Raw genomic sequence first — 114,219 nt, forward strand, 5'->3', positions numbered from 1 at the left:
TTGATCGCCGGCACGAGGCCCACCGTCGACACGGTCACGCCGCGCGCGCTCATCCCGAGCCCGTGATCCTTGTCGACCATCGTGCGAACGGCCTGCATCACCCGGTTGTAATTGGCGAGCGGCTCGCCCATTCCCATGAAGACGATGTTCGTGACGCGCTCGTCGGCGTGTTCGGCCGGCCCGAGCTCGCCGGCACGGATCGCCGCGTTGGCGCGGACGACCTGCTCGATGATCTCCGCCGCCGACATATTGCGGGTCAGTCCCGCCTGCCCGGTCGCGCAGAACGGGCAGTTCATCCCGCATCCGGCCTGGCTCGACACGCACAGCGTGATGCGGCCCGGATAACGCATGAGCACCGACTCGACGAGTGCGCCGTCATGCAGCTTCCACAGGAACTTGATCGTGTCGCCGCGGTCGGTCTGAAGGCGCCGCACCTCGGTGAGCAGATGCGGCAGCAGGCCCGCGACGAACTCCTCGCGGCCAGATGCCGGCAGGTCGGTCATCGCCACCGGATCGGACGTGTAGTGCTGGAAGTAGTGCTTCTCGACCTGCTTCGCCCGGAACCCCGGCAACCCCAGCTCCTTCACCCGCTCGACGCGCTGTTCGGGGGTCAGATCGGCCAGGTGCACGGGCGGCATCCCGCGCTTGGGCGCGGCGAACTGCAGAAGTGGCTTGCCGTCTGCGTCGAGCCGCTGGGTCCAGCCCTCCGCGCGCGGGCGCACCTGGCGAGGACGGGTGGTACGCACGGGGCTGGACTCGGTCATGTCTCCAGGGTACCGAGCCCGCCTGGGCGCACGGCGGGAACGGGCAGGCGGCCAGCCGCTCGCACCGAGGCGTTCTTCACCGACCACCTGCTCTTTCAGCGCGTCCTCGGCCCGCAGCGGCCGCAGGCCTGAGTCAGGCGCTGCGCCGCTGAGCCTGCACGTCGGGGTCGGGCACCGGCGCCGCCGCGATGAGGGCGCGCGTATACGGATGCTGCGGCGCGCGCAACACGCGGGTGCGCGGGCCCTCCTCGACCACGCGCCCGTGCTGGAGCACGACGATGCGATCGCAGAGCTCGTCGACGACGGCGAGATCGTGGCTGATGAACAGGCAGGCGAACCGGAGATCGCGCTGCAGGTCGCGCAGCAGCTCCAACACCGTCGCCTGCACGGAGACGTCGAGTGCGCTCGTCGGCTCGTCGGCGATCAGCAGGCGCGGGCTCAGCGAGATGGCGCGGGCGATCGCGACGCGCTGCCGCTGGCCGCCCGACAGTTCGTGCGGATAGCGGCGACGCCAGGCGGCCGGCAGGCCCACGGCATCCAACAGCTCCGCGACTCGCGCGTCGAGGGCGGCCCCGCGCAATGCCGCGTGCACACGCAGGGGTTCGCCGATCGCCTCACCCACGGTTCGACGCGGATCGAGGGCGGCCGTGGAGTTCTGGAAAACGACTCCGACCTGACGCTTGACCTCCACGGCGCGTTGACCGCGCACGGCACGGAGGTCGACTCCGGCGATGCGCACCGTGCCGGCGGAGATGGGTGTCAGTCCGAGAGCGCAGCGCCCGATGGTGGACTTGCCCGATCCCGACTCTCCGGCGAGGGCGACGATCTCGCCCTCCCGAACACGCAGCGTCACATCGTCGACGGCGTGCACGGCGTGGCGACCGCGTCCGTACACGACCGACAGCGCATCGACGTCGAGCACGGCGGTGTCACCCGCGGGGTCGGGGCGCTCGGGCGCACCCAGGCGCGGAACGGCGGCCAGCAGGCGCCGGGTGTAGTCGGCGGCGGGCGCGGCGAACAGATCGTGCACCTCGGCCGATTCCTCGACGACGCCATCGTGGAGCACGACCACACGGTCAGCGATGTCTGCGACGACGCCCATGTCGTGCGTGATCATGATGATCGCCGTGCCGACACGATCCCGCAGGCGGCGGAGCACGTCCAGCACCTCGCGCTGCACCGTGACGTCGAGCGCGGTGGTCGGCTCGTCGGCGATCAGCACTTCGGGGTCGCAGGCGAGGGCGATGGCGATCATGACGCGTTGCGCCTGGCCGCCGGACAGCTGATGCGGATAGCTCGCGACGCGTTTGGCGGGCTCGGCGATCTCCACCATCTCCAGCAGCTCGATCACCCGGGTGCGGCGCGCGGCGCGTGTCATCTCCGGTCGGTGGACGATCAGCATCTCCTCGATCTGCGAGCCCACCGAGAACACCGGATCGAGCGCACTGCCGGGATCTTGGAACACCACCCCGATGCGGGTGCCACGCACCGCCTCGCGGCGAGCGGAGGTCATCGCGAACAGATCCTCGCCGTCGAGCAGCGCCTGACCCCGCACCACGGCATTGCGCGGCAGCAGCCCCAACAGCGAGAGCGCGCTGACGCTCTTGCCCGAACCGGATTCACCGACGAGCGCCAGAACCTCCCCGCGTCCCAGCGAGAATGAGACCCCCCGCACCGCGGGGGTCGTCTCGCCGCCCACGACGAAGTCGATGGTGAGGTCGCGGACATCCAACAGCGGTGTCACGGGGCCACGTCCTCGTCGATGCCGGAGTCGCGGTAGGCCTGCCAGTCGCCGAGCATCTTGCGGTGGTAGCCGATGAGCCAGACCATGTAGCGGCGGGCATTCTGCAGGCGGGTGCGCGGGCCGTCGGCCTCGTCGGGGAGGATGTCGAGCCCGTAGTCGATCGTCGACGTGATGCGGCGGGCGTAGTCGCGTTCGCCGGCGAGGAACCCGCCCCACACGTCCTCCTCGACCCGGAAATAGCGGTTGCGGTCTCCGGGCAGCGAGTGCGGCTTCAAGAACCCGAGGCTCACCAGCGCACGCGTCGACATCGAGACGGCGCCGGCGCTGGCCGCGAGCATCTCGGCGATCTGCGCCGACGACAGGAACGGGCGGTCCACGATGAGCAGCAGCCCGAGCACGCGCCCGTCCATCCGGGGGTTTCCCGCCGCTCCCCACGCGAACGCGAAGTCCTCGACGAAGGTGCGGGCCTCCTCGCTCAGATACTCGGCCGGCTGCTCCGACTGTCGATCGGTCTCTTCGCTCACAACGACATCCTCTCCAGTACCGATCCGGGTTCGGGCAGCGCCATAGCCTGGGCGAACACCGCGTAGGGCCACATGGTCATGCCGCTCCACGAGATCGATTCCACCCCACCTGCGGCGTCCCGCGCCACCTCGATCGGCTCTCCGGTCGCGCCGAACCCGTCGCGCGAGGGCTGACGCATGGTGCCGGACTCGTCCACCTCGACCTTCTCGGCCGATCGGGCGGGGTCGTCGGCGACAGGGTGCAACGCGAACGTCGCACCTCCCAGATGCGCGACATCGAGCACGCTCCACAGGCTCGCGAACCGGTCCTCGGCCAGATCTGCGCGGCGGTCGGCGTCGGCGTTCTCCAGGGCGAGGCGCACCAGCGCCATCGCTCCGGTCGCCAGCACGTCGGCGGGGCCATCGATCGCGTTGGTGAAGACGCTGACGGCGATGCCGTCTTCGGGGTCGAGCCACGTGCGGGTGATGTGGCCCGGGTAGCCGCCGCTGTGGCCCACCAGCCGCCGCCCGCCGACCGTGTGGATCTCGAAGCCGAGCCCGTACTCGCGGATGGAGCCGTCGAGGTCGATGCGCGAGTGCGCGTGCTGTGCCTGCCGTTTACTGTCGTCGCCGAGCAGTCGGTCATCGCCGAGGCGGTGCGCCGAGATGTAGGCGGTCGCCTCCGCCGCGGTGGAGTACCACCCCGTGGCGGCGGCGAGCGCGCGCGTGTCGACGTGCGAGATGCGCCGCCGCTCCCGCCCGGGCAGGCGGCCCGTGTGCCCGGCCGCGAATTCGTCGTCCCGAGCGGGTTCCCACTCGGATCCCGACCGCACGAGTCCGAGCGGTGCGCAAATGCCCTCCCGCGTGAACGTGCCGTAGTCCAGTCCGGATGCCGCCTCGATGACCAGACCGAGCAGCCCGTAGGCGATGTTCGAGTACTTGAAGTGCTCGTTGCGGGCGAAGACCTTGCCCTCGCTGCGGCAGATGTCGATCACGCGGGCACGATCGGGAAACGCGTCGCCGCGCTGCCAGTAGTCCGCGTCGCGGCCGTCGCGCACGACTCCGCCCTGGTGCGCGAGCAGTTCGCGCACGGTCACCGCCGACAGGTCGGTGTCGGCGAGCTCCGGCACCCACGTCGAGACGGCGTCATCCAGCCGCAACCGGCCCTGCTCGGCCAGCTGGAGCACCGCCGTCGCGGTGAAGGTCTTGGAGTGCGACGCGATGCGGAACAGATGCTCCGTGGTCAGCGGCGTCTCTGCGGCAAGGTCGGCGGCTCCCCAGGCGAAGTCGAGAACGAGTTCGCCGTCGATGCGGATGGCGGCTTGGATGCCGGGGACTTCGCGGGCGGCGCCCAGGAACGCGAACCAGCGTGCCGCGTAGCGCGCGGCATCCTCCACCGCACGGCGTCGACGCGTGGCGGTGTCGTCCTCGAGGGGAGAGGAAGTGGCGGTCACAGACGGCGTCCTTTCGGGTCGAGCGCATCGCGGAGGATGTCGCCGAGGGTGATGAGCGCGAAGACGGTCACGCTGAGAAAGAGGGCGGGGAAGAAGAGCATGTGCGGCGAGGTGCCGAAGTACGACTGCGCGTTCGCCATCTGCAATCCCCACGAGATGGAGGGCGCCCGCAGGCCCACCCCGAGGAAGGTGAGGGTGGACTCGGCGACGATGATGCTTCCGACCATGGTCGAGGTGATGGCGAGCACGGGGCCGAGCGCGTTCGGCACGACGTGGGTCAGCAGCGTGCGGGTGTGGGAGATGCCCATCGCTCGCGCCGCGCTGACGTAGTCCATCCGACGCACGGTGCGAACGGATGTGCGCACGAGTCGTGCGAGCGTCGGCCAGCTGAACACCGCGAGCACCACCGCGACGATCACGGGGGTCCGCTCCCCCACGCTGTTGAGCACGATGATCGCCCCGAGGATGAAAGGGAAGCCGAGAAAGACGTCGGTCAGCCGGGAGATGATCGAGTCGGCGATGCCGCCGTAGTAGGCGGCGAGGGTGCCGACGACCACCGCGATCAGCAGCGCGATGACGGTGGCGGTGAGCCCGATGAACAGCGACGTGCGCGTGCCGTGGATCACGTTGGCGTAGACGTCGCAGCCCTGCAGATCGGTGCCGAAGATGTGCGCGGCGCTGGGCGGCTTGGCGCTGTCGCGCAGGTTGCAGGCCCGCGGATCGGGCTGACCGAACAGGCCGCCGATGGCCTCGGGCAGGAGTGAGATGACGGCGAGCACGGCGAGGATCGCGGCGCTCAGCCAGAACAGGAAGCGCCGACGCAGGCTCGCCCACACGCCCCGGCTGACGGTGATGTGTTCGAGGGCGGCCACAGCGGTTTCAGTCATGACGGCTCCGGGGGTCCAGCAGCGAGTTGAGCAGATCGACGAGCACGTTCAGCACGAGGAAGATCAGGATCAGCGTCGTGCCGACGCCGACGATCGTGGGGCCTTCGTGCGTGCGGATCGCTCCGAACAGCAGCTGTCCGATGCCGGGCAGGTTGAAGATGCCCTCCACGACGACCGCGCCACCGAGCAGGAACCCCAGATCGATCGCGACGAACGTGAGCACCGGGGCCACCGAGTTGCGCATCACGTGGAGGCCGACGATCCGCGAGCGGGGCATGCCCTTCGCCCGGAGCGTCCGGACGAAGTCAGAGTCCATCGAGTCGACGACGCTGCCGCGCATCAGCCGGGTGATCGACGCCAGGCCGAACAGTGCGATCACCAGCGCCGGCAGCAAGTAGGAGGCCGGCCATCCCGCGTCCGTGCCCGCGATGGGGAACCACCCGAGCTGCAGGCCGAAGACGAGCTGCGCGCTGACCGCGACGACGAACACCGGGATAGAGGTTGCGAGGATCGTGCCGAAGAGCACCGTCCGGTCGATCATGCTGTCACGGCGCAGGCCCGAGATCAGCCCCAGCGCGACGCCCAGGACCACCTCGATCACCCAGGCGGTGAGGGCGAGCGTGATCGTCACGGGCCACCTCGACGCCATCCGGTCGGCGACCGGCACGCCGCTGAAGGTCGTGCCGAGGTCGCCGGTGAACAGTCCGCCCAGGTAGCGCAGGTACTGCTGCCACAGCGGCTCGTCGAGGTGGAACTGCTCGCGCAGCTGGGCCACGACGTTCGCCGGCAGCGGCCGGTCTCCGCCGAGCGCGGCGATCGGGTCGCCCGGGAGCGCCCAGACCGTCGCGTAGATGATGAAGGTGACGCCGAGGACGACGATCACGAACTCGGCGAGGCGCCCGCCCACGCGGCGCGCGCCGATCATGCGGCGCTCCCGGCCACGCGTCGGCGGACCGTGGCGAAGAGAGCGGCCAGTTGCACGCCGACGAGAGCGTTCACCGGGACCGGTTCGAGGTCGACGTGAGGGTCGTCCGCGAGCCAGCGCTCCCACCGCGCGGTGAGAGTGGCCAGCGCGGCGCGCACCTCGGGCGCGGCGGTGCCGGCACGCACCTCGGCATCCAGTGCCCGACGCAGGATGCCGCCGAAGCGCAACGCGAACGTGCGCGCCACCTCGGCGTTGCCGAACACCTCTGCCACGGTGGCGGGCCGATCCGTCTCGGCCGTTGCGCTGCGGGCACGCTCGGCGGCGGCCACCGCCCCCATCGCGGGCGCGAAGGCCTCGCTCGCCCGGAGAAACGGCGAGTCGATCGTCATCCGACAGCGCACGGTGTCGAGGATGCCGGTCATCAGGGCGTGCAACTCGTCCAGGGCATCCGCTTTCGCCGCGAGCACCTCGCGGTAGGAGACATCGGCGTGGGCGGTATCGGCGGCATCCGCGTGGATCCAGTAGGGCAGTTCGGCGATCATCGTGGTCGTGCCGTGACGTTCGAGGTAGTCGGCCGTGCCGGCGCCGCCCGCGTGCGGCTCACCGCCGAGCTCCAGGGCGAGGTGCCGGTCGATCAGCTCGCGCGTCAGCGGAGCACGGAAGACCGCGTCGGCCAACGTCTCCAGCCCGGCGATCTCGGGCTCGCCGACGTCGAGGGGAAGTCCGAACTCTTCCGGAATGGCGCTGAGTTCACGGGCAAGCAGGGGGTCGGGCTCGTTGGTGTAGAAGTACACGCCACCGAACTCGCCGTTGTGCAGGCCGACGAACACATCGGGGCTCACACGATCGAACAGGCTCATGAGCGCGGACGTCTCGGGGATGGGCGCGTCGAACCCGAACCCCCGGTACGAGAAGGGGAACGACCACTCGACCTGCTCGACCGGAGCGGGGCGGTAGAAGCCGCGGTAGTAGTCGTCCCGGCGCAGAGGCGGGGCGAACCACCCCTCGTTCAGTCGGGTTCCGTCCGGGTCGGCGCAGGGCACGATGTGCCAGGTCGCCCCGAAGCCGTACGTGTCCGGCTGAGCCAGCAGCAGGCGCACCAGGTGCTGGACCGTGCGGAAGCCGATCGGCTCGTTCGGGTGGACACCGGCGGCGACGACGACGGTGCGCGCTCCGCCGGCGATCGTGAACAGGTCGATGGGCTCGCCGAGTCGGGATCGACCGATGACGGATGCCGAGATGCGCTCGGGATACACGTGGCACAGGGCCGCAAGGTCGTCCCGCACCTCGTCGACGGTCGGGAAGCCGTCACCGGGAACGTCGCCGGCATCGAGGTCCGCGAGGGAAGGAAAGGGCATGACGTGCTCTCCTGCACGGTCGGCGCGGTCAGGGGGTGGGTGCGGAACGTCCGAATCGGGGGGATGGACGCTCCGCACCCCGATCGTCACTTCGAGAGGACGATCGACCGGTAGGTGGGGTTGCCTACCGGAGAGGTCACGAGTTCGGCGACTCGTGGAGAGGTGACGTACGAGTACTTCTCGAAGAACAGCGGCACGGCCGGGAAGTCCTTCTGGATGATCTGCTGCACCGAGGCGTAGGCAGACCCGTCGGTCGACAGGTCGGCATCGGCGGCGGTCATGGCCGACGACACCTCATCGCTGTACCAGGGGATGCAGTTGTTGCATCCGCCACCCTTGATGAAGAACACCCGCAGCGTCGCCTGCTGGCTGGGGTAGAGAGCGCCCCAGCGCGAGAAGAACGGACCGGTGATGTTCTGATCGTTGCGGTTCTGCAGGAACTCGGCCCAGTCGGCGCTGGGCTTCGCCGTCGCATCGATGCCGAGGTTCTGCCGCAGCTGGTTCGCGATGGCCTGGTACAGCGGGTCGAGGCCGCCGCCACCCGGGTAGTAGATCTCCATCGGACCGCTGAAGCCGCCGGCCTGAGCGAGCAGCGCCTTGGCTGCCGTGGGATCGAACGTGCAGTACTGCCCGCAGATGCCGGTGGGCGTTCCGGGTTCGATCGCCGGCGTCCACGCGGTGGCGGGGTCATACGTGCCGCCGTAGATCACGTCGATGATCGCCTGACGATCGATCGCCATCGAGATGGCTTGACGCACGCGCACGTCCTGATAGGCGGAGTTCCACAGCGGCAGACCCAGGAAGGAGATGCCGGGCGCGGCGAACGAGTAGAGCCGCTTGCCGAAGTCGGTCGAGGCCTGCGTGAGCTTGGATGCCGGGACGCCGGCGACATCGAGGTTGCCCGCCAGCACGTCGGTGTAGGCGGTCTCGCTGTCGGTGTAGGGGACGAAGGTGATGCGGTCGATCGTGGGCTTGTCGCCCTTGTAGCCGGAGTAGGTGTCGAGCACGATCGGCTCGTTCTCCACATAGTCCTGAGCGAACTGGAACGGACCGTTGCCGACGGGGTGCTTGTTGTAGGCCGTGAAGTCCGAGAACGCCGAGGCGGGCATCGGATACATCGCCGTCTGCGCCTGCGTCACCTGCAGCGGGAACTGGCTGTCCGGGCCGATGAGCGTGACCGTGAAGGTGTCGGTGTCGACGACCTTGAGCCCCGACATCTTGTCGGTGGTCGGCGTCCCCGAGGTCGGGTTGAGGTCTGCGTAGCCGAGGATGTTGGCCAACTGGCCGGAGTTCTCGAAGGCGTTCGGGCCGTAGGCGACGGCGTTCCACGAGTCGACGTAGCTCTGCGCCGTCACGGGTGTGCCGTCCTGGAAGGTCCATCCGTCGCGGAGCTTCACGGTCCAGGTCGTCGCGTCGGGTGATTCGATGGACTGCGCCTGAACGTAATCGAGCGATCCATCGGAGTTCAGGAACGCCAACGGCGACCACACCGCCATGTTCACGTCGTATGCGACGGACTGGCGGCCGGGGATGATGAGCTGCGGATCGGTGGAGGCGACGCGGATCTCCTTCTTCTGATCCGCGCCGGAGTCGGACGATGTCGCGCTGCACGCCGACAGCGCGAGCACGGCGGCGGCCGCGACGGCGACCGCGGCCAAGAGCCTCTTGTTCATGTTTCCTCATTGCGGGTTGCGGGACGGGTGAGGTACTGCACCTCATCGGCGAGGAGCTGAACCGACGAGATACCCACACCGTAGAGGCTAAGGCTTCGAAACTTTCAGTATGTAATGAAACTTTTACAACGACGAAATCGACGGAACGGTCGGCCGCGTGACTTCTAGACTTCTCAGCATGAGCACCCCCGACGCTGCGGCATCCGCTCGGCGCACCCCCACGACGCACGCCGTCCCGGTGCACAAGGTGCTCAACAACAACGTCGTCATCGCGATCGACGAGTCGGGGCACGAGCGCGTTCTGATGGGGCGTGGCCTCGCGTTCGGGCTGAAGCCCGATGATGTGCTCGACCCGGCCAAGGTCGAGAAGACGTTCATCCTCGACACCGGCGCCGACGGCGAGCGCGAGAGACGCCTGCTCGCCGACGTACCGTATCCGATCATCGAAGCAGCGACCCGGGCGGTCGACGAGGCAGAGCGCCGACTCGGGCGCGACCTCGGGCGCCGCTTCACGATCGCCGTCATCGACCATGTCGCCTACGTGATCGAGCGCCTCGACAAGGGCATGAGGATCACGACGGCATCCATGCCCGAGCTACGCGTGCTCCACCCGCAGGAGTTCGCGGCCGCCGAGCACATGGCCACCTCCATCGCCACCAGCCTCCACCGCGAGCTTCCCGCCGAGGAGGCGGTGTTCCTCACGATGCACCTGCTCAACGCGACGCGAGACGAGCCCAACGGCACCGCCGCGCTGCTGTTTCGGCGGGTGCAGCACGTCGTCGAGGTCGTCGAGCAGTCGCTCGGGGTGCGCCTCGACGTCGACGGCCCGGACTATGCCCGCTTCATCCTGCACATCCAGTTCTTGCTGCAGCGTCTGGTCAACCGGACCATGCTCGCCAGCGGCGACACCTCGTTCTTCGAGTTCGCCAAGCACAGCTATCCGCGTTCATACGAGATCGCCGAGAGGGTGAAGGGGTATGTCCACGGGGCGACCGGATCCGAGCTCACCGACGAAGAGGTGCTCTATCTCATCGTGCACGTCGAGCGCCTCAAGACGCAGATCACCCCTGGCACAGAACCCGACCCTGTGGTAACTTGATCGCAGATCCCTTGGATCGTTACCGCAACTGCGGGCGAAACCTGGACTCACCGAATGCTGGGGCATTCACGAGTCCAGGTTTTTTTGTTGCCCGGGCAGAGGTGCCCGAGCGTCCCTCCCTCAAGGAAAGGCGAATCCGATGGCGGATTACGCAAAGACCGCGGCCGGCGTCCTCGCCGGCGTCGGCGGCGAAGACAACGTCAGCTCCCTCGTGCACTGCGCAACGCGCCTGCGCTTCGTCCTGAAGGACGAGAGCAAGGCAGATACCGCGACCGTCAAGGCCGTTCCGGGCGTCATCACGGTCGCTCAGGCGGGCGGCCAGTACCAGGTGGTCATCGGCAACGACGTGCCCGAGGTGTTCGCGGAGATCGGCAAGATCTCCCGCGTCGGCGGCGGCCAGGACGCGGCGCCAGCCGAGGGCCCCAAGGGCAACCTCTTCAACCGCTTCATCTCGATGATCTCGGCCATCTTCACGCCCGCACTGTGGACACTGGCGGGCACCGGCCTGCTCAAGGCGTTCCTGTCGGCCGCCGTGACGTTCACCTGGATCGACCCGACGTCCTCGACCTATCTCGTGCTCAACGCACTGTCGGACGCCTTCATCAACTTCCTCCCGATCGTCCTGTCGATCACCGCCGCCCGCTACTTCAAGGCGAACGAGTGGACCTCACTCGCCATCGCCGGCGCCCTGGTCTACCCGACGGTGGTCGCCGCGAACGGCGCGCCGGGCCTCACCTTCTTCGGCATCCCCTTCACGATGGTCAGCTACGTCTCCAGCGTCATCCCGATCATCATCATCGTCTGGCTGCAGAGTCACGCCGAGAAGTTCCTCTACGCGAAGCTGCCCGGCGCGATCCGCCGCTTCGTCACCCCGATGATCGTCGTGCTCATCGCCGTGCCGCTCGTCTTTCTCGTGATCGGCCCGATCTCCGACCTGCTCTCGCGCGGCGTCGGCAACGCGGTCAGCTGGGTGTGGGATGTCGCCCCGTGGGCCGGCGGCGCGATCATGGGCGGCCTGTGGCAGGTCTTCGTCATCTTCGGTCTGCACTGGGGCCTCGTCCCGGTCTTCCAGGTCGAGTTCCAGACGACCGGACAGATCCTCCTCCTCGGCCCCGTGTTCGCCGCCGTGCTCGCGCAGGCGGGAGCCGTCGCCGGTGTCTGGGTGCGCGCCCGCAACAAGAACCTCAAGTCGCTCGCCGCTCCCGCCACGCTGTCGGGCTTCCTCGCAGGCATCACCGAGCCCGCGATCTACGGCATCAACCTGCCCCTCAAGCGCCCGTTCGCGTTCGGCGTCGTCGGCGGCGCCGTGGGCGGTGCGATCATCGCTCTCGGCGGCGTGTTCTCCAAGGCGTTCGTCGTCCCCTCCGGCCTCGCGCTGACCGCCCTGCTCGGCAACGGCAACATGGTGATGCTGGGCATGGGTCTGCTCGTCGCGATCGTGCTGCCGTTCGCGCTCGTCGTGATCGTCGGCTTCAAGGAGCCCGCCGACGACACCGCCGCGACGGCCACCCCCGCCCCGGTCGCCGCGAACGACGTCACGGTGCTCGCCCCCGTCGACGGCACCGTCATCCCGCTGAACGAGGTCGCCGACGCTGCCTTCGCCGACGGCGCCCTGGGCCAGGGCGTGGCGATCCAGCCGCGCTCCGGCGCGGTCTACGCACCCTTCACCGGCACGGTCGTGGCGGCGTTTCCCACCGGACACGCCTTCGGGCTGCGTCACGCCGACGGCACCGAGGTGCTGATCCACATCGGCCTGGACACCGTCAAGCTCGGTGGCACCCACTTCTCGGTGAAGGTCACCACCGGCCAGCAGGTGGCCGCGGGCGACCTGCTCGTCGAGTTCGACGGCGACGCGATCGAGAAGGCGGGCTACGACCTGACCACACCGGTGATCGTCACCAACCCCGACCTGTATCCCGCGATCGCGGATGCCGCATCGGGCCCGATCGCACACGGCGAGCCGCTGTTCACCGCCGTGTCCGTCGACTCGGTCGCCGCGTCGACGACGAAGTGAAGGAGTACACCATGACAACTGCCGCACCCGTCTTTCCCGAGGGCTTCCTCTGGGGCGGCGCGACCGCAGCCAACCAGCTCGAGGGCGCTTTCGACGCCGACGGCAAGGGATGGTCGGTGCAGGACGTGATGCCCCGCGGCATCGTCGGCCCGCGCACCGTCGAGCCCACGGCGGACAACCTCAAGCTCGTGGGGATCGACCACTACCACCGCTACGCCGAGGACATCGCCCTGTTCGCCGAGATGGGGTTCAAGACCTATCGGTTCTCGATCGCCTGGAGCCGCATCTTCCCGAACGGTGACGAGACCGAGCCGAACGAAGCCGGCTTGGCTTTCTACGATCGACTGCTCGACGAGCTCGAGAAGCACGGCATCGAACCGCTGGTCACGATCTCGCACTACGAGACGCCGCTGCACCTCGCCGAGACCTACGACGGCTGGACCGATCGCCGCCTCATCGGCTTCTACGAGCGCTACGCGCGCACCCTGTTCGAGCGTTTCGGCGCTCGCGTGAAGTACTGGCTGACCTTCAACGAGATCAACTCCCTGCTGCACGCGCCGTTCATGTCCGGCGGGATCAACACCCCGAAGGACGAACTCAGCGAGCAGACGCTGTACCAGGCGATGCACCACGAGCTCGTCGCGTCGGCGCGGGCCACCCGCATCGCGCGTGAGGTCGCCCCGAATGCGCAGATCGGTTGCATGGTGCTGTCGATGCCGGTGTACCCGCTGACGCCGTCACCGGCCGATGCGGTGGCCGTCATGGAGTTCGATCACTCGAACCTGGTCTACGGCGACGTGCACACCCGCGGCGCCTACCCCGGGTACTTCCTGCGGACACTGCGCGAGAAGGGCATCGAGCTGGAGATCACCGACGACGACCGCGCCGACCTGCAGAACACGGTCGACTTCGTATCGTTCAGCTACTACATGTCGGTCGCGGCCACTGCCGACCCGGCCAAGAAGGTCGCCGGCGAGGGCAACATCATGGGCGGCGTGCCGAACCCGACGCTCGAGGCGAGCGAATGGGGCTGGCAGATCGACCCGGTGGGACTGCGCCTCGTGCTGAACCAGTTCTGGGACCGCTGGCAGAAGCCGCTGTTCATCGTCGAGAACGGCCTGGGCGCGAAGGATCAGCTCGTCGAGGTCGACGGCGAGAAGACCGTCATCGACGACTACCGGATCGCGTATCTGAACGACCACCTCGTGCAGGTCGGCGAAGCGATCGCCGACGGCGTCGACGTGCTCGGCTACACGTCGTGGGGGTGCATCGACCTCGTCTCGGCATCCACCGCCCAGCTCAGCAAGCGGTACGGCTTCATCTACGTCGATCGAGACGATGACGGCTCGGGCACCCTCGAGCGCTACAAGAAGAAGTCGTTCGGCTGGTACGCCGAGGTCATCCGCACCAACGGCGGCGCACTGACGCGATGACGAGCATCTCCCCCGCGACGGCGAACGCCGTCCGTCCCCGCGCGATCTTCCTCGATGTCGACGGGACGATCCTGCAGGACGGCCGACACATCCCGCCCTCCGCGGTGGAAGCGATCCGCGCGGCCCGTGCTCGGGGACACCTGGTGTTCCTGAGCACGGGCCGCGGGACGGCCGAGCTCCATGGCGATCTGCAGGCCATCGGCTTCGACGGCGCCGTCACCAACGGGGGCGCGTTCGCGAGTATCGGCGAGCGCGTCATCACGGCGACGCTCTTCACACCCGACGAGGTCGCGCGCCTGCAGGGCTACCTCGCCGACCACGGTCTGCACGGCTATTTCCAGTCCTACGATCGCCTGTTCGGTTCCCCGGAGCTGGCCGACCTCTTCGCCGAGCGGTTCGGGGCCGCCGGCTTCCCCCGCAAGGACTTCCACGATCCGGCCGAGTTCGATCCGGCCCGGATGGCGAAGCTCGTCTTCGTGACGGACGACGCGGATGCCGCACAGCGCGCCCTCACTGAGCTGGCAGCGGACTTCGAGGTCGTGGGCGGCACCATCCCCGTCGCGTTCGCGGCGTCGGGCGAGGTCGCACCCCGCGGCGTGCACAAGGGCTCAGCCATTGTCTCCCTGCTCGCGGAGCTCGGCCTCGATGCATCCGACGCGGTCGGCATCGGCGACAACTGGAACGACATCGAGATGTTCGCCGCCGTCGGCACCGCCATCGCGATGGGCAACGCCGTGGACGGTGTGAAGGCCCTCGCCGATCAGGTGACCACCGCGATCGACGACGACGGCCTGCACACCGCGTTCCTGCGCAACGGCCTGATCTGACCCGACGAACAGGCGCGAGCACGGGCGTTGTCGCGGCCCTACACTGACGTCATGGTGCCGCTCGACAACCTGTTCGCCTTCACGCTGGCCGCCCTCGTGCTCATTCTGATTCCGGGGCCGGCGGTGCTCTTCTCCGTCGGCCGCACCCTCGCCCTCGGCCGCACGGGTGGTCTGCTGAGCGTCGCCGGCGTCGGCCTCGCGCTCATCCCGATCGTCGGCCTCGTCGCGATCGGCGTGGGCGGGATCATCGCGCAATCGGTGGTGCTGTTCACCATCCTCAAGGTCGCCGGGTCGCTGTATCTCGTGTATCTCGGCATCCAGGCGATCCGTCATCGAAAAGACGCATCGCGCGCGCCGGAAGTCGGCCGACTGCCCCGCGGGCACGCCCAGCAGCTGTGGCAGGGGTTCGTCGTCGGCGTCACCAACCCGAAGACCATCGCCTTCTTCGTCGCGGTGCTGCCGCAGTTCGTCGACCTGCACGCCGGCGCGGTGGGACCGCAGATCATGGAACTGGGTCTCGTGTTCGCCGTCATCGCGCTCGTATCCGATTCGATCTGGGTGCTGGCGGCCGCGGCAGCACGGGCATGGTTCGCCCGCTCGCCGAAGCGCATCGAAACACTCACCGCGACCGGCGGCGGACTCATGATCGGCCTCGGCGGCATCCTGCTGGTCACCGGGCCGAAGCACTGAGAATCGTCACCGGGCGCCGGTAGCGGCGGCATCCGTCGACACCGGACGTTCAGCGGGACCGGGGAGAATGGTCGTCGTGACTCCTGCTCCTTCACGCCGCCGCATCGTCTTCATCGACATCGACGGGACCATCCTCGAACATGGGGCGCAGATGTCGCCCTCGACGCCGCTCGCCATCGCCGCTGCGCGCGCGAACGGACACCTCGTGTACCTGTGCACCGGGCGCTCGGCCGGTGACATCAACCCGAAGGTGCGGGCGATCGAGGTCGACGGCGCGATCACCAACGGCGGAGCCTTCGCCGTGCGCGGAACCGAGCAGATCGTCGCGCACCTCATGCCGCGCCCCCTGGTCGACCGGATGATCGCCTACTTCGAGGAGAACGGCGCCCACTACTTCCTCCAGACCGACGGCAGCGTCTATGTCAGCCCGGGAGTGCTCGCTCACGCGAAGCGCTTCCTCCGCGCGCACCCGCCGGTCGACGAGCGCGACGGAAAGGAAGCGGAGGCGCAGGACATGTCCCTGCTCAACCACTACCGTCCGCTCGAGGAGGTCGACCTCGACACCGTCGTGAAGGCGACCTTCCTCAGCACGGCGAGCGATACTCTCACCCGGGCCGCCGGCGAACTCGGCGACGAGTTCCACGTGATCCCCGGTTCGATCCCGCTGCCGGGCGGCTCGAACGGCGAGATCTGCCAGCGCGGCGTGAACAAGGGTGCCGCGATCATCGAGGTGCTCGAGATCCTCGGGATGGATGCCGCGGATGCCGTCGGCATCGGCGACAGCTGGAACGATGTCGAGATGTTCGAGGTCGTCGGCACGGCCGTCGCGATGGGCGGCGCCGACCCGGAGCTGCAGGCGAAGGCCGACATGGTCACCACGGGTGTGCTCGACGACGGGGTGAGCACCGCGCTCACGCGTCTCGGCCTGATCTGACAGCGCGCTTCGCGCTCAGAGGAAGATGTCGGGGAACAGCTCGCTGTCGGGCGTTCCCGGCGTCGCGGCGTAGCGCGAGAAATCGGTGACGCCGGCCTCGCGCAGCACCTGCTCCACGATCAGCGTCTGTCCGGTGCGCTCCCGAGCCGGCCGCGTGAGAACCTCGTACGCCGCATCCGCGTAGACCTCGGGCGTGCGACTGACCTTCATCATCCGGTCGCCGCCGAGCGCGAACTGCACCGCGGCGGTGGCGATGGTCGTCTCCGGCCACAGTGTGTTCGCCGCGATGCCGTCCTTCGCGAACTCGGCGGCCAGACCGAGAGTGGCCATCGTCATGCCGTACTTCGCGAGCGTGTACCCGGTGTGGGCGCCCAGCCAGCGCGGCGTGATGTTCAGGGGCGGAGACAGCGACAGGATGTGCGGGTTCTCGGCATCTTTCAAGATCGGAACGGCCGCGCGGCTCAGCATGAACGTGCCGCGCACGTTGACGTCCTGCATGAGGTCGTACTTCTTCTCGGCGAGTTCCAGCGAGCCGGAGAGGTCGATGACCGACGCGTTGTTGACGACGATGTCGATGCCCCCGAACTCGCCCTGCGTCTTCAGCACGGCGGCGGTGATGTCGTCGTCGTTGCGCACGTCGCCGACGATCGGCAGCGCTCGGCCACCCGCCGCCTCGATCTCGGCCGCCGCGCTGTGCACGGTGCCCTCGAGCTTGGGGTGCGGGGTGTCGGTCTTGGCGAGCAGGGCGATGTTGGCCCCGTCGCGGGCCGCCCGCAGCGCGATGGCGAGGCCGATGCCCCGGCTGCCGCCGGACATCAGGATGGTCTTTCCGGCGAGTGTCATGCGGTGCCCCTGTCGTGGCTCGTCTTGGCGGATGCCGCCGCGAACGCCGCGACGCGTGCCTTCGCATCCGGGGTGTCGAAGCTCGCACCGATCGTGCGCGCCTCGTCGTCGAGGTTGTCGGCGAACGCGCGCCGCGCACCGGCGCGGACCAGGCGCTTGGCCTGACCGAAGGCGGCCGTCGCGCCGTCGAGCCAGAACTGGGCGATCGCCTGTGCCCGCGCGACGGGGTCATCGGCGATCTCGGAGATGAGGCCCCACTCCAGCGCGGTCGCGGCGTCGATGGTGACGTCGTCGAGCAGCATCCGCAGGGCACGCGTCTGCCCGATCGCCGCCGGCAGCAGCGTCGAGACGCCGAGGTCGGGGGTGAGGCCGATGTTCGCGTACTTGCTGACGAAGCGCGATCGCTCCGTCGAGACGATGTAGTCCGCCGTCAGCATGAGCCCCAGTCCACCGCCGGCGACGGCGCCCTGCACCGCCGCGACCACCGGGATGTCGGACTCGACGAACGTGCGGATGCCCTCGTGGATCACGTGGGCCATGGCCGTGATGTCGGCACCGCTCGATCCCGACGCGGCCATCTCGACCACGTCGCCGCCCGCGCAGAAGGCGGGGCCTGCGGCATCCAGGATGACGGCGCCCACCGACGAATCGGCGGTGATCTCGTGGGCGAGGTCACGCCAGCGCGTGCCCATCTCGAAGCCCATCGCGTTCAGCGACGAGGGTCGGTTGAAAGTCAGGCGCGCGAGGGCTCCGTCGCGGGTGTGGAGGATCGAGTCGCTCACTTGGGTGCCATCCGGATCGCGCCGTCGAGACGGATCGTCTCGCCGTTGAGGTAGCCGTTACGGACGATCTCGGCCACGAGACTCGCGTATTCGTCCGGCCGGCCCAGCCGGGGCGGGTAGGGCACCTGCTGACCGAGGCTCTCCTGCGCCGCCTCGGGAAGTCCCGCGAGCATGGGCGTCTCCATGATCCCCGGGGCGATCGTGACGACCCGGATGCCGTGGCGCGCGAGTTCGCGGGCGATCGGCAGTGTCATCGCATGCACGCCGCCCTTGCTTGCGGAGTAGGCCGGCTGACCGATCTGGCCGTCGAAGGCGGCGACCGAGGCCGTGTTGACGATGACGCCGCGGTCTGCGCCGTCGGCGGGTTCGCTCTGGGCCATCGCGGCGGCCGACTGCGCGATGACGTTGTAGGTGCCGACGAGGTTGATCCGGACGATGCGCTCGAAATCCGCGAGATCGGTGGGCACCAGATCGCGGTCCAGAACCTTGGCCGGCGGGGCGATGCCGGCGCAGTTGACCACGACGCGCAGCGGCCCTCGATCGACAGCGGTCTCCACCGCGGCGGCCACCTGACCGGGATCGGTGACGTCGGCGGGGGCGAAGGTGCCGCCGATGTCCGCCGCGCGCGCGACACCCGCGGAGCGGGGCAGGTCGACGATCACGACGTGCGCGCCCGCCTCGGCGAGGCGTCGGGCGGTGGCGAGACCGAGGCCGCTGGCCCCGCCGGTGACGAGCGCGGATGCGCCGGCGATGTCCATGGATTCTCCTTCGAAGTCCGGATCTCTCTCCGCCGACTGCCCGACGGGTGCTACCGCGTATCAGCATACGCGGTACTAAGTCTCATCGCTGGCGGAGGATCTCACCCAGCCGAGCCAGCAGATCGTCGGGACGAGCGAGCAGCACGCGCGCGTCCGACCGGGCGGCGAGGTGCTCCACGAACCGTGATGCCATCGCGCCATCGCGCCGCCGATACCCCGACAGGTAGTGCGGCGTCGCGACCCAGTCGAGTCGTGCACCGTCGGTCGTGGTCACCCGGACGGGAAAGGTGGGCGTCTCGGCGATGTCACCGGACACGCCGAAGATCCCCTCCAGTATCGGTGCCACCGTGTCGCCCAGGGCGGGATGCGGCCACCACGTGGTCGGCACCTCGGCGGTGATCGCCCTCACCTCCGCCCAGGGGACGAACCCCGACGGCGCTCCGCCGAGCGCGGGCTGCAGACCGTCCGGCCGCAGCCGCACATGGCGGGCCGCGACGTCCCCCAGGGCGATCGCGGGGCCGTGCTCGTCGTCGAGAGCGGTGAGCACGCCGACACGGCGGGAGGAAGGGACGGGCACAGCCCATCTCACCATGACCGCGTTGCGGTGCGCGAGAGGCAGGATGGATGCCGCGAGCATCCCGACGATGCCTGCTGCATCGCCCCGGCACGCGAAATCGGGGTCGCCTGCGGTCATCGCGCCTCGAAGAGGCGACCGCACGCGACCCCGATTCGGGGAGGCGGATCAGTTCACGTCGGTGTCGACCCAGTCCATCGACTTGGTGACGGCCTTCTTCCACAGGCGCATCTGACGCTCACGCTCGGCGACGTCGTCGTTCGGCGTCCAGCGCTTGTCCTCCTGCCAGTTGGCACGCAGTTCGTCGAGGTCGTTCCAGAACCCGACCGCGAGACCAGCGGCGTAGGCCGCGCCGAGGGCCGTCGTCTCGGCGACCACGGGACGCACCACAGGGACACCAAGGATGTCGGCCTGGAACTGCATGAGCGTGTCGTTGGCGATCATGCCGCCGTCGACCTTGAGCTCGGTGAGGTCGACGCCCGAGTCGGCGTTGACGGCATCCAGCACCTCGCGGGTCTGGAAGGCGGTCGCCTCCAGCGCCGCGCGGGCGATGTGGTTGCGGTTCGCGTAGCGCGTGAGCCCGACGATCGCGCCGCGGGCGTCCGGACGCCAGTACGGTGCGAACAGACCCGAGAACGCGGGGACGAAGTAGACACCGCCGTTGTCGTCGACCTTGGCGGCCAGCTCTTCGACCTCGGGAGCCGAGGAGATGATGCCGAGCTGGTCGCGCAGCCACTGGATGAGCGACCCGGTGACGGCGATCGATCCCTCGAGCGCGTAGTGCGCCGGTCCGTCGCCCAGCTTGTAGCCGACGGTGGTGAGCAGACCGTTCTCGCTCTTCACGATCTCGGTTCCGGTCTGGAAGATCAGGAAGTTGCCGGTGCCGTAGGTGTTCTTGCTCTCACCGGCGTCGAACGCGGCCTGACCGAAGGTCGCGGCCTGCTGGTCGCCCAGGATGCCCGCGACGGGCGTCTCGCGCAGGAGCGACGTGTCGCGTGCTTCGCCGTAGACCTCGCTCGACGAGCGGATCTCGGGCATCATCGAGCGCGGCACGCCGAAGTCGGCGAGGATGTCGTCGCGCCACTCGAGAGTCTTCAGGTCCATGAAGAGCGTCCGCGACGCGTTGGTCACGTCGGTGGCGTGCACACCACCGTCGGGGCCACCGGTGAGGTTCCACAGCACCCAGCTGTCGGTCGTGCCGAAGATGAGGTCGCCCGCTTCAGCCTTCTCGCGCGCCCCGTCGACGTTCTCCAAGATCCAGACGATCTTCGTGCCCGAGAAGTAGGTCGCCAGCGGCAGGCCCACGATGTCCTTGTACCGCTCGACACCCACGTCGCCGGCGAGGCGGTCGACGATGGGCTGCGTGCGGGTGTCCTGCCAGACGATCGCGTTGTATACCGGGATGCCGGTGTTCTTGTCCCACACCACCGCGGTCTCGCGCTGGTTCGTGATGCCGATCGCGGCGATGTCGTGGCGCGTCAGGTTCGCGCGGCCGAGCGCGATACCGATGACCTCGCGCATGTTGTCGCGGATCTCGATCGGGTCGTGCTCGACCCAGCCGGCGCGCGGCATGATCTGCTCGTGCTCCTTCTGGCCGACGGAGATGATCGAGCCCTTCTTGTCGAAGATGATGGCCCGGCTGGAGGTCGTTCCCTGGTCGAGGGCGATGATGTAGTCACTCATGAGCTGACGTCCTTGTCTGAAGGCTTGTCTGGATGTGGTCGGGGATCAAACGTGCGCGAGGTGGAGCAGGACGGGAGCGGCGAGAGCAGCGAGAGCGCCACCGACCAGCGGGCCGACCACCGGAACCCAGGCGTACGACCAGTCACTGGACCCCTTGCCCTTGATGGGCAGGATGGCGTGGGCGATGCGCGGGCCGAGGTCACGGGCCGGGTTGATGGCGTAGCCCGTAGGCCCACCGAGCGAGGCGCCGATGCCGACCACGAGGAGGGCGACAGGAACGGCGGTGAGCGGGCCGAGAGCACCGGGAACGCCGATCTGCACGTCACCGTAGTCGGCGAAGGCGAAGATCACGAAGACGAGCACGAAGGTGCCGACGATCTCGGTCACGAGGTTCCAGCCGTACGAGCGGATCGCGGGGCCAGTGGAGAAGACACCGAGCTTGGTCGCCGCGTCGGGTTCCTCGTCGAAGTGCTGCTTGTAGGCGAGCCAGCAGAGCACGGCGCCGATGAACGCACCGACAAGCTGGGCACCGATGGCCACGAAGAACTGGCCGATGGCGATCTTGCCGGCGATCAGCAGACCGAGCGACACCGCCGGGTTCAGCTGCGCTCCGGAGTACGACGAGACCAGCACGCCCGCGAACACCGCGAGACCCCAGCCCCAGTTGATCATCAGCGTTCCGCCGCCGAACCCCTTGGATTTGGCGAGGATGACGTTGGCGACGACGCCACCGCCGAGCAGGAGCAGCATCGCCGTCCCGACGAGCTCTGACACGAAGTAGAGCCCGAGATTGATGTCGTGCATGTCAGCCTTGACCTTTCTGCAGAGGTTCCGGACGGCGACGTCGCCGTGCGGGAGGGATGGCCTGAACAGGATGCCGGCGTCAGGCCACGCCGGGTCTGGGGTGATCCTCCTTACGAGACCGCGGGGGCGAGGTGCGACGTCTCCACGTCGATCCGGTGCCGGTCGTGCAGCACACGCGCGGCATCGTCGACCTGGGCCCGCACGGTGTCGCGGTCCCAGCCGAGCACGGGGGCAGCGGCTTCCGCAACCTCCGTGAGGGTTTCACCGGTCACGCCGCCGACGAAGGCGATGTGCGTGCGGCGCAGCAGCAGGTCGACGAGCGACACCGCTTCTTCGCGGCCGGCGAGAAACGCGATCTCCTCGACCGAGTAGCCGGGTGCGTGCTCGAGGGGCTGCTGCATCACGGGCAGTGTGCCGAGGATCTCGGACGCGTAGGTGCCGTAGCGCTCCAGCATCCGATCAGCGAAGGCGGTCGAGTGCGCACCCCGGTGGGCGTCGAGCCAGCGGGCGCGGTCGGCGTCGGTGCGCGGGTAGCCGGCCCCGCCGCCGATCGGCAGGTCGAGTGTCGAGACGCGACGAGCGCGACCGAGAGCGGTCAGCACATCGGTCGACAGGTGCTCGGCGAGAGCACGGAAGGTCGTCCATTTGCCGCCGACGAGGCTCATCACGGGAACCCCGGACGCACCGCCCAGGCGCGCCTTCTCGATGCGGTAGTCGCGCGACACGAAGCCCGGAGCGAGGTCATCGTGACGGGGCAGCGGCCGGATGCCGGAGAAGGTGTAGACGATCTGCGAGCGGTCGACGGTGATACGCGGGAACACCTGTGCAATGAGGTCGAAGAAGTACGAGATCTCGTCGTCCGTGCAGACGGTCGGCGTGGCCGGGTCGGCGTCGATGTCGGTGGTTCCGACCATGACGCGACCCTTGAGCGGGTAGATCAGCACGATGCGACCGTCGGCGGCTTCGAAGAAGATCTCGTTGCCGCGCGTGGCTTCCAGCAGCGCCGGGTTTTCGAGCACGATGTGCGAGCCCTTGGTGCCGCCCATGTAGTGGGTCTCAGCACCGAGGGCATCGTTGGTGATGTCGGTCCACGGGCCGCTGGTGTTGACGATGACGTCGGCGGTGAAGGGGAACTCGTCGCCCGTGACGGCGTCGCGGATGATCACGGCGGCGCCGTCGGCGCCCACGACGGGCGCGTAGTTCGCCGCGCGAGCGGACTCTTCGCGGACGCCGTCGCGCAGCACGTCGAGGGCGAGACGCTCGGGGTCGTGCATCGAGGCGTCGTAGTACGTGGCCGTGTAGCGGAAGCGGTCGTCGAGGTCGGGGAACAGCTCGCGCGAGCGACGGCGACCGTGGAAGCGGTGACGCGGCACGGCTCCGCCGTCGCGCGAGAAGGTGTCGTACATCACGAGGCCGAGTTTGATCAGCAGCGCGCCGCGCTCGCGGGGCTTGCCGCGCCCGTGCGTGACGAGCAGTCGGAACGGCGCGGTGAGGATGCCGGAGATGGTGCGGTGGATCGGGATGGTCGTGGGCAGCGGACGGACGAAGTGCGGCGCATTGCGGACGAGGCGGTTGCGCTCGGTGACCGACTCCTTGACCAGGCGGAACTCCCCGTTTTCGAGATAGCGCACGCCACCGTGGATCATGTGGCTGGACGCCGAAGAGGCTCCGCTGACGTAGTCGTCACGCTCGACGAGCGCCACATCGACGCCCTGCAGGGCGAGGTCGCGGAACGTCGCAATGCCGTTGATGCCACCCCCGATGATGAGGACCTCGGCGTGGGGGCGGTCCTTCAGCGCTTGGATGTTCGGACGGTTCGTCGTCTTCGACTCGGTCATCGCTCTTCCTTCCGCGGCTTCGCAGTGTCTCGCCGCGTTTTTCACGGTGGAACAGATCTACACTGAGTCGTCGGTGAACGAACGCGCAACGCATGTGAACATACGTGCACATGGAACTGCGGCCTGCACGAATGTGCACGAGGAGGAGAACCCGTGAGCATCGAGCCCGATTCTGAGGCACGGGCCCGCGACGCCCTGCATGCGGCGCAGCTGTACTACGTGCAGGACCAGACGATGGACCAGATCGCCACCGAGATGAAGCTGTCGCGCTCATCGGTCTCACGCCTGCTCTCCTACGCGCGCGAGATCGGGCTCGTGGAAATCACGGTGCACTCGCCCCAGGAAGCCAACAGCGTCGTCGCCCGCCGCCTCGCAGAGCGCTACGGAATCTCGGTGCACGTCGTCAGCACCCCTCCCCGTTCCACCGACGCCGAGCGGCTGGAGCGCACCGCGCGCACCGCCGCCCATGTCCTTTCCACGACGCTCGACCCTCAGGCGAGTATCGGCATCGCGTGGGGGGCGACGGTGTCGGCGATCGCGCGACACCTGCCGACCAAACGGCTGCGCGAATCGCAGATCGTGCAGATGAACGGCGCAGCGAATGAATCCACTTCGGGCATCTCCTACTCGGGGGCCATCCTCGAACGCTTCGGCCAGGCGTTCGGCACCGATGTGCAGCAGTTTCCGGTTCCCGCCCTGTTCGACGATCCGCACACCAAGCAGTTGCTGTGGCGCGAGCGCTCGATCCGGCGTGTGGTCGAGGCGCAGGCCCGGGTGCAGGTGTTCGTCTTCGGTCTCGGCTCGCCGCAGGCGGACGTGCCCTCCCACGTCTACGCCGGCGGCTACCTCACCGGCGAAGACCTGCGGGTGCTGCTGCGCGACGGCGTCGTCGGCGACTGCGCGACCGTGTTCTATCGCCTCGACGGCTCGACGTCGGGCATCGAGCTGAACGACCGCTCCAGCGGTCCGGGCTTCGACGTCATCCGTCGCATTCCCCGGCGGCTCTGCGCCGTGTCGAGCCTGTCGAAAATCGATGCGCTGCGCGGCGCACTGGCGGCCGGGCTCATCACGGAACTGGTCGTCGAGGAAGCGCTCGCCCGCCGCATCGTGGAGGTGCCGTTCACCGCGGGCCGAGGATGAAGTTCCACGTGCCGGCGGTGACCGATGCCGTCACCGCGATCGCTGAAATGGCCGCTCCCGCCATCACAAGAAGCCACTCGCGACGGCCGAAGCGCGACGGCCGCGCCCAGGTTCGCACCCCAGGAGCTCCGAAGCCCCGCGCCTCCATCGCGGTCGCGAGCTTCGAACCGCGGCGGATCGAGAGCACGAGCAGGGCGAACGCCATACCCACGAAACGACGGATGCGACCGCGGTCGGCGACGCCGCGCGCGCGCCGCGCCAGCTCCAGCGCGCGCCAGTCGTCGAGGAAGAGTCCGACCATGCGCAGGCCCGCGAGTGCCCCGAGAACGAAGCGGGCCGGTAGCCGCAACAACTGAGCGAGCCCATCGGCGAGATCGGTGGGATCGACCGTCACGAACAGCACCACGGAGGGCAGGGCGACCGCCAGCACGCGGAAGAACGTCGCGAGAGCAAGGGTGAGCGACCCCTCACTGACGCGCACCAGCAGCCAGTCCACGTACATCTGTCCCGACGCCGCACCGTAGAGCGCGATGGTCACCGCCGTCAGCGGCGCGGCGAGCCACACCGGCCACGTGCGCATCCAGAACTCACGCCAGCTCAAACCGGCGAACACGAACAGCACGCTCTCCAACGCGAGGGCGACGGCGGCCGAGACCCAGTCGAGCGTGAGGATCAACGGCAGCGCGATCACCGCACTGGCGGCGAGCTTGGCGACCGGGTTGATCCGGGCGACGGCACCGGTGCGCGCGCGGGTGTCGAGAAGGCTCATACGACGGCATCCGGGATCAGAGCGAACCGTCGGGCGTGCAGCGCATCGACGATCGCTTCGTCGTGGGTGATGGTGACGATGGCGCTACCGTCGTCGCGGAGGCCCGCGAGCAGCGCGACCAGCTCGGCCCAGGTGCGAGCGTCTTGACCGAACGTGGGTTCGTCGAGAACGATGACGCGCGGTGCCGTCGCGAGAGTGGCGGCCACCGTCAACCGACGCTTCTCGCCACCGGAGAGCGTGTACGGGTTCGCCCGGGCGAGCGCACTCAGGCGCAGACGCTCGAGCAGGTCGTCGACGCGCGATGCCATGGCCTGCTCCGGCAGCCCCAGCGCGCGCGGGCCGACCTCCAGTTCCTCCCGTACGGTGCGCGCCAACAGCTGGTGCTCGGGGTCTTGGAAGACGGTGCCGATACGGGTGAGCAGTTCGCGCGAGCGCCACGAGATCGGCGTGTCGCCCGCGCCGCCGGCCAGTGCGGGGGCGGCGACGACACGGCCGGATGCGGGGGGCAGCAAGCCCGCGATCGTGAGCCCCAGGGTCGACTTGCCGACGCCGTTAGGCCCGGTGATCGCCAGGGCCTCCCCCGCGCGCACCTCGAGATCGAGGCCCGCGGCGACGACCGTACCCCGCACGCGCGCGACGGACAGATCGTCCGCGCGCAGCAGCGGCTCGCCCGGCGGCGCCGCGGGCGGTGCGGGCGTGGTGGGTGGAAGACCGGGAACCCAGACGCCGGCCGCGGCCAGTTCGGCGCCGCGGGCGCCGAGCACCTCCTCCGGCGGGCCATCGGCGACGAGGCCCTCGGCGCCGAGCACGATGACACGCTCGACGATCGGCAGCCACACCTCGACCCGGTGTTCTACCACCACGAGCGTCGAGCCGGTGGCGTCCAGCACCCGGCCCACCGCGTCGCGCACGTCGGCGACGCCGGCGGGATCGAGGTTCGCCGTGGGCTCGTCCAGCAGCAACAGTCCGGGCCTCATCGCCAGCGCGCCGGCCAGCGCGAGACGCTGCTTCTGCCCGCCGGAGAGGGCTTTCGTCGGGCGATCGAGCGGCACATCCAGGCGCACCGCGTCGAGGGCGGCGCGCACGCGCGGCCAGATCTCCGCACGGGGTACGCCGAGGTTCTCGCAGCCGAACGCGACGTCGTCGCCCACGCGCGCCAGAATCACCTGCGCGTCGGGATCTTGCAGCACCAGCCCGGACCGACCGCGAGATGCCGCCGTGGGCTCCCCGTCGATGAGCAGCTCGCCGCGCGACTCGCCCTCCTCGTCGCCGCCGAGCACGCCGGCGAGGCCCTGCAGCAGGGTCGATTTGCCCGCACCCGATGCGCCGAGCAAGAGCACCCGTTCACCCGGCTCGATGCGCAGCGAGACGTCCTGCACCGCCCAGGCGCGGCGCGACGCGTGTCTCCACCCCCACCCGCGCGCGTCGACGGCCGCCGGCGCGACGCGGCCGGCGTCGTCGATCGTCACGGCGTCAGACGAGGTCGCGGCGTTCGCGTCCGGAGGCGAACCGGTCGAGCGCCCCCGTGGCGGCGAGGCCTCGCGCGAGGAACCACGACAGCGCACCGGCGATCACCGCGCCGGAGATCGTGGTGCTGATCATGTAGATCACCGTGAACCCGGCATCCGCGCCTACATACCAAAGCACGAGGTTGTTGATGCCACCGGCGATAGCGGCACCCGCGCCGGCGAGCATGGCGACAGGCAGCTTCCAGGCGCGGTAGAAGAAGATCAGGAAGATGAGCTCAGCCCCGAGGCCCTGGACGAGGCCTGCTTCGAGGGTGAGGAATCCGCCCCACTGGTTGCCGACGAGCGCCGAGACGACGGCCGCGAGCGTCTCGGTGTAGAGCGCGGCTCCCGGCTTGCGGATGATCAGGGCGCCCAGCACGCCGGCGAACAGCCACGGTCCGTCGAGCAGACCCTGCAGACCGGGCAGCAGCGGATCGAGCAGCCCCTTGGGTCCCAGGTAGCCGATGTTCCACAGCAGGAAGATCAGGCCTGACGCGACGCCGATGACGCTGGCGACGACGATGTCGACGACACGCCAGCGCAGGCGGCCGAAGCCGACCGTGTTGCGGGATGCCGGGGCATCCGCCGTGGTGACGGTAGACGGGGACGCAGAAGCCTGCATTGTTCTCTCCTCCCTGCGCCGGCATGATCCGGATCAGGTTCGACGGTCGAAGCGTGGATCGCTTCCTCTCAGCCCGGCTCACCGGACTCCCGTGGTTGTGGGCTCGAGTATACCGATCACCCGGTAGTTTGAGCGGGTGACCCTGCACGACGCGCCCCCGCCCTCGCGGCGCGCGTTGCGGGAGCAGGGACTGAGCGCAGACCGCGATACCGATACCGCGTCCACCGTCGTCGTGCGCAACCGCGAGGGACGGCAGGCGTTGGCGTGGATCGATGAGACGGCCATCGCCGCGACGCCCGAGCCTCCGGAGGACGCGACACGCACCCCGGACCTGCTCGCCCGGCGTCCGCGACGATCGCCGCTGCGCGCGGGCGTCGTCGCGCCGATCCTGACGACCATCGGCGTCGCCGGCGCCTACGCCGCCGCGACCCTGCTGTGGCCGCTGTGGGCTGTCGCTCCGACGGTGCGCGAGGTTCCCCCCGACGGCCCGGTGGCGACGGCGTCGGCCGTGGCCTGGCCGGCCGAGGGCGCCGGTGCGGTGGGCATCACGGGGATCGGCGCCATCGCGGCGTCGTCGAACACCCCGGTGTCGATGGCGAGCATCTCCAAACTCGTCACCGTGCTCATGATCCTCGACCAGATGCCGCTGGCCGTCGGCCAGCAGGGTCCGGAGTTCGCCTTCACCTCGCGCGACCGGGCGACGTACCGCGACTACCTCGAGAACGACGAGTCGGCCCTCGACGTCCCCGTCGGCGGTTCACTCACCGAGTACCAGATGCTGCAGGGGATCCTCATCGGCTCGGCCGGCAACTACACCGATCGTCTGGCGACGACGATCTGGCCCACGAACGACGTGTTCGCCCAGGCGGCGCGCACGTGGCTCGACCAACACGGTCTGCCGGGCATCACCCTTGCCGAGCCCACTGGCATCGATCCGGCCAATGCCGCCGATCCCGCCTCTCTCATCACTCTCGCCGAAACGGCACTGGCCACCCCCGTCGTCGCCGAGATCGTCCACACGCGCACGGTGGACCTCCCCGGCGCCGGAGAGGTCACGAACACCAACGATCTGCTCGCCGACCCGAGCGTGGTGGGCCTGAAGACCGGAAGCCTCGAACGTTTCTACAACCTGCTCGCCGCGAAGGACATCACCGTGGGCGACACCACGGTGCGCATCTCTGCAACGGCCCTCGGCCAGCCCACCGGCGAGGCCCGCGACCAGGAGACGGCGCGGCTGCTGGCCGCCGTCGCCGCGGAGGTATCGACCCCCCACGTGCTGCCGGCCGGCACCCTGGCGGGCGTCGTGTCGACCGCGTGGGGCGCCACGGCCAACATCGTGACGGATGCCGATGCGAGCGTCATCCTCTGGAATGGCACGTCCGGTGCGGTGACGGCCTCCCTCGACCTCGGCGACGCCCGCGCCGCGGGCGCGGCCGTCGGGCGGCTGGACGTGAAGGGACCGCTCAATGCGGCGACGGTCGGGGTGCACCTGACCGCCGACGTCCCCGACCCCGACGCCTGGTGGCGCCTCACCCACCCGTTGCAACTGTGGGGACTCGCCGACTGACCGCTCGCTGGCTGGCACGAATGCCGCGTCAGACGAAGCGGACGCTCTGCTGCAGCCGGGTGCGCACGTCGAACAGCTCGTTGCCGCCGATGTCGCGGGCGCCGGTGAGGCCACGCCGCAGCACCGTCGACAGCGCTGAGCGCGCGACGACGGCCACCGGCAGACCGCGGACCTTGCCGATCTCCTCGATCGCGGTCACCACGTCGTCGTCGGGCAGCACCACGATTGCCCCGCTGAAGCGCACCCGCCCGGCGCGCGATACCGCCCGCGCCGCCGCGACCAGATCGGCGATGGGAGCGCCCTCGACACCGTCGCCGATCACCTCGCCGCGGCGCAGCCGCACCGGGCCACCGAAGTCCTCGCTGAGCATCGCGTAGAGCCCGCTCGGCCCGAGCACGATGTGGTCGAGCTTGCGGGTCGGATCGCGCGGGTCGACGGCGACGTCATGCCAGACGGTGTAACCCATGCCCAGCTCCCCGACGACGCGCGCCGTAGCCTCCTCGGCCAGGGCGTCGGCGAGCATGCGTTTGAGCTCGTGCGGGGCCGCGCGCACGAGCGCCGGGTCGTAGGGATCGTCGACCGCGGTGCCGCGCCCCACCCACTCACGGATGAGGTCGAGGTAGCGCTCTCTGCGCCATCCGCCGGGCTGGCCGAACGAACGTGCGCGGGGGCGGGTGTCGGCCGGACGCGACGGGGGCCGCCAGCTCTCGCCACCGCCACCCGGCCCGTAGTCGGCACGGTCGTGCTGGCCGAAGCCATGCCCGCGGTCATAGGCCGCCCGGGCGTCGGCTGTGCCGATGAGTTCCCAGGCGCGCTGCACCTGCACGAACTCGACGGCTTCTCCCCCGGTATCGGGGTGCGTCTGGCGCAGGCGCAGCCGGTACGCCTTGCGCAGCTCTTCGTCGGCGGCATCCGGCGCCACGCCGAGCACCTCGTAGGCAGAGGAGGAGAGAGGACTGTCGAACACGGGGCCGCCTCAGCGCTTCTCATTGCGGCGCGCGTAGGCCGCGGCGCTGCGGCTGGAGAGGGCGAGCAGCACCAGGATGTTCAGGGCCAAAGCGGGCAGCGTCGTGAGCAGCGTGATCTCCTGGTCGCGCGCCCACCACCCGGCGAACGTCGTCGAGATCGACAGGACGGAGACCATCATGACGACCACGCGGGCTGCGTTGCTGCCGCGATAGAGCAGAATCGCGCAGATCAGCTCGATCACGACGGCGATGCCCAACACCCCCAGCACGACCGCCAGCGTGGCATTGACGATGTCGCTGGTGAGCTCGACGGCGTCGACGTCGAGCACGATGTCGGCGGCGACCGACTGCCAGTGCGCCGCCAGATCGATCATCGACACGATGCCCGCAAGCGCGCTGAGCAGCACCAGGCCCGCACCCGCCACGGTCGTGGCGGGGCGGCGCATGTTCGGGTCGTGCGCGAGCGGTTGCAGCAGCCGGGTGACCGGCTCATACGACGGACGCTTTTCGGGGATCGCGCGACTCTCGTGACGGGTCATGCCGTCACCGCCCGCACGTCGACGACGGGCAGGTCGCCGTCGGTGCGGATGCTGTCGCCGCCGCCGTTGCGGGCGTGGTAGCCCGTGGAGAAATCGGCGATGACGTCGACAGACACGGCCGGCACTCCATCGCGGAGGGTCGCGACGATATGGTCGCGCTCGACGTCGGTGTCGGCATCGATGCGGTGCGTCACCTGCAGAGTGAACAGCGAGAGCCCGACGGAGGTGTCGAAGGTGCCGGCCGCGACCCAGTCGACGCCGCGTCCGCCGGGCAGCAGCCAGCCGTCTGGGCATTTCCAGAACCGCACGTGGTGGCGCTGGGCGGGGTTGCCGTCGACCTCCTGCTGGTAGGCGAAATCCTGCTGCCTGCCGAAGAGGAACAACGGGCTGACCGGAGCCTCGTGATAGCTGCGCCGCCCGATCGTCGATGTGACGATGCGCCACGACGACGCGAGGGTCACGGGGTCGGCCTTGGTCCATCCGGCGGCGGTCATCGCGCGCTCGATCTGCTCGCCCTCGCCGAGGAAGGCGAGGTTGACGGGGTCGCCGAGCAGCCCATCGCTCGTGCGGGCGCGGCCGATGAAGTAGTCCGGCACGTACACGGTGGTGAGGATGCGGTGCAGTCGAGGCAGCACGAGGTAGGCCAGCAGCGCCCAGAAGAGGATGAAGCCGACGATGCCCCACCACCCGATCGACAGGCTCTGCGTGAAGCCGAGGTAGGCGAGCCAGATCGCCGCCACCCCGGCGAAGACGAAGAAGAACTGATCGACCGCGACGCCGAGCGACCAGCGACGTTCTGCACGACTGCGGCTCATGGAGCCGCCCACAGCGGTGCAGGCGGGCGCCACGCGAGAGCCTCGTCGGCGATGCCCTCGGGCACGTCTGCGAGAGCGGCGGGATGCCAGTGCGGGTCGCGGTCTTTGTCGACCAGCTGTGCCCGGATGCCCTCGGGCAGATCGGGCTGCGTCTGCGCGAACCACAGCACCAGGCGGTACTCCTGCTCGAGGGTCGTGCGAAGTCCCGGAAGCCGTCGGGCCGAGCGCACGGCGGCCAACGTGACAGTCAGCGCCGTCGGTGCGAGCGACTCGAGAGTGTCGGCGGCTGCGGCCGCGTCGGATTCCGGGCGCACCCGGAGGCGCGCGATGATCTGTGCGACCGTATCGGCGGCGAACGCGTCATCGATCCACTCGCGGGCGGTCTCGAGCCGCGAGCGGTCAGGCGTCTCGTCGAAGAGGAGCACGATCTCCGCGGGTGTGGCGGGGTCGGCACGATCGGCGAGCGCGGCCCGGAGATCGCCGATCCGCTCGCTCGGTACGAGGGCGTCGGCGAAGCCGGCATAGAGGGCGTCGGCGGCATCCATCGTGTCGCCCGTCAGCGCGAGGTACTCGCCGAGGCGGCCCGGAGCGCGCCCGAGCAACCACGAGCCGCCCACGTCGGGGGTGAACCCGATGCGGGTTTCGGGCATCGCCAGCCGTGAGCGCTCCGTGACGACGCGGACGGCGGCGTGACCGGCCAGCCCGATGCCACCGCCCATCGTGACGCCGTCGGCGATGACCACGATCGGCTTGGGATATTCGGCGATTCGCGCATTCAGCGCGTACTCGGCCTGGAAGAAGGTGGCGGTCTCGTCGACCCGGCCGGCGACGACCCACTCGCGCAGACCGCGGACGTCTCCGCCGGCGCACAGGCCGCGGTCGCCCGCCCCGTCCAGCAGCACGACCTCGATGTCGGGGTCGCGCTCCCACCCGTCGAGGGCGGCAGACAACGCGTGGATCATGCCGATCTCGAGCGCATTGATCGCGCGCGGACGGTTGAGGGTCAGATGCCCCACGCCGCGCTCGGTACGGACCAGCACGGTGGGATCGGCGGCGTCGCTCACCCTCGCAACGTTACTCGCGCGGTCCGCTCTCCCGTGCGGATGCGGTCGGGGGCCGTGTCCTGACAACACATCCTGCCCGATCGGGCAGGATGGAGGCAGGAGCGGCGAAGACCCGCGACGATGAGAGGACGACGATGCCCGAAGGACACCTCCTCGAGTTCCGCGATCTGACGAAGACGTTCGGAGCGATCCGCGCCGTCGACTCCCTCTCGGCCCGCATCGAGCCCGGCCGTGTCACCGGCTTTCTCGGCCCGAACGGTGCGGGAAAGACGACGTCGCTGCGGATGCTGCTGGGCCTCATCCGGCCGACATCAGGGAGCGCGACGATCGGCGGCAAGCGCTATGCCGAACTGCGCCACCCGCTGCAGACCGTCGGCGCCGCGCTCGAAGCGTCGAGCTTCCACCCCGGCCGCACGGCGGCGGGACACCTGACGGTCTACACGCAAGCAGCGGGGCTTCCCGCGTCGCGCGTCGACGAGGTGCTGGGCCTTGTCGGTCTTGCCGACGCAGCCGGCCGTAAGGTGGGCGGCTTCTCGCTCGGGATGCGTCAGCGTCTGGGGCTGGCCTACACCCTGCTCGGCGACCCCGGCGTGCTGGTTCTCGACGAGCCCGCGAACGGGCTCGACCCCGAGGGCATCAAGTGGCTGCGCGGGTTTCTCGGGCAGCTCGCGCAGGAGGGCCGGACGGTGCTCGTGTCGTCGCACATGCTCGCCGAAGTGCAGCAGACGGTGAGTGCCCTGCTGATCATCTCGCGCGGCCGGTTGGTGTACGAGGGCGACATCTCCGGGCTCACCGACCCTGACGACATCGCCACCGTGATCGATGCGCCCGATCGCCCCGCACTCGCTCGCGCGCTGGATGCCGCGGGCATCTCCTATGCGCAGCTGCGCACGGGCTTCACCGTGCGTGGGGCGGAGCCCGCCCAGCTCGGCGCCGTCGCCGCGGCGGCCGGGGTCGCCCTGTCGGCGCTGCAGCGTCGCGGGCCCGCCCTCGAAGAGGTGTTCCTCGATCTCGTCAACGGCACGCGCGTGCATGCTCCGCACGAGGTCGTGGCCGCGCCATCCCCCGTCGAGCTCACGCCCGCCGAGACCGAGACGCCCCTACCCGAGGCCGAGGCTCCGGCGTGGGAGTCGCCCGCGGTCGACGACGCGGAATACGTGCACGCGGTGGAGGACGACCCCATCGAGGCGAGCGATCCGCTCGACACGGCGACAGACGAAGGAGACCCGCGATGAGCCTCGTGAATGCTTCGCGCTCCGAACTGACCAAGCAGTTCACCACGGCGATGTGGTGGATTCTGGGCGTCGTCCTGCTGGGCTACGTCGGCGTCACCGCCGGCGGGTTGGCCGGTACGTTCGGCGCGCTGGCCAGCGGAGCGCTCGACGCCCGCGGCGCCAGCGGACCGGCGGTGCCGGCACAGGCTGTGCCGCCGCTCGTGTACAGTCTGGCGACCGCCGTCGGCTACGTTTTTCCCCTGCTGATCGGGACGCTCCTGGTGACGAACGAGTTCCGCCACAAGACGCTCACCCCCACGTTCCTGGCCACGCCCCGGCGCGGCATCGCGCTCGGGGGCAAAGTCGTCGCCGGCATCCTGATGGGGCTGCTCTACGCCGCGATCGCGCTGGTCGCCACCGTCGGTGTCGGCGCCGTGGTCCTGACCCTCGTCGGGGTGGACACGCAACTGGGCACCACCCACACCTGGGCGATGATCGCCCGGATGATCGTGGCTTTCGTGCTGTGGACCCTCATCGGCGTCGGCATCGGCACGCTCGTGCGCAACCAGGTGGCGGCGGTGGTCGGCGTGCTCGCGTTCACGCAGTTCGTCGAGCCAATCGCTCGCACGGTCGGCACGTTCGTCGATGGCGTATCCGCGGTGACGAACTACCTGCCCGGAGCGGGCTCGGACGCCCTCGTCGGCGCGAGCATCTACACGAGCCTCGGCGGCGCCTCGACGACGGAAATGTCGTGGTGGGGCGGCGGGCTCGTGCTGCTCGCCTACGCGGTGGTGCTGCTCGGGCTCGGCTACCTCACCAGCTGGCGCCGCGACGTGGCGTGAGCGCGGTCACGGCGCCGCGGGGGAACCCGCGGTTCCTCCGGCGGCGATCTCGCTGACCTCTGTCGGTGCGTCGTCGCCGTCCAGGCGCAGCGCCTGCACGAGCGCGATCCCATGACGGGTGGTGAGCACCAGGCGTTCGAACTCGGCATCCGGGGCGAGGTCGATCACCGCGGCCGGGTGACGGCGTCGCACGACGACGAAGTCGCACCCACTGGCAGAGCGCCACGTGCCCATCGCGATGGTTCCGCGCACGAGCGTTCCGGGGCTCGGCACACCCCGCAGCCACGTCCAGGCATCATCGGTCAGCTGCACTCTGAGGATGTGCGACCGGTCCACGCGCACGCTCTCGGATCGCCGTGACAGAGCGCGCTCCACGCCCGACAACACGACCTCGAGCTGCGTCGAATCGAGCAGCAGGGTCACCATGCCATCAGTCTGCCAGCGCCACGATGTGCGGATGCTCACAGCACGGCAACGATCCGGTCTCAGCCGTCGCAGGAGCGCGCCGGGTGCGAGCGATAGTGTGGAGAGCCAGCTGTGCACGATGCGCTGGTGACCCGCGAGCACGGAGCCAGCGATGCCAAGATTCGACCTCGATCCCGCCGCCCTTCGGGAGTACCGGCCCGATGTGCAGGAGCCCGACGACTTCGACGACTTCTGGTCGCAGACCCTCGCCGAGGCACGCCGTGCGGGCTCTGAGGTGACGATCGAGCCCGTGCCCACCGTGCTCACGACCGTCGACGTCTTCGACGTCACCTTCTCGGGCTTCGGCGGTGAGCCGGTGAAAGCGTGGCTGCACACTCCCCGACGCGATGCCGGTGCACCCCCGCTCGCGACCGTGATCGAGTTCAACGGGTACGGCGGCGGCCGAGGACTTGCCACCGAGCGGCTCGGCTGGGCCTCTGCGGGATATGCGCATCTGTTCATGGACACGCGCGGTCAGGGATCGACCTGGGGCGCCCCCGGAGCGACGCCCGATCCGCACGGCACGGGACCCTCCACCAACGGGTTCATGACGCGCGGCATCGAGGCGCCGGCGGACTACTTCTACCGCCGCGTGTTCACCGATGCCGTGCGACTGATCGATGCGGCGCGGACACTGCCCGTCGTCGATCCGGCGCGCATCGCCGTGACGGGCGGCAGTCAGGGCGGCGGCATCACCCTCGCTGCGGCGGGACTGAGCGAAGGACTCGTCGCCGTCATGCCGGACGTGCCGTTCCTCTGCCATTTCGAGCGCGCCATCGGCTTGACCGACCGAGAGCCGTACCACGAGGTCGTGCGCTACCTGTCGGTGCACCGCGGCGCGACACGTCGTGTGCTCGAGACGCTGTCGTACTTCGACGGCGTCAACTTCGCGCGCCGCGTGAGCGCGCCCGCGCTCTTCTCCGTGGGGCTACTCGACCCGGTGTGCCCGCCGTCGACCGTTTACGCGGCGTACAACCACATCGACCGGGGCGACAAGCAGATCCGGGTCTACGACTTCAACGAGCACGAGGGCGGCCAGGCGTTCCAGTGGGAGGAACAGGCGCGGTTCCTCGGCGCGCTGACCGACTGAGCCCGCCGGCACGGACCGCTGGAGGTCGCCGGTCGGTCAGAGGTGGAACTCGTCGGTCGCGTGAGGCAGGGGGAAGTTCGATACCGCCGTGATCAGCCCGTCGACAGTCTGCTCGCGTGCTACGGCGCTGACACCGAGGCCGACCTTTCGGGCGTCCTTGGCCGTGCGCGGCCCGATCGCCGCAATGACGGTGGCATCGGGGATCTCGGGGAACTGCAGACGCACCTGCTCGGCCACGGAACCGCTCGTGATGAGGATGGCGTTGATCCGCCCGTTCGCCACGTCGTGGGCGATGCGCTCGGTGACGGGCACTCCTACCGTGCGATACGCGACCACGCTGCGCACGTCGTGACCGGCCTCGCTGAGGCGGCGGGTGAGCACGGGCTTCGCGATCTCGCTTCGCAGAGTCAAGATGCGCCGGGGCTCCGGTTCCAGCCCGATGAGCTGCGTGGCCATTCCGGCGGCGGAGTTGTCTTCGTCGGGAACGAGGTCGACGCGGTATCCGACGGCCGTCAGTGCGGCAGCGGTCGTCTCGCCCACGGCAGCGACCCGCGTCGTGGCCGGAATCACCGCCCGGTAGGCGTACAGGACGTCGACCGTCGTCGCGCTCGTGAGCGTCACCCAGTCGAACGCGCCGGCCGCGAGATCGGCGAGAGCCGTCTCGAGGGTGGCCTGGTCGGTCGACGGGGCGAAGTTGATCAGCGGCGCGATCACCGGCACCGCTCCTTGCGCGCGCAACGTTGCCGCCACCGAGTCGCCCCAGGGTCCTCCGCGCGGCACGAGCACACGCCACCCCTTGAGGGGCTTCGCGGCGTGCGGGTCAGACATCATGCTCGACTTTCGTGGTGCTCAGTCGGAACGCGCGGAGTCGCGCGCCGGGCAACGACGAGACGGTGCAGGAATGCTGCGGCTCGGGACGTCGCCAGCAGCTTGCGCACCATTGCCGCTGCCTGTGAGAGAGCATACCCCGGGGCGCACGGCGTTCGGACACGGGGTTGACAGGGCTTTTCGCACCCGCCTCAGAGTGCACCCGCTCTGCCGCGGACGCCTGTCAGCGGGTGTACGCCCGAACGATTCCCCACACGGTGAGGCCGACGAGTGCGGCAGCTCCGAGCACGACGGCGGTGGCCTGAGACGGGTTGCGCTGTGCGAACCGACGGGCATCCGTGACGCCGCGGTCGGTGGCCTTGGCCACCCGCTTCGGCACGTTCGCCTTCTCTTCGATCGCTGCCAGCGCAGCCTTCAGCTCCGCACGGGCGCTCTCCACCGGATCGGTGATGCCGAGGGCGACGGCGGTGCGGGGAATGGGCTGGTCAGAACTCATCGGCCACGTCCTTCACGATGCGCGCGTCGACCTTCACAGCGTCGACGGGATTGGTGGAACGACTCAGGTGCTTGAAGCGCAGCAGACCGAGCCAGGCGAATACCAGCGCACCGACCAGCGCGATGACGACGATGATGAGGCTCGCGACCCACGCCGGCATCCACGACGAGAGACCGATGATGGCGAAGGCGGCAAGCGCGGGCAGCGACCAGAAGAGGAAGAAGAGGGCGACGATGAACCAGACGCCGCCCATGCCGGCATCCTTGCCCGCCTTCTTCGCCCAGTTCTTGGCCGAATCGACCTCGGCGACGACGAGGTTGCGCACGAGTTCGGGCACCTCGCCGACGAGCGTCAGCAAGCTGTCGTCAGAACGATCGCGAAATCCCCGGGACACAGTCATGTCAGTCGCTCGCTACCTTCTTGGCTTCGGTCTTCGCCTCGGCGACTGCCTTGTCCGCAGCCTTCTTCACTTCGGCTGCCGTCTTCTCAGCGCCGCGCGCCACGTCGTCGGCGGAGGCGCGTCCGGCCTTGATGGCCGAGTCGAGCTTCTGGCCCGGCGAGCCATTGCGGCGTGCCGCGCGGGAGACTTTGACGGCACCGTCCCAGAGGGCGCTCGGCAGGGCGAGAGCGGCGGATGCGCCGAGCTCTTTGGCTTTGGCGACCTGCTTCTGCACGGGCGGAGTGTTCCAGAGCTTGAGATAGCCGGACTTGATCTGCTCGTAGCGTTCACGCCCCGCACGGGAGCCCAGCACGTAGCCGGCGGCGAGTCCCACGACGATCCCGATCTTGCCCTTCATGGCGTCTCCTCATGTTCGACCCCGTGATGCTTCGTCTTTACAGGGTAACCCCAATATTCCGATTCCGGCATCCGTCGGGCCCGGGGCTGTCCCCTGGGCGCCGTCTGTGCTAGGAACGCCCCCACAGCACATCGTGACGCACGCGTTCCAGCTCGTTCACGGCGTCGGAGACGACCCCGGCGACACCGCCTCCCGCAAGCCACTCGCCCACGGCGACGATGCCCGGCACCGCCGAGATGCGGGCTCGCGCTGCCGCGATGCGCTCGGCATGGCCCACCATCGATGCGGGCGGCGAGAGGATGACGCGGCGATGGGCGGCGGCGCGCACCGCACCGAGCTCCGGCCACATCCGTTGCACCTCGCTGGCCGCGGTCTCCACGGGGTCGGTGGCCTGATCAGTGAGATCCAGCGTCACGCGGAGAACACGGCGGCCGGCGCCGGCGGCCGTCGCCACGCTGGCCCATGCGGCGGTCGCATCGATGACGGATGCCGCGGCCATCGTGCCCGGCACCGGGTACACGGTCGCGGCCCGCGCAGGTGAGGCGGTGGGGGTGGCATCCATCACGAGCGTGACCACGTCGCGGACGCACGTCGAGGGCGTGTCGAGCTGCACCCCGTGGGGAGCGAGCAGGTGGGCCGTGGTCGCCGCGTCGGTCGCGAGGACCACGATGTCGGCGACGAGCGGTTCGGCGCCGGCGTCGGCATCCGCCTCTTCGCCCTCACCGGCGAGAGTGACCAGCCATCCGTCGCCCGTAGGCGAAAACCCCGTCGCGCGCGCATCGACGCGGATGTCGGCGTCGAGCACGAGAAGTCGCTCGGCCAGCGCCTCGACCAGGCGCGAAAGCCCACCGCGGAGCATCGCGCGCCGCGCGCGAGCGGATGCCGCCTCCGACGGCTCGGGCAGCAATTGCGCGACCGCACCGGCGAGGGAGCCGACGCGGGTGAGGGCGGCGCTCAGTCCGGGAACGGCGAGGTCGACGTCGATGTCGTCCGGGTCGACGCCGTACGTTCCGACCGTGATCGGCGCGACGAGGCGATCGCGCACGCGCGGTCCCATACGCGTGCGCACGAGTGCTCCGAGGCGGCGCTCGCGCCCAATGGTCAGCGGCGGGCGCAGCCGATCGAGGTACGCGCGCCAGACGCCGGCTGTGCCGACGAGCTGCCGCACGGGGGTGGCCCAGGTGTTTGCGGGAATGCCCGAGCGATTCGCGGGGAGGGTGACGAGGCGCAGGGGGCCGCCGGCGGCGGACGTAGAGGATGCGGGCACGGCGACCGCGATCGACCCGTCGGCGGCGGGTTCGACCGCGTCGTGTAGACCGAGTTCGTCGATGAGGGCTCCGAGCGGACGAGCCGAGACAGAGAAAGCCTCGGCGGCCAGATCGATGCGGATGCCGTCGAGCTCCGCCGTCTCGATGTCGCCTCCGATCCGGCCGCGCGCCTCGACGAGCGTGACGGGCATGCCGATGCGTGCGCACTCCCACGCGGCGGTCAGCCCGGCAATGCCCCCGCCGATGACGACGACACGGGTGGTGTGGGCACGGCCGGCCAGGTCGGGTTCGGTGTGCGCGGTCACGCGTCCATCCTCCCATCCCCCCGAAGACCAACAGCGGCCCGCCCCTAGAGTGGAGCCGTGCGGCTCACCTACTTCGGCGGACCGGCGTGGGATGCCGGGCCTCTGCCGGCGCGCGGACGCGGTCAGGAGACGCTGCTGTTCCGCCTGGCGATCGATGCCGGCACCGTGGTGTCCGCTCGCGCACTCACCGACGACCTGTGGGCGAACGATGCCCCGGACGATCCGAGGGCCGCCCTGCAATCGTTGATCTCGCGCCTTCGGCGAGCCCTCGGCGCGGAACTGGTCGAGGCCGTGTCAGGCGGCTACCGGCTGACGCTCGAGCGCGACGACGTCGATCTCACCCGTTTCCAGGACCTCGTGGCCCACGCCCGGCGGGACAGCGACGGCCGCGCCGCGGCACGCGCCGCGCTCGCCCTCTGGAGCGGGGAGCCGTGGGTGCCCGAAGGGTTCGATTGGGCACGACGCGACCTGCTGGAAGACCGCGCTCACGCCGAGCGGATCGCGGGCGCTGCGACCACAGCCGCCGGTGCACCCGCCGCCCCGACAGCTCCCCGCACCGCCTCGGCGACCGTGCCGGCCGCCCTCGCGCCGCTCATCGGGCGCACGAGCGAGTTGACCTCGATCGCCGCCCAGCTCGAGGCCGAGCGTCTGGTGACGGTGCTCGGTCCCGGCGGCGCCGGCAAGACCACCCTTGCTCTGGAGACCGCGCGGCGCACCGCCGACGCGCTGTTCGTCGAACTCGCTCCCGCGGCTCCGGCCGAGGTGTGGGCCGCCATCGCGGCCGCGGCGGGTCGCGGCATCCGACTCACCGACAGCCAGCGGGTTGAGGAGAGCGACAACGACCGCGTCATCGAGGCCCTGCGCGGGCGGGAGATGCTCGTCGTGCTCGACAACTGCGAGCACGTGAGTGCGGAGGCCGCCTCCGTCGCCCGCGAACTGCTGACGACACTGCCGGGCGTACGGATCCTGACGACCAGCCGCGAGCCACTCGGGGTGCCCGGTGAGGCGTTCGTCCCGCTCGGGCCGCTCGCCCACGACGATGCCGTCGAGCTCTTCGCCCGGCGCGTCCGGGCCGCACGGGGCGCGGCGCCCGAAGAGGCGGAGGCGGAGAGCGTGTCACGCATCGTGCGGCGGCTGGACGGCATGCCCCTCGCGCTGGAACTGGCAGCCGCGAAGGCGCGCACCCTCACCCTCGACGAGATCGACGCGGGGCTCGACGACCGGTTCGCACTCCTGAGCTCGGGCCCCCGCGCCGCGGACCCGCGGCATCAGACGCTCCGCGCCCTCATCGACTGGAGCTGGGAGCCGCTTCCGACGGACGAGCGGACGGCGCTGACCGCGGCATCGGTGTTTCCCGACGGCATCGGCATACGGGATGTTACGGCGGTCGCCGGCGCCTTCGAGATCGACCCCGGCGCGTTCGACGCTCTCGTCGACCGCTCACTGCTGACCCGCGCGAACGGCCGGTTGCGACTGCTCGAGACCGTGCGTGAATACGGACTCGAGCGCCTGCGAGACACGGCCGGCGAGCACGACGCGCGTCTGCGGGCCGCCACGGTGCTCGCCCGCCTGGGCCGAGATCAGGACGATCGGCTGCGTGGGCCGGGGGTGAAGGATGCCCTGGCCTGGTTCGACGCCAACGACGAGTCACTGTCGGCGGCCATCCGTTTCGCGCGGGATGCTGGCGCCACGGGCGACGACGGCCCGCCCGAACTGCGCACGCTCGGGCGCGAGCTCGTGCGCGTGACGGTCTGGCCGTACTTCATGCGCGAGCGGTTCGCCGAACTGCGCACCGAGATCGAGCTCTTCGCCCGTGGCGACGGCGTGCCCGAATCCGAAGCGGCGGTCGTGCTCGACGCGTTGCTGCTGATGCTGCCGACCTTCACCGCCCCGCCGGGCGCCGACGCTCTCACCGCGGAAGAGGTCGTCGAGATCGGACGCCGAGCCGTCGATATCTCGGCCGGCGCCGCGCGACACCGCTCCGACCTGGGCCTGGCTCTCGCCGCACTCGTGCGCGCGGCGGCACGCTCGCTCGTCGAGACCGGTGGACGCCGCATCCGGTCGTGGAACTTCTCGGCGCGCGACGACGAGGTGCGCGAAGCGCCGGCGTGGACCGACGCGTTCCTCACGGTGCTCGACGCCGCCTCGGCCCAGAACAGCGGCGACGCCGCGACGCTCGACACCGCCAGCGCCGATGCGCTGCAGAAGTTCACCGCACTCAACGACCCGTGGGGGCTGGCCCTGGCCAGCCAGATGCGCTCCGAGTGGCTCGTGCTGCAGGGCCGTCTCGACGAGGCGCTCGCCATCTCCGATGCCGCCGCGGCCGGGCTCGCCGGGCTCACGTCGGTGTGGGACACCATCCAGCAGAGTGCGCTGACCCTCGGCATCCTGGTGCGGCTCGGCCGCTTCGAGGAAGCCCACAGGCGCCTGGAGGAGGTGCGGCGCCTCGCGGAGTTCGACGGTTCCGACCGGGCCATGTTCCAGTTCCGCACGGCCGCAGCCTCCGTGGCGCTGGCTGAAGAGGATGCCGACGAGGCGCTTCGTCACCTCGATACGATCCCCCCTACCGACAACGGCGCACCCGAGATTCAGCTGCGGGCCTGGACGTCCGCCCGTCGCGCACAGGCGTTGGTGATGAGCGGGCGACACGACGACGCGCGCGCGGTGCTCCGCGAGGCGCTGCCGCTCGCCTTCGCGTCCGACGATCAGCCCATCGCCGCCGACGTCGTGCTCGCCACGGCCGGGTGGCTCGTGGCGGTGGGCCGGATGGATGCCGCTCGTCGCGCCGTCGCCGCCTCGGTGCGCCTGCGCGGCGGCGCCGACCAGGCCGATCCCGCGTTCGCGCGGCTGCGTGCGGCGCTGGGCGACCCGGATCCAGACCTCGCTCTGCGCGACGCCGAAGGCGGCGAGGACCTCGAGGTCCTCACCGCCTTCCTGGACTGAGCGTCCATGCGAGGTCGATCGGCTCACGCCTTGCGCATGTAGGCGCGCACGGTCAGCGGGGCGAAGACGATGACGATGACCGCAGCCCCCAACAACGAGGTCCAGAAATCAGTGCCGATGGTGCCGGCGTTCGCCAGATCGCGCACCGCCGTGACCAGGTGCGAGATCGGGTTGATGTTCGCGAACCAGGCCAGCGGCGCGGGGAGCGAGTCGATCGGCACGTAGGCGTTGGAGAGGAACGTCAGCGGGAACAGGATCAGCATCGAGATGCCCTGCACGCTGGACGCGGTACGGGCGATGACCCCGAAGAACGCGAAGATCCAGCTGATGGCCCACGAGCACCCGATCACCAGGAGCCCCGCCACGACCACATTGCCGATGCCGCCCGCCGGGTGGTAGCCCATGAAGAAGCCGACGACGAAGGTGATGGTCGTCGCGATCGCGTAGCGGAGCGTGTCGGCCAGCAGGGCGCCCGACAGCGGCGCGATGCGCGCGATCGGCAACGACCGGAACCGGTCGAACACCCCCTTGTCCATGTCTTCGCGCAGCTGCGTACCCGTGACGACCGATGTCGTGATGACGGTCTGCACCAGGATGCCGGGGATCAGCGCCGGCAGGTAGCTCTCGACGTTGCCGGCGATGGCACCACCGAAGATGTAGGCGAACATCAGCGTGAAGATGATGGGCTGCACCGTCACGTCGACCAGTTGTTCAGGGGTGCGGCGGATCTTGACGAGGCCGCGGTAGGCCATCGTGAGGGTGTTCTCCACCGTCTGGCTGAAGCTCGTGCGGTTGGAGAGCCGGCGTTCGGATGCCGGAGTGATGGGCGTCAGGGCGATGGTGGTCATGCGCGGACCTCCGTGATGGGAGCGTTGGCGGTGTGGGCGTCGACGGACGCGGAGCCGGTATCGGCGGCGTCGGCCGGTCGACCCGTGATGGTCAGGAACACTTCGTCGAGCGTCGGCTTCTGCACGCTCATCTCGGTGAGATGGATGCCGGCCTCGCGGAAGGTGATGAGGAGGTCGGCGACACGATCGGCGTCGGCCATGGGAGCGGTGACGCGCGAGGCTTCGGGCGAGAGCGCGCCGTGCACGCCGAGCACCTGGGAGATTGCGCGCAGCGCGTCGTCCGCATCGGCAGGGTCGGCCAGTCGCAGAATCAGCGATGACGTTCCCACCGAGGCCTTCAGGTCGTCGGCGGTGCCCTCGGCGACCACTCGCCCGTGATCGATCACGGCGATGCGGTCGGCGAGCTGGTCGGCCTCGTCGAGGTACTGGGTCGTCAGGACGACGGTCGATCCGCTCGCGACCAGCTCACGGATGGTGTCCCACATCTGGCCGCGCGTACGGGGGTCGAGACCCGTGGTCGGCTCATCGAGGAAGATGAGCGGCGGCTGGGCGATGAGCGACGCCGCCAGATCGAGGCGTCGGCGCATGCCGCCGGAGAACTTCTTCAGCGGACGGCGCGCGGCATCCGTCAGGGCGAAGCGGTCGAGCAGGTCGACCGCCTTGCGCTTCGCGTCGACGCGGGAAAGGCCCAGCAGGCGCCCGAAGATCACGAGGTTCTCGGTGGCCGAGAGGGTCTCGTCGACCGAGGCGAACTGGCCCGTCACACCGATGAGCTGACGGATCACGTTGGGTTCGCGGACGACATCGTGGCCGAAGATCTCGGCCCGGCCGCCGTCGGGTCGCAGGAGCGTGGCGAGCATGTTGATGGTGGTGGTCTTGCCGGCGCCGTTGGGGCCGAGCACACCGTAGACCGTGCCGGCCTCGACCGAGAGGTCGACGCCGTCCACGGCTCTGTTGTCGCCGAAGACCTTGACGAGGCCTTCGGCGCGCACCGCGAGGGTGGGCGTTGAGGAGGAGGAAGTGGTCATGGCATCCACTGTGCGCCGGGCGCTCTGCCGCCCCGCTGTCACGGGTGGGATGGCGCTGTCATCGCGCTGTCACGTGCTCATCGCGGGTGGCGCGGGTGGCGCGGCCGTCACTGCCGTCACAGGGGGCCGACGTACCGCCCGCGAGGGCGCAGGCGCAGCGGCGGCTCCGCCTCCTCCGCGATGGCGTGCGTGATCCATCCCGCCGTCCGCGCGACCGCGAAGACGAGCGCACCGGCGTCCACCGGCATCCCGGCGGCCACGGTCAACGCCCCCAGCGCAAGGTCGACGTTCGGTTGCAACCCGGTGGGCGCCATCGCCTCGGTCAGCGCCGCGACGGCAGCCGTCGTGCGGACATCGAGCGCGTCGACGAGCGGAAGAAGCGCGGCGGCGCGCGCGTCGATCGCACGATAGAGCGGCTGACCGAATCCCGGAACACCGCGGCCCGTTCCGCGCAGACCCGCCCTGATCGCGACATCCGCCGCCTCGCCGTCGCGGACGGCGGCGATCAGCCGTGCCGCGTCGGTACTGGCCGTACCGTGCAGGGGCGAGTCGAAGGCGCCGAGCGCGGCGGTCACCACCGCGTATGACGAGGCGCGCGCCGAGGCCGCGATCCGTCCGGCGAACGTGGATGCCGCGAGGTCATGGTCGATCGACAGCACCATCGCCGCGTTGATCGCCGTGAGCTCGGCGGCGGTCGGTGCGGCTCCGCTCAGCGCCTGCCAGACGGCGGCGGGCACAGTCATCTCCGGCGCTGCGGCGATCGCGTTGACCGCGAGGGCCCGGGGAACGCCGGCGAGGAGGATCTCGCCGACTCGGGCGAGCGCGTGCGACCCGATCTCGTCGCGAAGAGGGTCGGCGATCGCGAACGCGCGAACGGCGAACACGACGCGGTCCAGCAGCGGCGCGGCGCGTGGCAGGCTCGCCACGATCCCTCGGGCGGTCGAGACGAACTCCGGAGGTACCGCGAGGCGCCGCGTGTCGTCGAGCGCCGCGCCGGGTCCGCCCCACAGCCACGCCGCGACGGCGTCGAACGGATGCTCTCGCGCCAGCCGCGCTGCGGGAATGCCGCGGAGGTACAGCTCATCGTCCTCAACGAGTGCCACGTCGGTGTCGAGCACCATCAGGGGCTTTCCGGGTGACCCGGTCTGCGGCAGCGGGCTCCGCCGTCGACGCGCCGCGAAGGCCTCGACCTCGAGCGCGTCGAAGGTCGAGCCGCGGGCGTCCCGCTCCCGCGAGAGCAGCCCGCGGGAAACGTACGCGTAGAGGGTCTCCACCTTCACGTCGAGCCGGGCGGCCGCTTGGGCGGCGGCGAGACGCGGGGGAGCAGTCATCTTGATCCGATCAACGTTGACGAGGGTGTGATCAACTCTCACACTGATTCTCGTCCGAACCGAGCCCGGAGGTGTCGCATGGCCGTGAAGCTGGATCGTCTCGACGAGAACCTCATCGACGTGCCCCGCGGTCTCGCGAACGTCGTCGTCGCAGAGACGGCGATCGGCGAGGTATGCGGCGGTGAGGGCCACTACCACTACCGGCAGTACTCCGCCACGGAGCTCGCCCGCACCGCGAGCTTCGAGGACGTGTGGTACCTCTTCCTGCACGGGGATCTCCCCGACGTCGCCGCCCGCGCCGACTTCGCCCGGCTCCTCGCCGATCCCGAGATCGCGGCGACCGCGGCGCGAGTCGTCAACGCTCTGGCGCCGCAGCATCCGGATGTCCTGCACGGTCTGAAGGCGGCGCTGCCCCTCATCGCGGCGGAACGCGGGATGCAGCCCGTGTACGACGTGGATGTCGCCGCGCGGCGGAGCGACGCGCTCGTGCTGACCGCGTCGCTTCCGCATGTGCTGGTCGGGCTGTGGCACGCGGCCTCCGGCGCTACCCCGCGTCCACCGCTCACCGCGCTTTCGGACCGCGGCGTCGTCGCGAACTATCTGTACCAGCTCACCGGGCGCGTCCCGACGCTCGACGAAGAGTACGCCCTGACCGCATACCTCGTGTCGGTCGTCGATCACGGACTCAATGCGTCGACGTTCACGGCGCGAGTCATCGCATCCACCGGCGCCGACGTGGCATCCGCCCTCGCCGGCGCTCTGGGCTCACTGTCCGGGCCCCTCCACGGGGGTGCGCCGTCGCGTGTGCTCGATGCGCTCGACGCCGTCGGCCCCGAGCCGGACGCCATCGCGTCGTGGATCCGCGGCGAGATATCCGCGGGCCGCCGTCTGATGGGCTTCGGCCACGCCGTCTACCGCGCGAGCGATCCCCGATCCGAACTGCTGAAGTCCATCGCCCGGCAGCTGGGCGGAGAACGCACCGCGTTCGCCCTGCGGTTCGAAGCCGAGGCCGAACGCGCGCTCGCGGAGGCGAAGCCGGGGCGACTGCTGCACGCCAACGTGGAGTTCTACGCGGCGGTGGTCTTGGAACGCGTCGGCGTCCCGCGCGAGATGTTCACGCCGACCTTCGCACTCGCACGCACCATCGGCTGGGCGGCGCACATCCTCGAGCAAGCGTCGGATCCGAAGATCATCCGCCCTTCCGCCCGATACGTGGGTCCCCCGCTCGTGACGAGTGCGACCATGGAGGCATGAGCCTGCACATCACCGACGATCCGGCCGCCGACACCCTGCTCACCGACAACCCGCTGGCGCTGCTGATCGGGATGCTGCTCGACCAGCAGGTCGCGATGGAGACGGCATTCAGCGGTCCGCTGAAGATCCAGCAGCGTATCGGCGCGGTGGATGCCGCGACCATCGCCGCGTACGACCCCGACGCTCTGGTCGCGGCCTTCCAGCAGTCACCGGCCGTGCACCGCTACCCCGGATCGATGGCCGGTCGCGTGCAGACGCTCTGCCAGGCGCTCGAGCAGGACTGGGACGGCGATGCCGCAGCGCTCTGGACCCAGGGCGACCCCGACGGCACGACCGTGCTGAAGCGATTGAAGGCACTGCCGGGCTTCGGCGAGCAGAAGGCGAAGATCTTCCTCGCCCTGCTCGGCAAGCAGTACGGCTTCACCGGCGCCGGCTGGCGCGAAGCTGCGGGTGCCTATGGCGAAGACGGCTCATACCGCTCGGTGGCCGACATCGTCTCGCCCGAGTCACTGGCGAAGGTGCGTGAGTTCAAGAAGGCGGCGAAGGCGGCGGCATCCGCGGCGAAGACCCCGAAAGGCTGACGGGTCTCGATTCCTCGCTGCGCTCGTCGCTCAACGACCGGAAGGGTCGCGCCGCCGCCCCGGGGAAGGAAATCTGCCCGCGGCAGGATTTTCTGGCCTGGATCTGCCTGTTCTCGGCAGATCGCCTGTCGCCGGCTCAGCCCTGGACGAAGAGGTAGCCGCGCTCATCGTCGAAGCCGCCGATGACGAGGCCGCGGCCGTAGTGGCCCAGCATCTCCTCGCGCACGCGTAGACGCCAGGCGGCCGCATCGACCGGGTCGCTCAGGCGCAGCGCTTCGATGTCGTCGGGAATCTGCACCGTCGCTACGACGTCCGTGGCATCCGGTTCACGAACGGGGGCCGAGGCGAGCGCCCACGACACCAGCAAGCGGTCGCTGTCGACGCCCTGACCGTTCTGGTCGAGTTCGGCGCCGTCGTACGCCGAGCCGTACTGGTCGACGAGGTACTGGGTGAAGCGCACGCCGATGGTCTTGGCGTTGAAGTGGGCGTTGCGGCGCACGAGCGGGTCGAACGTCCAGGTGACGGTGCCGATGTCGCGGGCGATCGCCCACTGGCGCTGCTGCTGCTTCAGCAGGCGCCCGAAACCACGCCGCTGGTACTCCGGCAGCACGCCCGTAACGTGCGAGTGCATCGCATGCTTCTCTGGCGGCGAGAAGAAGGCGACGGATGCCCCGACGATGCGGTCACCGTCGTACAGGCCCACGACATAGTTACCCGAGTACTGCAGGGCGCGCATGAGCGGCGCGGGCATGGGGTCACGCCCACCCCAGATGTCGACGAGCACACGGTGCGCGGCGAAGATCTCGTCGAGCGTGTCGAGATCGCGGATGCTGAGAGGGGACTCGGAGGCGCCGGATTCCATGCCCCCACGCTAGCCGTTCTCAGGCGCCGCGCAGATACGTGCGCAGGTGCTCGACGAGAGCGTCCAGGCCGATGCGCTCCTGCGCCATGGTGTCGCGGTCGCGCACCGTCACCGCGTGGTCGTCGAGCGAGTCGAAGTCGACCGTGACGCAGAACGGCGTACCGATCTCGTCCTGCCGGCGGTAGCGGCGACCGATGGCGCCGGCATCGTCGAAGTCGACGTTCCAACCCTGGGCACGCAGGTCGTCGGCAACCTGACGTGCCATCGGCGACAGCTTCTCGTTACGGCTGAGCGGCAGCACGGCGACCTTCACCGGAGCGAGACGCGGGTCGAGCTTGAGCACCGTGCGGGTGTCGGTGCCACCCTTGGCGTTGGGCACCTCTTCCTCGCGGTACGCGTCGACGAGGAATGCCATCATCGCCCGCGTCAGACCGAACGACGGCTCGATGACGTACGGCGTGTACTTCTCGCCCGAAGCCTGGTCGAAGAAGGTGAGGGACTGACCGGATGCCTCGGAGTGGCTCTTCAGGTCGTAGTCGGTGCGGTTGGCGACGCCCATGAGCTCGCCCCACTCCTTGCCCGGGAAGCCGAAACGGTACTCGACGTCGATCGTGCCCGCGGAGTAGTGCGCGCGGTCATCTTCGGGAACGTCGAACCGCTTCATGTTCTCGGGGTCGACGCCCAGGTCGATGAACCAGTTCCAGCAGGCTTCGACCCAGTGCTCGAACCACTCCTGCGCTTCGGCCGGCGGCGTGAAGAACTCGATCTCCATCTGCTCGAACTCGCGCGTGCGGAAGATGAAGTTTCCGGGGGTGATCTCGTTGCGGAAGGCCTTGCCCACCTGGCCTACACCGAACGGGGGCTTGCGGCGCGACGCCGTGAGCACGTTCGAGAAGTTCACGAAGATGCCCTGCGCGGTCTCGGGACGCAGGAAGTACAGGCCCGACTCGTCGTCGACGACGCCGAGGTAGGTCTTGACGAGCCCCGAGAACGCCTTCGGCTCGGTGTATTGACCCTTGGTGCCGCAGTTGGGGCAGGGGATGTCGGCGAGGCCGTTCTCAGCCGGGCGACCCTTGCGGGCCTCGAAGTCTTCGATCAGGTTGTCGGCGCGGAAGCGCTTGTGGCAGTGCAGGCACTCCACGAGCGGGTCGGTGAACGTCGCGACGTGGCCCGAGGCCTCCCATACACGCTTGGGGAGGATGATCGACGAGTCCAGGCCCACCATGTCGGCACGGCCCCGCACGAACGTCTGCCACCACTGACGGCGGATGTTCTCCTTGAGCTCCGTGCCCAGGGGGCCGTAGTCCCACGCCGACCGCGATCCGCCGTAGATCTCGCCGGCCTGGAAGACGAAGCCGCGATGGCGGGCGAGGGCGATGACTTTGTCGAGGCGGGACTGCTCGGCCACAGGTGGCTCCAAATGGTCGTGTCGCGAATGCGAAAAGGTGTGGATGCCGCTCCGCGCGGCATCCGTCAAGTCTAGTCTTGCCCTCCCACCGGCTTCCTGCGCGCTCGCGACTAGCGTGGAACGCGTGAGCGAACGCAGCGACCAGATCCAGCACGTCGTCGTTCCCGGGCGGCATCACCTGTTGACTCGATTCCAGGCGGACTACCTCCGTCGCCTCCTCGCCGGTGAGGAACGCGACGAGGAGGGGCGTCCGATCGTGGTCGCGGCCGACGCGGTCATCGTGTGGGCGGTCACGAGCGCGAACCACTCCGCGACCCGCCGCAACCCCTTCCCCGAGCACCGGCGGGAGGCGGCCATCGAGATCCTCGCGCACGTCGAACGAATCCCGTCGATCGTCGTGCCGGTTGTGGATGTCGCCCCCACGCCTCGCTTCGCCGAGATCACGCTGAAACAGATCGCCTACGCAACGGCCGAGCGCATCGTCCCGACCCCGACGATCTCGCTCATCGCCACCTCGACTCCGCAGGTCGCGGATATGTACCGCACCCTGGGCTACCGCATCGCTCCGATGGAGCGGAAGCACCCCGACGAGCCGCGAACGCCCTGGCAGCTGCTGGACGAGCTGATGGGCGGGTCGGACGGCTGGCGCACCGACGCACACCCGGCGAGCATCGACATCGTCGACCGCTACGGGCTCGACGCCCAGGCGCGCGAGATCGCCGCCGACCCGGTGATCGGCGACGAAGGCGGACTCACCCAGACGCGGGACTACCGCACCTACAGCCGCTCGTTCGAGGATGCCGCCGAGCGCAAGTGGGCACAGGCCCGGCCGTGGATCATGCCGGGGCGCATCGCCGACCTCGGCTGCGCCACGGGCGCGATGCTCGAGCTCGCTTCCCGTGACCCGGAACTGGCCGAATCAGATCTGATCGGCGTCGAGGTCGCACCGGAGCTGTTCGCGGCGTGCGAGCACAAGAAATCCGAGGGCGCGTTCGCCAACCCCAACACCTTCTTCTACCGCCGCAACATCCTCGCCGGTCGCCTCTTCGCAGACCGCAGCATCGCGACCACGCTGAGCTTCGCACTGACCCACGAGATCTACTCGTACGGAGACGGGATGGCGTCGCTCGCGGCCTTCGCGTCGGCGATCGCCGCCCACACGATGCCCGGCGGCGTGTGGATCAACTCGGATGTGTGCGGGCCCGCCGACCCGGATCGCATCGTGCGCCTGCGCATGCAGGGCGGCGACGTCACGACACCCGCGCGCGAACTCTCCGGCTCCAACGACGAGGTGGCGGCGTACCTCGACGCGCTGCCGGTCGGCAGCCGCGTCGCGCAGTTCGCGCAGGACTTCCGCGCACTCAGCGGGGCGGCGTGGGAGTACGAGGTGCGCGACGAGCGGACGATCGAACTGCGCCTCGCGGATGCCATGGAGTTCCTCGAGACGGTCTCGTACACGCGCAACTGGCTGTCGGAGATGCACGAACAGTTCTGCGCCCTGTCGTGGGCCGACTGGCGCGACCTGGTGGCCTCGGTCGGGCTGGAGATCGACGAGCGGTCGGGTCCGTGGCGCAACGACTGGCTCGTCCAGAACCGCTTCGCCCCCGCGGCATCCCTTCGAGGACTCGACGACGAGCCGCTGGACTGGCCCGACACGCACATGCTGCTCGTCGCGCGACGCCCACTCGACGGCTGAGGCGCGCGCTCGGCGCGGTGTCACGCGCCACGGGTGGCGTCACGGATTCGGATCACGCTGCCGGATTCGGATGCCGCGCGCGACGGCATCCGACTCTGTTCACATGCTCCGAATCTGTTGGCCCGGCCGCTCTGCGACCTCGCCACTCAGTGCTCCGGCCGGGTGAACGGCGGCTGCAGTTGACTCACCGGGCCGCGCCGGAACAGCTGCGCAGGGCGGCCGCCGTCGCGCACGACCTCTCCGGTGGGTTCCACGAAGCCCGGAGTTCCGGTGATCTTGCGGTGGAAGTTGCGCGGGTCGACGGGAACCCCCCAGACGGCCTCGTAGACCGCGCGCAGCTGCGCGATGGTGAACTCCGGCGGGCAGAAGGCCGTCGCGAGCGCGGAGTACTCGAGCTTCGCGCGAGCGCGTTCGAGTGCGTCCCCGAAGATCGCGACGTGATCGAACGCCAGCGAGAGCGCGCCGCTCTCGACGTCCGAGACAGGCCACCAGCGGGCCGAACGAGCGTCTGACCCGGCCGACGGCTCGCCGAGATCAGGTGCAAGGGCGAGCCACGCGACCGTCACGACACGTCCGCGCGGGTCGCGGTCAGGAGCACTGTACGTGCGGACCTGCTCGAGGTGCACGCCCGCCGTCACCCCCGTCTCCTCGGCGAGCTCTCGGTACGCGGTGGCCTCGGCATCCTCCTCGGGCAGCACGAAACCGCCCGGCAGCGCCCACATGCCCACCGCCGGCTCGATGCCGCGCTCGACGAGCAGCACGTGCAGCACACGCTCGCGGATCGTCAGCACGACAAGGTCGGCCGCGACCGCGAAAGAGAAAGGGTCCACGTCCACAGGCTATCTCAAATCGTCACCTTGACGATAACCGTTCAGAGCGTTATCGTCAGAATGACACTAACTACGAGAGAGAAGGACACCATGGCCACCATCACGCGCCGCCCGTTCGTCCGCCACCTGAGCACCACGCCGACGATGCACGTCACCCACTTCCGCCGCGGCGCCATGCGTCACGCCGGCGCCGGCCAGGCATTCTGGTTCCGACCCCTGGATGCCGCGATCAGCGAGGTCCCGCTCGACGATCGCGAACTGTCGGTCGTCGTGACCCTCCGCACCGCCGACCTGCAGCAGCTCTCCGCCCCCGCGACGGCCACCTACCGCATCGTCGATCCGGAGCTGGCCGCGAGGCGCATCGACTTCTCCATCGACCTGACCTCCGGCCTCTGGGTCGAACAGCCTCTCGACGCGATCGCCGCACCCCTGCACGGAGCGACGACGGCCGCCGTCGTGCACCTCTTGCAGCCTCGCACCCTCGACGGCGCGCTGCGTGCCGACCTCGCCGAGCTCGGCGCCGCGGCCACCGCGATGCTCTCCGCCGACACGCGTCTGACCGATCTCGGCATCGCGATCGTCGGCGTGCGGTTCTCGCTGCTGCGGGCCGAACCCGACGTCGAACGCGCGCTGCAGACGCCGGCCCGGGAAGCCATCCAGCAGGATGCCGACAAGGCCACCTTCGCCCGCCGTGCTCTCGCCGTCGAGCGGGAAGCGGCGATCGGTGAGAACGAACTGTCCAACCAGGTCGAGCTGGCACGTCGACAGGAGGAGCTCGTCGAGGCGCGAGGGCGCAACTCCCGCATCGAGGCGGAGCAGGCGGCAGCCGCGGCAGCAATCGCCGTGGAGGCCGAAGCCGAACGCATCCGCACGAGCGCACAGGCCCGCGCCGATGCCGACCGCGCGTTGGGCGAGGCGGCCGGCGCCGCCGAACAGGCGCGCATGGCGGCGCTGCGCGATGTGCCCGTCGAGGTGCTGACGGCCCTGGCGATGCGCGAGCTGGCCGGGAACCTGCCCAGCATCGACCACCTCACCGTGACGCCCGACCTGCTCACCGATCTCTTCGGACGCCTCGGCGGCGGGGCCGCTGCGCGGACGGCGACACCGGCGGGACGCTGAGATGGCGACGCCTCGAGCGGTCATCGTGTACCGGGCGAGTGAGCTCACCGAACTGCTCGCCCGGCACGGCACCCGCGGTCAGGTCGCCTTCTTCCTCGACCAGCGGGGGCAGAGCCTCGCCGCCGTGGAGGAGCGGCACGAGCGCATCCGCGCCGCCCTCGCCGACGTCTCCGCCGGCCTTCCCGTCGACTGGCGGCGGGCGTCGGTGGAGCGCGGCGAGCTCGCCCGCTTCGTCTTCGAGCCCGCCGACATCGTCCTCGTCGTCGGGCAGGACGGCCTGGTGGCGAATGCGGCCAAGTACCTGAGCGCCCAACCCGTCATCGGCATCGATCCCCTCCCGGGCGTCAACCCCGGCGTGCTCGTGCCTCACACGCCCGCAGCGGGCGTCGCTCTCGCCGGCGCGGCATCCGAGGGAACAGCCGCCATCTGCGAGCGCACCATGGTGCACGTGCGCACCGACGACGGTCAGTCGCTCACCGCACTCAACGAGGTGATGATCGGCCAGCCCGGGCACCAGTCCGCCCGCTACACGCTGGAGGTCGACGGCCACAACGAACGGCAGTCGTCGTCGGGCGTCATCGTGAGCACCGGAACCGGCGCAACCGGATGGTGCCGCTCGATCGCTCGCATCCAAGCGCCGCAGCTGGGTCTGCCCGCGCCGACCGATCGCACGCTGGCGTGGTTCGTGCGCGAGCCATGGCCCTCGCCCGCCACCGGCGCCGACCTGTTCGCAGGCCGGCTCGACAACGGCGAGCTCACTCTTCGGGTCGAGTCCGACCGGCTCGTCGCCTTCGGCGACGGGATGGAGGACGACCGACTCCTGCTCTCGTGGGGGCAGCGCGTGAGCGTGAGCGTCGCCGACCGGACGCTCCGCACCGTCACCGGGTGAGCGAACGGGCGAACTCAGCGGGCCCGAGCGGTTCGCTTCGGCTTGCGGACGAACAGCGTCTCGCTCTCCTCGAGGGCCATCCCCTTCGTCTCCGGAATCTTCCAGAGCACGAAGACGAACGACAGCGCGGCGAACAGCGCATACATGCCGTAGGTGAACGGGAGCGAGAACGCCGAGAGCTGCGGGAACGTCCACGACACGAGGAAGTTCGCGATCCACTGCGCACCGGCCGCAACGCCGAGAGCCTTTCCGCGAATGCGGCGGGGGAAGATCTCGCCGAGCAGCACCCACACGATCGGACCCCACGAGGCGCCGAAGCCGACGACGAACAGGTTGGCGGCCACCAGGGCGATCGGGCCCCATGCGCCGGGAAGGGTCACGTCGCCGTCCACCGTCTGCGCAAAGGCGAACGCGAGCGCCATCGCGCCCAGCGACACCGCCATCAGGAGCGATCCGGTGAGCAGGATCGGCTTGCGACCGACGCGGTCGACCAGGAAGATCGCGATGAGCGTGACGAGCACGTTGGTGACCGAGGTGAACACGCTGATGAGCAGCGAGTTGCTCTCATCGAACCCGACCGCACGCCACAGCGTCGTCGAGTAGTAGAAGATCACATTGATGCCGACGAGCTGCTGGAACGCCGACAGGACGATGCCGATCCAGACGACGGGCTGAAGGCCGAGAGCCGTGCCGCGCAGGGACGCGCTGCGGTTCTTGCGGTCGTCCTCGATCCCGTTGATCAGCTCGTTCATCGTCTTGTCGAGGTCGGCCGCCGGAACGAGACGCTCGAAAATGGCGCGCGCTTCGTCGGTGCGCCCCTTGGCGAGCAGGAACCGGGGAGACTCCGGCATCGTGAGCGAGAGGATGCCGTAGACCGCCGCTGGGATCACACCGATGAGGAACATCCACCGCCAGGCGTCAAGGCCCCACCAGAGGACGTTGTCTGCGCTGCCGGCGGCACCGGCAAGAACGGCGTTGCTCAGCAGCGCGGTGAAGATACCGAGGGTGATCGCGAGCTGTTGGAGCGACGCGAGACTGCCGCGCACCTGGCGCGGCGCGACCTCGGCGATGTAAGCGGGGGCGACGACCGAGGCGATGCCGATGCCGATGCCGCCGAGCACACGCCAGACGATGAGATCGGGAACGCTGACGGTGAGCGCCGAACCGACCGAGCTGATGAGGAACATCACCGAGCCGAGGAGCATGACCCGCAGGCGACCCCAGCGGTCGGACAGCGCTCCGGCGATGATCGCTCCGAGCGCGCAGCCGAGCAGGGCGACGGCGACGACGAAGCCGGTGAGGAGCGCATCCTTCGTATACGTCGACTCGATCGATGAGACGGCACCGTTGATCACGGACGAATCGAAACCGAAGAGGAAACCGCCGACCGCGGCCGCGACGGACAGTGCGGCGGCCCTCCGCCCATAGGGACTCTTCATCGAGAACGTGCCGGCGGGGATGGTATCGGTCGTGGTCACTCGGAAACGATAGACCCGGCGCGAGTGGCGCGGGCGGCCCTCGCCGAATGGACCGGCGCGTGGTACGGGGGTGGCCCCGCCGAGGCCAGGCTGAGCATCGACGGCGGCCGGGGCGCATGCGATCGTGGACGCATGAACGCGCGCGCGCAGAGGTGGCCCCCGCTTCCCGTCGCCGCATGGCAGGACACGCGCGACACCCTCCAGCTCTGGACGCAGATCGTCGGCAAGCTCCGAATGGAGTTGACGCCCTACGTGAATCAGTGGTGGAACGTGCCGCTGTACGTCGATGCCCGCGGGTTGACGACCTCGCTCATGCCCTGCGGCCCGCATGGCCTCGAGGTGCGCTTCGACTTCCGCCGGCACGAGCTGGTCTTCGACCGCACCGACGGGGCGACGCGCACCATGCCGTTGCGGCCGCGCACCGTCGCCGACTTCTACGGCGAGTTCGAGAGGCTCGTCGCCGAACTCGACGTGCCGGCACGGATCTATCCCGTGCCGGTGGAGCTGCCCGCGGTGATCCCGTTCGCCGACGACGAGACCCACCGCTCCTACGACGCCACCGCCGTCGAGCAGTTCTGGCGCTCACTGCTGTCGGTGTCACAGGTGCTCCACGCCTTCCGCAGCGAGTGGGGCGGCAAGGCAAGCCCGGTGCACTTCTTCTGGGGCGCGTTCGATCTGGCGACCTCGCGCTTCAGCGGTCGACCCGCCCCGCAGCATCCGGGTGGAGTGCCGAACTGCCCCGACTGGGTGATGCGCGGCGCGTACGACGCCGAGGTCTCCAGCGCCGGGTACTGGCCGGGCGGCGCCGACGAGGGAGCGTTCTACTCGTATACGTACCCCGAGCCGCCGGGGTTTCGCGAGCGTGACCTCGGCGTACCCGGCGCGTACTTCGACGAGACGTTCGGTGAGTTCCTGCTGCCCTACCGTGATGTGCGTCAAGCGGAGGATCCCGAGGCGCTGCTGCTGTCGTTCTTGCGCGCGACGTTCCGGGCCGGTCGGGATGCCGGGAAGTGGCCTCCGGTCGGCGTCCCCGTGCCGGAGCTTCGACGCGCCCTCTAGGGAACGCGCTGAAACAGTCCGTCGAGCAGCGACTGGTAGTACCCAGGGGTTACCGAGATCGGGCCCGAGTAGGGACGATCGAAACCGGCGATGGCGTAGAGCAACAGAGCGACGAAGACCGCGATGAGACCGGCCATGATGATGTGAATGCGCAGATTGCGCACCTGGATGAGCGAGAGCAAGATCGCATTCAACAAGGCTCCGACCCACAGGACCGTCCAGAGAATGCTCGGCAGGCCGAGGTCCGTCACCTCGATTCTCTGGCGTCGCTGACCGACGAAAGTCTCGAACGACTGCAGCGTCTGTGCTTGCACGTTGATCTCGCGGGCATTGACCGGGATGAACCCCGTGATCGCCCGCTGAATGGCGGTGACGTCGGCATCCCCACTCACCGGCTCGATGAGCGCGGCTTGCTGGGGCCAATCCACCTCCACGACGTTCGTCGTATAGGTGACGAGCGCCTCGCGCAGCTCACCCCGCTGCGGCTCGGGGAAGTCCTCGGCCGAGCGGTACAGCACGGCGATGGATGACGATTCGTCGAGGGCAACCTGATCGACATCGGCGTACGTCGCGTACGAGGCCGCGGCGATGAGAGCGAGCGTCACGCCGTAGAACACCCCGTAGGCGCCGACGGCGTAGCTGAGCACGCGGTCCCACTCGGATTGATCGTGCGCCATCCGCGCCACCCACCGGCGCAGCATCAGCAGGATCACGCACGACAGGCCCACGAAGCCGACGCAGAAGACGGTCATGCCCAGCCACAGGGGCGCATCCATCAGCGCGACGATCATCAGCCTGCGGTTTTCGCTCAGTCGGCGGTCAGCTGACGAAGGAGATCGACACCGGGTAGGTGTACCACTCGCCCTTGTTCGCGTTCACGGCGGCGATGATCGAGAAGATGATGCGCACGATGTACACGATCGGGACGATCAGGAAGCCGATGAACACCACCATCAGGATGTAGCCCACCACCTCGGCGATCAGCAGCGTGAGCTGGAAGTCCAGCGCGGTCGCCGTGTGCGCGCACGAACGGGCCCCGGTCTTTGAAGATGAGGTAGCCGATGAGCGCGGGCAGGAATCCGAAGAGGGCTCCGCCGATGTGGACGAGCGTCGCCCACATCTTCTCGTCCGAGGGGTTCATGGGCTGGGCCACGGGCTGCGGGTACGGCGGAGTCGTCATGCGTCCAGATTCGGGGCACCGCAGCGCACGGCCCGGGGGGGTTATCCCGAGATCTGCGTTCTCCTCGGCATCCGTCGCCGGCATTCGCTACGGTCGAAGGACATCGACAACACACAGGAAGTGGGTTCGTTTCGTGGACATCCTCGCCGCAGGTGGCGCCCTGGTGATCGTCGGCATCGCTGTCGTCGCCGCCATCGTTCTCTTGGTCTTCGTGCTCATCATGGTGCGCGCCTGGTACAAAGTCGCCAAGGCCGACCAGGCGCTGGTGGTGGTGGGAAAGAGCCAGAAGAGCGCCAGCGGTGAATCGTCGCGCATCTCCGTCATCACCGGCGGTGGCGCCCTGGTCAACCCGCTCACCCAGCGCGCCGAGATGATTTCGCTGCGCGCCCGCCAGATCAAGATGGAGCCGACCGCGCAGTCGTCCACCGGCGTCACGGTGAACGTCAGCGGTGTCGCGCTCGTGAAGATCGGCTCCGACCCCGAGCTGGTGCGCCGCGCCGCCGAGCGTTTCCTTTCGCAGGACGGCGCGATCGAGCAGTTCACGACCGAGCAGCTCGAGGGTGCGCTGCGCGGTGTCGTCGCGACCCTGACCGTCGAGCAGTTGATGAATGACCGCCAGAAGCTGTCGGATCAGATCGCCGACGGCATCAAGAGCGACCTGCTGTCGCAGGGACTCATCCTCGACTCGTTCCAGATCCAGGGCGTCACCGACAAGAACGGTTACATCGACGCGCTGGGCGCGACCGAGGTCGAGCGCGTGCGTCGCGAGGCCGATGTCGCGCGCATCAACGCCGCCCGCGAGGTGCGCGCGCGTCAGATCGCCACCGACGAGGCGAACCTCATCGAGCAGACCGCGTTCGACAAGAACTCCGCCGCGGCCGCGGCCGAGGTCGGACGCGCCCGCGCCGAGGCCGAGCAGGCCGAAGCGCTCGCCCGCGCCGAGCGTGAGCAGGCGGTGCTGCTGCAGGGCGCCGAGAACAAGCAGGCCCAGCTGGATGCCGACATCAAGAAGGTCGCCGACGCCGACCTGTACCAGCGTCAGCGCGCTGCGGATGCCGCGGCGTACGGCGAGGTCAAGGCGGCCGAGGCACGCGCCGAGATCGCCGCACAGGAGGCCGAAGCCACGCGCCTGCGTGCTCAGGCCGAAGCCGACGCCGTGCGGCTCGTCGGAGAGGCGCGGGCAGCGGCCATCGAGGCGGAGGCCGAAGCCCTGTCGAAGAACCAGGAGGCGTTGCTCGCGCAGCGCGCCCTCGAGGCGCTCGTTCCGATGATGACCGAGTTCGCCCGCGGCTTCGACAAGGTCGGCTCGATCACGGTGCTCGGCGGCGAGGGTGCCTCGGCGCACATCGCGACGGAGTCCGCGTCGAGCATGCGCGCCAGCTTCGACGCGATCGAGGCGGCGACGGGCATCGACCTGCGCCAGGTGATCCAGGGTCAGGCGACCGGCCGCGGCATGGCGCAGGGCCTGCGGGAGGAGCAGACGCTCGCCGCGGAGAGCTGAGGCGTTTCGGCTGCCGGCTGCGCTCGTCGCTCGACGACCGGGGTAGCGACCTCCACTCCCGGTCGTTGAGCGAGTGCAGCGAGTCGAAACGCGCTCACGGTCGCAGCTCGACGCGCGCGACGGTCGCGTCGTCGAGCGCAACCGGGTCGATCTCGACCCCGATCCCCGGCCCGGTGGGAACGCGCACGTACCCGTCTTCGAGCACCATCGGCGCGGTGACGATGTCGCGGGCGTAGAAGCGATCGGATGCCGAGACGTCCCCCGGCAGCGTGAAGCCCGGCAGGGCGGCGAGCGCGGCATTCGCGGCGCGGCCGATTCCGGTCTCCAGCATCCCGCCACACCACACAGGTACGCCCGCCGCACGGCAGAGGTCGTGGATGCGCACAGCCTCGAGATAGCCGCCGACGCGACCCGCCTTGATGTTGATGATCGACGCCGCACGAAGCGCCAGCGCGTCGGCGGCGGCTTTGGCCGAGACGATCGACTCGTCGAGGCAGACCGGAGTGCGCAGCCGCGCCGCCAGCGTCGCGTGGTCGACGATGTCGTCTTCCTGCAGCGGCTGCTCGATCAGGAGCAGGTCGAAGCGGTCGAGCTCGGCGAGTGTGTCCGCGTCGGAGAGCGTGTAGGCCGAGTTGGCGTCGACCTGCAGCGGGATCGCGCCGTAGGCATCCCGCACCGCCGCGGTGTCGGCGACGTCCCGTCCCGGTTTGATCTTGATCTTGATGCGGACATACCCCTGGTCGAGGTAGTCGCCCACGGTGTCGACGAGCGCTGCCGGGTCGCGCTGGATGCCGACCGATACCCCGCTGGCCACGCGGTCCGTGCCCGCGCCGAGGTACTCGCCGAGGGCCCGGCGCTCCGCGCGGAGCGCGGCATCCAGCACCGCAAGCTCGAGGCCGGCTTTCGCCATCCGGTGTCCGACGAAGGGGCGCAGCGCGCCCGCGACCCCCTCCGGCGCCAGGCTCCCGCCGGCGATCGACGCGGCATCCCACAGGGCGGGGACGAGGAAGCGCTGGGTCACATCCCACGCGCCCTGCGTGTACTCGCTCGAGTATCGGGGCGCGTGCTGGGTCACGATCTCGCCCCATCCATCGCCGTCGGGAGTGCGCACCCGCAGAATGATGACTTCACGCACCGTCTCGGTGCCGAACGACGTGGTGAATGGCGAGACGAGCGGAAGGTGCAGCACGCGCAGCTCGACGGCGTCGATGACGACGGGGGCTGCGGGCCGGGCGATCGGCATGGGGTCAGGCTACGCCCGCCGCCGCGCACGGTGTGCCTCTGTGAGAATTCCTGCACAGAAGCTATGGTCTAGTGCACCGGACAGTGTTGTCCCCCAGACATCGCACTGCGCTGGCCCTGCTCCGCCGCGTACATCCCCCCGGTTACGCGGCGGAGCGTTTCTCTGTTGCGCGAGTCCGTCGCATGTGCGCCCTACAGCGCGACATCCGCCACTCATAGGATGGCTTCGACCGCGACTCATACCGCAAAAGGACGGAGAACCCATGCCCGATCACGCCGCTATCGCTGCATCCTTGACCACACCCGAGGCCTTTCTGGCGCTCAGCGATGAGGGGGGCGTCTTCGGTGTGAAGAAGCAGGCGAAGGCCGCGTTGGATATCTGGAACCAGGCGGATTCGCATTTCGTCGGCACGTATCAGGGTTTCGCTGCCCCGGGCGGAAAGGGCACCGGGTTCGTGGTCCGCGCGTACTGGGACCCCGCCCGCACGAGTCCTGATCTCGACGCCATCGCGATCGCTGTGCAAACGGCGCTTCCCGTCGCGCTGATACAAAGCGACGAGAAGATCACCTGGAAGGCGCGCAATAGCAAGCAGTCGAGCTTCTTCATCTGGCACATCGCGCAGCAGCAGGCGCTGTCGTTGTGGTTCCAGGAGCGTTTTGGCGTCAGCGCGTGCGTGACTCAGCTTTTCGACCGCGCCGACCTGCATCAGGACGTCGCCGTCGTCGCGACCTCCGGGGGTGCGGACCGCCTCTGGTCCTTCACTTCCGGTTCTTGACCGCGCTGTGTCGGCCGCTCTTCCACCGCGCCCGGAGCGACGTCTGCGCAGGTGGCTGCTTGCCGCCCTCACCGGTGCGTTCACCCTGGCAGGCGTCGCCGCCCTGCTCGTGCTCGCCACCGATGCGACGGTCGGCGGTCCGGTCCGTGTACTGATCGGGGCGGGGGCCGTTGTTGCGACGTTCGGGCCCGCCGCGGTCGGCGCCGCGTACCGGTGGGTGCGGGCGCGAAATCGGCGCCGGGAGTCGCAGCCGAGTGCAGGTCCGATCTCCGATCGTGCCGTGCGGGCGCAGGCCCTGCTCGGCACGACCTCGCGACGACTGCACGCGTCACGCCAGCCGGAGGATCACGCGCGCGCCGTGTGGAGCGATCAGTTCCGCATCGCGGAATCGACCGTCCGGCACCTCTCGCCGGAGGAGCTGCTCGAGTTTCTGTGGGTCGCGCGCCCCTCGCAACCCGACGGCTTCGGGGCGTCGCCGGAGTTCGCCGGATTGCCGCAACCCGTCCAAGACGTGATCGTCCTGTTGGATCTGCGTCGCGAGGTTCAGCTGCGTGGTGCACAGATCGCACTGAGCGCAGCATCCGGCTTCTACCATCACGATCGCGCTCGAACCCGGGCCGCCGTGCAGCGGAGCGGAAACGCGGCGCTCATCGCGGAGCTTCAGGCCCGCCAGCCCCGCGCGCACGCACTCATCGCGGCCCTCGACGACCCTCGCACATGGGACGCTCTGCTGCGCGACTGAGGACCAGCGCTGCGGCCAGGCCCAGCCCGGTCAGCGGTGGCTGCGCGATGCGAGGCCGAGACGCGGGGCGACGTAGGTGCTGCGACGCGGCGCACGGGGGCGCAGCACGTCGGTGATGGCGGTGATGAAAGTGCGCACGGCACCCGTCCTCTCGGGAGTCTCACTCATGAGTGTTCTGCCTAAGAGAGTGCGGATGCCGTGCGTTATGACGCGGGTTCGCGAAATCAGTCGTCGACGACGGTGACAGCCACCTCGATGTTGCCGCGGGTGGCGTTGGAGTACGGGCACACCTGGTGCGCGGCATCCGCCAGCTGCTGGGCCACGGCGAGGTCGACGTCGGGGATGTTGACCTCGAGGGCGACGGCCAGCTGGAATCCGCCCTGGCCGTTGGGGCCGATGCCGACGCGCGAGCCGACGCTCGAGCCCTCGATGCTGACCTTCTGGGCGCGGGCGACGCTCTGCAGCGCGCTGTGGAAGCATGCCGCATAGCCGGCCGCGAAGAGCAGCTCGGGGTTGGGGGCCTCGCCGGCGCCGCCCATCTCCTTGGGGACGCGAACGTCGAAGTCGAGGATGCCGTCGGTCGTGCGGACGTGGCCGTTGCGGCCTCCGCCGGTGGCGAGGGCTTCTGCGGTGTAGAGGGTGTCCATGGTGATTTCCTTTCGTGGGGCGGTTCGTGAGTCAGGCGGCGGCGCGGAGATCAGCGGCGAGCGCACGCATGTTGGCGGTGATCGCCGAGAGCTGTTCGAGAAGCTCGCCGAGGTTTCGGCCGCTGTCGACAAAGGCGGGGACGAGGCAGCCTGCGGCGGCGATGACGGCGTCGTGAACCTCGCGACCGGCGGGTGTCAACTCGACGCGGACGATCCGCTCGTCACCGGCATCCCGTCGGCGGCCGACGAGTCCGCGATCTTCGAGCCGCCGCAGCAGCGGCGAGAGTGTGCCCGAGTCGAGACCGAGCTCGTCGCCGAGCCCACTCACCGTGCGCTCCCCCGCCGCCAGCACCACGATCGCGAGGTACTGCGGATAGGTGAGCTTCCACGGCTTGAGCACCTCGCGGTACGCCTGGGTCGTCGCGTGCGACGCCGTGTACATCGCGAAGCAGACGAACTCGTCGAGCGTGGTGGGAGCGGACATAGGCAAAGCATTGCACACAATTCAATTGTGCACAATCTTTCTTCTCGCCTCAGCGAGTCAGCGTGTAGCCGTCGGGGTCACCCTCCCGCGGCGGCCGCAGCTGCGCCGGCAGTGGCCACGGCAGCACGATCCCCTCATGCGGGCGGCTCATGTCGCCGTAGTCGTCGACCTTCACGACGATGCGCGCAGGCGTCACCTCGACGAGGCGCACCCGCACCGGCCCCCGGTCGTCGCGCTCGAGCATCCACGGCTCGGCGAGGAAGGCGAGCCCCCGCTGCTCGAGCGCTTCTTCGGCATCCAGCCATTCGACGGATGCCGCGACCTCGCGACCCAGGACGTCGATCGCGGTCCACGCGTCACCGTCGGGGCGGATCCACCCCAAGCGCTCCCCGTCGTCGCGGTGGTGCGGCGTCCAGTCGTCGGGAACCCCGCGTTGTCGGTCAGCCACGACACCCAGCCTAGGCACGGCCCGGCGTCGACGCGACGTGTTCACCACTCCGGAGTCTTCCGGCCGCCGACGTGCGAAACCGACCGGCCGGGCGCATTTCCGACCGGATCACCGGAGTTGTGAACGCTCGGCCGCCACGACAGGGGCGATGCAGCGGTCGGCTGGCATCAGCTCCGCACGAAGAGGTAGCCGCGGTCGTCGAAGCCGCCCACGACGAACCCGTCCTCGGTGAGGCCGAGGAATGCCTCGCGCACGCGGTAGCGCCAGTCCAGCGCCTCGCCGGGCGCCTCGCGGCGAAGCCGCTCGATGTCGCCGGGCACCTCGACCGTGGTGACGATGTCGCGCTCCTGCGGCGGGGTCGCGACCGACCCGTTCAGGTGCCACGTCACGAACAAGCGATCAGTCTCGTCACCGCGGTTCACGCCGTCATCCATGGCGCCGTAGTGGTCGATGAGATACTCCGACACCCGCGCGCCCACCGCGCGCAGGTTGAAGGCGGCGTTGCGCGCCACGAGCGGATCGAAGGTCCACGTGATGCGGCCGATGCCGCGGGTGAGAGCCCACTCCCGCTGATGTTGCTTGAGCATCCGTCCGAGTCCCTGGCCCCGGAAGCCCGCCACGATGCCCGTGATGTGCGAATGCAGCGACAGCTCCTCGGGGGTGGCGAGAAAGCCCACCGACGCCCCGATCATCTGCTCGCCGTCATACAGACCCACCGCGTAGTTGCCGGCGTGCGCGAGCGCGCGCAACAGGTTCGCGGGCATGCCGGTGCGGTCGCCGCCCCACACCTCGCTGAGCACCGCGGATGCCGCATCCATCTGAGCCACGGTCTCGAGGGGGCGGATCTCAACGATTCCAGCGCTCATGCCAGCACCCTATGCCCGTCGACGCGCGTGCCTCGAGCCGAGCCCGCCGACTCTGCGGGCCGATACCCTGAAAGGATGGCTTCAGACGGCACCGCACGGCGACGATTGACACGAATGCCGCCGCAGGGCGCGATCGTGGCGGTGCTGGCGATCGCCGGGCTCGCCTCGTCGTTCATGTTCACGCTGGTCGTTCCGATCCAGACGCGGCTTCCCGAACTTCTTCAGGCGAGCCGTGACGACACGGCGTGGGTGGTCACGGCGACCCTGCTCGCGGCAGCGGTCATCACCCCGATCGCGGGACGCCTGGGCGACATGTACGGAAAGCGCCGCATCGTCCTCGTGCTGCTCGCCACCCTCGTGATCGGATCGGTCGTCGCCGCGCTGTCGACGAGCCTGGTCGGTCTCATCGTCGGCCGCGCTCTGCAGGGGGCCGTCACGGGCGTGATCCCGCTGGGGATCTCGATCCTCCGCGACGTGCTGCACGAAGATCGCGTGGACCCTGCCATCGCCCTCATCAGCGCCACGCTCGGCGTCGGCGGGGCATTGGGACTCCCCATCAGCGCTCTGGTGACCGAGAACGCCGACTGGCACGCGCTGTTCTGGACGGCGGCCGTGCTCGGCGTGATCGTGTTCGCCCTCGTACTGGCGATCGTGCCGGTGAGCGTGCTGCGCACCGCGGGGCGTTTCGACGTCGCCGGCGCCGCAGGACTGGCCGTCGGACTCCTCGGCATCCTGCTGGCGATCTCCCGCGGCGAGGCGTGGGGGTGGATGTCGCCCGCGACGCTCGCCTGCGGCCTCGGCGGTGTCGTCGTCCTCCTCGGATGGGGCTGGTACGAGTTGCGCATCGCCGAACCGCTGCTCGACTTGCGCGTCGCGGCCCGCCGGCCGGTGCTGCTCACGAACCTCGCCTCGGTGGCCATCGGCTTCTCGCTGTTCGCCTCGAACGTGTCGTACCCGCAGCTTCTCGAACTGCCTGCCCCGGCCGGATTCGGCCTGCCGCTTCTGGCGGCGAGCCTGGTCATCATGCCCTCGGGCCTGGTGATGATGGTGCTCTCGCCGTTCTCCGGTCGCCTCGCCGGCTCGGTCGGACCGCGGAGGCTCCTCATCCTGGGCGCGATCGCCCTCATCGCCGCCTACGGGTTCAGCCTGTTCCTGGCGAGCGAGGTCTGGCACATCCTGGTGGCGAACCTGCTGATCGGCGTGGGCATCGGATTCGGATATGCCGCGATGCCGATGCTCATCATGCGGTCGGTCCCGCAGAGCGAGTCCGGCGCCTCCAACGGCCTCAACGCGCTGTTCCGCTCACTGGGTACCAGCGTCGCCGCAGCCGTGGTCGGCGCCGTGCTGGCCGGCATGTCGGCGCCCCAGAACGGTCGGCAGCTGCCGACGGCATCCGCGTTCCACGTGTCGTTCCTGCTGGGTCTCGCCGCCGCGATCATCGCCCTCGTGGTCGCCGCGTTCATCCCTCTGCGCCCCGCCGCGGAGCACCACCCGGCACTGCCGGCAGACCGTTAGCCTCGCTGCATGAGTTCACAACCGGGAGAGGCCCCCACCGGCGACAGCGACACCCGTTTCTTCGGGCAGCCGTGGGCACTCGCGCACGTGTTCGGCGTCGAGATGTGGGAGCGGTTCAGCTTCTACGGCATGCAGGGCATCCTGCTCATCTACCTGTACTACTCGGCGAGCCAGGGCGGGCTGGGTCTGGAACAGAGCGTCGCGGCCGGCATCGTCGGCGCCTACGGCGGGGCGGTCTATCTGTCGACGGTGCTCGGCGCCTGGATCGCCGACCGGGTGCTCGGCGCGGAGCGCGTGCTGTTCGTCAGTGCGATCGTCATCATGGCCGGCCACATCGCCCTCGCAGTTCTTCCGGGCTTCGCGGGCGTGGGTGTGGGTCTGGTGCTCGTGGCGATCGGTTCGGGCGGACTCAAAGCCACCGCGACGAGCGTGGTCGGCACGCTGTACGGCCCCGACGACACCCGACGCGACGGCGGGTTCTCGCTGTTCTACCTGGGCATCAACCTGGGCGCGTTCGCCGGCCCGTTGCTGACGGGGCTGCTCCAGTCCACGGTCGGATTCCACTGGGGCTTCGGCCTCGCCGCGCTCGGCATGGCCCTCGGACTGGTGCAGTACTCGTTCGGTCGGCGACAGCTGCCCGCCGAGGCGCGCCGCGTGCCCAACCCACTGCCGCGCACCCGCTATCCGCTGATGAGCGTCATCGCGGTCGCCGGCATCGCGCTGATCGTCGCGCTCGTGCTCGTCGGGGTGATCCGGGCAGACAACCTCGCCCTGATCGTGATCGTGGTGGTCATCGGCGCCGCGATCGCCTACTTCGCGGTCATCCTCTCGAGTCGAAAGGTGGATGCCGAGGAGCGCAGCCGCGTCTGGGGCTTCGTCCCGCTGTTTCTGACGTCAGTGGCTTTCTGGTCGCTGTACCAGCAGCAGTTCACCGTACTGACGGTCTACTCCGACAAGCGCCTCGACCGCGACCTGTTCGGGTGGGAGATGCCGGTGTCGTGGGTGAACTCGATCAACCCCGTCTTCATCATCGTGCTGTCGGGCGTGTTCGCCGCGATCTGGACGAAGCTCGGCGCACGCCAGCCTGCCACCCCGGTGAAGTTCGGCCTCGCCGCGATCGTGATGGGCTCCGCTTTCCTGCTGTTCGTGCCCTTCGCGGGTGGCGGCGAGAATTCCACTCCACTGCTGGCGATCGTCGGCATCCTGTTCGTGTTCACGGTGGCCGAGTTGCTGCTCTCGCCGGTGGGGCTGTCGGTGACGACGAAGCTGGCGCCCGGGGCATTCCACACGCAGATGGTGGCGCTGTTCTTCCTTTCGGTCGCCCTCGGCACGGCCATCGCCGGCCAGCTCGCCCAGCTCTACAACCCCGACGACGAGCTGCCGTATTTCTCGGTGCTCGGCCTCATCTCTGCGGGGGTGGGCGTGCTGCTTCTGCTGTTCGTGAAGCCGGTGCTGCGGCTCATGCGCGGCGTGCGCTGAGCGCACCTCGGCGAGGGCGCGCGTCACTCCTGAGCCGCGGCGTCCTCCGCATCGGAAACTGACGACCGCGCCCATCGGGCAGAATCGATCCATGTCACCCGTGCACGATCCCCACCTCCCCGCCGACCACGCCTGCCTCATCGTGCACGGCAGCGACAAGCCCGGCATCGTCGCCGCCGTGTCGGCGATGATCACCCGCATCGGGGGCAACATCGTCGCGTTCGACCAGTTCTCCGACGATCACCGCGGCGGGGCCTACTTCCAGCGCGTTGTGTTCCACCGGCCCGACTTCGCGCTCGCCCGTCCGGCGATCGAGGCGGACATCGCCAGCACGCTCACCGATTTCGACCTGGAGTGGTCGCTCACCGATCAATCGGTGCCCAAGCGGATGGCGATCCTCGCGAGCAAACAGGACCATTGCCTGCTCGACCTGCTGTGGCGACACCGCCGCGGCGACCTGCCGGTCACCATCCCGATGGTCATCTCCAACCACGCGACCACGGCCGAAGACGTCCGCAGCTTCGGGGTGCCGTTCTTCCACGTGCCGTCGGTGGCGGGCCCCGACAAGTCGGCGTCGGAGGCGGAGATTCTGAAGCTGCTCGTCGGCAACGTCGATTTCGTCGTGCTGGCGCGGTACATGCAGATCCTCTCGCCCGAGTTCCTCGAGCAGCTCGGCGTGCCGGTGATCAACATCCACCACTCCTTCCTGCCCGCCTTCATCGGTGCAGAGCCCTACAAGAAGGCCAAGGAGCGCGGCGTCAAGCTCATCGGCGCGACCTCGCACTACGTCACCGGCGACCTCGACGAGGGACCGATCATCGAGCAGGACACCGTGCGGGTCACCCACGCCGAGTCTTCGGCGGAGCTTGCCCGCCGCGGCGCCGACGTCGAGCGCCAGGTGCTGTCGCGCGCGGTGCTGTGGCACGCGCAAGACCGTGTCATCCGCCACGGCAATCACACGATCGTCTTCTGACGCCGACGCGGGAAAACGTCAGTACACGTACTCCATGAGGTCGAGCCCGAGTGCGCGGAAAGCTTCGTGCGCGCGCAGCCGGTGGGCGACCGAGAGGTCGTCGAAGCAGACGATCAGCGCGTAGGCGGCACCCGCGCGGGGGCCCGCGATGACGCCTGCTTCGGCACGGATGCCGTCGCCACGCCCGGTCTTGTTGACGAACAGCAGACCGTGGCGGTCATCGTCGTGCGCGAACGGGTCGAGCGCGGTGCTGGCTGCGACGAGAGCGAGGTCTTGATTGAGGCTCAGCCACTCCGACACCTGGGCGCTGACTGCCGGTGAGACGACCTGCGCATTGACGAGGCCCGCGAACAGGGTCACGAGCTCGCCCGTCGAGGCCAGCCCGACATGCGGTGCGTCATCGAGCCCGCGCTGGTCGCGGAAGCCGTCGATGAGCGCCGTCTTCACGAGCCCGATCTGCTCGGTACGGGCGCGCACCGCGTCGAGCCCCACCCGCTCAAGCAGGGCGTTGGCGGCGGCGGCATCCGAGGCCGCGGCCGCCAGCACGGCGAGGTCGCGCACCGGCAGCGCCGGTGCGGCCAAACGATGCCAGATGCCACCCACCGTCACCGGGGCGACAGAGCTGCGCTCGATGATCTCCAGAGGGTCGAGGGTGCCGGCATCCAGCTGTGCCGCCACCTCGATGAGCAGCGGCACCACGCCGATCCCGGCCACCGGCAGCACCAGGTGGGCATCGCCAGCGAGCACCGTCGTGCCCGAATCGAGGTCGGTCACGCACACCGACACCTGGGCTCCCGCCGCGGCGACCGCGTCGAGGGCGGCGAGCGCCGCAGAAAACGAACGCGCGCGTCCGGCCGAACGCCTCGGCGAGCGCCGCGTCGTCGGACGCTCGCCGCGTCGCGACGACGATGCCCGACCTGCACTGTCCACGCGGAGCGCTCCGTTCTCGATCTGTGCATCGCTCGCCGCCGGTGTCTGCTCGTCCGGCCGACCGGCGGACGACCGCCGACCAGACGACGCCGTGGTCACCAGATCGTGACGCGCTGATCGGCGTCGAGCCAGAGCGCGTCGGTCTCGGTGACGTCGAAGGCGCGGTAGAACTCGTCGACGTTGCGAACGATCTGGTTGCAGCGGAACTCGTTGGGCGAGTGCGGGTCGATGGTGAGCAGGCGGATGGTCTCGGCATCCCGCCCCTTCTGCTGCCAGATCTGCGCCCAGCTGAGCAGAAGGCGCTGGATGCCGGTCAGCCCATCGATGACCGGGCCGTCGACGTTCTCATCCGTCGTGTCGGCACCGAGCGACAGGCGGTACGCCTTGATCGCGATGCCGAGGCCCCCGAGGTCGCCGATGTTCTCGCCGATGGTCAATGCCCCGTTGACGTGGTGTTCGGTGCTGAGTCCCTGCGGCACGAGGGCGTCGTACTGGGCGATGAGGGCGGCCGTCCGCTGCTGGAAGGCGGCGCGGTCGTCGTCGGTCCACCAGTCGCGGAGCGTGCCGGTGCCATCGAACGCCGAGCCCTGATCGTCGAAGCCGTGGCCGATCTCGTGACCGATCACCGCTCCGATGCCGCCGTAGTTCGCGGCCGGATCGCGGTCGAGTTCGAAGAACGGGTACTGCAGGATGGCTGCCGGGAACACGATCTCGTTCATCAGCGGGTTGTAGTACGCGTTGACCGTCTGAGGCGTCATGTACCACTCTTCACGGTCGATCGGCGCCCCGAGCTTCGCGATCTGCCGCTCGTGCTCCCACGCGTTCGTGCGACGAACGTTGCCGATGAGGTCGGCGGCGTCGACGTCGAGCTCGGAGTAGTCCTTCCACGTCGAGGGATATCCGACCTTGGGCGTGAAGGCCGCGAGCTTCTCCAGAGCGCGATCGCGGGTCTCCGGCGTCATCCAGTCGAGCGTCTCGATCGACTGCCGGTACGCCTCGATGAGGTTGGCGACCAGCTGATCCATCTCGATCTTCGCGGCCGGCGGGAAGTGGCGGTCGACGTAGACCTTGCCGACGGCCTCGCCCATCGCGGCCTCGACGAAGCTGACGCCGCGCTTCCAACGCTCGCGATTGACCGGCACGCCGGTGAGCTCGGTGCCGTAGAAGGCGAAGTTGGCGTCAACGAACGCGCTCGAGAGGAACGCCGCCGATGCCCGCACGATGTGCAGCCGCAGCCAGGCCTTCCAGTCCTCGAGCCGGTCCTCGACGAGCAGGGGGCCGAGGCCCGAGAAGTAGCTGGGCTCGTTCACGTTGATCTCGGCGAAGCCGTCGCGGCGGCCGGGGGCCACAGCGTCGAGCCACGGGTCGAGGTCGACGCCGACGAGCTCTTGCACCTGGTCCCAAGTCATGAGGTTGTAGGTGGCGACGGCGTCGCGCGTGCGGACGTTGTCCCAGTGGTGCGTGGCCAACTCGGTCTCGAGCGCGAGCACGCGGTCGGCCTGGCGCCCGGCATCCTCCGGCTCGAGGCCGGCAAGACTCAGCACCGTCTGCACATACTCCCGGAACGCGACGCGGGTCTTGTCGAAGTTCTCGAGACGGAAGTAGCTCTCATCGGGAAGCGACAGCCCCGACTGCACGAAGAAGGAGATGTAGCGGGCGGGGTTTCCGGGGTCGGGCTCGATGTAGACGCCGATCATTCCGCCGATGCCCTCTCGCTCGAGCTCACCGACGGTGCGCAGGAGCGCGGGGATCGAATCGATCGCCTCGACGCGCGCAAGCTGGTCGCGCAGCGGTTCGGCGCCGAGCTGCTCGATGCGCTCGGTGTCCATGAAGCTCGCGAACAGGTCGCCGATCTTGCGGGTCTCGGTTCCCGGCTCGGCGTCGGTCGACTCCTCGATGATCGTCCGGACGTCCTTCTCGGCCTGCTCGGCGATGAGGTGGAACGAGCCCCACCTGGCCTTGTCGTCCGGGATCTCGGTGCGTTCCAGCCAGGCGCCGTTCACGTGACGGAACAGGTCGTCCTGAGGACGGATGCCGGGGCTCAACTCGGACAGCTCGATACCCGAGCGCAAGGAGGGGTCGGTCATGCCGTACAGGATACGCGCCGGTTCTGTCCGACGGATCCGTGTTCACCCGTCGTTCGCCCCGCCCGCCTCGACCCCGCACCCCACCCCGGTCGTTGAGCGAGCGCAGCGAGTCGAAACGCCCCACGCCCCAGCCGCGCCCCACCCACCCAGGCCCCGACGCCCCACTCCCGCCCCGCGTCGGCGCTCCCCCCTAGGCTCGGAGCATGCCCGCCCCCACTCTCAACCGCGAGATCCTGCGGCTGGCGATTCCGGCGCTGGGCGCGCTGGTGGCGGAACCGCTTTTCCTCATCGTCGATGCCGCACTCGTCGGCCACCTGGGAGTCGTCCCGCTCGCGGGGCTCGGCATCGCCTCGGCGATCCTGCAGACCATCGTCGGACTGATGGTCTTCCTCGCGTACTCGACCACGCCCGCCGTCGCGCGCCGCTTCGGCGCCGGCGACCACACCAACGCGGTGCGTGCGGGTATCGACGGCCTCTGGCTCGCGCTGGGGCTCGGCGCCGTGCTGGCCATCGTGGGCTCACTGCTCACGCCGTGGCTGGTCTCGCTCTTCGGCGCGGCACCCGACGTGGCGCACCAGGCGACGATCTACCTGCAGCTGTCGATGTGGGGACTGCCCGCGATGCTCATCGTCTTCGCCGCGACGGGGCTGCTGCGCGGCATGCAAGACACAGTCACCCCGCTGTGGATCGCGGGTGCGGGCTTCGGGCTCAACGCCCTGCTGAACGCACTGTTCATCTACGGGTTCGGGTGGGGCATCGCCGGCTCCGCCGCGGGCACCATCGCCGCACAATGGGCGATGGTCGGCGGCTACGCGATCGTCGTGGGCAGGCTGGCACAGCGACACGCGGCATCCCTTCGTCCACAGCGCGACGGGCTGCGGGGCTCGGCGCAAGCGGGAGGCTGGCTGTTCCTGCGTACCGTGTCGCTGCGGGCATCCCTGCTGGCGACGGTGTTCGCTGCGACGGCGCTCGGCACCGACGAACTGGCCGGATGGCAGGTGGCCTTCACGATTTTCTCGACCGCCGCTTTCGCCCTCGACGCGCTCGCGATCGCAGCGCAGGCGCTCATCGGGCGCGGGCTCGGCGCCGGCGACGAAACATTCGTGCGGCGCGTGCTCGGGCGCACGGTGGCATGGGGCGCATGGTTCGGCGTGCTGGTGGGTGCGGTCATCGGCGCGCTGTCGGGTGTGATCGGTCTGGTGTTCACGGGGTCGGACTCCGTCGCCACCCTCGTCCAGCCGGCGCTCATCGTGCTCGCCGTCGCGCAGCCGATCTGCGGCGTGGTGTTCGTGCTCGACGGGGTGTTGATGGGCGCGGGCGACGCGCGTTATCTCGCCCTCGCGGGCGCTCTCAACCTGGTCCCCTACCTGCCCGCGCTCGTCGTTCTGTGGCTGCTGCATCCGGCCGGGGCACCCGGCCTGATGTGGCTCGCGGTGTGCTTCTTCGGCGTTTACATGCTGGCGCGGCTCGCGACGCTCGGCTGGCGTGTGCGACGCCCTGAGTGGGTCACCGCGGGGGCGTGAGCCTCACGCCCAGCGGCGGCACCACTCGTACATGACGACGGCAGCTGCGGCGCTCGCGTTGATCGATCGCGTCGAGCCGTACTGGGTGATCTCGACGACGGCGGATGCGGCGGTCACCGCCTCGGCGGACAGCCCCGGCCCCTCCTGACCGAACAACAGCGCGCACCGCTCGGGCAGTTCGGCGCGGTCGACCGGAACCGACCCGTCGACGTTGTCGACCGCGATGACGGGAATCCCGGCATCCTCGGCCCAGGCGGTGAAAGCAGCGACGTCGTCGTGGTGACGCACGTGCTGGTAGCGGTCGGTGACCATCGCGCCACGGCGATTCCAGCGGCGTTTGCCGATGATGTGCACTTCGGCGGCGCCGAAGGCGTTGGCGCTGCGCACGATCGAGCCGATGTTCATGTCGTGCTGCCAGTTCTCGATGGCGACGTGGAACGGATGCCGATGCTCATCGAGGTCGGCCACGATCGCCGCCATCGTCCAGTAGCGGTAGCCGTCGACGACGTTGCGGCGGTCACCGACGGCGAGCAGTTCCCGGTCGTACCGCGGGTCATCGGGCCAGGCCTCGGGGCCACCTGGCCAGGGGCCGACGCCCACCGGCAGCTGCGGCTCGGCCCCGGCCTCTTCCGGACGGGGATCGGGTTCCGGCGCGGAGTCGACGTGCATCCGACCAGGCTAGACCGCACACCCGCGTCCCCAACTCCTCCATTTCGCTTCGGGTTCTCACCCCCCGACGCGCGATCCTGCGAGATCGCGGGGGCGACGCCGCGCCCGGGCGGCGCGTTGGAGGAGCTCGGGACGGCCCGTAGATATTTCGGGCACCCGAAATCTCTGGTAATTTTTCGGGATGCCGAAAAATCCCGCGCCGGCACATTCGCCCACATCCCTCGTCGCGACGACTTCCCCCGCGCCGTCGCGCACGCGCCGTGCGGCGTGGTTGCTCGGGCCTGCGCTGGTCGCGGGGGTGGCCTACCTCGACCCGGGCAATGTCGCCAGCAACATGACCGCCGGCGCACGCTTCGGCTACCTCCTGGTGTGGGTCGTCGTGCTCGGCAACACGATGGCGTGGCTCATCCAGTACCTCTCCGCCAAACTCGGTCTCGTCACCGGCCAGAGCCTCGCCGAGACGCTCGGCACACGCCTGCGCAACCCGTGGGCCCGCCGCGCCTACTGGCTGCAGGCCGAGCTCGTGGCGATGGCGACCGACATCGCCGAAGTCATCGGCGGGGCGGTCGCCCTGTGGCTGCTGTTCGGGGTTCCGCTCCCCGTGGGCGGACTGATCACCGGCTCCGTCTCCATCGCACTCCTTCTGATCCACCAGCAACGCGGAGCTCGCAGCTTCGAGTTCGTGGTCATCGGGCTGCTCGCCATCATCGCGATCGGCTTCACCTACGGCGTCTTCGTCGCCCCTCCGGATGCCGCGAGCGTCGCCGCCGGACTGATCCCGCGGTTCGAGGGCTCCGAGTCGGTGCTGCTGGCGGCATCCATTTTGGGCGCGACGATCATGCCGCACGCGATCTACGCGCACAGCGCGCTGGCGCGCGATCGGTTCGCTGGCCCGACATCGCGCGCCCAGGACCGCGCCGTCGCGACCTCGCGGTTGCTGCGCGCCACGCGGTGGGACGTGACGATCGCCCTCGCCGTGGCGGGTACCGTCAATCTCGCCATCCTGCTGCTGGCAGCCGCGAACCTCGCCGGCGTGCCCGGCACCGACAGTCTCGAGGGCGCCTACAGCGCACTGTCGACGAGACTGGGTGGCGTCGTGGCGACGATGTTCGCCGTGGGGCTGCTGGCCAGCGGCCTCGCCAGCACGGCGGTGGGCGCGTACGCCGGAGCGGAGATCATGCACGGACTGCTCCGCATCCGCGTTCCCCTGCTCGGGCGGCGCCTCGTCACCCTGGTACCCGCCATCGCCCTGCTCGCTCTCGGAGTCGACCCCACGTGGGCGTTGATTCTGAGCCAGGTGGTGCTGAGCTTCGGCATTCCGTTCGCGCTCATTCCGCTCGTGGCCCTGACGGCACGGCGCGATGTCCTCGGCGCGCACCGCAACCGCTGGTGGACGAGCGCGGCCGGCGTGGTGGCATCGGTGTTCCTCGTCGCCCTCAACGCGCTGCTGCTGTGGTTGGTGATCGCCCGCTGACGCTGCACGCGACGCCGGCGGCTTCGCCGTCAGCGGCTAGCCTGAACCTCGTGGCTGCGAACTCCGTCGCGATCGACGACTACCTGAAGACGATCTACCACCACACTGAGTGGCAGCCCACACCGATCACGTCGTCCCAGCTCGCGGCCGAACTGAAACTCGCCCCCTCGACGGTGACCGAGATGGTGCAGAAGCTCGTCGTGCTCGACCTCGTCGATCACCGTCCGTACGGCCCCGTCGCGCTCACCGAAGCGGGACGGCTGCGCGCGGCATCCATCATCCGCCGTCACCGGCTGATCGAAACGTGGCTCGTGCAGGAGTTCGGCTACGCCTGGGACGAAGTGCACGACGAGGCCGAGGTGCTCGAGCACACGATCAGCGACCGGCTGCTGGCCGGCATCGACGAGCGGCTCGGGCATCCGCGATTCGATCCCCACGGCGACGCGATCCCGGATGACGTCGGTGACGTGCACCGCGCACCCTTCATCCTGCTGGCGGACGCTCCGGTCGGGCATACCGGCGAGGTGCTGCGCGTGAGCGACCGAGATCCCGGGTTGCTGCGCGCGCTGGAGGTCGCCGGCATCGACGTCGGGCATCGCGTCGTGGTCGCGGGGACCAACGCGGTGCGCGTCGACGACAGCGCCACGATCGAGTTGCCCGAGGGCGCGTCCGGGGCGGTCTGGCTGACCGCCTGATCGCGTCGTCACAGATTCGGATCACGGCATCAGATTCGGACGGCGCGAGCGACGGCATCCGAATCTGTTCGCTGGGCCCGCTTCTACGAACAGGCGGGGCGGCGAACAGGCGGGGCGGCGAGCCCGCGAGCGGGCGATCAGGCGGGTCAGCGACGCCAGGGCCGGCGCGGCTTGCTGGCCTTCAAGTACGGCCAGGTCATCCCGGTGGCGTGCTCGCAATAGGTCCACAGGCGCGCCGCGATCTCTTCGTCGCGCGCCAGCTTGCTGGCGGTGCCGCGCTTGGGGGCACCGGCCACCACGCGCGACGGCCCCCAGAACTGACCGCCCTCGGCCTCGGGATCGACCAGCGCGCGCACGAGCGGCCAGGCACCGCGTTCTTTCGATTGCGTGATCGGCGCCTGCAGGTTGTCGACGAAGCGCGTCATGCGCGACGGCTCGTTCACCCCCAGGATGCCGCGGGTACGACCGCTGATCGCATATCCGGGGTGCGCGACGAGGCTGGCGATCGGCACGTTCGCCACCCGTAGTCGGCGGTCGGCTTCGAAGCCCAGCGCGGTCGTCGCGACCTTGGACTGCACATACGCGCGCCACGGGGAGTAACGGGTCTCGAGCTCCGGATCGACGGGGTCGTAATCGCCCATCGCCGTCGACATCGACCCCACCCACACCATGCGGCCGCGGCCGGCAGCGAGCGGCAGCAGCAGCTCGCCGGCGAGCGCGTAGTGACCGAGGGCGTTGGTCGCGAAGACCACCTCGTGACCATCTGCCGTGGTCTCGCGGTGCCGCGGAGGGTGCACGATTCCGGCATTGAGGAGGAGGCCGTGCAGACCCGCACGACCGCGCACGGTCGCCGCCGCCGCACGCACCGAACCGAGGTTGCTCGTGTCGAGCAGCAGCGTCGTGATCTCGGCATCCGGAATCTGGCGGCGCACGGCGACGCGTGCGGTGGCCAGCTTGTTCGGGTTGCGGCCGGTCATGATGACGTGGGCGCCGGCACCGGCTAGCTGCAGCGACGCGAAGAAGCCGAGCCCCGCCGTCGAGCCCGTGACGAGGTACCGCTTCCCGGAGAGGTCGGGAAGCTGCGCCGGGTCCCAGTCGTCACGTGCCACGGGTCGAGACTACGGCCGGAACGCCCCGCTAGGCTGGCCCCATGCGGACACGCGCCGATATCGAATGCTGGCTCACCGACATGGACGGCGTCCTCGTCCACGAGAACAAGCCCATCCCCGGCGCCGCCGAGCTGCTCGCGCAGTGGCGCGACACCGCCACTCCGTTCCTCGTGCTGACGAACAATCCGTTCTACACACCGCGTGATCTGAGCGCTCGCCTGCGCATCTCGGGCCTGGAAGTGCCGGAGGATCGCATCTGGACCTCCGCACTCGCGACGGCGGAATTCCTGCGTTCGCAGCATCCGGGCGGCACCGCCTTCGTCATCGGCGAAGCCGGCCTCACGACAGCCCTCCACGAAGCGGGCTACGTCCAGACCGAGACGCAGCCCGACTACGTCGTGATCGGCGAGACGCGCAACTACTCGTTCGATCGCATCACCCAGGCGATCCGCTTCATCAACAACGGCGCACGCTTCATCATCACGAACCCCGACGCGACGGGCCCGACCCCCCACGGCATCGTGCCCGCGACCGGCTCGTTCGCCGCGCTGATCACGCACGCCACCGGCAAAGCGCCCTACGTGGTCGGCAAGCCGAACCCCATGATGTTCCGCTCGGCGATGAACCGCATCGGCGCTCACTCGGAGAACACCGGCATGATCGGCGACCGTATGGACACCGACGTCGTCGCCGGCATCGAAGCGGGCCTGCACACGATTCTCGTGCGCACCGGCATCTCCGACGACGCCGAGATCGAGCGCTACCCATTCCGTCCCGACGAGATCCTCGACTCGGTCGCCGACCTGTTGGCCGACGAGCCGCCGGAGTCCGAGATGCCCGAGGGCTTGTGACCGACCGCGGGTCCGGGCGTCGCGTCACGCTCACCGAGGTTGCGGAGCGCGCCGGCGTCTCACGTTCGGCCGCGTCGTTCGCCCTCAACGGCCGCCTGGATCAGCGCCTGTCGGTCGAGACGATGGCGCGCGTTCGCAAGGCGGCGGACGACCTCGGCTATCGCGCGAATCTCACGGCCAAGACTCTGCGCACCGGCCGCTCGGGCACCGTGGCCCTCGTGTCCGACTTCGTGAGTTCGACCTCGTTCGCCAACTCGATGGTTCGCGGCGCGCTGGAGCGCCTGCGCGAAGAGGGCTTGCTGCTGTTCACCGTCGACACCCAGGGCGAGACCGAGATGGAACGGCGTTTTCTCGAGGATCTGGTGGCCCGCGATATCGACGGCATCCTCTACGGCTCGATGTTCACGCGGCGCGTGAGTCCCCCGGCCTCGGCCCGGCAGACGCCTATGGTTCTGATGAACTGCGAGGCCGACGACCCGGCCATCAGCTCGGTCGTCCCCGACGAGCACGACGCCGGCGCGACCGCCGCACGACTGCTTCTCGATGCCGGCCACGACCGCGACATCTGGTTCATCGGCGCCCTCGCTCCGGGCCGCACCGGCGGCGCCGCCTGGCACGATTGGGGGCCCGTCGCGCTGCCGCGGCGTCTCGACGGCATCCGCGAGACCCTCGCCGCCGCCGGGACGAACCTGGCGGGCGAAGTGTGGGTCGACGAAGACTGGACCGTACATGACGGGCGGGATGCCGCGGAGCGCCTACTCGCCGGCGGCGCGACACCGAAGGCGATCATCTGCGTGAACGACGCCGTCGGCGTGGGAGTCTTCCAGGCGCTGCGCCGCGCGGGGCTCCGCGTGCCCGAAGACGTGTCTCTGGTGTCGTTCGACGGCGGCGTGCTCGCCGAAGCCACCGATCCGCAGCTCGTCTCCCTCGGCCTCCCCCAGGCCGAGATCGGGCGCCGAGCCGCCGATCTTCTGCTGGCGCGCCCCACCGAGCCCCGGCACGAACTGGTGCCCATGCCGATCACACCGGGCGGCTCCATCGCCGCCCCGCACGCCTGAGGCCGCCAGCGCGAACTCCGGGTGTTGCCTCCATGGCTAAATCGGTATAGCTTTTCACTCGACGGCATCGACGCCCCGCGAAGAAACCCGCACGACCGCTCGAAGACACACGGACCCGGACGCCGCCGTTCCCCTCCGTCACTGCACGTACAAAGGAGTATGACCATGAGCGCACCCCTCGCTCGCGCCACGCCCAACCCCTGGTGGGTGGGCTTCGTCTGCGGCATGGCGACGTTCGTCGATGCCGCCGCGACCACCGGCATCGGCGTCGCGCTCGTGCTCTTTCAGTCGTTCGTGCCCGGCACTCCGGGGCTCACGCCCGACCAGGTGGGCCTGCTCACCGGGGTGCTGACCGCGGGCGTCGCCGTGGGTTCGCTCGTCGGCGGACGCCTCGCCGACCGCTTCGGCCGCCGCCGGGTGTTCCTCGTCACGATGACGCTCATCGTGCTCGGGTCCATCACCCCGTTCGTCGGTGTCTCGTTCGGTCTGCTGCTCCCCGGCATCGCGTTGATCGGACTCGGCGTCGGCGCCGACCTCCCCGCCGCGCTCGCGTCGATCTCCGAAGCGGCCACCGACCGCAACCGCGGCAAGATCCTGGTGTTCTCCAACCTGCTCGGCGGTTTCGGCATCCTTCTCGCCGTGCTCATCGGCATCAATTTCGGCCAGCTGGGCGAGGTCGGCGGCCGCATCATGTTCGGGGCCTTCGGCGGCGTCGGCGTGGTCGTGCTCGCCCTTCGCCTGACCATCCCCGAGTCGGCGAGCTGGCTAGCGGCCCGCAACGAGCGCCTCAGTGGCGTGCAGACCGTGCGCTCCGAGCGCGGGCGCATCCGCGACTTCGGCCGTGCACAGTACCGCCGGCCCTTCGTGACCCTGCTGATCTACTACACGCTCGCGTCCATCGCGATCAGTGTCGCCGGCAGCTTCGGCACCTTCGTCGCGGTCAACGTCGCCGGCATCCCCGTGAACGAGTACCAGACATGGACCCTGCTGGCCATGCCGGCGGCGATCCTCGGGGCGATCTGGTTCATGGCTGTCGCCGACACCCGCTGGCGGATGTCGTACTTCGTCGTCGGCGCCATCGCCGTGGTGGTGGCGAACCTCGTCCCCGTGGTGTTCGGGTTCACCCTGCCCGCCCTGATCGTCTCAGTCGTGGTGACGACGTTCGCGGGAGCGTTCTGCTTCGAAACGATCATGAAGGTGTGGACGCAGGAATCGTTCCCGACCATGCTGCGCTCTACCGCGCAGGGCACCGTCTACGCCGTCGCGCGCTTCGCGACCGCCGGATTCAACGTGGTCACCCCGGCCCTGCTCGCGCTCAACCCGAGCGGCGTCTACGTCGGCGTCTCGGTGGTCGCCGCCGCCGGCTTCCTCATCGGCTGGATCGGCTTCCGCCGCCAGACGTCGAATGCGTTCGACGTCGAAAGCGACATGCTGACGGCATCTGTCGAGCGCCCGCTGGCCGCCCCCGCACACTGAACTCAGAGCGTCGAAAGGCACCTCCATGCGACTCCTTCCCTTCACGACCGCCGTCACCGGTAATGCCGGTTCGCGTGTGCTGCGCGGCACGCACTACCTGCCCGACGCGCCGTCCGACGGCGCCGACACCTGGCCGACGGCCGTGCTGCTGCACGGCTTCGGCGGGTCGCGCGTCGAGACCTCGGGCGTCTTCGTGCGGCTCGCCCGCGCGCTGGTCGCCGCGGGTATCGGCGTGCTGGCCTTCGACCGGGCGGGTCACGGTGAGAGCGACGGCGAGTTCTTCGACACCTCCGTCTCGGGCGACATCGCCGACACCGCCCAGGTGCTGGCAGCCGTGCGTGAGAGTCCCCTGGTGGATGCCGCCGACCTGCACCTCGTGGGGATGAGCCTCGGCTCGGTCATCGCGTCGATCGCGGCCGCGGAAGACGGCGACATCCGGTCGCTGACGATGTGGTCGACGGCGGCCGTGTTCGTCGACGACATCCGCTCCGGCCACATCCAGGGGCGGTCGTTGTCGAGCCTCGACGAGCCCGACGGGTTCTTCGACTTCCTCGGCATGCGCCTGGGTCCGGCGATGCGCGACGACGCGCGGGACTTCGATCCCTACGCGCGCGCGGCCGCCTACCGGGGCCCGGCACTGCTGCTGCACGGCACCGCCGACTTCGTGCCCGTGCGCTACGCGCAGCAGTACGCCGACCCCGACGTGTTCGGCGCGCGCGCCGAGGTCGTCATCGTCGAGGGCGCCGACCACGGGTGGATGGAGCTGCCTCAGCGCGACGAACTCATCTCGCGCACCGTCGACTTCGTCCAGACCCACGCCGAAAGGACCACCGCGTGAGCACTCCGATCACCTCACCTCGCACCGCTGTCGGCGAGGTCATCACCCTCGGCGCGTCGCAGGTTCTCCTCGAGGGGCATCTCGACCTCGAGCACACGGATGTCGAGAACACCGACGCCATCCGTCCGCTGCGACTGCCGAGGTCGGCGCGGACGCACTTCCCACCGAACGGCGAGATCCTGCGGGCCATCACCGCTAACGCGAGCGGAGTGCGGCTGCGCTTCATCACGTCGGCGACGGGCTTCGATCTCACACTGCGAAGCACCCAGCTGTACTTCGACGAGCTGGCCGGGCCGGTGAACGATCTCGTCGTCGAGGTCGACGGTCAGCCGGTGCACGTGGTGCGACCGACGGTCACCGACATCCGTCGTCTCTCGTGGACCGGGGATGTCGCAACCACTGTCACCGTCGCACCGGCCCAGACGCTCGCGTTCACACTCGATGGTGCGGCGGAGAAGGCGGTGACCGTGTGGTTGCCCCAGGGCATGATCGTCGATCTGCTCGATCTGCGGGCGGATGCCGCCATCACCGCGGCCGCACCGTCCACCGCGCCGGTCTGGATCCACCACGGCAGCTCGATCAGCCACTGCGTCGAGACGCCCTCGCCGACGGGAACGTGGCCGGTCATCGCAGCGAGGCTCTCGGACCTGTCGCTCATCAACCTGGGCTTCGGCGGCCAATGCATGCTCGACCCGTTCGTCGCCGATGCGATCGCCGCGACGGCAGCGAACGTCATCTCGCTCAAGGTGGGTATCAACATCGTGGGCGCCCGAGCGCTCGATCAGCGGACGTTCACGCCGATGGTGCACGGCTTTCTCGACCGAATCCGCGTCGGGCATCCCGACACGCCCATCGTGCTGGCGTCGTCGATCCTCTGGCCGGGCAGCGAAGACGTGCCGGGGCCGTCGGATGTCGAGTTCCTCGAGGCCGGACGCGTGCGCTGCTATGCCGCCGGGGATGCCGCGGACATCGCCCGCGGCGCACTGACGATGACCGAGTCGCGACGGCAACTGGCCGAAGTGGTGCGCGTGCGCGCGGCATCCGGCGAGCGCATCAGCTACCTCGACGGTCTGAGCCTGTACGGTCCGGACGATCAGGCGCGCTACACCCTGCCCGACAGCCTGCACCCCGACGCGGAGCTGTACGCCGAGATCGGCCGCCGGTTCGCCGACGCCGTGTTCGGCGAGAACGGGCTGGTTCCGCGACCCGGACTAGGCTGATCCTGCCCGCCTTCGCACGGGCGGAGGAGACATCGTGAACCCGACCGAGCAGACGCTCCTGTTCGCCGCAAGCGGCGCGGTGCTGGTCAGCACCCTGGTGGTTTTCATCGTGCAGTACGTGCGCGGGCGTGGACGCGACGGAGGCGACAACTGATGGCCGTGGTGCTCATCCTGACCGCGATGGCGCTGCTGATCCTCGCCCTCGTACTGTTCGTCCGCGGACGCCGCGACGCGCCGCAGGGCACGCCGCTGCCGAACGGGCGCGGCATCCTGCTGCTGACCCTCGCGGGCCTGGCGCTCGCGCTGGCGTCGCAGCTGCCCGTCTTTCACTGACCGGGGTTCAGCGATCGGCGGCGGGGAGCCAGAGCGTCATCCGCAGCCCTTCGTCGGGCAGGTGAAGCACCTCGTAGCGCCAAGCGACGACCTCGCCCGCGTCGGTGCGCACGTGGGTGATCGCGGCGCGACGCCGTTGCACGAGATGCTCGGCCCACCAGCCGGAGAAGAGCGGGCTCGCCGCGCTCAACTCCACGACCAGTGCCTGCAACTCGGGGTCGTGCAGGTCGGTGGCGTTGGCGGCGCGAAGATGGGCGACCGCACCGCGGGCGAGGTCTTCCCACTCCACGAAGGTCTCCCGCGCCCGGGCATCCGTCATCAGGTAGCGGCACGTGTTTCTCTCACCCGGTTCCTTGTCCGCGAACCCGCGATACAGGGCGAGGCCCTCGACGTTGGCGGCCACCATGTTGCTCACGCGATCGAGCACGTACGCCGGACGCGGAGACACTGCGTCGACCAGTGCCGTCATCCGTGCGGACAGCTCGACGTCGCCGGTGTGCTCGTCGCGCGGCGGAGCCGACGTCGCGTCGCGTAGCTGGAAGACGTGGCGCCTCTCGTCGTCCGACAGGTGCAGCTCGCACGCCAACGCGTGGATCACGGCATCGCTCGGCCGCAGCTCACGCCCCTGTTCGAGCCGGATGTAGTAGTCGACGCTGATTCCCGCAGCGGCGGCCACCTCTTCGCGGCGCAGCCCAGAGATACGCCGCCGCCCCACATCGGATTTCGGACGGGGATCGAGTGCGGGATCCGTGCGACGTGCACGGAGGAAGTCGCCGAGCTCGCTGGCCATCTGTCGCTTCTCCCTCGGCGTGTGGGCGGCGGGGTGGGTGCGCGACTCCTAGGAGGAGTGCGCTCTCCCGCCCGCCGGTCGCATCCGCAAAAGTGGGTCAAAGCAACTCTCGCGTGAAAGGTCATCTTATGGCGACGTATACCCATGGTCACGATGAGTCGGTGCTGCGCTCGCACCGCTCCCGCACGGCAGAGACCTCGGCCGCCTACCTCCTGCCGCTGCTCACCCCGACCGACCGGCTTCTCGACGTGGGAGCCGGGCCGGGAACGATCACGGTCGACCTCGCCGAGCGGGTCGCCCACGTCACCGCGACCGAGGTCGGCGAGGTCGAGCTCGACCTCACGCGCGCCGCCGCCGCACAGTGCGGTACACAGAACATCGACTTCCGCAGCGCCGACGTGCACGCGCTCCCCTTCGACGACGACACGTTCGACGTGACGCACGCCCACCAGGTTCTGCAGCATGTGGGCGACCCGGTGCAGGCGCTGCGCGAAATGGCGCGGGTCACGAAGCCCGGCGGCATCGTCGCCGTGCGCGACAGCGACTATGCGGGGTTCTGCTGGTGGCCGCAACTGCCCGCACTCGACCACTGGCTCAGCGTCTATTACGCCGCCGCCCACGCCAACGGGGGAGAACCGGATGCCGGAAGACGTCTGTTGTCGTGGGCGCACGCGGCGGGCCTCCGCGACGTGCAGGCCACCTCGAGCACATGGTGTTACGCGACCCCCGCAGACCGCGCCTGGTGGGGCGGGATGTGGGCCGACCGCATCCTGACCTCCGCCATCGCCCCGCAACTCATCCAATCGGGCATCGCCACCACGGCAGACCTCCACGAGATCAGCGACGCGTGGAGGGAGTGGGCCGCAGACGACGACGGCTGGATCTCGCTGCTGCACGGCGAGATCATCTGCCGCGTATCGCCGACCGCCAGCGCGGGCTGAGGGCCACTGGGAAATGTCCACGTGACAATTCATAGCGCTGTGAAATGGTCATGCGGCACATAGCTGAGCATCGCGCCATACCGTCGGCGGCCGACCCATGCCACCGCGCGGCCGGCCATCCGACCTCTCCGACGACAGAGAATCGCAGTAACTCTGTCGACGTCGCGAGTCAGCCACCGGCGAGAGATTGTTGCGGAATGGGCGGGATGTCTCCAGAAAGCTACGATTGCGGGTAAATGACTTGACGACTCGCTGAAAACGTCCTTGAATACGGATATGAGCATAAGAGACCGGCAGAAGCGTTTGAACAAGAGGCGCGGACTAGGCGTGGGGGCAACCGCGACTCTCGCCGTTACCGTGGTGAGCTTCTTACTCCCTGGTAACGCATATGCGAGCGAATCAAACCCAAGTGCGGGTGCCACTGGGAGTAGCGCGTCGACCGTTGGGGCTTCTAACGGTACTGGGGAGGAGGTCCGGTTCGGACCGTCGCTTGAAGATTCGGTTCTCGTAGGGATATCCGAGTCGCCGTCGACCGAGCATACAGTGAGCCCCAACTCCATCCCAACCAATCCGAACGACATATTGCAGTGTGATTTTTTCAATAACGCGGATCATGTCGTCTGGACAGTCGATACGTGGCCGAGGGAGGATTTCTATGGCAATCTAATATGGTCCGGAGGTGACGTTGACCTTCTTTGCGGGACGGACGCAACCAGTGGTTACAAGCACATCCGCCAGCGCCATCAAAATCCGAGCCCCAACTTCTGGAATGGCTGGGAGACAGTGCGCGCCTCCGCGAGCGCAGCTCTGGGATATGAATCTCCTCAAAAATGGGACGAATACATGACGCATGCCGTCGAGGACACTTTGGACTATGATCCAGCACCATGGGTCAATAACGCTGAACAGAAAATTTGCTTCTCGGCACCCTTCAACATCTACAAGGGTTCAGCCATATACGCGTCATACTATGCAAACACCGTTGTTTCAAAGAGCAACTACGTCATCATTACATCCTTCCTCAGCAATCAATCTCAAGCATCGGCGTGCTATGACGGGTGGTGACTAATTCAGGTCACACCTTCATAATCGGGGCTATCGGGGTCATAAGCGTCAAAACCTCGCACAATTACGAGCTCTCCGTCGAGTTGCGATTGCAGGTCCGCGATGAGAAGGTCGCCTTCTTGCGCCCATTGGCGCCCCTGTTCGATTGTCTGCCACCGAATTTCAAAAACAGGATTCAAATCCTTCTCCCATGTGCGATTCCATAGACGAAGACGTCTTCTAAGATCGGGGGAAATCGGGAAAGACTCCGGCATGAGATCCCCACCAAACCACACTGGAACAAGTCTGAGCGTGGGACGATCGTTGCTCGCAGAGTCACACATGACAAGATCCAGAGTCAAACATGACGAGATTGTAGCGCCTCAACTTTGCCACCCGCGAGCGATGCCCTGGTGTTCACGCCGAGTTGCACTAGCGAACCCGGGAGGCGGTTGGATCGCTGGCAATTTGGACTCGACAGCGCTCGCCCGCTTGCACTGTCTGGTTACAACCGAGAGATTTCGCGATGTCTTGCGAAGACATCCTCCGACGTCACCGCGTCCCGCTGCCCTCCCGATGCCGCACGGTCTGATCCGGCAGAGAACTCTCCTGTGCAGGCGCTGCGCGAAATGGCGCGGGTCACGAAGCCCGGCGGCATCGTCGCGGTGCGCGACAGCGACTACGCGGGGTTCTGCTGGTGGCCGCAACTGCCCGCACTCGACCACTGGCTCAGCGTCTATTACGCGGCCGCCCGCGCCAACGGAGGAGAACCGGATGCCGGAAGACGTCTGTTGTCGTGGGCACACGCGGCAGGCCTCCGCGACGTGCAGGCCACCTCGAGCACCTGGTGCTACGCGACCCCCGCCGACCGCGCATGGTGGGGCGGGAAGCGTCGCTGATCTCGTGGAGGTCTGCCGTCGTGGCGATGTCCGATTTTGGCGGGAGTGGGCCGCAGACGACGACGGCTGGATCTCGCTGCTGCACGGCGAGATCATCTGCTGCGTACCGGCCGCCGCTGCGGTTACTGCGCCTGCAGGCCCAGGTCGTCGAGGTCGATGAGCGAGCGCCACTCGTAGCCGGCCGCCTCGACCGCCGCCTGGGCACCGGTCTTGCGATCGACGACCGTCACGACGGCCACGATCTCGGCGCCGGCCGCCGCGGCGACCTCGGCCGCCTTCAGGGGCGAGCCGCCGGTGGTCGAGGTGTCTTCGACGATCACGACGCGCTTTCCGGCCACCTCGGCTCCCTCGATCTGGCGACCGCGGCCGTGGTCCTTCGGCTCCTTGCGCACGACGAACGCGTCCACGGGCGTGCCCGCGGCGACCGACGCGTGCATGACGGCGTTCGCGATCGGGTCGGCGCCCAGGGTCAGGCCGCCCACGGCATCCACGCGCAGGTCGCGCACCGCGTCGAGCACGAGTCGGCCGATCGCGGGGGCCGCGCGATGGTCGAGCGTGAGCTTGCGCATATCGACGTAGTAGGTCGCCTTCTTGCCGCTGGAGAGCGTGAAGTCGCCGTGGAAGACGGCGTCGGCAGCGATCAGGTCGATGAGGGCGCGGCGCTCGGACTCGAGCTCGGGCGTGGAGGCGGCGGTCATGCACACGAGTCTACGGATCGAAGAACCGGGATTATTTCCGCGAGATCGGCGGCCCCGCCGCCCCGCGAGCGCCCTAGAGTCGGGAGCGTCACCCGGCGCGGTGCACGGGTGCGCCCGGGCATCGCGGCCGGACGCGATCGAAGGAGCACCATGGCCCGTATCGGCATCGTCCGCGAACGTCCCGGCGAGACCCGCGTTGCCGCCTCCCCCACCACCGTCGGCAAGATCGGCGCCCTCGGCTACGACGTGGTCGTCGAGACCGGCGCGGGGGCCGCGTCGTCGTTCCCGGATGCCGCGTACACCGCCGCCGGCGCCACCATCGCCACGCGCGACGAGGCATGGGCCACCGACGTCGTGCTGTCGGTCGCAGCTCCGACGGATGCCGAGATCGCGCTCCTCCACCCGGGCGCGACACTCATCGGCATCCTGAGCCCCGCGCTCAGCCCCGACCTCCTCGCCGCCCTCGCCGCTCGCGGCGTCACCGCTCTCGCCATGGACGCGGTCCCGCGCATCTCGCGCGCGCAGTCGATGGACGTGCTCAGCTCGATGGCCAACATCGCGGGCTATCGCGCCGTCGTCGAGGCGGCGAACGAGTTCGGTCGCTTCTTCACCGGACAGGTCACCGCCGCCGGCAAGGTGCCACCCGCGAAGGTTCTCGTCGCAGGAGCCGGCGTCGCGGGCCTCGCCGCGATCGGGGCCGCGTCGAGCCTCGGCGCGATCGTCCGCGCCACCGACCCGCGCCCCGAGGTGGCCGACCAGGTCGCCTCGATCGGCGGTGCCTACCTCGAGGTGGTCGTGCCCGACGAGCAGAAGGAAGTCTCGGCCGACGGCTACGCAAAGGCCACCAGCGCCGCCTACGACGCCGCGGCCGCGAAGCTCTACAGCGACCAGGCCGCCGACGTCGACATCGTCATCACGACCGCGCTCATTCCGGGGCGCGCCGCCCCGCGCCTGCTCACCGCCGCCGACGTGGCAGCGATGAAGCCCGGCAGCGTCATCGTCGACATGGCCGCCGGCCACGGAGGAAACGTCGAGGGCTCCGTCGCGGGCGAGCGTGTCGTCACCGCGAACGGCGTCGTCATCCTCGGCTACACCGACCTCGCCGGTCGGCTCCCTCAGCAGGCGTCGCAGTTGTACGGCACCAACCTGCTCAACCTGCTCACCCTCCTCACCCCCGGCAAAGACGGCACCCTCACGATCGACGACGGCGACGTCGTCCAGCGCGCGGTGACGGTCACCCGCGACGGCGCCGTGACCTGGCCGCCACCACCCGTGCAGGTGTCGGCCGCACCGACGACACCGAACACGGATGCCGCGGCATCCGCCCCTGCTCCCAAGAAGGGCATGTCGGCGAGCGCCAAGGCAGCCCTGATCGTCGCCGGCATCGCCGCGCTGTTCGTCGTGTGCGCCGTGGCGCCCGCGCCGCTGCCGCAGCACTTCCTCGTGCTGACCCTGTCGGTGGTCATCGGCTTCTACGTCATCGGCAAGGTCGCCCACGCCCTGCACACGCCGCTGATGAGCGTCACCAACGCGATCAGCGGCATCATCGTCGTCGGCGCGATGAGCCAGATCGTCGTGCCGAACCCCGTGGTGCAGATCCTCGCCGGGGTCGCGGTGCTGCTGGCATCCATCAACATCTTCGGGGGCTTCGCGGTGACCCGTCGCATGCTCGCCATGTTCCAGAAGGGCAACGACAAGTGATCGCCGCCGACCAGATCCTCATCGCCACGCGCTCGCCGCTGCTCGGGCTCGCCGAGGCGATCGCCACCGCCGCCTACATCGTCGCCGCCCTGCTGTTCATCCTCGCGCTCGCGGGCCTCAGCAAGCAGGAAACCGCGCGCCGCGGGATCGTCTACGGCATCGCGGGGATGGCGATCGCGCTCGTCGCGACCTTCCTGCTCGTGCTCGCCAACGGCTCGCTCGTGCCCGATGGCGTCACGGCGACACTGGGCACCGTGCTGCTCGTCGCCGCCGTCCTCGTCGGTGGGGCGATCGGGCTGTGGCGGGCGCGCGTCGTCGAGATGACCGGCATGCCCGAGCTCATCGCGCTGCTGCACTCCTTTGTGGGCCTCGCCGCCGTGCTCGTCGGCTGGAACGGCCACCTCTACGCCGAGGGGATCACCCCCGAACTGGTCGGCATCCATCACGGCGAGGTGTTCATCGGCGTCTTCATCGGCGCCGTCACCTTCACCGGGTCGATCGTGGCCTTCCTGAAGCTGTCGGGGCGGATGTCGTCGAAGCCCCTCATGCTGCCCGGCAAGAACGCCCTCAACATCGGTGCCCTGGTGCTGTTCGTTGCGCTCACCGCCTGGTACGTGGTGACGCCGTCGATCTGGCTGCTCATCGCCGTGACGGTACTGGCCCTCGCACTCGGCTGGCACCTCGTCGCCTCCATCGGCGGCGGTGACATGCCGGTCGTCGTCTCGATGCTCAACAGCTACTCCGGCTGGGCCGCGGCCGCCGCCGGCTTCCTGCTGAACAACGACCTGCTCATCGTCACGGGCGCCCTCGTGGGCTCCTCGGGCGCCTACCTGTCGTACATCATGTGCAAGGCGATGAACCGGTCGTTCCTCTCGGTGATCGCCGGCGGGTTCGGCATCGAGGCTCCCCGCAGCACCGACGCCGAGGAGGGCGAGCACCACGAGACGGATGCCGCGGCCGTCGCCGAACTCCTCCGCGACGCCCGGTCGGTCATCATCACCCCCGGCTACGGCATGGCGGTCGCGCAGGCACAGTACCCCGTCGCCGACCTCACGAAGCGGCTGCGCGAAAGGGGCGTCGAGGTGCGCTTCGGCATCCACCCCGTCGCCGGGCGCCTGCCGGGCCACATGAACGTGCTCCTGGCCGAGGCCAAAGTGCCGTACGACATCGTGCTGGAGCTCGATGAGATCAACGACGACTTCGCCGACACCGACGTCGTGCTCGTGATCGGGGCGAACGACACCGTCAACCCGGCCGCGGCGGAGGACCCGGGCTCGCCCATCGCCGGCATGCCGGTGCTGCACGTGTGGGAGGCGCGGAGCGTCATCGTGTTCAAGCGGTCGATGGCCTCGGGCTACGCCGGCGTGCAGAACCCGCTGTTCTTCCGCGACAACACGCAGATGCTCTTCGGTGACGCCAAGCAGCGGGTGGAGGACATCCTCCGGGCGATGTGACCCGGGCGCGAGCGCGTCGGCGTTCCGTATTCAGTCTGGTTGCCACCCGGGCGGGCGACGCGCCGCGCCAAGACGGGGTCGACGCGGGATGCCGCGGCCACGGAGACTGAATACGGAACAGCGCGACGCCACCACCGGGCCGCGACGGCCGCCCGGATCGCCCAGCGGCGAACGCTGCGGCGAGCGGCGAGCGGCGAGCGGGAGAGCCGCACCCGCGCGAAGACGTCGGCGCGGGCCAATACGCTGGATGCCATGCGCATCGCCACCTGGAACGTCAACTCGATCCGCGCCCGCGTCGTCCGTACGGTCGACTTCGCCGTCCGCGAGGGCATCGACGTGCTGGCGATGCAGGAGATCAAGTGCAAGCCGGAGCAGTTCCCGTACGAAGCGTTCGAGGATGCCGGGTACACGGTCGAAGCCCACGGGCTCAACCAGTGGAACGGCGTCGCGATCGCCAGCCGCGATCCGCTGGAGAACGTGCAGATCGGCTTCCCGAACATGCCCGGATTCGCGAAGGGACACGACGGCCCGGGAGCACCGCTGGAGGCCCGTGCGCTTGGCGCGACGATCGGCGGGGTGGAGGTGTGGAGTCTGTACGTACCCAACGGCCGTGGGCTCGACGACCCGCACTACCGCTACAAGCTCGACTGGCTCGAGGCCCTTCGCGGATACACCGCCGACACGCTCGCTGCCGACCCCGACCGAGCGCTCGCGCTCACCGGCGACTTCAACATCGCCCCCACGGATGCCGACAACGGCGACCCCACCGTGGTCGAAGGCGCGACCACTCATGTGTCCCCGCCCGAGCGCGCGGCGTTCCAGGCGCTGCTCGACGCGGGCCTGAGCGACACGGTGCGTCCGCTCGTTCCCACGGGGTACACCTACTGGGACTACAAGCAGTTGCGCTTTCCCCGCAACGAAGGCCTGCGCATCGACTTCATCCTCGGCTCGCACGCCTTCGCCGACGCGGTGACCGCGGCATCCATCCATCGCGACGAGCGCAAGGGCGAGATCCCCAGCGACCACGTTCCGGTGGTCGTCGACCTCGACCTCGACGGTCCGGACGACGACGATCGACCCATGATCTGGTGACGGCGTTTCGACTCGCTGCGCGCGCTCAACGATCGGGGACTCCTGCGCTCGCTCAACGGCAGGGAGGGTGCCCGTTCACTCCGCAGGCGGGCCCTGCTCGGCCGCGGTGGGGTCCATGTAGAGGAAGCCGAGGCTGTTGCCGTCGGGATCGTCGAGGTCGCGGCTGTACATGAAGCCGTAGTCCTGCGCGGGACCGGGCTCGGTGCCGCCCGCCGCGAGACCGGCCTCGACGATCTCGTCGACATCGGCTCGGGAATCGCGGGAGAACGACAGGGATGCCTGGGCCCACTCCTTCGGCTCCCCCACCGGCTTCTGGGTGAACGTCGCGAAGAACTCCCGCGTGAGCACCATGAAGAAGATCTCGTCCGACCAGACGACGCACGCCGCGTTCTCGTCGGTGAAGTTCGGGTTGATGTCGCAGCCGAGCGCGCGGTAAAACGCCATGCTGCGTTCGAGGTCGGTGGTCGGGATGTTCACGAAGATGCTCGTCATACCCAGAGCATGCACGCTGGCGGCCTCGGCGTCGAGACCCCTGCGCTCCGCCGCACGGGGGATGCCGCGGCCACACGCTCGCCCTAGCGTAGAGGGATGAGGACGACCGATCTCGAGCGCCCGATGACCGCCGAGCAGCGGCGCGGCGATGCCTGGCTCGCGGTGGGCCTGCTGCTCAGCGCCATCATCAGCGCCTGGCTCGGTAAGGTCGCCGGCTTCTATGGAGAGAACACCCCCGCGTTCGGGTGGGCGCTCGTCTACGTCGCAGCTCTGACGCTGCCCCTCGCGCTGCGCCGCCGGTATCCCGAGCTGACGCTCATCGTGGTCGCGCTCACCTTCTTCGTCGGCGTGTCGGCGCGTATCCCCGAGGTCTACGTCAGCAACGTGGCGATCTTCATCGCGATGTACACCGTGGGCGCGTGGGTGCCCGACCGGCGGCGCGCGACGATCGTTCGTCTCGCCGTCATCGCCGGCATGTTCATCTGGTTGCTCGTGGTGACCTTCCAGGCGGCGATCGATCCCGACGGCGCTGGCCCCTCCCGGGCGGGCCTGTTCTCGCCGTTCGCCGCGTGGATGATCATCCAGTTCTTGGTGAACGCGGCTTTCTTCGGCGGGGCGTACTTCTTCGGCGAGAAGGCCTGGGCGGACGCTCGTTCGCGCGCCGTGCTCCAGGAGCGCACATTCGAACTCGAGCGCGAGCGGGAGCTGACCGCGGCGCAAGCCGTGGCGCTCGATCGCGTGCGCATCGCTCGCGAACTGCACGACGTCGTGGCTCACCACGTGTCGGCGATGGGCGTGCAGGCGGGGGCGGCTCGCACGGTGCTCGACGCCGATCCGACCGCGGCCCGCGCCGCGTTGGTCACCGTCGAGTCGTCGGCGCGCGAAGCCCTGACCGAGCTGCGTCAGCTGCTCGAAACTCTCCGCACGCCCGACGCCGACACCCCGGCCGCCTCGACCGTGCGCGTGGACTCGCTTCCCGAACTCATCGCCCACGCCAACGACAACGGCCTGCCGACCACGTTCTCCGTCGTCGGTGAGCCCGTCGAACTTCCTGAACTCGTGCAGGTGAACCTCTACCGCATCGCCCAAGAAGCGCTCACCAATGCCCGACGGCACGGCGGGCCGGATGCCGCGGCGGATGTCCGTCTGCGCTTCGACGACGGCTTCGTCGAACTCGAGGTCGCCAACAGCGGTCGCGAGCATGTCGCCGGACGCGCGGGGCTGGGCATCGTCGGCATGCGCGAACGCGCTGCGGCATCGGGCGGATCACTCGAAGCCGGCCCTCGCGGACGCGGCGGCTTCCTCGTGCGGGTGCGCGTGCCGGCACCGCACTCGAGCGGAGCGACATCGTGAACGATCCCGTGCGGGTCCTGCTGGTCGACGACCATGCCGTCATGCGGGCGGGATTCCGCATGATCCTCGAGGCACAGACCGATATCACCGTCGTCGGAGAGGCGAGCACGGGCGCGGAGGCGATGACCGCGGCATCCGCGTTGCACCCCGACGTGATCTGTATGGACGTGCAGATGCCCGATATGGACGGCCTCGAAGCCACTCGCCGTATCGTCGCCGACCCGTCGACCGATGCCGTCGTCGTGATCGTCACGACCTTCGACCGCGACGACTATCTGTTTCAGGCGCTCCACGCCGGCGCGAGCGGATTCCTCCTCAAGAACGCCGGACCGGAGGAACTGATCACCGCTGTGCGCGTGGCGGCCGCCGGCGAGGCGCTGCTGGCACCCGCCGTCACCCGCCGTGTGATCGCGAAGTTCGCGTCGTCGACACCCGATCCGCACGCCGCAGCATCCGGCACCGAGGCTGTCGGCGGCGAGCCGACACGCCTCGCCGCACCGCGCGCGCCGCTGCCCGTCGAGCTCACCGAGCGTGAGACGGAGGTTCTGCGCCTGCTGGCCGAGGCGCACAGCAATGCCGAGATCGCCTCAGCGCTCTACATCGGCGAAGCGACCGTGAAGACCCACGTGTCGAACGTCCTGCAGAAGCTCGGCGCCCGCGACCGCGTCGCCGCGGTCGTCTACGCGCACCGTCACGGCCTCACCTGACCTGCGGCGCGAGCCGCGCTCCGGTCGTCTCTCGAGTCGTGTCAGCCGCGGACGGCGACGGGAACCGAGCCGGTCGCCGTGCCGAGCGCGATGCGCTCGCGCAGGGCTGCGAGGGTGGCGTCGGGGCGCCACAGAGCGACCAAGCTCCACCCGAACAGACCGACCAGCAGCACGTTGCGCGCGAGCAGCACACCCGCGGCGAAGGGGTGCGCGTCGATCAGCGGCAGGTAGAGCACCGGGAAGACGAGCGTCGTCAAGAAGCACGTGACGGCCAGCCAGATGGCCACCTGCGTCCATGCCTTGCGGTCGATGAACAGACCAGCGGCGACGACGGGCGCGAGCCAGAGCATGTACTGGGGCGAGCCGACCTTGTTGAAGACGATCAGCGCGGACGTCAGTGCGAACGCACCGCGAAGGATAAGGTGCTGCTCGCCGATGAGCGAGAGCGGACCAGCCTGGAGCGCACGACGACGCGCGCGCCACAGCAGAAAGACGATCACCGCGAACGCGACCGGCATCGCGTAGCCGACGAGGACACCCGCTGCCGTGGCGCCGGGGCCGGCGACCTCGCGAGTGGCGAGTACGTAGTTCTGGTGGATCTGAGCGCCGGGCATGCCGAGGACCGTCGCCCACACCCACGGTGTCGCGACCGGTGCCTCCAGCTGCAGGGCGCGATCTCCCTGGATGGTGGCGAAGCTGAAGAGGTAGGAGCCACCGCCGAGCGCGATGACGATACCCGCGATGGCGGCGCTGATCGCGAGACCACCCGCGATGATGCGCATGCGCAGCGAAGACACCACGACGGCAGCGGCAGCGAGAGCGGCCGGGGCGACCTTGATCCACGTTGCCGCGGCGATGAGCGCACCGGCGATGGTCGGACGACGCACCAGCCAGACGAGACCGGCGATGGCCAGCGGCGCGGCGAAGCCCTCGAGACGGAGCATGGAGACCGGCGCGAGCAGGATCTGGATCGCCAGCCAGTACCAGGCGGCCGTGTAGCCCTTGCGGTTGCGCAGGTTGTCGGTGAGCGCCATGACAGCGAAGAAGTTCGCCCCGACCATCATCAGCAACCAGACGAGCTGGTAGTTCCACGGGCCGGCGACGATGGCCGCCATGATCGGCGCGAGCGCGCCCGCCGGGTAGACCCACGGCATGTCGATCACGGGCCAGTGGCCGTGCGCCGCCTGCTCCGCCCAGAGGCGGTACAGCGGAAGGTCACCCTCGGTGCCGCCGAAGATCATGATCTTCAGCAGGGCGAGGAAGAAGAGCGAGTGCACGACGGCGAAGCCGATCAGCAGGCCACGGCGCGTGAACGCGAAATGGAGCGCGCGCGGCCACCACTCTCGCGCACGGTCGGAAACACGGGCGCCGAGGGCGCGGTTCACCTCAGGAGCGCTCGTCACGGGTCAGAGTTTATGAGAGATCACCTGTGCGAATGGTGGACGCGACGTTACCGGAAGCTGGTAATTCGCCGAGTGCGCCGCGATTCTCGCGACGTGGCGCCTCCCTCGTGCGGGGGATGCCGCGTGCCACCACGACCGCCTTGCACTCCCGATCCCCGTCGCGCGGGGGAGGTCGGCGGCATCCGCTCTCTCTAGCGTGGAAGCGACGGCACCGCCTCGGGATCGAACATGCTCCCGGCGTCGCCACGTGAGGAGGAGAACATGCTCGAACTGACCGGCATCACCAAGAACTACGGGACCACCCGCGTGCTCGACGGTGTGGGCTTCCAGGTCGGCTCCGGCCGGCTGACCGGGTTCGTCGGCGGCAACGGAGCCGGCAAGACGACCACCATGCGCATCATCCTGGGCGTGCTCGCGCGAGACGGCGGCGAGGTCACGGTCGACGGCACTCCGGTCACCGCGGCCGACCGACGCCTCTTCGGATACATGCCCGAAGAACGCGGCCTCTACCCCAAGATGCGGGTGCTGGAGCACATCGTCTATCTCGCCCGCCTGCACGGCTTCGACAAGTCCGATGCGACCACCCGCGCGGAGGCGCTGCTGGTGGAACTCGGCCTGGGCGAACGGCTGCGCGACAACGTCGAGACCCTGTCTCTGGGCAACCAGCAACGGGCCCAGATCGCGGCCGCTCTCGTGCACGACCCGCAGGTGCTGATCCTCGACGAGCCCTTCTCGGGACTGGACCCGCTCGCGGTCGACGTGGTCGCGGGCGTGCTGCAGACGCGCGCCGCCCACGGCGCGGCTGTGCTGTTCTCGTCGCACCAGCTCGATGTGGTCGAGCGCCTCTGCGACGACCTGGTCATCATCGCCGGCGGTACGATCCGCGCCGCCGGCACCCGTGAGGCGCTCCGCGCCGAACACGCCCAGCACCGCTACGAGCTGGTCTCGGCCGGCGACCTGGGGTGGCTGCGTGACGAGCCCGGCATCGAGGTGCTCTCGTTCGACGGCGGCTACGCCCTCTTCGACGTCGACAGCGACGACACCGCGCAGCGAGTGCTGCAGCGCGCAGTCGCCGCCGGCGGTGTCGCGAGCTTCACCCCGCAACAGCCTTCTCTCGCCCAGATCTTCAAGGAGGTCATCCAGTGAACGTCAGCGCCCCGTCCTTCGCCCAGAGCACCTGGCTCGTCGCCGAGCGCGAGGTGGGCTCGAAGCTCCGCAGCAAGGCGTACCTCATCTCGACCGGCATCCTCTTCCTCATCGCGCTCGCGGGCGTGCTGTGGGGCGGCTTCTCGGCGCAGTCCGACAGCCGTACGCCGGTCGCGGTGACCGCCGAGACGGCGCAGTCCGTCGCCGACGTCCCGACGATCAAGCCCACCGAAGTCGCGGACGCCGATGCGGCGCGGGCGCTCGTCGCCGATGGCACCGTCGATGCGGCACTGATCCCCGGCGGCGACGCGCCGTTCGAGTACACGGTGCTCGCCAAGGATTCCGCGCCCACGTCACTGCTGCAGACGCTGAGCCTGACGCCGCAGGTGGAGTTGTTGGATCCGTCCGCCACGAACCCGGGCCTGCGATACCTGGTCGCCTTCGGCTTCGGCATCATCTTCTTCATGGCGGCGCTCACGTTCGGGTCGACGATCGCCCAATCGGTCGTGGAAGAGAAGCAGACGCGGGTGGTCGAACTGCTGATCTCGGCCGTGCCGGTCCGAGCGCTGCTCGCCGGCAAGGTGATCGGCAACACGATCCTGGCGATGGGACAGGTCGTCGGGCTCGCGGCGATCGCGATCATCGGCTTCACGGCGACCGGTCAGAGCAGCCTGCTGGCCGGCCTGGGAGCTCCGATCGCCTGGTTCGCCGTGTTCTTCCTGTTCGGTTTCATCCTGCTGGCCGCTCTGTTCGCCGCGGCCGCCGCGATGGTCTCCCGCATGGAGGACATCGGCTCGACCACCACACCGCTCACGATGCTGGTGATGGCCCCGTACTTCCTGGTCATCTTCTTCAACGACAACCCGCTGGTCATGACGATCATGTCGTACGTGCCGTTCTCCGCCCCCGTCGGCATGCCGGTGCGCATCTTCCTCGGCGACGCGCAGTGGTGGGAGCCGATCCTGTCTCTCGTGATCATGCTGGTGACCTGCGCCGCCGCGATCTGGGTGGGCGCGAAGATCTACCAGAACTCGCTGCTGCGGATGGGTGCTCGTGTGAAGCTCTCGGAAGCTCTGGCCGGCTGAGCGAGGGATCAGCGATCGGCGGATGCCGGTGCCTGCGCAGACGGCGCGAGCACCGGCATCCGCCGCTTCACGACCTGGGGAACGATGACGCCGTGCAGCAGGATGCTGCCGACCACGGTGAACACCGTGATGGCCAGCACGGGGTACGCCTCGCTGTCGGGGAGTTTATTGAACGCGAGCAGGCCGAAGACGATCGTCGCGGTGCCGCGCGGGCCGACGATGGCGACCAGCGTGCGGGAACTCCACGACACCGACGAGCCGAGCATCGCCAGATACACGGGCACGATGCGGAAAACGGTCAGGGCCAGCGCGACGAGCACGAGCAGGCGCCCATCGAAACCGTCGAGGATGACGACCGTCGTCATCGCACCGAGCACGAACCAGACGATGTTGGCGGCGAGGGTTCCCGCCTCGTCCACGAGGATGATCTCCTCGTGCGGGATGGTCCGCTCATCGGTGCGCCGGGTGCGGGCGATGCGATAGACGATGCCCGCGACGAATGCGGCGACGAAGCCGTTCGCGGCGACCGCCGACAGCGTCGCGACGCTGAAGGTGATGACCGGCACCAACAGCATGACGTAACGGATGCCGGAGGCATCGGCCCAGCCGCGACGAGAGGCCCACCGCACGCAGAGCCCGAAGATCCCGCCGATGACCGCGCCGACGGCGATGGCGAACAGGGTCGCGGGCACGGCACCGAAGAAGGCATCGAAGAATTCACCGAGCTTCTCTTCGAGTTGGGCCTCGTTCTCGGCTGACAGCTTGTCGGAGTCGACGGCGGCGAGAATGGTAGGCCACGCGATCGCCGCCGCCAGCGCCATCCCGAAGATGGGCGAGATGAGACCGTCGTTGTAGCCGCTCTCGACGTTGAGGATCTGGCGCACGCGGGCGGGTATGTGCCGCGAGCGCAACAGCGTCGCCGCGGGCGCGAAGTCGGTGGGCATGATCACGCACGCGACGACCAGGAGCACGAAGATGCTGAGGCTGGGCATGAGCATCTCGCCGGTGACCACGACAGCCACCAGCGACAGCGGCAACGCGATGAGCACGAGCCGGGCGACCGAGCGCCCTTCGCCTCCGAACACCCCGCCGCGCACTTCGCAAGCGTCGACGAACAGCAGCACCGCGAGGATCAGCTCGACGACGTGCTCGGCGGATTCGCTGCCGACGGCCCCCGCGAACCCCGAGACATCGATGAACACGAGCCCCGCGCCCGCCGCGGCCAAGACGGCCGGGCCCGCCACGCCGGTGCGCTCGAAGCGGTGCGCGACGACCGACCACAGGCCGATCACGACGAAGCCCAGCAGGAAGATCAGCGGCACCGTTCACCCTCTCATCGACGGGCACACCCCGCGTCGGGGATCAGTCTGCCAGCCGCGCCCGCGCGACGAGGTCAGCGAAGCGCGGCGTCAGCGCGCGACGATCACCGAGAGGACGTTGCCGGCCGGGTCGCGGAACCAGGCGATGTCGGGCCCGCGCCCACGGGAGATGCCGCGGGCATCCGTCCCGTAGTCGGGGTCTTCGTAGATCTTCGTGACGACACCCGCCGCGTTGAGCGCGTCGACGGCCGCGTCGATGTCGTCGACGACGAAGTTGAGGATGGTGAACACGGCGGGCTCATGATCCGCCTTGGGGTAGGCGATGACTCGGGAACCGCCGGGCAACGAGATCTCCAGGATGCTCATGTCGTTTCGCACGACCTGCAGCCCGAGCGCACCGCCGTAAAAGGTCTCTGCGGCATCGAGATCATCGACGGAGAAACCCGAGAACGAATCGGTGAAGGCGACCATGGGTACTCCCGTCGGACGATGATCCCCTCAGCTTCGACCCGCCGCGGCGCGTGCGCAAGAGCCTCGGGGCAGCGCACGATTCAGCGCCCTCGTCAGTGCTCGACCAGGATGCCGTCGGCATCCGCCCACACATGTGCGCCGGGCCGGAAGACGACGCCGCCGATCTCCACGGCGACGTCGAGCTCGCCGACGCCCTGCTTGGCACTCTTGCGCGGGTTGGAGCCCAGCGCCTTGACGCCGAGGTCGAGCCGGCCGATGGCGTCGCGGTCGCGAATCGCCCCGTGCACGATGAGGCCGGCCCAGCCGTTGTCGCCGGCGGATGCCGCGATGAGGTCGCCCACCAGCGCCGACTCGAGCGAGCCGCCGCCGTCGATCACGAGCACGGCTCCTCCGCCGGCAGTGGCGAGCACCTCTTTGACCAGTGCATTGTCGCGATGGCAACGGATCGTGCGGACGGGGCCGTCGAAGGCGACACGGCCGCCGATGTCCTGGAACTGGAGCGAGAGAGAATCGAGCGCGTCGCCGCGCTCGTCATACAGATCCGCCGTCGAGATGCTCATGCCGTCACGCTATTGCTGTCGCGGAACATCGTGAGCGGCATCCGGGGTGAAGTTCTGCCCACCTTCTGCGGATGACAAGGTGGCCGGATTCTCGGCGGGAACAGAACCTCGGTGCATACCGTTGAATCTACCGGGCCGACGCTGTCCCACCCGCCAGAGTCACCTTCGTCCGTTCAGGAGCCGAGCCATGAGCACCATCGCCGTACAACCCGCCGCCACCGAAGCGCCGATCCTCGACGTTCTCGCCGAGCGTTGGAGCACCCGCATCTTCGACCCCGCTGCTGCGATCGACGAGGCCGCGCTGGCCAGCGCGCTCGAGGCCGCCCGGTGGGCGCCGTCCGCCAGCAACACGCAGCCGTGGCGCTTCGTCGTCGCGCGTCGCGGAACCGAGGCACACGCCCAGATCCTCGCCTCGCTGATGGGTTTCAACCAGTCGTGGGCCGCGGATGCCGCCGCCCTCGTCGTGTTCGCCTCGTCGGCTTCCGTCGACGGTAAGCCGCTCCCCTGGGCCGCGTACGACACCGGTCAGGCCGCCGCACACTTCACCGTTCAGGCGCACGCCTCGGGCCTGCACACCCACCAGATGGGCGGCTTCGACCGCGACGCGATCGCCCAGGCCTTCGGCTTCGGCGAAGACCTCGTCGCCGTCACGGTGATGGCCGTCGGCGCCCTCGGTGACATCGAGTCGGCGCCCGAGGCGCTGCGCGAGCGCGAGCTCGCCCCGCGCGTGCGCCGTCCCATCGCGGAGTCGCTCATCGCGAACGCCTGACCGGCGCGTCGCCCGCGCCGAGCCGCCTCCCCACGAAACACCGCCTCCCGCCCGAAACGGGGTGGTGTCTCGGGCGGGAGGCGGTTTCTCGTTGCAGGGAAGGGCCGGCGTCGCGGGTGCTACTCGTCGACCAGCTCGGCCTCGATCACGTCGTCATCATCATCGGGGGATGCCGCGGCGGACACGCTTTCGTCAGGCGCGGCGCCGGCGCTCGTGAGCACGAGGCTCGAGCCGTCGGCCGCGACGTCGACGCGGACGAGATCGCCGTCGTGCACCCCGCCGGAGAGCAGAGCCATCGCGAGGCGGTCCTGGATCTCCGACTGGATGAGCCGACGAAGGGGCCGCGCACCGAAGATCGGGTCGTAGCCGCGCTCGGCGAGCCAGGCCCGCGCGTCGGGCGTGACGGCCAGCGTGAGGCGACGGTCATGCAGGCGCCGCTGCAGCGCGTCGACCGACAGCTCGACGATCTGAGCCAGATCGTCCTGGCTGAGCGCCTGGAACATCACGATGTCGTCGAGCCGGTTGAGGAACTCAGGACGGAACGATGCGCGTACGAGCGCCATCACCTGCTCGCGCTTCTGCGAGACGGTGAGCGTCGGGTCGATGAGGATCGGCGAACCCAGGTTCGAGGTCAGGATCAGAATCGTGTTCGTGAAATCGACCGTGCGGCCCTGACCGTCGGTGAGGCGCCCGTCGTCGAGCACCTGCAGCAGGATGTCGAAAACCTCGGGATGCGCCTTCTCGACCTCGTCGAGCAGAACGACGGAGTAGGGGCGACGGCGCACCGCCTCGGTCAACTGACCGCCCTGCTCGTAACCGATGTAGCCCGGAGGGGCGCCGACGAGGCGCGCGACGGAGTGCTTCTCGCCGTACTCGCTCATGTCGATGCGCACCATCGCGCGCTCGTCATCGAAGAGGAACTCGGCGAGCGCCTTGGCCAGCTCGGTCTTACCGACACCCGTGGGCCCGAGGAACAGGAAAGAACCGGTGGGCCGGTTCGGGTCGCTGATGCCCGCCCGCGAACGGCGCACGGCATCGGACACCGCCTTGACGGCATCCTTCTGTCCGATGAGCCGCTTGCCGAGTTCCGCCTCGAGATGCACGAGCTTCTCGCTCTCACCCTGCAGCAGGCGCCCGACGGGGATGCCGGTCCACGCGGCGATCACGGCGGCGATGTCCACATCGGTCACCTGGTCGCCGACCATCCGCTCGCCACCTTCCGCCGCCTCGGCGTGCTCCGCCTGAGCGACCTGGCGCTCCAGCGCCGGGATTTCGGCGTAGTAGAGCCGCGACGCCTTCTCGAGGTTGCCCTCGCGCTGCGCGCGCTCCGCCTCGACGCGGGCCTGATCCAAGCGCTTCTTCAGCTCGCCCACCGCGTTCAGCGAGGCGCGCTCGCGCTCCCATCGCGCCTGTAGGTCGTCGAGTCGTGCCTGCTCGATCGTCAGCGTCTCGCGCAGAGCCGCGAGACGCTCCTTCGACGCGGCATCCTTCTCGCGTTTGAGGGCCAGCTCTTCGAGCTTGAGCCGGTCGACGTGGCGGCGCAGCTCGTCGATCTCGAGCGGCGCCGAGTCGATCTCCATGCGCAGCCGCGACGCCGCCTCATCGATCAGGTCGATCGCCTTGTCGGGCAGCTGGCGGCTCGGGATGTAACGGTTCGACAGGGATGCCGCAGCCACCAGGGCTCCGTCGGCGATAGCGACCTTGTGGTGCGCCTCGTAACGCTCCTTCAGCCCGCGGAGGATAGCGATGGTGTCCTCCACGCTCGGCTCGCCGACGTACACCTGCTGGAAGCGGCGTTCGAGGGCGGCATCCTTCTCGATGAACTCGCGGTACTCGTCGAGCGTCGTCGCTCCGATCAAGCGCAGCTCGCCGCGCGCGAGCATGGGCTTGAGCATGTTGGATGCCGCGACCGACCCCTCACCACCACCCGCGCCCATCAGCACATGCAGCTCGTCGATGAAGGTGATGACGCGACCGTCCGATTCGGTGATCTCCTTGAGCACGCTCTTGAGGCGCTCTTCGAACTGACCGCGGTACATCGCTCCGGCCACGAGGGCGGAGATATCGAGAGAGACGAGCTCCTTGTCTTTCAGCGACTCGGCCACGTCGCCCGCGACGATGCGCTGGGCGAGCCCCTCGACGACGGCCGTCTTGCCGACGCCGGGCTCGCCGATGAGGACGGGGTTGTTCTTCGTGCGGCGGGTGAGCACCTGACTGACGCGGCGGATCTCGCTGTCGCGACCGATCACCGGGTCGAGCTTGCCCTGACGAGCACGGTCGGTGAGGTTGATGCCGAACTGCTCGAGGGCACTCTGCTGTTCTTCCTGACCCGGCTGGGGTTGTGCGTTCATTGCTTCTCCTTGAAATCTGCGAGACTCAAACTTGAGCCATCTGGACTCAAGTTTATCAAAACGTGATGAGTCGGGCAAGGCCGGTGGGGATGGGGAGCACTCCCCATCGCGACGCCTTCACGGTCCGCCTAAAGTGGCGTCGTGGCCGATCTCGTCGTCAATACGGAGAACCTCCGGAGTCTCGCGGACCAACTCGCGACCGTCCATGGCACCCTCACCGCCGCCGACGGCGACGCGAATGACCTGTCGGGGATGATCCCGCACGCGGGGCTCGCCTCCGCCGTGGGCGATTTCGCTTCGGGGTGGGATCGACGCCGCAAGGACCTCGCGGATCGCGTGGACCAGCTGCAGAAGCGTGCCGACGGCGCGGCCGACGCTTTCGAGGGCGTCGACGGGCAGCTCGCAGACAAGCTCACCGACGGGGGTAACTGACATGACCATGGCACCGATCGGCGGCGACGTCGCCGGCATCCGTGGGCACGCCTCGCGCTACAGCTCCACCGCCCGCGCGGTGTCAGACGCTGTCAACATGCTCCAGGCCGTCATCGACGCGTCGCAGCAGGAGAAGAGCGACGCCGTGGAGGCACTGGCCGGCACCATCGGCGACACGAAGACCTACCTCTCCCGCATCCGCGAACGCTACGAGGTCGCAGGCTCCGCGCTGTCGACCTTCGCCGACGAGCTCGAGCAGGCACAGCAGCAGGCGGCGGCGGCCATCTCCGCGCACGATGACGCCCAGCGTCGGCAGACCTACGCGCAGCGCAACCTGTCCGAAGCCCGCGAAGCGACGCAGCAGACCGTCGATCCCAACGAACTCGCCGAAGCGACGGATGCCGCACGCCGCTACTCGTCGATGAGCACGACGGCCACGGGTGATCTGTCGCAGGCGCAGGCCCTGTACGACGCCGCGGTGGATCGGGTGCAGCGTGCCGGCGACACCGCAGCGTCGGCCATCTCGCAGGCGGTCTCGAGCGACGACCTCAACGATTCGTGGTGGGACAACGTCCTCGACTGGGTGAACGAGAATGCCGAGTGGCTGAAGGTCGTCAAGGACATCCTCACCGTTATCACGGCCATCGTGGGCGTGCTGTCGATCTTCTTCCCCGTGCTCGCGCCCATCGCCCTGGGTCTTGCGATCGTCTCGATGGGGCTGAGCTTCCTGCTGGCATCGTCCGGCGACGGCTCGTGGTTCGACTTCGCGCTGGATGCCATCGGCGTGCTGACCTTCGGTCTGGGCACCGCGGCGCTCTCGGGCATCAAACTCGGGACGGTGGCGTTGCGTGGCGGGCGAGCGGCGACTCTCGCCGTGCGCAGCCCCGGTCTGGTGTGGGGCAACGGCGCCCGCCAAGTTGTCGGCAATCTGCTCGACCGTGGCTTGGTGGGCTCGCTTCGCCAGCCGATGCGCATGGTCGCCGACGAGAGCGCGAGCGTGCTGTCTGCGCGCCCGAACCTGGCGCAGGTGGTGACGCACTGGGGTGACGACGCCATCAAGGGCATCCGCGAGTCGGACAGCATCATCATCTCCGAGTTCGACCAGATCGCTTCACAGGCTCGGCTCGGCGCCGGCGGCCCGATCGACAGCATTGTGAACAGCGGCGTCGACGTCCTCAAGGGGGTCGTCTCGACCACGGGAAAGATCGGATCGGCCATCGACACGTACAACATGGCCGGACTGATCATCAACCACGGAAACGAGGCCGTGCACGCCATCGAGAACAGCATGGGAGTGCAGACACCCGCGGGGGTGATCACCACAGGTCTGAGCGAGGCCTACGGATTCGTTCCCGGGCTTTTCGAGGCGCCGATGGGAGCGGACTGGCGCTCCGCCTCCGCCCCGTGACACTCGAACGCCGCGTCGCTCTGGAAGCACGCTTCGGCGACGGGCTCTTTCTCGCCCTTTTGGTATGGATCGCTTTCGGCGCGCTGCCGACCATCGGGCTGCTCATCGGCGAGCTCGTGACCGGAGCGATTCCGAAGGACGGTCACCTGCCCGAGGGGTTCCCCGCCTTTATGCCGCCCTGGTGGGCCGTCTATCCTCAGACGCTCCTGCTACTCGTGCTCGCCGTCGGCTCTCTCCCTCTCCCCCTGCGGGGTCCACGCGCGACCTCCCGCGGCACCCTCACGACAGTGTTGGTCTTGTCGTTCTCGACAACGATCTTCATCATGGGAGCCGCCGGAGCCGCCGAAGCGCACGCGGGCAGGCTCAACTTCTTGGGACTCGACGTGTTGATGATGATTCAACTGACGCTGATCATCATCACCGTCGCGCGCATGCTGCTGAGCGCGGTGCGCCTCGTACCGCGATCGTGGCGGGAGTACATCGACGAGGACGGTACGGTGGTGCCGCCGAAAGAGATCGTGCGTCGCGCTCCACGCCGACCCTGGGACTGGGCGCGGAACCGCGCGCCGGGACAGTAAAGGACACCGTGAACGAGATTGCGCCTCCGCGCTACCGGCTCGTGCTGCCGCCGGGCTTCCTGCTCATCCCGGTCGCGCACTCCACAGACGACGAGATCACCGAGCTCGTCCGGCGGCACTACCGCGACCTGCCGCGCGACAGCTACGGCCCGCAGATCGACCGAACGGCCGCGCAGCTGGTCGCCTCCGCTCGCAGCGCCCGAGACGCTGGGGTGCTCGACCTTGTCGTGCCGATGGGAGTGCCCTGGCGCGCGCCCGTGTCGCTGGCCATCGCGATCAGCACCGGCCCCGTACCGGTGGCATCTGACGATGCGGAGCCCTCGGCATCCGAGGTCAGAGATACCGTGGCCACCTCCGCGGGCGAGGCCGTCCGCGCGACCGAGAAATTCGATGCGCCCGCGAGCACCGACGAGATGGCACCGCTGATGCGCCTGCGCTTCGAGTGGTCGATCCCCGGCGACGAGCGAAGACTGCTGGCCGTCTGCACAATCAGCGGCAAGGCCGACCCGGAGCTCGCGCCGATCGTCGACGCCCTCGCAGAGCTCGGCGACCTGCTACTGCAGACGCTCCGCTGGGACTGAGAGGAACCTCATGGCCATCGACATGGACTACGACCTGGACCGCTGGGTGTACGTGCCGAACGTGTTCCCGTGGGAATCGTTCGCCGATGAAGAGCAGTGGGCGGATGCCGTCGCGCGCGCGTTCGGCGGCGAGGGACGCAAGGCCGCACAGGCTGAACTCGTCGACTGGCTGCGGGCGTATCTCGTGGGCGCCGTGCGGAGCAACCGGTCGGGAACGATCCGGTTCGTGCACCTGCCGAACATCACCGCCCCGCACGCGATCGTCGACGTCTACGACATGCCGCATCGTGATGATGTCGCGCTGACCGATCTCACACACCAGAACCAGGGCCCGCCCGTCCGCGACCCCGAGGTCGTGCCGTTCGACTCCGAGCATCTCGGGGCGGGAGTCAAGTCCACCCGGTGGGTGCGCACCGAGGCCGACACGATCGTCCGCGCCACCAACTGGGTGTGGCGCACCGTTGACCGCGACATCGTCGTGATGACGGCAAGCTCCGACATGCCCCTCGCCGAGGCCCTCGATCCCGTCATCGACGAGCTGGCGCGCACGATCCGCTTGGCATAGACGGCGCGGATCGCCCGGCTCAGGACGCCATCGCGGCGGCATCCCCATCAACGCAGGTGAACCGCGCACGGTACGCGGTGGGGGTGAGCCCCAGCGTGCGCGCGAAGTTCTGACGGAGCACCGCGGCCGAACCGAACCCGCAGTCCGCGGCGATGGCGTCGAGGCCGAGGTCGGTCTGCTCGAGCAGGCGCTGGGCGTGGATGATGCGCTGACGACCCAGCCACGCGGCCGGCGTCGTGCCGTAATCGGCTTTGAAGCGTCGGGCGAAGGTGCGCGGCGACATATGGGCGCGGGCGGCGAGCTGGTCGACCGACAGCTCGAGCGTGAGGTTCTGCAGCATCCAATCGGTGACCGGCGTCAGCGACAGCGAGGTCGACTCGGGTAGCGGCTTCGCGATGAACTGCGCCTGACCTCCGTCGCGCTGGGGAGGAACGACCATGCGACGCGCGATGGTATTAGCCATCTCGGCGCCGAGCTCGATGCGCAGCAGGTGCAGACACGCGTCGAGGCCGGCGGCCGTGCCGGCGCTGGTGATGATGCGGCCGTCCTGCACGTAGAGCACGTTCGGGTCGACGTCGATCTCGGGATACATCTCGGCCATGGTGTCGGCGTACCTCCAGTGCGTGGTCGCCCGGCGACCGTTCAGCACACCGGCGGCAGCGACGACGAACGAGCCGCTGCACACGGTCAACACCCATGCGCCGCGTTCGACCGCGCGCCGCACGACGGCGGCGACCCGCTCGTCGACGTGGGCCCACTGCTCGCGGGGAATGGGAGTGACGACCACGAGGTCCGCCTGGTCGGCGAAAGTGAGGTCGTCGTCGACGTTGATCGAGAAGCTCAGGTTGCTCGGCACGGCGCCCGGATCGGGCGCCACGACGCGGAACTCGAAGTTCGGGATGCCGTCATCCGACCGGTCGAGCCCGAACGCCTCACAGGCAAGACCGAACTCGAAAGGCGCGAAACCGGGCTGGACGACGCAGGCGATGGTCTTCATGGCAGGAATCCTACCCTGTTGCGCAGTCCTGCCACTCGTGGCGGTTCATCTACGGACGTAGCATTTCTGCCATGGTCATCTTCTTCGTCATCCTGGCGCTCGTGGTCGTGGTCTCCGTGGCCGCGACGGTACGCGCACTCATCACCGACGACTACCGGTCGGTGCGAACCGACCCCTCGCGGCTACCGTGAGCAGCACACCCGTCGATTCGGCGCTGCGCGCCTCGGCGAGTCGACACGTGGTTGATCAGCGCCGACGCGGCAGTCGATCGAGCGCGTCGAGGAGTACCCCGGCCGACCGCTCCCACGAGAACCGCGCGATGTGATCCGTCCCGGCGGCGATCACCGCGTCGCGGTGCGCCACATCGTCGAGGGAGCGCACCGCGGCGGCGAAGGCTGCGGCATCCGTCCCCGGTGCGTACAGCGCACCGTCACCGGCGACCTCGCGGAAGATCGGCATGTCGGTGACGACAGCGGGCACGCCGAGGGCGAGGGCTTCGGCGACCGGCAGTCCGTAGCCCTCGTCGAGGGATGCCGAGACGAGAACCGCACGATCGGCCAACAATGCCGAGTACTCAGCATCCGTCACGCCGTTGTGAAAGCGCACCTCGGCGCCCGCAGGGTCGACGAGCCGTTCGAGCTCGGCGCGACGGTCGGGCGAGATGCGTGACAGCAGGTGGAGCGTCCGGCCGGGCAGCTGGCCCGCCGCGCAGATGAGGGTTTCGACGTTCTTGTAGCCCATGAACGAGCCCATGTAGACGAGGTTGTCCGCCCCCGTCCGGACCACGGCATCCGTCGGCAGCAGCTCGGCCAGGCGCTGCGGCGCGTTCGGCACGACGACGACCGGCCGTCTCGTCAGGCGCACACGCGCGAACTCGGCGGCGCTGGTGTCGCTGACCGTCGCGACGACGTCGGCGGCGTTGAGCGTCAACCGCTGCGGTAGGTACGAGAGGTGGAACAACCGCCACCCGACACGGACATACCAGGGCAGATCGCGCGGCGGTGTGCGGTGACGGTAGTAGATGGTGTCGTGCAGCGTGAGGATCAGGCCGAAGCGGCGCCCGAGGGTTCCGATCGTCTGCATCGGTGAGAACACGGCATCCGGGCGGTACCGGTTCAGCAGCAGGGCGCTGAACGGCTCCTGCACGGCGGTGGGCGCATGGATGCGCAGCACACGAGCGCTCGGCGGAAGCAACGCCCGCTGTGCCTCGTCGTGGATGAGGAACGCGACCTCCACCTCACGAGCCGGCGCCTCGGCCGCGACGGCGGCGGCGAGCTCGGCAGAGTACCGGCTGATGCCGTCGTGGAAATCGGTGCGGATGTACCGCGCGTCGAACAGCAGGCGCATGTCAGCCGTCGAGAGACTCGCCGCGATACAGCTTCTCGAAGGTGTCGAGCGTCTTGTCGATGTCGTGGATCTCCACACCGTCGAGTGACGCCTGCTGCATCCGCAGGTACTCCTCCGGCGAGGCGGTGAGCACGCGGCGCAGCTTGTCGGCGAGGTCATCGACGTTGCCGGGCTCGAACAGGTAGCCGTTCTCGCCGTCGTGCACGAGATGCGGCAGCGCCACGGCGTCCGCACCGACGACGGGAAGACCCGACGCCATCGCCTCCATCGTCGCGATCGACTGCAGCTCGGCGATCGACGCGATCGCGAACACGTCGGCGCGCGTGTAGGCCGCGCGCAGCTCGTCTTCTTCGACCCGACCGTGGAACGTGACGCGATCTTGGAGACCGAGTCGCTGCACGACCTGCTCGAGGGAACGACGCTGGTCGCCGCCGCCCACGATGTCGAACGTGATATCGGGGATCTCGGGAGCGAGCTTGGCCACGGCGGCGAGGGTCACCTCGACGTGCTTCTCGGTGGTGAGGCGGCCCACGAAAAGCACCCGGCTGTGCGCACGCGGCTCGAGATTCGGCGTGTAGTTGCGCTTGTCGATGCCGCAGCTGATCGGGATGACGCCGTGGATGTCGATCGTGTCCTCGAGGAACTCCGCCGCCTTGCGCGTCGGCGTCGTGACGGCACGCGACATGTCGAACGTGCGCTTCGCGTCGGCCCAGGCGAGCTTGACGACCAGCTTGTCCAGCAGCGGGGGCAGGGTCGTGAAATCGAGGATGTTCTCGGCCATCACGTGGTTGGTCGCCACCACCGGGATGCCGCGCTGGCGCGCGATGCGGGTCAATGCGCGGCCGAGAACGATGTGCGACTGGCTGTGGACGACGTCGGCGGGCACCTCGTCGAGGAGCTTGCGCGAATAGTGCTTGGCCATCCACGGCAGCACGTAGCGCAGCCAGTCGTGCGGGGCATAGCGCCATCCCGGTGGACGGTGCACGGTGATCTGCTGGCCTTCGATCGTCTCGCGGAACGTGCCGTGCACGGAGTGCTTGACGCTCGGGGTCATGACGTGCACGTCATGCCCGCGGCCGGCGAGACCGGCGGCAAGGCGCTCCGCGAAACGCGCAGCGCCGTTGACGTCGGGGCTGAAGGTGTCGGCGGCGATGACGATCGTCAGCGGCCGATGAGCGGGGTTCGGATCGTCGGGTGTCGCGGATTCGGTCACGGGGTGCGGGGCCAATCTATGCGTCGGCGGCGAGACCGCCGGTCGCGGCGCCACCGTGCCGAGTCTACCCGAGGGCCCTCTCCCAGCCCGTGAGCAGGGGTGCCGCGTAACGTGGTGTCATGGCCCGCCTGACTGCCGACGCTGACCCCGCCCGTTGGGTGCCGGTGACCGATTCGTTCGGTTTCTCCGGTCGCCGCGCCCGCAAGAAGGCGATCCGCATGCTGCTCGCGCAGGCCAACGCGGCGATGGGCGCACAGCCGCGTTCGGGCGGCGGCTTCGCGGCGTGGGCGATGAGCCAGGCCGCTCCAGCGCTCATGCGCAAGGCCGCCGGTCGCGTGCTCGTCTGGGTGTGGAAGGCGGAGCCGGAGCTCATGGTGGTGATGGCGCAGGTGCAGCAGCTGACGCCGCAGCTGCGCACCGCCCGGGCGATGATGCCCATCGAGTACGACGACACCGAGAGCTTCCGGGGCACCTACTTGGGCGTCGGCGAGAAACTCGTCATGCCCACCCCGCCGACCCGCGACGGCGGCACGACGCCCCCGCCGTTCGCCACGTACACGTGGGACACCGGCTCGCATCTGGTCACCGTCACGGCGACCGGCGGCGACCGCGAACGGTTCGGCACGGTCGTTCCGGCCGTCGACGAGCTGGCGCGGGCGTTGCGCCTCGTCGACGACCTGTCGGTCGGCGAGAGCGGCGCGAGCGGGCCGGCGCTCCGCCTCGACCCGGCGTGAATACGCTGGAGCCCGCCGACGGCCCGGCCGACCCGCCCTCGTCACGGCCCCGTAGCGGCGTGATCGGCGGCACCGTCTTCCGCTACCGCTTCCGCCCGGCCGAAGGACTCACCACAGCCGTCGTTCCCGGGTTCGAGGCCGTCTCGTGCACCGACGACACGGTGCTGCACTGGGCCTTCTACGCCGACGGCGATGCCGCGGTCCACGCACCGTGGCCGGCTCTCGCCGTGGCGATCGACGCCCGCAGCGGCGGCGAGCGCCTCAGCAGCGATCCGCGTGTGCGCGATCGCTACGGCTTCCCGCTCGATCCGGCCGCCCAGTTCACGGCGGCGTGGAGCATGCCCGAGCAGTGGAACGCCGACAGCGTCAGCCTGGCGCCGTTCGCCGGCCGAACCGCCGCGATCGAGATCGCGCTGGGTACGGCGGGGCTCGCGGCATCCGCCGCGGAGGACCAAGAGGTGACGGGCTTCGTCGATGTGCGCGTCACCCAGACGCCGCGCGTGGAGCAGACGCCGGCAGAGCGCGTCGACACCCGCCGCGGTTCGCATGCGGGCAGCCGATTCTCGCGCGGCAACACCATCCCCGCCGTCGCCGTGCCGCACGGCTTCACCTTCCTCACGCCGGCCACCGACGCCCGCGACCAGCGCTGTCCCTATCGCCCCTTCGTGCACGACGACGAGCAGGGCCGGCGTTTGGAGGCCGTGCAGTTCTCGCACCAGCCGAGCCCCTGGATCGGCGATCGCGGCGTGCTGCAGGTCATGCCGTTCGACGCCATCCCGCGCTCGGACTCCACCCGTCGGCGTCGCTGGATCGTTCCGGACACCGAGCGTGCCCACCCGCATGCGTGGGCGGCCGTTCTCGATGGCGGGCTCGAGGTCGAAGCGACGGCAACCGACCACGTCGGCCTCTTCCGCGTGCGCGCGCCGCAGGCCGATGCCGAGGTGGGGTTCGTCATCGATCAGCCCGGTCGCCACGGCGCACTCACCGCGACGGGCGAGCGGGTCCAGGGCTGGGTCGGCGAGGCCGACGCGCGGGGAGGCAACGGCGGGCGCACGTTCTTCGCTGGCGTCGTCCGCACGGCATCCGCACGCGCGGGTGCGCTCGACGACGACGGGCGCGCCGATCGTGCGGGCTTCGTCGGCGGTCGCGGCGAGCTCGAACTGCGCATCGCCATCTCGTTCGTCTCACTCGCGCAGGCCTGGCGCTCCCTCGACCAGGAGGCACCCGCGGAGCTCTCCTTCGACGACGCGCGCGAGCGCACGCACACCGCGTGGAACGGAGTGCTCGACCGGGTGCGGATTGCCGACCTGCCGGCATCCGATCGCCCGTTCCACGGTCTCGCACACGACGATTCGCGCGCTCAGCTGGCCTCCGCGCTGTACCGGCTGCACCTGTACCCGAACGCCGGACACGAGAACGCGGGCACCGTCGAACAGCCCACGCCGGTCTACGCCGATCCGTTCACCCCGGCTGGCCCGCACAGCGCGACGGTCACGGGCGCCCCCGTTGTGCGCGGCCGACTGGCTGTCAACAACGGCTACTGGGACACGTACCGCACGGCGTGGCCGCTCATGAGCCTGATCGATCCGGTGCGCGCCCGAGAACTGCTGGACGGCATCCTCGAACAGCAGCGACGCAGCGGTTGGATGCCGCGGTGGTCGGCACCGGGCTACGTCGACTCGATGGTCGGCACCTCGAGCGATCAGATCTTCGCCGACGGCGAGCGGTGGGGACTGCTCGACGACCCGGCCGCGGCGTTCGCCTCGGGCTGGCGCAACGCCTGCGAACGGGCACCGGACGCACGACGGGGGCGCAAGGGCATCGGCCGAGGCAGGTTTCGGGGTTTCATCTCCCGCGACACCGACGAGGCGATGAGCTGGAGCATCGAGAACGCGATCAGCGACGCCGCCCTCGGCCGCCTCGCCGCGCGAATGGCGCAGCGCACAGAGGGCGCCGAAGCCGGGTCGGCCGATGCCTTCGCCCGCTACTTCGCCAACCGGGCGCGCTCGTACCGCCAGCTCTTCGACACGGAACACGGGTTCTTCCGCGGGCGCACCGCGCGCGGATCACGGCCGCGCGGAGCGTTCGATCCGCGCACGTGGGGCGGGGACTACGTAGAGACGAATGCGTGGGGGATGTCGGTCAGCGCCGTGCACGATGCGGCCGGGCTCGCCGAGCTCTACGGTGGACCGGCGGGGCTGCGCCGCCACCTCGACCGGCTCTTCGCCGAGCCCGAAACCGCCGACCCGGCTTTCGCCGGCTCATACGGCACCGTCATCCACGAGCAGCGCGAGGCCCGCGCGCTCCGCAGCGGCATGTGCGCGATCTCCAATCAGCCGGCGCATCACATTCCGTACGTGTACACCGCGACCGATGAGCCCTGGCGCGTCGGCGAAGTCGCCCACACGCTTGCTCGACGCCTGTTCAGCGGCGGCCACATCGGCCAGGGCTTCCCCGGCGACGAAGACAACGGTGAGATGAGCGCCTGGTGGCTCTGGGCGGCGCTGGGCCTGTATCCGCTCGATCCGGCATCCGGAGCCCTCGTGATCGCCTCTCCTCTCTTCGACGACATCACCGTCGACCGCGCCGACGGCTCGCGCCTGCGAATGCGCACCCATCGTTCCGGCCCCGACGCGCACGTGCTGCGCACCGTCCGGCTCAACGGGATGCCGTGGCACGCGCCGACACTGCCGGTCGACGTCTTCGGCAGCGACGTCGAGCTCGAGTTGGAGTTCGGTGACACACCGACGGGCGACCTCTGGA

108 protein-coding genes, 1 pseudogene and 1 riboswitch (2 of these 110 running past the window's edge) are annotated in these 114,219 nt (G+C 69.2%); of the genes and pseudogenes, 51 read left to right on the plus strand and 58 right to left on the minus strand.

Features of this window, described 5'->3' with window-relative positions; all coding sequences use genetic code 11:
- The 8 genes from rlmN to ITJ43_RS08980 all read right to left on the minus strand — a co-directional run.
- Positions 1-764, minus strand: the 5' portion of a protein-coding gene (gene rlmN, locus ITJ43_RS08945; RefSeq protein WP_194583492.1) for a 23S rRNA (adenine(2503)-C(2))-methyltransferase RlmN. It extends 469 nt beyond the left edge of the window; only the first 764 of its 1,233 coding nucleotides appear in the window; the start codon lies at positions 762-764; its stop codon lies beyond the left edge, outside the window.
- Between the two features lie 133 nt (positions 765-897).
- Complete coding sequence (locus ITJ43_RS08950; protein ID WP_194583493.1) at positions 898-2,508, minus strand: ABC transporter ATP-binding protein; 1,611 nt, start codon at positions 2,506-2,508, stop codon at positions 898-900.
- Entirely contained in the window at positions 2,505-3,032 is a 528-nt protein-coding gene (locus ITJ43_RS08955) for a transcriptional regulator (RefSeq protein WP_323741177.1), read from the minus strand. Before ITJ43_RS08955 ends, ITJ43_RS08950 begins: the two co-directional genes overlap by 4 nt.
- Positions 3,029-4,465, minus strand: coding sequence for a serine hydrolase domain-containing protein (locus ITJ43_RS08960; RefSeq protein WP_194583494.1), 1,437 nt, complete (start codon positions 4,463-4,465; stop codon positions 3,029-3,031). The genes ITJ43_RS08955 and ITJ43_RS08960 overlap by 4 nt, the downstream gene beginning before the upstream one ends.
- Positions 4,462-5,352, minus strand: coding sequence for an ABC transporter permease (locus ITJ43_RS08965; protein ID WP_194583495.1), 891 nt, complete (start codon positions 5,350-5,352; stop codon positions 4,462-4,464). Before ITJ43_RS08965 ends, ITJ43_RS08960 begins: the two co-directional genes overlap by 4 nt.
- Positions 5,345-6,277: an ABC transporter permease gene (locus ITJ43_RS08970; RefSeq protein WP_194583496.1), complete on the minus strand. Its 933-nt coding sequence runs from the start codon at positions 6,275-6,277 to the stop codon at positions 5,345-5,347. The genes ITJ43_RS08965 and ITJ43_RS08970 overlap by 8 nt, the downstream gene beginning before the upstream one ends.
- Positions 6,274-7,635: a M14 family zinc carboxypeptidase gene (locus ITJ43_RS08975; RefSeq protein WP_194583497.1), complete on the minus strand. Its 1,362-nt coding sequence runs from the start codon at positions 7,633-7,635 to the stop codon at positions 6,274-6,276. Before ITJ43_RS08975 ends, ITJ43_RS08970 begins: the two co-directional genes overlap by 4 nt.
- An 86-nt stretch (positions 7,636-7,721) precedes the next feature.
- Positions 7,722-9,308 carry a peptide ABC transporter substrate-binding protein gene (locus ITJ43_RS08980; protein WP_194583498.1) on the minus strand — a complete coding sequence of 529 codons (1,587 nt, stop codon included), beginning with the start codon at positions 9,306-9,308 and terminating at the stop codon, positions 7,722-7,724.
- A gap of 178 nt (positions 9,309-9,486) precedes the next feature.
- Here ITJ43_RS08980 and ITJ43_RS08985 point away from each other — a divergent pair, with 178 nt between their 5' ends.
- The 6 genes from ITJ43_RS08985 to ITJ43_RS09010 all read left to right on the plus strand — a co-directional run bounded on the left by ITJ43_RS08985 (position 9,487) and on the right by ITJ43_RS09010 (position 16,305).
- On the plus strand, positions 9,487-10,407 hold the full coding sequence (locus tag ITJ43_RS08985) for a PRD domain-containing protein (protein ID WP_194583499.1): 921 nt from the start codon (positions 9,487-9,489) through the stop codon (positions 10,405-10,407).
- A gap of 139 nt (positions 10,408-10,546) precedes the next feature.
- On the plus strand, positions 10,547-12,421 hold the full coding sequence (locus ITJ43_RS08990) for a beta-glucoside-specific PTS transporter subunit IIABC (protein ID WP_194583500.1): 1,875 nt from the start codon (positions 10,547-10,549) through the stop codon (positions 12,419-12,421).
- An 11-nt stretch (positions 12,422-12,432) separates the two neighbouring features.
- Positions 12,433-13,854 (plus strand): glycoside hydrolase family 1 protein, encoded by a 1,422-nt coding sequence (locus ITJ43_RS08995; protein ID WP_194583501.1) that lies wholly within the window; start codon positions 12,433-12,435, stop codon positions 13,852-13,854.
- Complete coding sequence (locus ITJ43_RS09000; protein ID WP_194583502.1) at positions 13,851-14,681, plus strand: HAD family hydrolase; 831 nt, start codon at positions 13,851-13,853, stop codon at positions 14,679-14,681. Before ITJ43_RS08995 ends, ITJ43_RS09000 begins: the two co-directional genes overlap by 4 nt.
- A 51-nt stretch (positions 14,682-14,732) precedes the next feature.
- The gene (locus ITJ43_RS09005) at positions 14,733-15,371 is read left to right on the plus strand and encodes a LysE family translocator (protein ID WP_194583503.1); all 639 of its coding nucleotides are present in this window, start codon (positions 14,733-14,735) and stop codon (positions 15,369-15,371) included.
- A gap of 67 nt (positions 15,372-15,438) precedes the next feature.
- Positions 15,439-16,305 (plus strand): Cof-type HAD-IIB family hydrolase, encoded by an 867-nt coding sequence (locus tag ITJ43_RS09010; protein ID WP_194583504.1) that lies wholly within the window; start codon positions 15,439-15,441, stop codon positions 16,303-16,305.
- Between the two features lie 15 nt (positions 16,306-16,320).
- Here the strand turns inward: ITJ43_RS09010 and ITJ43_RS09015 are convergent, their stop codons facing one another.
- From ITJ43_RS09015 to ITJ43_RS09045, 7 genes are all read right to left on the minus strand, one after another.
- Positions 16,321-17,148, minus strand: coding sequence for an SDR family oxidoreductase (locus tag ITJ43_RS09015; protein WP_194583505.1), 828 nt, complete (start codon positions 17,146-17,148; stop codon positions 16,321-16,323).
- Positions 17,145-17,930, minus strand: coding sequence for an enoyl-CoA hydratase/isomerase family protein (locus ITJ43_RS09020; RefSeq protein WP_194583506.1), 786 nt, complete (start codon positions 17,928-17,930; stop codon positions 17,145-17,147). The genes ITJ43_RS09015 and ITJ43_RS09020 overlap by 4 nt, the downstream gene beginning before the upstream one ends.
- Complete coding sequence (locus tag ITJ43_RS09025) at positions 17,927-18,688, minus strand: SDR family NAD(P)-dependent oxidoreductase (protein WP_194583507.1); 762 nt, start codon at positions 18,686-18,688, stop codon at positions 17,927-17,929. The genes ITJ43_RS09020 and ITJ43_RS09025 overlap by 4 nt, the downstream gene beginning before the upstream one ends.
- An 82-nt stretch (positions 18,689-18,770) precedes the next feature.
- A complete protein-coding gene (locus ITJ43_RS09030) occupies positions 18,771-19,382 on the minus strand; it encodes a hypothetical protein (RefSeq protein ID WP_228495624.1) in 612 nt (203 codons plus the stop codon).
- Positions 19,383-19,430: 48 nt separating this feature from the next.
- Positions 19,431-20,945, minus strand: coding sequence for a glycerol kinase GlpK (glpK, locus tag ITJ43_RS09035; RefSeq protein WP_194583508.1), 1,515 nt, complete (start codon positions 20,943-20,945; stop codon positions 19,431-19,433).
- Positions 20,946-20,990: 45 nt separating this feature from the next.
- Positions 20,991-21,749 carry an MIP/aquaporin family protein gene (locus tag ITJ43_RS09040; RefSeq protein ID WP_194583509.1) on the minus strand — a complete coding sequence of 253 codons (759 nt, stop codon included), beginning with the start codon at positions 21,747-21,749 and terminating at the stop codon, positions 20,991-20,993.
- A gap of 110 nt (positions 21,750-21,859) precedes the next feature.
- Entirely contained in the window at positions 21,860-23,587 is a 1,728-nt protein-coding gene (locus tag ITJ43_RS09045; protein WP_194583510.1) for a glycerol-3-phosphate dehydrogenase/oxidase, read from the minus strand.
- Positions 23,588-23,740: 153 nt separating this feature from the next.
- On the opposite strand from ITJ43_RS09045, the gene ITJ43_RS09050 reads away from it, so the two are divergent.
- A complete protein-coding gene (locus tag ITJ43_RS09050) occupies positions 23,741-24,727 on the plus strand; it encodes a sugar-binding transcriptional regulator (protein WP_194583511.1) in 987 nt (328 codons plus the stop codon).
- Here ITJ43_RS09050 and ITJ43_RS09055 read toward each other — a convergent pair.
- From ITJ43_RS09055 to ITJ43_RS09065, 3 genes are all read right to left on the minus strand, one after another.
- Positions 24,708-25,496, minus strand: coding sequence for an energy-coupling factor transporter transmembrane component T family protein (locus ITJ43_RS09055; RefSeq protein WP_194583512.1), 789 nt, complete (start codon positions 25,494-25,496; stop codon positions 24,708-24,710). The two genes, ITJ43_RS09050 and ITJ43_RS09055, sit on opposite strands and share 20 nt — an antisense overlap.
- Positions 25,493-26,965, minus strand: a complete 1,473-nt coding sequence (locus tag ITJ43_RS09060; protein WP_194583513.1) for an ABC transporter ATP-binding protein — start codon at positions 26,963-26,965, stop codon at positions 25,493-25,495. Before ITJ43_RS09060 ends, ITJ43_RS09055 begins: the two co-directional genes overlap by 4 nt.
- A gap of 4 nt (positions 26,966-26,969) precedes the next feature.
- Positions 26,970-27,626, minus strand: a complete 657-nt coding sequence (locus ITJ43_RS09065) for an ECF transporter S component (protein ID WP_194583514.1) — start codon at positions 27,624-27,626, stop codon at positions 26,970-26,972.
- Positions 27,621-27,729: riboswitch (TPP riboswitch) on the minus strand. (Overlaps the previous gene by 6 nt.)
- 33 nt (positions 27,730-27,762) lie before the next feature.
- Between ITJ43_RS09065 and ITJ43_RS09070 the strand changes: the two genes are divergently transcribed.
- Positions 27,763-29,193, plus strand: a complete 1,431-nt coding sequence (locus ITJ43_RS09070) for a D-alanyl-D-alanine carboxypeptidase (protein ID WP_194583515.1) — start codon at positions 27,763-27,765, stop codon at positions 29,191-29,193.
- A gap of 28 nt (positions 29,194-29,221) precedes the next feature.
- Here ITJ43_RS09070 and ITJ43_RS09075 read toward each other — a convergent pair whose 3' ends face one another.
- From ITJ43_RS09075 to ITJ43_RS09090, 4 genes are read right to left on the minus strand one after another with little or no spacing between them, the layout of a single operon-like run.
- The gene (locus ITJ43_RS09075; protein ID WP_194583516.1) at positions 29,222-30,160 is read right to left on the minus strand and encodes a J domain-containing protein; all 939 of its coding nucleotides are present in this window, start codon (positions 30,158-30,160) and stop codon (positions 29,222-29,224) included.
- A 9-nt stretch (positions 30,161-30,169) separates the two neighbouring features.
- A complete protein-coding gene (locus tag ITJ43_RS09080) occupies positions 30,170-30,700 on the minus strand; it encodes a hypothetical protein (protein WP_194583517.1) in 531 nt (176 codons plus the stop codon).
- Positions 30,697-31,515 carry an LssY C-terminal domain-containing protein gene (locus ITJ43_RS09085; protein ID WP_194583518.1) on the minus strand — a complete coding sequence of 273 codons (819 nt, stop codon included), beginning with the start codon at positions 31,513-31,515 and terminating at the stop codon, positions 30,697-30,699. Before ITJ43_RS09085 ends, ITJ43_RS09080 begins: the two co-directional genes overlap by 4 nt.
- Positions 31,512-32,579 (minus strand): enoyl-CoA hydratase/isomerase family protein, encoded by a 1,068-nt coding sequence (locus ITJ43_RS09090; protein WP_194583519.1) that lies wholly within the window; start codon positions 32,577-32,579, stop codon positions 31,512-31,514. The genes ITJ43_RS09085 and ITJ43_RS09090 overlap by 4 nt, the downstream gene beginning before the upstream one ends.
- A 134-nt stretch (positions 32,580-32,713) precedes the next feature.
- On the opposite strand from ITJ43_RS09090, the gene ITJ43_RS09095 reads away from it, so the two are divergent.
- Together ITJ43_RS09095 and ITJ43_RS09100 are read left to right on the plus strand one after the other, a co-directional pair.
- Entirely contained in the window at positions 32,714-33,814 is a 1,101-nt protein-coding gene (locus ITJ43_RS09095) for an ATP-binding cassette domain-containing protein (RefSeq protein WP_194583520.1), read from the plus strand.
- Positions 33,811-34,635 (plus strand): ABC transporter permease subunit, encoded by an 825-nt coding sequence (locus ITJ43_RS09100; protein WP_194583521.1) that lies wholly within the window; start codon positions 33,811-33,813, stop codon positions 34,633-34,635. Before ITJ43_RS09095 ends, ITJ43_RS09100 begins: the two co-directional genes overlap by 4 nt.
- A 6-nt stretch (positions 34,636-34,641) precedes the next feature.
- On the opposite strand, the gene ITJ43_RS09105 is transcribed toward ITJ43_RS09100, so the two are convergent.
- A complete protein-coding gene (locus tag ITJ43_RS09105; protein ID WP_194583522.1) occupies positions 34,642-35,061 on the minus strand; it encodes a hypothetical protein in 420 nt (139 codons plus the stop codon).
- A 151-nt stretch (positions 35,062-35,212) separates the two neighbouring features.
- Between ITJ43_RS09105 and ITJ43_RS09110 the strand changes: the two genes are divergently transcribed.
- Positions 35,213-36,190 carry an acetylxylan esterase gene (locus ITJ43_RS09110; RefSeq protein ID WP_194583523.1) on the plus strand — a complete coding sequence of 326 codons (978 nt, stop codon included), beginning with the start codon at positions 35,213-35,215 and terminating at the stop codon, positions 36,188-36,190.
- Positions 36,191-36,226: 36 nt separating this feature from the next.
- Here the strand turns inward: ITJ43_RS09110 and ITJ43_RS09115 are convergent, their stop codons facing one another.
- The 5 genes from ITJ43_RS09115 to ITJ43_RS09135 form a co-directional block, all read right to left on the minus strand.
- Entirely contained in the window at positions 36,227-37,021 is a 795-nt protein-coding gene (locus ITJ43_RS09115) for a uroporphyrinogen-III synthase (RefSeq protein ID WP_194583524.1), read from the minus strand.
- Between the two features lie 220 nt (positions 37,022-37,241).
- A complete protein-coding gene (locus ITJ43_RS09120; RefSeq protein ID WP_194583525.1) occupies positions 37,242-37,514 on the minus strand; it encodes a hypothetical protein in 273 nt (90 codons plus the stop codon).
- The gene (locus tag ITJ43_RS09125) at positions 37,504-37,914 is read right to left on the minus strand and encodes a phage holin family protein (RefSeq protein WP_194583526.1); all 411 of its coding nucleotides are present in this window, start codon (positions 37,912-37,914) and stop codon (positions 37,504-37,506) included. Before ITJ43_RS09125 ends, ITJ43_RS09120 begins: the two co-directional genes overlap by 11 nt.
- Position 37,915: 1 nt before the next feature.
- On the minus strand, positions 37,916-38,311 hold the full coding sequence (locus ITJ43_RS09130) for a hypothetical protein (protein ID WP_194583527.1): 396 nt from the start codon (positions 38,309-38,311) through the stop codon (positions 37,916-37,918).
- Between the two features lie 109 nt (positions 38,312-38,420).
- Entirely contained in the window at positions 38,421-39,884 is a 1,464-nt protein-coding gene (locus ITJ43_RS09135; RefSeq protein WP_194583528.1) for a protoporphyrinogen/coproporphyrinogen oxidase, read from the minus strand.
- Positions 39,885-39,941: 57 nt separating this feature from the next.
- Between ITJ43_RS09135 and ITJ43_RS09140 the strand changes: the two genes are divergently transcribed.
- Positions 39,942-42,827 carry an ATP-binding protein gene (locus ITJ43_RS09140; protein ID WP_194583529.1) on the plus strand — a complete coding sequence of 962 codons (2,886 nt, stop codon included), beginning with the start codon at positions 39,942-39,944 and terminating at the stop codon, positions 42,825-42,827.
- Positions 42,828-42,850: 23 nt separating this feature from the next.
- Here the strand turns inward: ITJ43_RS09140 and ITJ43_RS09145 are convergent, their stop codons facing one another.
- The 3 genes from ITJ43_RS09145 to ITJ43_RS09155 form a co-directional block, all read right to left on the minus strand.
- Positions 42,851-43,675, minus strand: coding sequence for an ABC transporter permease (locus ITJ43_RS09145; RefSeq protein WP_194583530.1), 825 nt, complete (start codon positions 43,673-43,675; stop codon positions 42,851-42,853).
- Entirely contained in the window at positions 43,672-44,703 is a 1,032-nt protein-coding gene (locus ITJ43_RS09150; RefSeq protein ID WP_194583531.1) for an ATP-binding cassette domain-containing protein, read from the minus strand. Before ITJ43_RS09150 ends, ITJ43_RS09145 begins: the two co-directional genes overlap by 4 nt.
- A gap of 116 nt (positions 44,704-44,819) precedes the next feature.
- Positions 44,820-46,034, minus strand: a complete 1,215-nt coding sequence (locus tag ITJ43_RS09155) for a citrate/2-methylcitrate synthase (protein ID WP_194583532.1) — start codon at positions 46,032-46,034, stop codon at positions 44,820-44,822.
- Positions 46,035-46,112: 78 nt separating this feature from the next.
- Here ITJ43_RS09155 and ITJ43_RS09160 point away from each other — a divergent pair, with 78 nt between their 5' ends.
- Positions 46,113-47,288, plus strand: a complete 1,176-nt coding sequence (locus tag ITJ43_RS09160) for a citrate/2-methylcitrate synthase (RefSeq protein ID WP_194583533.1) — start codon at positions 46,113-46,115, stop codon at positions 47,286-47,288.
- Complete coding sequence (locus ITJ43_RS09165) at positions 47,285-47,869, plus strand: HhH-GPD-type base excision DNA repair protein (protein WP_194583534.1); 585 nt, start codon at positions 47,285-47,287, stop codon at positions 47,867-47,869. Before ITJ43_RS09160 ends, ITJ43_RS09165 begins: the two co-directional genes overlap by 4 nt.
- Before the next feature lie 136 nt (positions 47,870-48,005).
- Here ITJ43_RS09165 and ITJ43_RS09170 read toward each other — a convergent pair whose 3' ends face one another.
- Positions 48,006-48,731, minus strand: a complete 726-nt coding sequence (locus ITJ43_RS09170) for a GNAT family N-acetyltransferase (protein WP_194583535.1) — start codon at positions 48,729-48,731, stop codon at positions 48,006-48,008.
- A gap of 19 nt (positions 48,732-48,750) precedes the next feature.
- Complete coding sequence (locus ITJ43_RS09175) at positions 48,751-50,139, minus strand: glycine--tRNA ligase (RefSeq protein WP_194583536.1); 1,389 nt, start codon at positions 50,137-50,139, stop codon at positions 48,751-48,753.
- Between the two features lie 124 nt (positions 50,140-50,263).
- Between ITJ43_RS09175 and ITJ43_RS09180 the strand changes: the two genes are divergently transcribed.
- Entirely contained in the window at positions 50,264-51,835 is a 1,572-nt protein-coding gene (locus ITJ43_RS09180; RefSeq protein WP_323741179.1) for a class I SAM-dependent methyltransferase, read from the plus strand.
- Between the two features lie 146 nt (positions 51,836-51,981).
- Here ITJ43_RS09180 and ITJ43_RS09185 read toward each other — a convergent pair whose 3' ends face one another.
- Positions 51,982-52,665, minus strand: coding sequence for an NUDIX hydrolase (locus ITJ43_RS09185; protein WP_194583538.1), 684 nt, complete (start codon positions 52,663-52,665; stop codon positions 51,982-51,984).
- A gap of 90 nt (positions 52,666-52,755) precedes the next feature.
- Between ITJ43_RS09185 and ITJ43_RS09190 the strand changes: the two genes are divergently transcribed.
- Positions 52,756-53,784: an SPFH domain-containing protein gene (locus ITJ43_RS09190; protein WP_194583539.1), complete on the plus strand. Its 1,029-nt coding sequence runs from the start codon at positions 52,756-52,758 to the stop codon at positions 53,782-53,784.
- 1 nt (position 53,785) lies between these two features.
- On the plus strand, positions 53,786-54,673 hold the full coding sequence (locus tag ITJ43_RS09195; RefSeq protein ID WP_194583540.1) for an NAD(+)/NADH kinase: 888 nt from the start codon (positions 53,786-53,788) through the stop codon (positions 54,671-54,673).
- A 14-nt stretch (positions 54,674-54,687) separates the two neighbouring features.
- On the opposite strand, the gene ITJ43_RS09200 is transcribed toward ITJ43_RS09195, so the two are convergent.
- A complete protein-coding gene (locus tag ITJ43_RS09200; protein WP_194583541.1) occupies positions 54,688-56,151 on the minus strand; it encodes a sugar porter family MFS transporter in 1,464 nt (487 codons plus the stop codon).
- A 132-nt stretch (positions 56,152-56,283) separates the two neighbouring features.
- Between ITJ43_RS09200 and ITJ43_RS09205 the strand changes: the two genes are divergently transcribed.
- The gene (locus tag ITJ43_RS09205; RefSeq protein ID WP_194583542.1) at positions 56,284-57,210 is read left to right on the plus strand and encodes a DUF5996 family protein; all 927 of its coding nucleotides are present in this window, start codon (positions 56,284-56,286) and stop codon (positions 57,208-57,210) included.
- Here the strand turns inward: ITJ43_RS09205 and ITJ43_RS09210 are convergent.
- The gene (locus ITJ43_RS09210; protein WP_228495626.1) at positions 57,207-57,986 is read right to left on the minus strand and encodes a DUF4239 domain-containing protein; all 780 of its coding nucleotides are present in this window, start codon (positions 57,984-57,986) and stop codon (positions 57,207-57,209) included. The genes ITJ43_RS09205 and ITJ43_RS09210 overlap by 4 nt on opposite strands.
- Before the next feature lie 43 nt (positions 57,987-58,029).
- Positions 58,030-58,474 (minus strand): annotated as a pseudogene (locus tag ITJ43_RS15405) (DUF4870 domain-containing protein).
- Between the two features lie 49 nt (positions 58,475-58,523).
- Between ITJ43_RS15405 and ITJ43_RS09220 the strand changes: the two are divergent.
- On the plus strand, positions 58,524-59,891 hold the full coding sequence (locus ITJ43_RS09220) for an SPFH domain-containing protein (protein WP_323741182.1): 1,368 nt from the start codon (positions 58,524-58,526) through the stop codon (positions 59,889-59,891).
- 94 nt (positions 59,892-59,985) lie between these two features.
- Here ITJ43_RS09220 and menC read toward each other — a convergent pair whose 3' ends face one another.
- Positions 59,986-61,134, minus strand: coding sequence for an o-succinylbenzoate synthase (menC, locus tag ITJ43_RS09225; RefSeq protein ID WP_194583544.1), 1,149 nt, complete (start codon positions 61,132-61,134; stop codon positions 59,986-59,988).
- Between the two features lie 262 nt (positions 61,135-61,396).
- On the opposite strand from menC, the gene ITJ43_RS09230 reads away from it, so the two are divergent.
- Both ITJ43_RS09230 and ITJ43_RS09235 read left to right on the plus strand, forming a co-directional pair.
- Positions 61,397-61,909 (plus strand): hypothetical protein, encoded by a 513-nt coding sequence (locus ITJ43_RS09230; RefSeq protein ID WP_194583545.1) that lies wholly within the window; start codon positions 61,397-61,399, stop codon positions 61,907-61,909.
- Between the two features lie 7 nt (positions 61,910-61,916).
- Positions 61,917-62,651 carry a hypothetical protein gene (locus tag ITJ43_RS09235; protein WP_194583546.1) on the plus strand — a complete coding sequence of 245 codons (735 nt, stop codon included), beginning with the start codon at positions 61,917-61,919 and terminating at the stop codon, positions 62,649-62,651.
- 30 nt (positions 62,652-62,681) lie between these two features.
- Here ITJ43_RS09235 and ITJ43_RS09240 read toward each other — a convergent pair whose 3' ends face one another.
- From ITJ43_RS09240 to ITJ43_RS09260, 5 genes are all read right to left on the minus strand, one after another.
- Positions 62,682-62,819 carry a hypothetical protein gene (locus ITJ43_RS09240; protein ID WP_194583547.1) on the minus strand — a complete coding sequence of 46 codons (138 nt, stop codon included), beginning with the start codon at positions 62,817-62,819 and terminating at the stop codon, positions 62,682-62,684.
- 56 nt (positions 62,820-62,875) lie between these two features.
- Positions 62,876-63,298: an organic hydroperoxide resistance protein gene (locus tag ITJ43_RS09245; protein WP_060959673.1), complete on the minus strand. Its 423-nt coding sequence runs from the start codon at positions 63,296-63,298 to the stop codon at positions 62,876-62,878.
- Between the two features lie 31 nt (positions 63,299-63,329).
- A complete protein-coding gene (locus ITJ43_RS09250; protein ID WP_194583548.1) occupies positions 63,330-63,782 on the minus strand; it encodes a MarR family winged helix-turn-helix transcriptional regulator in 453 nt (150 codons plus the stop codon).
- Positions 63,783-63,831: 49 nt separating this feature from the next.
- Entirely contained in the window at positions 63,832-64,230 is a 399-nt protein-coding gene (locus tag ITJ43_RS09255) for a hypothetical protein (protein ID WP_194583549.1), read from the minus strand.
- 167 nt (positions 64,231-64,397) lie between these two features.
- On the minus strand, positions 64,398-65,096 hold the full coding sequence (locus tag ITJ43_RS09260) for a GNAT family N-acetyltransferase (protein ID WP_194583550.1): 699 nt from the start codon (positions 65,094-65,096) through the stop codon (positions 64,398-64,400).
- A 114-nt stretch (positions 65,097-65,210) separates the two neighbouring features.
- On the opposite strand from ITJ43_RS09260, the gene ITJ43_RS09265 reads away from it, so the two are divergent.
- The 3 genes from ITJ43_RS09265 to purU all read left to right on the plus strand — a co-directional run bounded on the left by ITJ43_RS09265 (position 65,211) and on the right by purU (position 69,063).
- Positions 65,211-66,611: an MFS transporter gene (locus ITJ43_RS09265; protein ID WP_194583834.1), complete on the plus strand. Its 1,401-nt coding sequence runs from the start codon at positions 65,211-65,213 to the stop codon at positions 66,609-66,611.
- A gap of 9 nt (positions 66,612-66,620) precedes the next feature.
- Positions 66,621-68,090 carry a peptide MFS transporter gene (locus ITJ43_RS09270; protein ID WP_194583551.1) on the plus strand — a complete coding sequence of 490 codons (1,470 nt, stop codon included), beginning with the start codon at positions 66,621-66,623 and terminating at the stop codon, positions 68,088-68,090.
- Positions 68,091-68,181: 91 nt separating this feature from the next.
- Positions 68,182-69,063, plus strand: a complete 882-nt coding sequence (purU, locus tag ITJ43_RS09275; protein ID WP_194583552.1) for a formyltetrahydrofolate deformylase — start codon at positions 68,182-68,184, stop codon at positions 69,061-69,063.
- An 18-nt stretch (positions 69,064-69,081) separates the two neighbouring features.
- On the opposite strand, the gene ITJ43_RS09280 is transcribed toward purU, so the two are convergent.
- Both ITJ43_RS09280 and ITJ43_RS09285 read right to left on the minus strand, forming a co-directional pair.
- Positions 69,082-69,993 carry a serine hydrolase gene (locus ITJ43_RS09280; protein ID WP_323741183.1) on the minus strand — a complete coding sequence of 304 codons (912 nt, stop codon included), beginning with the start codon at positions 69,991-69,993 and terminating at the stop codon, positions 69,082-69,084.
- Between the two features lie 95 nt (positions 69,994-70,088).
- Complete coding sequence (locus ITJ43_RS09285; protein WP_194583553.1) at positions 70,089-72,080, minus strand: M13 family metallopeptidase; 1,992 nt, start codon at positions 72,078-72,080, stop codon at positions 70,089-70,091.
- Between the two features lie 203 nt (positions 72,081-72,283).
- Between ITJ43_RS09285 and ITJ43_RS09290 the strand changes: the two genes are divergently transcribed.
- On the plus strand, positions 72,284-73,603 hold the full coding sequence (locus tag ITJ43_RS09290; protein ID WP_194583554.1) for an MATE family efflux transporter: 1,320 nt from the start codon (positions 72,284-72,286) through the stop codon (positions 73,601-73,603).
- 3 nt (positions 73,604-73,606) lie between these two features.
- Here the strand turns inward: ITJ43_RS09290 and ITJ43_RS09295 are convergent, their stop codons facing one another.
- Positions 73,607-74,272 carry a TrmH family RNA methyltransferase gene (locus ITJ43_RS09295; RefSeq protein ID WP_194583555.1) on the minus strand — a complete coding sequence of 222 codons (666 nt, stop codon included), beginning with the start codon at positions 74,270-74,272 and terminating at the stop codon, positions 73,607-73,609.
- Positions 74,273-74,453: 181 nt separating this feature from the next.
- Between ITJ43_RS09295 and ITJ43_RS09300 the strand changes: the two genes are divergently transcribed.
- Positions 74,454-75,746 carry an Nramp family divalent metal transporter gene (locus ITJ43_RS09300; protein ID WP_194583556.1) on the plus strand — a complete coding sequence of 431 codons (1,293 nt, stop codon included), beginning with the start codon at positions 74,454-74,456 and terminating at the stop codon, positions 75,744-75,746.
- A 50-nt stretch (positions 75,747-75,796) separates the two neighbouring features.
- Positions 75,797-76,441, plus strand: coding sequence for a metal-dependent transcriptional regulator (locus tag ITJ43_RS09305; RefSeq protein WP_194583557.1), 645 nt, complete (start codon positions 75,797-75,799; stop codon positions 76,439-76,441).
- A 146-nt stretch (positions 76,442-76,587) separates the two neighbouring features.
- Here ITJ43_RS09305 and ITJ43_RS09310 read toward each other — a convergent pair whose 3' ends face one another.
- Complete coding sequence (locus ITJ43_RS09310; RefSeq protein ID WP_194583558.1) at positions 76,588-77,550, minus strand: SDR family NAD(P)-dependent oxidoreductase; 963 nt, start codon at positions 77,548-77,550, stop codon at positions 76,588-76,590.
- Between the two features lie 41 nt (positions 77,551-77,591).
- Between ITJ43_RS09310 and ITJ43_RS09315 the strand changes: the two genes are divergently transcribed.
- The 6 genes from ITJ43_RS09315 to ITJ43_RS09340 all read left to right on the plus strand — a co-directional run bounded on the left by ITJ43_RS09315 (position 77,592) and on the right by ITJ43_RS09340 (position 83,326).
- Positions 77,592-78,401: an HAD-IIA family hydrolase gene (locus ITJ43_RS09315; RefSeq protein ID WP_194583559.1), complete on the plus strand. Its 810-nt coding sequence runs from the start codon at positions 77,592-77,594 to the stop codon at positions 78,399-78,401.
- Positions 78,398-79,459 (plus strand): LacI family DNA-binding transcriptional regulator, encoded by a 1,062-nt coding sequence (locus ITJ43_RS09320; RefSeq protein ID WP_194583560.1) that lies wholly within the window; start codon positions 78,398-78,400, stop codon positions 79,457-79,459. The genes ITJ43_RS09315 and ITJ43_RS09320 overlap by 4 nt, the downstream gene beginning before the upstream one ends.
- A gap of 165 nt (positions 79,460-79,624) precedes the next feature.
- The gene (locus ITJ43_RS09325; protein WP_194583561.1) at positions 79,625-80,935 is read left to right on the plus strand and encodes an MFS transporter; all 1,311 of its coding nucleotides are present in this window, start codon (positions 79,625-79,627) and stop codon (positions 80,933-80,935) included.
- Positions 80,936-80,960: 25 nt separating this feature from the next.
- The gene (locus ITJ43_RS09330; RefSeq protein ID WP_194583562.1) at positions 80,961-81,773 is read left to right on the plus strand and encodes an alpha/beta hydrolase family protein; all 813 of its coding nucleotides are present in this window, start codon (positions 80,961-80,963) and stop codon (positions 81,771-81,773) included.
- On the plus strand, positions 81,770-82,993 hold the full coding sequence (locus ITJ43_RS15325) for an SGNH/GDSL hydrolase family protein (protein WP_194583563.1): 1,224 nt from the start codon (positions 81,770-81,772) through the stop codon (positions 82,991-82,993). The genes ITJ43_RS09330 and ITJ43_RS15325 overlap by 4 nt, the downstream gene beginning before the upstream one ends.
- A 153-nt stretch (positions 82,994-83,146) precedes the next feature.
- On the plus strand, positions 83,147-83,326 hold the full coding sequence (locus ITJ43_RS09340; RefSeq protein ID WP_228495627.1) for a hypothetical protein: 180 nt from the start codon (positions 83,147-83,149) through the stop codon (positions 83,324-83,326).
- Between the two features lie 7 nt (positions 83,327-83,333).
- Here ITJ43_RS09340 and ITJ43_RS09345 read toward each other — a convergent pair whose 3' ends face one another.
- A complete protein-coding gene (locus ITJ43_RS09345) occupies positions 83,334-84,116 on the minus strand; it encodes a helix-turn-helix domain-containing protein (RefSeq protein WP_194583564.1) in 783 nt (260 codons plus the stop codon).
- A gap of 128 nt (positions 84,117-84,244) precedes the next feature.
- Between ITJ43_RS09345 and ITJ43_RS09350 the strand changes: the two genes are divergently transcribed.
- The 3 genes from ITJ43_RS09350 (at position 84,245) to ITJ43_RS09360 (ending at position 87,000) form a co-directional block, all read left to right on the plus strand.
- The gene (locus tag ITJ43_RS09350) at positions 84,245-85,057 is read left to right on the plus strand and encodes a class I SAM-dependent methyltransferase (protein ID WP_194583565.1); all 813 of its coding nucleotides are present in this window, start codon (positions 84,245-84,247) and stop codon (positions 85,055-85,057) included.
- A gap of 543 nt (positions 85,058-85,600) precedes the next feature.
- Entirely contained in the window at positions 85,601-86,122 is a 522-nt protein-coding gene (locus tag ITJ43_RS09355) for a hypothetical protein (protein ID WP_194583566.1), read from the plus strand.
- Positions 86,123-86,712: 590 nt separating this feature from the next.
- Entirely contained in the window at positions 86,713-87,000 is a 288-nt protein-coding gene (locus ITJ43_RS09360) for a hypothetical protein (RefSeq protein WP_194583567.1), read from the plus strand.
- 122 nt (positions 87,001-87,122) lie between these two features.
- Here the strand turns inward: ITJ43_RS09360 and pyrE are convergent, their stop codons facing one another.
- The gene (pyrE, locus tag ITJ43_RS09365) at positions 87,123-87,698 is read right to left on the minus strand and encodes an orotate phosphoribosyltransferase (RefSeq protein ID WP_194583568.1); all 576 of its coding nucleotides are present in this window, start codon (positions 87,696-87,698) and stop codon (positions 87,123-87,125) included.
- Positions 87,699-87,848: 150 nt separating this feature from the next.
- Between pyrE and ITJ43_RS09370 the strand changes: the two genes are divergently transcribed.
- From ITJ43_RS09370 to ITJ43_RS09380, 3 genes are all read left to right on the plus strand, one after another.
- Complete coding sequence (locus ITJ43_RS09370; protein ID WP_194583569.1) at positions 87,849-89,399, plus strand: Re/Si-specific NAD(P)(+) transhydrogenase subunit alpha; 1,551 nt, start codon at positions 87,849-87,851, stop codon at positions 89,397-89,399.
- On the plus strand, positions 89,396-90,853 hold the full coding sequence (gene pntB, locus ITJ43_RS09375) for a Re/Si-specific NAD(P)(+) transhydrogenase subunit beta (RefSeq protein WP_416361069.1): 1,458 nt from the start codon (positions 89,396-89,398) through the stop codon (positions 90,851-90,853). Before ITJ43_RS09370 ends, pntB begins: the two co-directional genes overlap by 4 nt.
- Before the next feature lie 252 nt (positions 90,854-91,105).
- Complete coding sequence (locus ITJ43_RS09380; RefSeq protein ID WP_194583570.1) at positions 91,106-91,945, plus strand: exodeoxyribonuclease III; 840 nt, start codon at positions 91,106-91,108, stop codon at positions 91,943-91,945.
- Between the two features lie 75 nt (positions 91,946-92,020).
- On the opposite strand, the gene ITJ43_RS09385 is transcribed toward ITJ43_RS09380, so the two are convergent.
- Positions 92,021-92,437, minus strand: coding sequence for a VOC family protein (locus ITJ43_RS09385; RefSeq protein ID WP_194583571.1), 417 nt, complete (start codon positions 92,435-92,437; stop codon positions 92,021-92,023).
- A gap of 96 nt (positions 92,438-92,533) precedes the next feature.
- On the opposite strand from ITJ43_RS09385, the gene ITJ43_RS09390 reads away from it, so the two are divergent.
- The gene (locus ITJ43_RS09390; protein WP_194583572.1) at positions 92,534-93,790 is read left to right on the plus strand and encodes a sensor histidine kinase; all 1,257 of its coding nucleotides are present in this window, start codon (positions 92,534-92,536) and stop codon (positions 93,788-93,790) included.
- Entirely contained in the window at positions 93,787-94,497 is a 711-nt protein-coding gene (locus tag ITJ43_RS09395; RefSeq protein WP_194583573.1) for a response regulator, read from the plus strand. The genes ITJ43_RS09390 and ITJ43_RS09395 overlap by 4 nt, the downstream gene beginning before the upstream one ends.
- Before the next feature lie 41 nt (positions 94,498-94,538).
- Here ITJ43_RS09395 and ITJ43_RS09400 read toward each other — a convergent pair whose 3' ends face one another.
- Positions 94,539-95,900, minus strand: a complete 1,362-nt coding sequence (locus tag ITJ43_RS09400; RefSeq protein WP_228495628.1) for a hypothetical protein — start codon at positions 95,898-95,900, stop codon at positions 94,539-94,541.
- 261 nt (positions 95,901-96,161) lie between these two features.
- On the opposite strand from ITJ43_RS09400, the gene ITJ43_RS09405 reads away from it, so the two are divergent.
- Positions 96,162-97,046, plus strand: coding sequence for an ABC transporter ATP-binding protein (locus tag ITJ43_RS09405; protein WP_194583574.1), 885 nt, complete (start codon positions 96,162-96,164; stop codon positions 97,044-97,046).
- Complete coding sequence (locus ITJ43_RS09410) at positions 97,043-98,131, plus strand: ABC transporter permease (protein WP_194583575.1); 1,089 nt, start codon at positions 97,043-97,045, stop codon at positions 98,129-98,131. The genes ITJ43_RS09405 and ITJ43_RS09410 overlap by 4 nt, the downstream gene beginning before the upstream one ends.
- An 8-nt stretch (positions 98,132-98,139) precedes the next feature.
- Here ITJ43_RS09410 and ITJ43_RS09415 read toward each other — a convergent pair whose 3' ends face one another.
- From ITJ43_RS09415 to rraA, 3 genes are all read right to left on the minus strand, one after another.
- Positions 98,140-99,453 (minus strand): sodium:proton antiporter, encoded by a 1,314-nt coding sequence (locus ITJ43_RS09415; protein WP_194583576.1) that lies wholly within the window; start codon positions 99,451-99,453, stop codon positions 98,140-98,142.
- An 87-nt stretch (positions 99,454-99,540) separates the two neighbouring features.
- Positions 99,541-99,921: a VOC family protein gene (locus ITJ43_RS09420; RefSeq protein ID WP_194583577.1), complete on the minus strand. Its 381-nt coding sequence runs from the start codon at positions 99,919-99,921 to the stop codon at positions 99,541-99,543.
- Positions 99,922-100,013: 92 nt separating this feature from the next.
- Positions 100,014-100,481 (minus strand): ribonuclease E activity regulator RraA, encoded by a 468-nt coding sequence (rraA, locus tag ITJ43_RS09425; protein ID WP_194583578.1) that lies wholly within the window; start codon positions 100,479-100,481, stop codon positions 100,014-100,016.
- Between the two features lie 187 nt (positions 100,482-100,668).
- Between rraA and ITJ43_RS09430 the strand changes: the two genes are divergently transcribed.
- Positions 100,669-101,250 carry a nitroreductase family protein gene (locus tag ITJ43_RS09430; RefSeq protein WP_194583579.1) on the plus strand — a complete coding sequence of 194 codons (582 nt, stop codon included), beginning with the start codon at positions 100,669-100,671 and terminating at the stop codon, positions 101,248-101,250.
- Between the two features lie 119 nt (positions 101,251-101,369).
- Here ITJ43_RS09430 and ITJ43_RS09435 read toward each other — a convergent pair whose 3' ends face one another.
- Complete coding sequence (locus ITJ43_RS09435) at positions 101,370-103,601, minus strand: ATP-dependent Clp protease ATP-binding subunit (protein WP_194583580.1); 2,232 nt, start codon at positions 103,599-103,601, stop codon at positions 101,370-101,372.
- Between the two features lie 141 nt (positions 103,602-103,742).
- Between ITJ43_RS09435 and ITJ43_RS09440 the strand changes: the two genes are divergently transcribed.
- Genes ITJ43_RS09440 through ITJ43_RS09460 form a run of 5 tightly spaced genes read left to right on the plus strand, consistent with a single transcriptional unit; the run spans position 103,743 to position 107,165 of the window.
- On the plus strand, positions 103,743-104,033 hold the full coding sequence (locus ITJ43_RS09440) for a type VII secretion target (RefSeq protein ID WP_194583581.1): 291 nt from the start codon (positions 103,743-103,745) through the stop codon (positions 104,031-104,033).
- A gap of 1 nt (position 104,034) precedes the next feature.
- Positions 104,035-105,441 carry a hypothetical protein gene (locus tag ITJ43_RS09445; protein ID WP_194583582.1) on the plus strand — a complete coding sequence of 469 codons (1,407 nt, stop codon included), beginning with the start codon at positions 104,035-104,037 and terminating at the stop codon, positions 105,439-105,441.
- Positions 105,438-106,019 carry a hypothetical protein gene (locus ITJ43_RS09450; RefSeq protein WP_194583583.1) on the plus strand — a complete coding sequence of 194 codons (582 nt, stop codon included), beginning with the start codon at positions 105,438-105,440 and terminating at the stop codon, positions 106,017-106,019. The genes ITJ43_RS09445 and ITJ43_RS09450 overlap by 4 nt, the downstream gene beginning before the upstream one ends.
- A gap of 8 nt (positions 106,020-106,027) precedes the next feature.
- Positions 106,028-106,600: a hypothetical protein gene (locus ITJ43_RS09455; protein ID WP_194583584.1), complete on the plus strand. Its 573-nt coding sequence runs from the start codon at positions 106,028-106,030 to the stop codon at positions 106,598-106,600.
- A 10-nt stretch (positions 106,601-106,610) separates the two neighbouring features.
- Positions 106,611-107,165, plus strand: a complete 555-nt coding sequence (locus tag ITJ43_RS09460; protein ID WP_194583585.1) for a hypothetical protein — start codon at positions 106,611-106,613, stop codon at positions 107,163-107,165.
- Between the two features lie 19 nt (positions 107,166-107,184).
- Here the strand turns inward: ITJ43_RS09460 and ITJ43_RS09465 are convergent, their stop codons facing one another.
- The 3 genes from ITJ43_RS09465 to ITJ43_RS09475 form a co-directional block, all read right to left on the minus strand.
- Positions 107,185-108,162, minus strand: coding sequence for a GlxA family transcriptional regulator (locus tag ITJ43_RS09465; protein ID WP_194583586.1), 978 nt, complete (start codon positions 108,160-108,162; stop codon positions 107,185-107,187).
- Positions 108,163-108,408: 246 nt separating this feature from the next.
- Positions 108,409-109,509, minus strand: a complete 1,101-nt coding sequence (locus ITJ43_RS09470; protein ID WP_194583587.1) for a glycosyltransferase — start codon at positions 109,507-109,509, stop codon at positions 108,409-108,411.
- Between the two features lies 1 nt (position 109,510).
- Positions 109,511-110,722, minus strand: a complete 1,212-nt coding sequence (locus ITJ43_RS09475) for a glycosyltransferase (protein ID WP_194583588.1) — start codon at positions 110,720-110,722, stop codon at positions 109,511-109,513.
- 119 nt (positions 110,723-110,841) lie between these two features.
- Here ITJ43_RS09475 and ITJ43_RS09480 point away from each other — a divergent pair, with 119 nt between their 5' ends.
- Together ITJ43_RS09480 and ITJ43_RS09485 are read left to right on the plus strand one after the other, a co-directional pair.
- The gene (locus ITJ43_RS09480) at positions 110,842-111,456 is read left to right on the plus strand and encodes a hypothetical protein (protein ID WP_194583589.1); all 615 of its coding nucleotides are present in this window, start codon (positions 110,842-110,844) and stop codon (positions 111,454-111,456) included.
- Positions 111,453-114,219, plus strand: partial view of a GH92 family glycosyl hydrolase gene (locus ITJ43_RS09485; RefSeq protein WP_194583590.1) — the 5' portion only. The gene runs 455 nt beyond the window's last position; only the first 2,767 of its 3,222 coding nucleotides appear in the window; its start codon is at positions 111,453-111,455; the stop codon falls past the right edge of the window. Before ITJ43_RS09480 ends, ITJ43_RS09485 begins: the two co-directional genes overlap by 4 nt.

The sequence above is a fragment of the Microbacterium sp. VKM Ac-2870 genome, assembly GCF_015350795.1.
In the GTDB taxonomy this organism is placed as follows: Bacteria; Actinomycetota; Actinomycetes; order Actinomycetales; family Microbacteriaceae; genus Microbacterium.

Coding starts and splice junctions, on each gene's coding strand:
- ITJ43_RS09385 (WP_194583571.1), bottom strand. CDS start 92,437: ATGACGAGCATCTTCGTGAACATCCCGACCACCGACCTCGAACGCAGC.
- ITJ43_RS09350 (WP_194583565.1), top strand. CDS start 84,245: ATGGCGACGTATACCCATGGTCACGATGAGTCGGTGCTGCGCTCGCAC.
- ITJ43_RS09165 (WP_194583534.1), top strand. CDS start 47,285: ATGAGCCTGCACATCACCGACGATCCGGCCGCCGACACCCTGCTCACC.
- ITJ43_RS09115 (WP_194583524.1), bottom strand. CDS start 37,021: ATGATGTCTGACCCGCACGCCGCGAAGCCCCTCAAGGGGTGGCGTGTG.
- ITJ43_RS09120 (WP_194583525.1), bottom strand. CDS start 37,514: ATGAGTTCTGACCAGCCCATTCCCCGCACCGCCGTCGCCCTCGGCATC.
- ITJ43_RS09445 (WP_194583582.1), top strand. CDS start 104,035: ATGACCATGGCACCGATCGGCGGCGACGTCGCCGGCATCCGTGGGCAC.
- ITJ43_RS09405 (WP_194583574.1), top strand. CDS start 96,162: ATGCTCGAACTGACCGGCATCACCAAGAACTACGGGACCACCCGCGTG.
- ITJ43_RS09430 (WP_194583579.1), top strand. CDS start 100,669: ATGAGCACCATCGCCGTACAACCCGCCGCCACCGAAGCGCCGATCCTC.
- ITJ43_RS09465 (WP_194583586.1), bottom strand. CDS start 108,162: ATGAAGACCATCGCCTGCGTCGTCCAGCCCGGTTTCGCGCCTTTCGAG.
- ITJ43_RS09080 (WP_194583517.1), bottom strand. CDS start 30,700: ATGACCCGTCACGAGAGTCGCGCGATCCCCGAAAAGCGTCCGTCGTAT.
- ITJ43_RS09095 (WP_194583520.1), top strand. CDS start 32,714: ATGCCCGAAGGACACCTCCTCGAGTTCCGCGATCTGACGAAGACGTTC.
- ITJ43_RS08975 (WP_194583497.1), bottom strand. CDS start 7,635: ATGCCCTTTCCTTCCCTCGCGGACCTCGATGCCGGCGACGTTCCCGGT.
- ITJ43_RS09270 (WP_194583551.1), top strand. CDS start 66,621: ATGAGTTCACAACCGGGAGAGGCCCCCACCGGCGACAGCGACACCCGT.
- ITJ43_RS09420 (WP_194583577.1), bottom strand. CDS start 99,921: ATGGTCGCCTTCACCGATTCGTTCTCGGGTTTCTCCGTCGATGATCTC.
- ITJ43_RS09470 (WP_194583587.1), bottom strand. CDS start 109,509: ATGCGCCTGCTGTTCGACGCGCGGTACATCCGCACCGATTTCCACGAC.
- ITJ43_RS09210 (WP_228495626.1), bottom strand. CDS start 57,986: ATGGATGCGCCCCTGTGGCTGGGCATGACCGTCTTCTGCGTCGGCTTC.
- ITJ43_RS08990 (WP_194583500.1), top strand. CDS start 10,547: ATGGCGGATTACGCAAAGACCGCGGCCGGCGTCCTCGCCGGCGTCGGC.
- ITJ43_RS09285 (WP_194583553.1), bottom strand. CDS start 72,080: ATGACCGACCCCTCCTTGCGCTCGGGTATCGAGCTGTCCGAGTTGAGC.
- ITJ43_RS09155 (WP_194583532.1), bottom strand. CDS start 46,034: ATGACTGCTCCCCCGCGTCTCGCCGCCGCCCAAGCGGCCGCCCGGCTC.
- ITJ43_RS09160 (WP_194583533.1), top strand. CDS start 46,113: ATGGCCGTGAAGCTGGATCGTCTCGACGAGAACCTCATCGACGTGCCC.
- ITJ43_RS09315 (WP_194583559.1), top strand. CDS start 77,592: ATGCGGACACGCGCCGATATCGAATGCTGGCTCACCGACATGGACGGC.
- ITJ43_RS09240 (WP_194583547.1), bottom strand. CDS start 62,819: ATGAGTGAGACTCCCGAGAGGACGGGTGCCGTGCGCACTTTCATCACC.
- glpK (WP_194583508.1), bottom strand. CDS start 20,945: ATGAGTGACTACATCATCGCCCTCGACCAGGGAACGACCTCCAGCCGG.
- ITJ43_RS09265 (WP_194583834.1), top strand. CDS start 65,211: ATGCCGCCGCAGGGCGCGATCGTGGCGGTGCTGGCGATCGCCGGGCTC.
- ITJ43_RS09390 (WP_194583572.1), top strand. CDS start 92,534: ATGAGGACGACCGATCTCGAGCGCCCGATGACCGCCGAGCAGCGGCGC.
- ITJ43_RS09040 (WP_194583509.1), bottom strand. CDS start 21,749: ATGCACGACATCAATCTCGGGCTCTACTTCGTGTCAGAGCTCGTCGGG.
- pyrE (WP_194583568.1), bottom strand. CDS start 87,698: ATGACCGCCGCCTCCACGCCCGAGCTCGAGTCCGAGCGCCGCGCCCTC.
- ITJ43_RS09010 (WP_194583504.1), top strand. CDS start 15,439: ATGGTCGTCGTGACTCCTGCTCCTTCACGCCGCCGCATCGTCTTCATC.
- ITJ43_RS08965 (WP_194583495.1), bottom strand. CDS start 5,352: ATGACTGAAACCGCTGTGGCCGCCCTCGAACACATCACCGTCAGCCGG.
- ITJ43_RS09150 (WP_194583531.1), bottom strand. CDS start 44,703: ATGACCACTTCCTCCTCCTCAACGCCCACCCTCGCGGTGCGCGCCGAA.
- purU (WP_194583552.1), top strand. CDS start 68,182: ATGTCACCCGTGCACGATCCCCACCTCCCCGCCGACCACGCCTGCCTC.
- ITJ43_RS08985 (WP_194583499.1), top strand. CDS start 9,487: ATGAGCACCCCCGACGCTGCGGCATCCGCTCGGCGCACCCCCACGACG.
- ITJ43_RS09435 (WP_194583580.1), bottom strand. CDS start 103,601: ATGAACGCACAACCCCAGCCGGGTCAGGAAGAACAGCAGAGTGCCCTC.
- ITJ43_RS09330 (WP_194583562.1), top strand. CDS start 80,961: ATGCGACTCCTTCCCTTCACGACCGCCGTCACCGGTAATGCCGGTTCG.
- ITJ43_RS09460 (WP_194583585.1), top strand. CDS start 106,611: ATGGCCATCGACATGGACTACGACCTGGACCGCTGGGTGTACGTGCCG.
- ITJ43_RS09290 (WP_194583554.1), top strand. CDS start 72,284: ATGCCCGCCCCCACTCTCAACCGCGAGATCCTGCGGCTGGCGATTCCG.
- ITJ43_RS09250 (WP_194583548.1), bottom strand. CDS start 63,782: ATGTCCGCTCCCACCACGCTCGACGAGTTCGTCTGCTTCGCGATGTAC.
- ITJ43_RS08980 (WP_194583498.1), bottom strand. CDS start 9,308: ATGAACAAGAGGCTCTTGGCCGCGGTCGCCGTCGCGGCCGCCGCCGTG.
- ITJ43_RS09300 (WP_194583556.1), top strand. CDS start 74,454: ATGCCGAAAAATCCCGCGCCGGCACATTCGCCCACATCCCTCGTCGCG.
- ITJ43_RS09015 (WP_194583505.1), bottom strand. CDS start 17,148: ATGACACTCGCCGGAAAGACCATCCTGATGTCCGGCGGCAGCCGGGGC.
- ITJ43_RS09005 (WP_194583503.1), top strand. CDS start 14,733: ATGGTGCCGCTCGACAACCTGTTCGCCTTCACGCTGGCCGCCCTCGTG.
- ITJ43_RS08995 (WP_194583501.1), top strand. CDS start 12,433: ATGACAACTGCCGCACCCGTCTTTCCCGAGGGCTTCCTCTGGGGCGGC.
- ITJ43_RS09295 (WP_194583555.1), bottom strand. CDS start 74,272: ATGCACGTCGACTCCGCGCCGGAACCCGATCCCCGTCCGGAAGAGGCC.
- ITJ43_RS09130 (WP_194583527.1), bottom strand. CDS start 38,311: ATGAAGGGCAAGATCGGGATCGTCGTGGGACTCGCCGCCGGCTACGTG.
- ITJ43_RS09340 (WP_228495627.1), top strand. CDS start 83,147: ATGGCCGTGGTGCTCATCCTGACCGCGATGGCGCTGCTGATCCTCGCC.
- ITJ43_RS09260 (WP_194583550.1), bottom strand. CDS start 65,096: ATGAGCGCTGGAATCGTTGAGATCCGCCCCCTCGAGACCGTGGCTCAG.
- ITJ43_RS08970 (WP_194583496.1), bottom strand. CDS start 6,277: ATGATCGGCGCGCGCCGCGTGGGCGGGCGCCTCGCCGAGTTCGTGATC.
- rraA (WP_194583578.1), bottom strand. CDS start 100,481: ATGAGCATCTCGACGGCGGATCTGTATGACGAGCGCGGCGACGCGCTC.
- ITJ43_RS09065 (WP_194583514.1), bottom strand. CDS start 27,626: ATGCAGGCTTCTGCGTCCCCGTCTACCGTCACCACGGCGGATGCCCCG.
- ITJ43_RS09085 (WP_194583518.1), bottom strand. CDS start 31,515: ATGAGCCGCAGTCGTGCAGAACGTCGCTGGTCGCTCGGCGTCGCGGTC.
- ITJ43_RS09345 (WP_194583564.1), bottom strand. CDS start 84,116: ATGGCCAGCGAGCTCGGCGACTTCCTCCGTGCACGTCGCACGGATCCC.
- ITJ43_RS09030 (WP_228495624.1), bottom strand. CDS start 19,382: ATGACCGCAGGCGACCCCGATTTCGCGTGCCGGGGCGATGCAGCAGGC.
- ITJ43_RS09025 (WP_194583507.1), bottom strand. CDS start 18,688: ATGGACATCGCCGGCGCATCCGCGCTCGTCACCGGCGGGGCCAGCGGC.
- ITJ43_RS09195 (WP_194583540.1), top strand. CDS start 53,786: ATGGCGACGCCTCGAGCGGTCATCGTGTACCGGGCGAGTGAGCTCACC.
- ITJ43_RS09170 (WP_194583535.1), bottom strand. CDS start 48,731: ATGGAATCCGGCGCCTCCGAGTCCCCTCTCAGCATCCGCGATCTCGAC.
- ITJ43_RS09045 (WP_194583510.1), bottom strand. CDS start 23,587: ATGACCGAGTCGAAGACGACGAACCGTCCGAACATCCAAGCGCTGAAG.
- ITJ43_RS09205 (WP_194583542.1), top strand. CDS start 56,284: ATGAACGCGCGCGCGCAGAGGTGGCCCCCGCTTCCCGTCGCCGCATGG.
- ITJ43_RS09055 (WP_194583512.1), bottom strand. CDS start 25,496: ATGAGCCTTCTCGACACCCGCGCGCGCACCGGTGCCGTCGCCCGGATC.
- ITJ43_RS09380 (WP_194583570.1), top strand. CDS start 91,106: ATGCGCATCGCCACCTGGAACGTCAACTCGATCCGCGCCCGCGTCGTC.
- ITJ43_RS09325 (WP_194583561.1), top strand. CDS start 79,625: ATGAGCGCACCCCTCGCTCGCGCCACGCCCAACCCCTGGTGGGTGGGC.
- menC (WP_194583544.1), bottom strand. CDS start 61,134: ATGCCGATCGCCCGGCCCGCAGCCCCCGTCGTCATCGACGCCGTCGAG.
- ITJ43_RS09370 (WP_194583569.1), top strand. CDS start 87,849: ATGGCCCGTATCGGCATCGTCCGCGAACGTCCCGGCGAGACCCGCGTT.
- ITJ43_RS09230 (WP_194583545.1), top strand. CDS start 61,397: ATGCCCGATCACGCCGCTATCGCTGCATCCTTGACCACACCCGAGGCC.
- ITJ43_RS09000 (WP_194583502.1), top strand. CDS start 13,851: ATGACGAGCATCTCCCCCGCGACGGCGAACGCCGTCCGTCCCCGCGCG.
- ITJ43_RS09190 (WP_194583539.1), top strand. CDS start 52,756: ATGGCCACCATCACGCGCCGCCCGTTCGTCCGCCACCTGAGCACCACG.
- ITJ43_RS09125 (WP_194583526.1), bottom strand. CDS start 37,914: ATGACTGTGTCCCGGGGATTTCGCGATCGTTCTGACGACAGCTTGCTG.
- ITJ43_RS09105 (WP_194583522.1), bottom strand. CDS start 35,061: ATGGTGACCCTGCTGCTCGATTCGACGCAGCTCGAGGTCGTGTTGTCG.
- ITJ43_RS09100 (WP_194583521.1), top strand. CDS start 33,811: ATGAGCCTCGTGAATGCTTCGCGCTCCGAACTGACCAAGCAGTTCACC.
- ITJ43_RS09245 (WP_060959673.1), bottom strand. CDS start 63,298: ATGGACACCCTCTACACCGCAGAAGCCCTCGCCACCGGCGGAGGCCGC.
- ITJ43_RS09110 (WP_194583523.1), top strand. CDS start 35,213: ATGCCAAGATTCGACCTCGATCCCGCCGCCCTTCGGGAGTACCGGCCC.
- ITJ43_RS09480 (WP_194583589.1), top strand. CDS start 110,842: ATGGCCCGCCTGACTGCCGACGCTGACCCCGCCCGTTGGGTGCCGGTG.
- ITJ43_RS09145 (WP_194583530.1), bottom strand. CDS start 43,675: ATGACCACCATCGCCCTGACGCCCATCACTCCGGCATCCGAACGCCGG.